A 115,343-nucleotide genomic window follows, 5' to 3' on the forward strand; every position below is an offset into this window, starting at 1 on the left:
CCCACATAATAAGGTCCGGCAGCAATCAGATTCCTTACCTCTAGTTCCGCAACGGGAACTACCGTTAATACAGCCACTGCCCGGTTATTGTCCATTACGTTATCGTATTGATCTGCTGCTGTAACACCACCACCCAGGTTTAATCGGCCAGTCTGGTTCGGTATACCTACCACATAAATTGTTTTGGATTCTCCCGAAGCCAGCGTGCCTACATTCCATATACCTGTAGCGGGATCATAGGTAGTGCCGGTAGGAGCTTCAAAACTCTTAAAGTCTAATGAGCCGGTTCGGGTATCCTTACCTATCAGGCCTGTCACTGTATCAGGACCTTTATTCGTCACCGTGATGGCGAACGTAGCTTCTGTCAAACCTCTGTAGTACACACCATTTACAGCGCCTGTCACGTCCATGGTTATTTCAACATCGGCACGTTTCTGTACTGTGATCGTTTCAGAATCAGAGTCAGGGTTTGCGTTATTTCCCTGCGACTCATTTAAGCTTATAAGTGAGCTTGAAAAGGTGTAGTTTTTAGTGCCGGTCACGTTTACGTCAGCAAGAGGTTCCACCACCAGTATTAGTTCCGTAAACGCCTGAGATGCCAGTGTTCCGATGGACCAATTACCATTTACATAAGTACCTACTTTTGGTAGTGCCTGCTTTAGAGTCATACCTGGTGGCACGACCGCATCCAACGATAAATTACTGGCCGCATCCGGTCCTGTATTGATGACTTTCACGGTAAATGTGATCGCATCCCCTGTATAGTATGGTCCTGCAGATTTTATAACCTCGACAGCTATATCGGCAGTAATGATCCCATTACCGGATGTGATACTGTTCGATGCAGAATTGTTACCGTTTACATTGTCAAACTCCGTATGCGTTTGAGTAGCGGTAGTCGTAATGACAGCGCTATTCCTGATGATAGCCTGTATTGTTAAGACATGCGATTCGCCGTTAGCCAAATTACCGACATCCCATCGGCCGGTGACTGCATCGTAGCTGCCAATTGTAGCTGTTGCACCATTGAATTCAAGCGATTCAGGTAGTAAATCGTTTACTACTACATTGGTGGCACCGCTAGGACCATTGTTGCGCACGACCACCGTATAGGTCACCTGGTCACCCGGATAATACTTCCCATCAGTTGCCGTAGGAGCAGAAACCCTATTTGTAACGGCGACATCAGCCGTAGGGGCAACTGTAGCCGTTACAGTCGCAGCATCGTTGCTTTCTTCTCTGTCAAATTCAGGATGTGATTGCGACGATGAAAATTGTTTTTCACCTGGTGTAGCAGCCAGTACCGTGATATTGATAAACTGAGTCGCGTTCGGAAGGATGGATGGGATTGTCCATAGATAGGTACCCGTGTGAAAAGTGCCCGAAGAGCCATTCACACTCACATACGTCATACCGGGAGGCAGCAGGTTCTCTACCCGCACATTGGTCGCATTGTTAGGACCATTGTTGAACGCTCTTACCGTGTACACAATAGTCTGCCCCTGATTAGGCGTACTGTTGTTTACAGATACCATCAGTTCTACATCAGCACTAGGGTTGACTGTAATGGTATAGGTGGACACGTTGTTGGAGGCATTGTCATCTAGTTGATGCCCATCGCGTGCATTCAGAGAGGCAGTAGTAGATATGCTTCCGAGTTGAGACACCCGAGCATTCAATGTGAGCGTCTTCGTCTCATTAACCGCCAAGTTGCCAACCAACCAAATTCCTGTTACAGGGTCATATCCGGCTGGGGTAGTACCCTCCAACGTAAGTCCGGCAGGCAATTTATCTGTAATACTAACGCCTGTGGCAGCATTTGGGCCCAGGTTTCTGGCTGTTACCGTGTAAGTAACCAGGTCACCATTGTTGAAAGCAGTGCCGTTTACCGTGTTCCGCACTTGTATGTCAGCGGCTGGCACCACATTGATGGTCGCTGTACTGCTATTGTTGCTGGATACGTTGTCTGGTGTTTGACTGGCAGATATGGAAGCTGTGGAGCTGATGGAGCCCAAGACCCTAGGTATAGCCGTAATGGTCAGTGTTTGTGAGCCTCCAGAGCCAAGGTTTCCAACTGTCCAGATGCCAGTAGAACTATTGTAGGTGCCAACAGAAGGAGCGGCACTCACAAAGGTTAGATTATCAGCATTCAACAGGTCAGTCAAACTTACACCCGCAGCAGCCTGCGGGCCATTGTTGGTAAGCGTAACGGTATACGTGAAGGCTTTACCTATGATGTGCGGTCCCGGGGAAGCGACGTTGGTCACTGCCAGGTCTGCACTACAGTCGTAGGTATAAGCCACCTCCTGATTCACGGAATTGGTAAAGCCGTATGTCCAGGTGTTCACGGTATACAGGTCTCCAGCAAAGTTTGAAGCTGATCCCCAGATATGGACCCCCGATCCGGAAGGTACACCAAAAAGCTGGGTGCGTGCTCTGGAGGGATCAGTTGAGTTGGGGAATTTAGCTACATCCAGATTCGTGTTATCCCAGTACAATTCACTGTTATACGTGACTGGGGAGGTGGCTCCTGGCCTGACGTTACCTACCCGGAAACCATACATGTTGGTTTCGGCATCCCACACCGGAAAGTTGATAGGGGCACTGCCGTTTTTGAAACGGTATTTCATCGTGGTGCCGGAAGGCACTACCTGGCCTAAACCATTCAAACCGTTCCATTCAATACGCTTTGTGCCGGCAGGGCCTGTTTGTTCCAGAAGCACGTCTGCGGTACCCGGTTGATAACCATCTTGACCGTTCAAATCAATAAGTACCATAAAAGTGCTCTGTTCAGAGCTGGTACCTGCAAAGGTGGCACCGCCACGTCCTGCACTGGTGTTACAGTAATTGGTAACGTCTACACTAAAAGTCGGAGCACTGGCCGTAGGCCAAATGGTAGGGTCGGGGTCGTTCACAAAGTTGTAGAACTCCGGGTAGTCCCGCTGCGAGGTTTGGCTTCGTCGACGTGCCTCAAACGTTGCACCAGCAGCGGTTGTTGAACCGAAGCGGTTGGTTACAAACCTAAAAAAGTTCTGAGGGGCTATACCTGCCAATTCCAGCTTCTTGACATAAAAACGGTCAGTTTGTGTTTCGCTAGGTATAAGCGGGTACATGTTAAAGTCTTTGGAAAACAGGTTATCTGTGCCTCCAGCCGAAAAAGACCATAACTTACTGCGCATGCGGCCCTGCTTCTCCAAGCCATCTGCGCCGATTACCGTGAAGTCCCAGAGGTCGTAGACAGAGAAAAGCTGTCCATCTGTCAGGTTTGATTCGCCCACTTGCGTGAATTCAACCCAAAGATCAAGGTCTTCAGAACTATTATTATGGATTCCCAAGGGTGCATACCCTGTTGTAACAGCTGGTCTACCACCAAGTGTTGGACGATTAGGCCCCACCATAACCTGTGTTGGGGTACCGATGACACCGTTAGCTGCATTCAACAGCATGTGACGGGTAGAGCTCTGGTTGCGTGTTAAAGTAGTTTGTTGGACGATGGTGCCTGCTACATCAGTAGAACTAGTCCTTCTCCTAACAGTAATAATTAAATCACTTTGATTAGCGGTTGTCTGGTCGTGGATAGCACGCCTTACACCATAGTACAGCCTTTCACCTGCTTTTACACGAATCAATAAGCGATGATCCTCCGAAAAGGTAGCCCCATTTCTACTAAATCCGGCAGGTTTCAGAAAACTGAGGGATGTCATCTGCACGCCGTTAGCATTCGGAAAATTGGCGTCATGGGCTAAATAACCCACCTTGTCATTTCTGACGTCCGTTAATCCAAATGTATTGGTGTGAGGGGTTAACTGTTTGGAGCCTTCAGCGAAAATGAGAATAGGTAGCAATAGCAAGGCTATTGCCAAAAGCAGGCGTAAAGGTTGGGTCATATAGATAAGCGTAAAAGTGTGCCAGCAAATAATATCTCTTAATATCCTGCTCTCAATTAGCGCCCGAGTGACACCAACCAGATTTTGGCCTAACACACATGATAAGCTTATTAGTTTAATTCATTTCAAATATTTTCGACTCAAACCCCATATTATTTGAAAAATCACCTGAAACATTTGTTAAAGCTTATTATTAAGCTTCCAAAAGCAACGATGACATAAAATTAACAATGAATAGTGCAACCCGAAATTTATCTCCAGTGCGGATTTCCAGGTATAGCCACACAAATTTCGGGTGGTATAATACAATTTTATTAGAATGGATAACCTATACCAATATTGAGGTTCGTTCTACGATCAACAGGGTCAGTCTGCCTGAAAAAGTCAGAGAAGCGGAAGTCACGAATCACGAATTTGTTTCCGTTAATGTCTCCAGCCGGGTTGTATACCTGCGTCGCAAAATCAAATCGAAGGATCACTACAGAGAAGTTAAGGCGCAGACCAAAACCTGTTCCTACAGCGAGTTCTTTGTAAAAGCGATTGAACTGGAATTCAGATCCGGGCCGGTTGTCAGGCTTGAGCATCCATACATTTCCAGCGTCGACAAATACTGCTCCGTTTAGGAACCCCACCATATTGAAACGGTATTCTGCACTCGCCTCCAGCAGTACTTCACCGGGCTGTTCAGCAATATATCTTCTTTCAGTTTCTTCACCGTTCTCAGTTTCTGTGAGCACACGCCGATAGGAGCCAGGGCCTAAACGACGGGCCTGCCAGGCACGCACACTTGAAGCACCTCCGGCAAAGAAGTATTTATCGTAAGGTAACGCATTAGTACCGAACAGGGGACCGCCTACACCGGCATTTACACGATAAACAAAATAGCGCTGACCTCCCAACGGCAAATAGCGCCGGTAATCGGTGTTCAATTTGGCATATTGGAACTGCCGCAGGTTGCCTGTTTCAGGCAAAATACCCAGTTTGGCAGTAAGGCCGCCTACCTCGGTAAGCACACGCATGTAGCGGGCGTTGCGCGACTGCAAAAAGTCGTTTGTGTTGTAAATCAAGTTGAAGCCAACGAAAGAAATAAATCCGCTCCTGAAACTTTCTACAAAAGAACGGCTAAGCTGACTTAGCTCCCGCAGGTCTTCTGCAAAAGTGGGATCAATACGATTTACCTGAATAATATTGATGTTGATCGGCGAGAACACATACTGTACAGAAGGCGTCTGAAGAGGCCGCGGATACTTGTACCAGATGTAGTCAAGGGAGGCTTCGTAAATGCTTCTTTGAAACTCAGCACGATTTACGTTGGTGTAGCCGGTATATAATCGGGTCCTGGGATTGAAGTCCTGCAAAATATTCTTTCCTCCAAAGGGTAGAATAAAAAGTGGGAAAGTAAGCGCGGCATCGCCACCAAACTCCCGTATCATGACCGTTTCATCAGTTGCAATATTGATCTGCCCCTCCAAGCCTCCACGGATACCGAATTCCAGGTTCTCAGCTCCTCCGAAAACATTGCGTGTTTTTAGTCGGATACTAGAAAAAGGACCTGGTCTACGCTCGGTAAAATTCATACCCAGTTCAGCCGTTTCCTGAAACTTCTTGGCGGGGAGGGCATTGATAAAGGCATTCAGCTGATTGGCAGCAGTAGAGTCCGTCAGGTCTGTGATCTTACTGTAATTGACGTTGTTAAACTGAAACACATCCATTTCAGCCAATCGCCTTTGCGTCAGTGAGCTACGAAACTGGCTGTATCGTTGCCCAGGGTATACAGACACCTTCTTGTCCAGAATACTTGTCGAAAACTTCTGGTCGTAAGCCAGGTACTTTACATTGTTATACTCGACGGTGTCCCGCACGAGGCCAAAGCGATCAGCATCCGTTTTAAAGTATACGTTTCGGATGGTATAGGCTTTGTGAAATGGCTGGTCTTCAGGGTTTTGGATAATTGTATGGACCCGTACGGTATTTCCTCCGAAGCTCGTATCGACATCAAACTCAATGTAAGCCCGAGCAAAGTCAAAATAGCCATTGTGGCGAATCATCTCGTACAGACGGTCACGCTCGGCGCTAAGCACTTGCTCGTCGTATACATCGCCTAGCTTGAGTAGTGACCTGTCTTCATAACGCTTCACTACCTGCAGCAATGAGTCATCAGGTATGTTGTAGTTGAACTCACTGTAGCGGTAAGGCTCGTTCTCGACGATATTAATTGTGATATATGCTTTTTTGCCCTTTACCTGTTTTTCATAGCTTGCTTCGTGATTAAAGAAGCCTTTGGTGTTCATGTAGATATCCAACTGGTCCATCGTGCGCTCCATCAACAGCGAGTCATATATGGCAGGTGGCTCACCGATCTGCATCAACAGGTTACCCTGTTCTTTGCGGTCACGCTGGCGGGCTATGCGCCGGTCAAAACGGTCCTGAATACGGCGTACCTTTGTTGAATCGTCAGCCTGAGCTACTTTTTCGGTTCGCTTGGCACGTAATTTTTGAATCCGCTCGTCAATACGGCTCGGACTATAGAATCTTTTCCCGAAATTATAAATTGCCAGATAAGGCGTGGAAGCAAGAAAGGTACGGTTGGGCCGCTGCTGGTAAACAGCTTCTACATCAGTCTGGCTGATGTGTTCCAGGCCTTTGGGTTCTATACCTAACAAGAGCTGTTCATTCTCACCCAAATTCTTGGTTGGCACGCAGGCAGCGAAACTTATAATTGTAATTACCAGCCCGAATATGTAACATCGTGTTTTCAAACGATTTTCCGCTCTATGTTGTCAAAAGCAATAGTAAAGTACGTCAATGCCCTGCAAGTAAAAAAATACCGCAACCAACACCAAGCCTTTGTAGTGGAGGGTGCCAAAAGCGTCATCGAGCTGCTCAGCTCAGATTTTGAACTCCAGCATCTGTTCATCACCGAAGAGTTTTTGCAGGAGCATGGCAACAAACTAAGCAAAGGTACAAGATACGAACTTGTTACGGAACACGATTTGACCAAGGCGGGTACTTTTTCCAGTAATAACGCTGCTTTAGCCGTAGCCCGCATGCGCCAACTCCCCAACTTGCGGTTTCAACCCGGTGATTTTACGATCGCACTTGACGATATCCGTGATCCTGGCAACCTAGGCACCATCATTCGCATTGCAGACTGGTATGGCATTCATAAAATCGTTTGCTCTGAATCATGTGCCGATTTCTACAACCCTAAAACCATTTCAGCCACCATGGGCTCCTTTACCCGCGTCAAAGCCTATTACCTCGATCTGAGTGAATGGTTACAAAGCCTACCGGAAGGTGTTGAGGTTTACGGTGCTTCACTGGACGGTGATAACCTGCATGGCATGAAGCTGCAGCCACAGGGCGTAGTAGTTATGGGCAACGAGGCAAACGGCATACGACCGGAAGTGGCCAGCAAAGTAAACCGGCTCATCAAGATTCCAGCTTTCGGTAAAGCCGAGTCACTCAACGTAGCCACGGCCACGGCCATCATTATCGACAACTTCATGCGCAACGCAGCCCCCTAAAACAAAAGAAGCCTCTGTGTAGAGGCTTCTTCTGATAACAATATAATCACCAAACTAACAGCATTTTAATTGAACAGTCTTAAACCAAAGCTGATCACGTTGGCATCCGGCCCACGGTTTTCTTTGAAGAGGTCATTCATGTTGTATTTCACGAAAAGGTCCAGGTTGCCGTAGCCAACCACACCGGTCAGGCCATACTGGAAGTCAGTCAGGTTATAGCTGCTGCGTACCTTTTCTTTCTGTGTCTTGCCACCGTCCTCGAACTTGAACTTAGAGTGAGCACCCAGGCGATAGCCCACAAACGGACCGGCACCAATCTTAAAGCCATCTTTTCCATTCTGACGCTTAAACTTCAGCGTCGGCATCAGCGGTACGTTTACAGAGGAGTGCGTCAGCTTCGCTTTATCATAGTTGATCTCCATTTCACGTCTGAAGAAGGTCACATCGTTCATATCTTCTTCGATCACAAAATTGCGGTCGAACATGTAGTTGTTAAAGGCAAACTCAAGACCTGACACCAGGTATAGCGGGCTCTTACGGCCACCGATCTGAGAGTTAAGGTGCCAGTTGAGGCTAACATAGCGTGAGCCCAGTGGCTTCAGGTCAGGCACTTCCTGGCTATTAGTGTTCAGGAAACTATTCAGACCCAGGTCGAGGTCAAAATTGAAGCGGGTAGATTTGTAAGACTTTTTCGCATGGCTTGTGCGGATACTGTCACGTTCGGCCTTGTTCGGCACATTGACATCGACTCTCGTATTGCCATCCTTTTCTTCAATTTCTACATCGATCTTGATGTTCTTGTTGATGCGGATCTCATGCTTTTCCTTGCTCACCTTGCCATTCTGGTCAGTTTCCTGCACGGTAATGGTTACTTTTTCGGGATCACTGTCGTCCTTGCCGAAAACCACTGTTGTTTCCTGTGACTTTAACTCTTTATTGGCGCCGTCCATACGGTCCACCTGGTCTACGTATTTATTCAGCACGCGCATTAGGGAGTCAAGGCTATAGTTTTCGAAAGCTTTGAGCTGTTCCATGTTCTGTAGGTATAGCACCATTTTAGCGCCATTGGCCATTTTTACAACGATCGTATCCTGCTGGCCGAGTCGTTCGCCGATGGTTTGACCGCCTTTGGCAGACACACCGGTGGCTGCAGCCATGATGATGGCCGTAACGAGAAGTAGTAACTTTTTCATGGTTTTAAAAGATTAGAGATTAATGACTTTAGATATTTTCTGTTTTCCAATTTGAGTTTCAAGTGCAATTCTGTCTGCGTTGATGCCGAGCTCCGACAATTCAACCCGTTCACCGTTTGAGAGGTTTCGAACCTGCTTAAAGATGTTTTTGGCAAGCTTTTGCTTTTTCTCAAAGCCATTCAGTTCTTCATCTTCCTCTACTTCTTGAATGGCCACAGCACGTTTTATTATAATTTCTACTGGCTGTGCGTTCATATCCACAGTGTTAGCGGCAAAAGCAACCGGGGTTGTTTCTCCTGTGTTATAGTAGTCACCCTTTTGAGGAGCGTCAGGTTTAGCCGGCTGTTCTACCTTTGCAACAAGTTGAGAAGCTGATACGGTCGGGCTGGCACTGGTTTTAGAGCTAGTCTTTTTGACAGCAGGCTTTGTTTCTGCTTTGGCGATCAATTGCCTGGTTGCTTCAGACTGTTGAGGTGCTGCTGCGGTAGTTACAGTTGGCGAAGCTGGCTCCACTACTGCGTCATCTTTTGGCAGATCAGTGGCAGGTTCAATTACCTTTGCAACTTGCTTGTCTGCTTCGGTTGGCTCCGTAACGATAAATGGCTGCTCAGGTTTTAAGCCATTGCGGTCAGCCAGTCCATCACGGTCTACTGGCACAGTGCCATTCTGCACGTTGTAAAATACGATGCCCACCGAAAGTATCAGTGCGATAGCTGCCGCGATAGAGTAGGAGAGCCACATAAAGCCACGGGGCTTCGCTTCCTCCTTTTGGGCACCTGGCATCTCGGTTTCTATCCGATCCTGCAGCCTGTTCCAAAGATCGGCAGGAGGCGTGGGCGAAGAAGGGCCCAATCGCTCTTTGAATAGTTTGTCTATGTCTTCTGGTTTCATAATAGAACCTCCTTTTATATCAGCTGGCGACTGCTTCCTGACCGGTTAGTCTTCGCTGCAGCATAGCACGTGCTTTGCTTAGCTGCGATTTTGAAGTACCTTCCGTAATGTTCAGCATGTCGGCTATTTCCTTATGGGAATATCCCTCAATTGCATACAGGTTAAATACTGCCCTGTAGCCGGCAGGTAAAGTTCGCAACAACTCCAGGAGTTCGCCCTCCGCCAGATCATGGTCGGCTCCTATGCCACCCGCCACTTGTACGTGGTCATCCTCGATCGACAGGTATAGCGACTCTTTTTTTCTTAGAAAGCCAAGCGCCTCGTTTACCATGATGCGTCTTACCCAACCTTCGAAGCTGCCTTTACCTTCAAACCTGTCTATGTTCTGGTAAACCTTCATAAACCCGTTCAATAAAGCTTCTTCAGCGTCCATCTGGTTTTTGAGGTAACGCAGGCACACACCGTACATCGGCGAGGCAAAGCGTTCGTAAAGGCATTTCTGCGCTTTACTTTCGGCCTTTTGGCAACCTGCTATTAACTCCTGTTCTGTCACGCTGGGTAAAATTTTATCAAATAATGTCGCTTTCCTGGGTTTTTCTGGAGCTCTTTTGTCTCTCTTTACCTCTTAGATGTCCATAAGCACCGGGAGGTTGCCCAAGCAAGAATAAATTTCTCATATTTTTTTCAAATAGCGACATCGTTGCCTATAAAATACTGGCTATCAACCAGATTATATTTCATTATTTTTTTATCCGATAAGCGACTAAGCAATCAAAAGTGATTGCGAACACTAGTCAGCATTTTTAAGAATGATTCTGAATAGGAGTAAAAGGGACGGTTTTTGGTGGAATACCTTATCTTTGTGAAGATGAAATTTGTGGCGATCATATTTACCCTCTTCATATTTTGGAGTGCCTGCCTGCCATGCACCGATAAGATCATGGATAGCCACGAACATCTTCCTAGTATGACCGATGTCGCCGACACGACCGGTGAGTCACCTTTTCATGAAGACACATGCCCCATGTTTTGTAGCTGTGGCTGCTGTGCCACTTTCACGGTTGCAGTAGAAACAGAGCACATTGTCTTTCGTGTACCTATCATACCACAAACAAAGCCACTCATTTACCCAGAGTTGAGCGAAATTAAGATTGCCTCTACCTGGTGGCACCCTCCACGGCTGGTAGCCTGATCCTAACATCAATTTTAAATGCAGTCCGAAGTATAACCACAAGCCCTGAATAGTGCTTGCGGCTTTGCTGCATACCTATTTCTATTGATTAAAATCAAGCTTACCATGTTTAATAAGATCATCGATTTTTCGATAAATAATAAACTGGTTGTTGGGCTGATGGTACTGGCGCTGATCGTATGGGGCACTTACTCCCTCACACAATTGCCTGTTGATGCCGTTCCTGATATTACCAACAACCAAGTGCAGGTGGTCACTTCTTCGCCTACATTAGCCGCACAGGAAGTAGAGCGGTTCATTACCACCCCCATTGAAATGGCCCTTGCCAATGTGCCGGATGTCATCGAAATGCGATCGGTATCTCGTTTCGGGCTTTCAGTGATTACCGTCGTATTCAAAGACGAAGTAGACCAGTACCTGGCCAGGCAAATGATAACCGAGCGCCTGGGAGAAGCAAGCAGACAGATTCCCGAGCAAATGGGTACTCCTGAGCTGGCTCCTGTGACCACGGGTCTAGGCGAAATCTACCAGTACGTGCTGGTTACCAAACCGGGCAGCGAAAAGAAATACAGCCCTACCGAACTCCGTACCATTCAAGATTGGATTGTGCGTCGGCAACTGCTGGGTACACCGGGTGTAGCCGATGTAAGCAGCTTTGGCGGATTCCTGAAAGAGTATGAAGTAGCCGTGAACCCAACCAGCCTCCGCAGCATGAACTTATCCGTTACCGACGTGATCGGTGCGCTGGAGCAGAACAATGAAAATACAGGAGCAGCTTATATTGAAAAAAACCAAAGCGCTTACTTCATTCGTGGCTTAGGGCTGGTGAGTAACCTCGAGGACATTGAAAAAATTGTTGTGTCCAATCGCAATGGCTTGCCTGTACTGGTACGCGATGTGGCGCAGGTACAGTATGGCCATCCGGTTCGCTACGGTGCCCTGACACGCAATACCGAGGGCGAAGTTGTCGGAGGCATTGTACTGATGCTGAAAGGTGCCAACTCATCTGAGGTGATCAAAGCTGTGCAGGACAAGGTGGCAAGCATACAGTCCTCTTTGCCCGAAGGCCTGGTCATTGAAGCTTATCTGGATCGTAGCACCTTAGTTGATAAAGCCATTAATACCGTGGCAACTAACCTGATCGAGGGTGGCTTGATCGTCATCTTCATCCTTGTACTCTTACTTGGCAATCTGCGGGCGGGCCTGGTAGTCGCCTCCGTTATACCGCTTTCGATGCTATTTGCCCTGGGTATGATGAATGTATTTGGCGTATCGGGCAACCTGATGAGCCTCGGTGCAATTGACTTCGGTTTGATAGTAGACGGCGCCGTGATTATTGTGGAAGGCGTCTTACACTTCATCGTGGTCAAGAACAAAGATTTGCCACTGCGCAGATTGACGCAAAAGGAAATGGACATGGAAGTAAAAAGTGCTGCTTCCAACATTATGAACTCCGCCGCTTTCGGTATGCTCATCATCCTGATTGTATACCTGCCGATCATGGCGCTGGTCGGTATAGAAGGGAAGATGTTTAAGCCGATGGCGCAGACGGTGAGCTTTGCCATCATGGGGGCATTTATACTTTCGCTCACTTACGTGCCGATGGTAGCGACACTGCTCTTGAGCAAAACCACCAAGCACAAACCGAACATCTCAGACCGGATCATGGGTTTTCTGGAGCGGGTATACCGTCCGGTGATCACCTTTGCCTTACACAGCAAGGCACTCGTCATTGGTGCGGCACTGGTTCTTTTCACGTTCAGCCTGTTTGTGTTTAGCCGTATGGGGGGGGAGTTCTTGCCTGACCTGGAGGAAGGGGACTTTGCCATGGACCTGCGCCTGGTGCCGGGCGCTTCACTCACCCAGACGATTGAGACAACAACTAAAGCCAGTGAAATATTGCTGACCCAATTTCCAGAGGTAACAGAGGTGATTGGCAAGATCGGCACGGCTGAGATCCCGACCGACCCCATGCCGATAGAGGCAGCTGACGTGATGATCCTGCTCAAAGACAAAGATGAGTGGACCAGCGCCAGCACCCGCCAGGAACTTGCCGCCAAAATGGACGAAGCCTTGAAAGTAATTCCGGGTGTTAATTACGGCTTTCAGCAGCCGATCCAGCTGCGTTTTAACGAACTGATGACCGGTGCCCGACAGGATGTGGCCATTAAGATATTTGGCGAAGACCTGGACCAGCTGTCTGACCTAGCCGATCAGGTAGACAAACTAATTGCGCCTGTTACCGGTGTGCAAGACATATATGTGGAGGAAGTGACCGGTCTGCCGCAAATCGTTGTAGATTACAACCGCGCCCGCATGTCGCAGTACGGCTTGCAGGTAGCTGACGTGAATGCGGTGCTCCGCACGGCCTTTGCGGGCCAGGCAGCAGGCGCCATCTATGAAGGTGACCAACGCTTCGACCTGGTGGTGCGCATGGAAGGAGGTGCTCGTCAGGATCTGACTGATATCGAGAATCTGTTTGTTTCACTGCCACAAGGTGGGCAGGTACCACTGCAACAGGTAGCAGATATCCGGTTCGAAGAAGGTCCTATGCAAATCTCTCGTGAGGAAGGCCGCCGTCGAATTGTAGTCGGCTTTAACGTGCGTGAACGGGATGTGGAGTCGATTGTGTCTGAAATACAGGAGAAGCTGAGCCGGGAACTACCACTTCCAGCAGGCTACTTTATAACCTATGGCGGTCAGTTCGAAAACCTGGTACATGCCAAGCGTCGCCTTTCGGTGGCCGTGCCGGCGGCACTGCTACTTATCCTTTTGCTCTTATACTTTGCCTTTAAGTCCATTAAGCAAAGTCTGCTCATTTTCACGGCTATACCTCTGTCAGCGATTGGTGGCATCTTTGCACTCTGGCTTCGCGATATGCCTTTCAGTATTTCGGCAGGTGTGGGCTTTATTGCCCTGTTTGGCGTGGCGGTGTTAAATGGCATTGTATTGATCGGATACTTTAACCAACTAAAGCGGGAGGGTATGAACGATGTATACGAACGAGTTTTGCTCGGGACGAGTGTGCGTCTGCGACCAGTTCTGATGACGGCTTCTGTAGCCGCCCTGGGCTTCCTGCCGATGGCGCTTTCCGGTTCTGCCGGAGCAGAGGTACAGCGTCCACTGGCAACTGTGGTGATCGGAGGCTTGTTCACGTCAACTTTACTCACCCTTGTCGTATTGCCAGTGCTTTACTATATTTTCTCTTCCAATGAAAAACCTACCGAAGAGAAAATTCAGCGCAAATCAGTATCGGTTCATATAATCACGCTATTGTTAATAGCAGGCAGCTTCCTTTATGCCGGACAAGGTATGGCACAGACGGTACAGGGCCCATTGAATCTGCAACAGAGCATCAACTACGCAAGAGAGCATAACCTGGGCTTGAAGAGCGCTGCCTATAGTATGGAGCGTGAAAAGGCCTTACGTGGCGCGGCTACTGATTTGCCCAAAACAAACTTGTCCTATAGCCGTGGTCAGATCAGCACGATCAATGCAGATGAGTATATATCGGCTTCACAGCAGTTTGCATTCCCAACAGTATACCGCGATCAGGCCCGACTAGCCGATGCAAACATAAAGCAGTCAGAAGCTCAAAAGCAGATTGTGGAGCGTGCACTGATCCGGGATGTTAAACAGGCCTGGTATCTGTTGCAATACCAGAACGAGCGCCTGCGCTTGCTGCAACAGCAGGACAGTTTATATGGACGCTTCACCAGAGCCGCTACCATCCGGTTTAAGACTGGGGAAACAGGCTACCTGGAACAGGCTACTGCTGAAACACGCAGCTTAGGTATAAAAACGGAAATGCAACAGGCACTGGCCGACCAGCAGATAGCCGAGCGTCGACTGCGTCAACTTTTGCAGGCACAGGAGCCGCTTCAGTTTGAAGATGAAAAACTCTCAAAGCGCGAATTAATCTTACAGGCTGACAGCTCCACTTTGGCTGCAAACCCCTACATCGCCTTTCTTCAGAGTGCGACGCAGGTTGCTGAGCGGCAAAAGCAGTTGGAACAATCCCGTCTGTTACCGGACTTTACGGTCGGTTACTTCAACCAGACATTTGTGGGAGAAGCACCCCGTGAAAACCCATCGCGGGTGTACAACTCTGGCGACCGCTTCACAGGATATGAAGTAGGTATAGCCGTTCCGCTTTGGTTCGGCGCACAGAAGTCGCGCATCAAGGCGGCTAAAATGAACGAGCAAGCTGTGAAGAGTCAGGTAAGGCACCAACAGCAACAGCTGTTGACAGAAATCCAAAATCTGGCGCAGGAGCTGCAAAAGCACAGTAATACACTGGCCTTTTTTGAACAAGGTGCCTTAAAGCAGGCTCAGCAGATGAACAAGGCCGCCGAGCTTAGCTTTCGTACTGGCGACATTGATTATATCGAATACGTGCAGGCCCTCGACCAGGCATATCAGCTTCGCAGCAATTACCTGAACGCCCTCCGCGACTACAATCAAACAATTATCAGTTTAGAATTTACCGCAGGACTAGAATAATATGACAGCATATAAAATTAAACTCATTACGCTTTGCGGACTAATCAGCCTGGCAGCATGCTCTAAGCAAGCCCCTGCCGAAGAACCGGAAGCTGCTACATCGGAAGCCGCAGCAACCACATCTCCATTTGTTGTTGCTTTTTCGGAAGCTCAGCAAAAAGTCGGCGACATTGAACTGGGATCAATCGAAAACAGAGAGATATCAGCTCGCATCACAGCTAACGGACAACTTCAACTGCCGCCACAGAACAAAGCCAGTATCAACCCGTTGAAGGGCGGTATCGTGCGCAGCATACCTATTAAAGAAGGAGAGTATGTTCAAAAAGGCAGAGTGCTGGCTACGATCCAGAATCCCGAACTGATTAAGCTGCAGGAGGAGTACCTGACCACCCGTAACCAACTGCGCTTCGCTGAGCAGGACTACGAACGGCAGCGCACACTCACGGAAGAACAGGTAGGCTCACGCAAACGCTTCGAACAGGCAGAATCGGATGTGCAGGTGCAACGCGCAAGACTAAAGGCACTCTCAACACATTTGTCTGCCATGGGGATATCGACGAAAAGCGTAGAGGCAGGACGCATCACTTCGACGATGGCCATTACAGCTCCGATTAGTGGTTACGTGCGTGTTATCGACGTGAACATGGGATCCTACGCGCAGCCTGGTCAGCAAATGTTTGAGATCGTAGACAACCATCACCTGCATCTGGAACTCAGCGTGTTTGAGCGCGACTTCAGCAAAATGAAAGAAGGGCAGAAGGTCCTGTTCTCTTTGCCAAATGTGGCAGGGGAGCCGCTGGAAGCCGAGATTTTCGCATTAGGAAGAGCCTTTGAAGGGGATTCCCGCATGGTGACCGTGCATGCAGAGCTCGAGAACAATAAGAACTCAAATCTTTTGCCGGGTATGTATGTGAATGCGCAGATACTGGCCGGAAAACAGGAAATGCCAGCACTTCCTGAAGAGTCTGTGGTGCGCTACAAGGGCAAGCATTATATTTTTGTGAAAGAAGGCCCATCGACATTTCGCATGCAGGAAGTGGAGACAGGTATAGCCGAAAATGGATTCACTGAAGTGAAGACGCTAAAGGAATTGCCAGCTTCAGCACAGGTAGTTACCAAAGGTGCCTATTATGTGTTGGCCGAAAAGATGAAATCAGAAGTGGCTGAAGAGTAGTCAGGTATAGAAATGGCCTAAAAAAATACAGCGCTGGTTCCAATGAAGGGACCAGCGCTGTTATTTTTTGAAAGGATTAATTATTAATTAAACTTTCAACTTTTAGCCATGCTTTTATACGTGACTAGTGTTATGAATGGTTACAAATCTTTGAAAATAAATGAATTATTTTTTAAAAAGTGCCCTAGGAGGCTCTATTGGCCACTAAAATATCTTCCAGTACAGCCCATACATTGTCAGCCAGTATACGCTGCCCTTCTATAGTTGGGTGAATCCCATCCCCCTGATTGAGCGCCCGATCGCCAGCTACGCCCTCCAAAAGGAAAGGTATAAGTGCTACATCTTTGTCCTTAGCCAACCGTGTGAACACTTGCTCAAATTCCTGTGTATAGCGCTGCCCCATGCTTGGCGGCATCTGCATACCTGCCAAGATAATCTCCGCTTCCGGATTCTGTGCCCGCACTTTGTCGATGATCGTGCCCAAATTATCATATGTGGAGGCCGGATCTATCCCTCTGAGTCCGTCGTTAGCGCCCAGTTCCAACACAAACACATCGATTGGCTGCTTCAATAGCCAGTCAATACGACTCTTTCCACCTGCTGAGGTCTCTCCGCTCAAGCCGGCATTTACAGCTTTATAAGGAAGACCTAATGAATCGATGCGCTCCTGGATAAGGGCAGGGAAGGCTTGATCAGGCTCCAGTCCATACCCGGCAGTAAGGCTATTCCCGAAGAATACGATCGTTTTGGTACGCTCATTTTTAGGGGCTACTGCAGTAGCAGTGGTGTCTGTTTGTACCTGCTGCTCTGTTGCCACCTCCTCAGTGGTAGTTGCCTGCTCGCAGCCCGCCAAGGTGATGATGAGGGCCAGGAAGAAGGAGATATACTTGCTCTTTTTATTCATGAAAGTGATTTTTTGCTAAATTTAGTTTTATCAATCTTAAAACCTATAACGACCACTATAAGTTATTAGGTTCGGGATTCGTTTGAGGTATAGCTATACCTGATTAAGCAGAAACCTAATTTCCGTTCCACAAAACACAAGCTACGTGTCTACAATATTAGAAATCAACAACCTTAAGAAGACCTACGACAGCGGCGACCGTCACTTAACCGTGTTGGAAGGTATAAACTTTACCCTACAGGCTGGCGACACTTGCGCTATTGTGGGACCGTCCGGTAGCGGCAAAACCACTTTACTGGGCCTTTGCGCCGGACTAGACCGCGCCAGTAGTGGCTCTGTGATCCTCAATGGTGTGCGACTCGACAACCTAAGTGAAGATGCCCGGGCACAGGTACGCAACCAGTATGTGGGGTTCATTTTCCAGAACTTTCAGCTGATACCTACCTTGACGGCATTGGAAAACGTCATGGTACCGCTGGAATTAAGAGGGGAGCGCAATGTGCAGCGGGAGGCTATGGATTTGCTGGCCCGTGTGGGCTTGGCCGAGCGCCATGATCATTACCCGACACAGCTATCAGGTGGGGAGCAGCAGCGGGTGTCCCTGGCCAGGGCTTTCTCCAACAGACCCACAATACTATTTGCGGATGAACCCACCGGTAACCTGGATGAGGAAACAGGAGATAAGGTAGAACGCCTCTTATTTGAACTTAACCGTGAGGCTGGTACTACACTGGTACTTGTCACCCACGATTTGGAACTGGCCGAAAAGACACAGCGCATTATCCGCATCAAAGGCGGTCATGTGGTGTCTGATACCGGAACAGCTGAAACAGTTCACCAGCCCGAGGACTCCAGCCACTCTTAAGGCATAAACGCTGGCATTATAATTAGTTATACAATTTAACATCAAGTATACCTTGTCTGACAAAAAGCCAAATCCGGATAAACCGAAACTGAATATACCTTGGCTACTCAAAATGGCGTGGCGCGATACCCGTCGCAGCCGGGGCAGACTCATTTTGTTTTTATCTTCCATCGTACTGGGCATAGCCGCTTTGGTTGCTATCAACTCTTTCCGTGATAGTTTGCAGCTCGCCATTGACGAAAAAGCGAGGACCCTGATCGGAGCAGATCTGGTGATGGGCATGAACAAAGAGCCTGACTCGCTATCCATGGCGCTTATAGATTCAGTAAGCACGCTAGGCAAGCGCTCTGACGAGAACCGCATGATGTCCATGGTGTATTTTGTGAAGAGCAATGATACCCGATTGGTACAGGTTCGGGCATTGGAGGGTGAATTTCCTTATTTTGGAGCCATCGAGACAAATCCGGAACAAGCTAGCCGAAGCTTTCGGGAAGACAAACGCGCGCTCGTAGACAATAACCTGATGTTGCAATACGAAGCGCAGGTCGGAGACTCGATCCGGGTTGGGGCGCTGACCTTTGCCATTGAAGGCGCCCTGCATCGTATACCTGGACAGACCGCCATGACGGCCGCTGTGGCTCCTGTGGTCTACATACCAAGGCAATATCTGCCGGAAACTGGTCTGATCCAACGAGGAAGCAGGGTTTCTTATTACTATTACTACGATCTGAATGAGTCCGTGCAGCCTGACACGCTAGGCAAGAAACTGGACTCACGCTTTGAGGAGTACGGCATGTTCTACGATACCGTAGAGACCCGCAAAGCTAGTATGGGCCGTTCTTATGACGAATTGGCCCGTTTCCTGGCCTTGGTGGGGTTTGTTGCCTTGCTGCTGGGCTGTGTGGGCGTCGCCAGTGCGGTGCACGTATACATGCGCGACAAACTGGCCACCATCGGTATTCTACGCTGCTTAGGCATGAGCGGCAAACAGGCTTTTCTGGTATACCTGTTTCAGGTAATGGGCATGGGCTTGCTGGGAGGTTTGGCCGGTGCCGCCATTGGTAGCATCGTGCAACTTGTGCTGCCGGAGCTGTTCAAGACATTCCTGCCTGTGAGTGTAGATGCTTATTTCTCACTGGCGGCTGCCACACAAGGTATCCTGCTAGGAGTCGTGGTTTCAGTTCTGTTCGCGCTACTGCCGTTACTAAGCATCAGGCAAGTTTCACCTCTCATCACGCTACGGGCTACGGTCGAGCACCTCACTAATCAGAAAGACCCGCTCCGGTGGGCAGTCTACGGACTTATTCTGGCGTTTATTGTGGTCTTCTCGCGATGGCAGCTGGGCACATGGTGGCAGGCACTATACTTTACAGGTGGCGTTATCGCAGCATTCCTGGTGCTGGCCTTGCTGGCCAAAGGACTTTCCTGGACCGTCAAACGCTTTTTCCCTACCCATTGGGGCTATGTATGGCGACAGGGCCTGGCTAATCTATACCGACCAAACAACCAAACCCTGTTGCTGATGGTGTCTATCGGCTTGGGCACGGCGCTGATTGGAACGCTCTTCATGGTACAGCGCACTTTGCTGAGCGAAGTGTCACTATCCGGCACCGAGAATCAACCAAACCTGGTGCTTTTCGACATCCAGAACGCACAACGTGATCAGGTAGCTGAACTCACTAAGCAGGAGGGGCTACCCATTCTTTACTTCGACCCAATCGTAACCGTGCGCCTGGAACAGATAAATAACCTGACTTTGGCCGACGTGCGGAAGGATACTACTCTTGAAATCAAACCCTGGAATTTTACACGCGAGTATCGGGTAACCTATCGAGATCACCTGAGCGACTCAGAGAAAACGCAGGAGGGTAGCTGGAGTGAAGGGCAGTATACGACCGGTGGCAGAGTCCCCGTATCATTGGAAGAGCGTTACGCAGAGCGTATCAAAGTAAAGGTGGGAGACTCGCTGCTATACAATGTTCAGGGAGCAACTATACCTGCCCGCGTAGCACATGTGCGTCGAGTTGACTGGAACCGGGTTCAAACGAATTTCCAGGTGCTCTTCCCGGAGGGAGTCTTGGAAGAAGCACCCCAGTTTCATGTGTTGATGACCCGCAGCGACAACGAGCAGCAAGCGGCTCAATTCCAGCGACGGGTGGTAGAGGCTTTCCCCAATGTGTCAGCCATAGGCCTCGACCTGATTTTGCGTACCCTGGAGGAAGTGGTTAGCCAAATCTCCTTTGTAATCCAGTTTATGGCACTGTTTAGCATTTTCACCGGATTACTCGTTCTGGTGGGATCAGTGAATGTGAGCAAGTACCAGCGCGTGCAGGAAAGTGTGCTGTTACGTACGCTGGGCGCTAATAAAAAACAAATCTTAGGTATAACGCTGATGGAATACCTGATGCTGGGCATATTGGCCGCTGCTGTAGGCTGTGTGATTGCCTTTGCTGCTGCCTGGGCTTTGGCCGTATTCAGCTTTGAGATGGAGTTTGTGCCTGTTATCTGGCCTTTGTTGGTCATCTTCGTACTGGTGACCTTCCTGACCGTGGCTGTAGGATTACTTAATAGCCGGGGTGTGCTGAACAGGCCGCCACTGGAGGTTCTGAGACGGGAGGCATAAAAACAAAAAAGGGATCTCTTGAAAGATCCCTTTTTCTAAAGTTAACATAGACAACAAATGCCATCTGCAAACTTTGATTATATTGGTTTATACGCCCGGCTTTTAGGGAGGTTGCAGCTCCGAAATAAAATTTCAAAAAAAATTTAATACGTGCTGGAAGCCAGCATCACCAAGGTACAGTGGTGCATGGTTTCTATACCTGCGTCTTCCGCCAATTGCTCCAATTCTCGGTTTTCTGTACCCGGATTGAATATGATTCGCTTCGGCTGCAGGGATATTATGTAGTCATACCAGGTCGGCTGATTTTGCGGTCCTACATAGAGCGTGACTGTATCTACTCCTTCAATTTTCTCTGTTTTATCGGTGATGATGGGCTGACCGCCAACTTCTCCTTTGCGAATGCCCACCGGTACCACTTCGTGGCCATGTTGCTGCAATCGGTGAATGGCCTTATAAGCAAAGCGGGAAGGATTATCGGTAGCACCCAGTACAAGTGTCTTTTTCATGGTTCAGATTTTTGATCCCTTTATTTAACCGCTATTCGTAGCGAAACGTTACAGGGCAATCAGGTATAAGCCAAATACAAGTACAGCTGCATACCTATGCCAGTACCTTGGCCGCAATTTTTTCAGCACAACGTTCCCCATCCATCGCTGCTGATACAATGCCACCTGCATACCCGGCACCTTCCGCACATGGGTATAGGTTCTTGATCTGCACATGTTCCAATGTATCTCTGTCACGCGGAATGCGAACCGGTGAAGAGGTACGGCTCTCCACACCAATGATCTGGGCGTCATTGCTCAGGTAACCGCGCATTTTGTTGCCGAATGCTTTGAAACCTTCCCGCAAACGATAAGCCATGACAGGAGAGAACAGTTGGTTTATGTCCACTGGCGTCAGGCCTGGCTGGTAAGATGTCTCCAGCAAAGCGCCTCCGGTTTTCTGACGCGTAAAGTCAAGGAGGAGTTGAGCAGGGGCCTTCTGGGTTCCGCCCGCCATTTCGCAGGCTTTGCGCTCCAGGGCTTCCTGCATCCGCAAACCAGCGAGCGGTCCGTATTTGTCGATCTCCATGTCTTCCAGCTCAATCGCTACGACGATGCCCGAGTTGGCAAACTTTGAATCGCGGCGGCTTGGCGACATACCGTTCACAACGACCTCTCCGGGAGCCGTAGCTGACGGCACAATGAAACCACCCGGACACATACAGAACGAGAAGATACCCCGTTGTTTGTTGTCGTATACTGTCTGGTGCACGAGTGCATATGAGGAAGCTGGCAGCCAGCAACCCCGGTCTTCGCATTTATATTGTATGCTGTCAATCAGTTTTTGCTGATGCTCCACTCGCACACCCATGGCAAAGGGCTTTGCCTCAATGGTAATGCCTTTATGGTGTAGCAATTCAAAAACGTCACGGGCACTGTGGCCAGTGGCAAGAATCACGGCTTCACCAACATACTCCTGACTGTCCTGCGTCACAACGCCCTTCATCTCGTTCTGCTCCACGATAAAATCGGTCACCCGTTTGTCGAACAGCACTTCGCCACCCGCCGCTTCGATGCTCTCGCGAATGGCTGTGATAATGCGTGGTAATTTATTGGTGCCGATATGCGGATGGGCATCAAAAAGGATGTCCCGTGTAGCACCATGCTGCACAAAGATCTCCAGGATACGCTGTAGGTCTCCACGCTTTTTGGAACGGGTATAGAGTTTACCGTCCGAATAGGTACCGGCACCGCCTTCCCCAAAACAGTAGTTCGAGTCAGGATTGACGATGTGCTCTTTATTAATAGCTGCCAAATCACGACGACGGGCACGCACGTCTTTTCCGCGCTCCAGCACAATCGGCTTCAGTCCCAGTTCAATGCAACGCAGCGCCGCAAACAACCCGGCAGGACCAGCACCCACGATGATCACCTTTTTGGCGTTGGTCACATCAGGGTAGCTATACTTGGCCGAAAGGACATCGGCAGGAGGGGTGTCCAGGTATAGGTCGGCCCGCACACGGAGCAAAACCTGCCGACCACGGGCATCAATCGAACGTTTGATGCGATGGATGTGCTTAACATCCTCTGGCTTGAGTCCGGCACTCTTTATAAGCTCCAGTTCCAGCACTTCGTCATTGTACGCCACTTCCGGCGACAATACAACTTCAACTTCTTTCTTCTTCATTTACAACAAGTAAGGTAGCTATCCTTAAACTTTTAATTTACAAACTAAGCATTTAATAAACTAAGTAAACTTTTGTATAAGTACACATTGGCTTAAACACTCAATCAAAATTCTAAATATCTCCGTTCAGCACTTTCTCAACCCAACCCTTGCCCCAGTTATTTAGTTCTTCTTCTGACCAAATCGCTGGATAGAAAATACGTTTCTGAAACTTTGGAGGGAGGTATTTCTGCCAATTCGTACCGCCGGTAGCAGCAATTACTTCCGGGTCACGCTGCAGGTAGCGTACGGCAGATTTATAGTGCATTAGGGGCCAGTTGACATTCACGTTGCTATCCAGTTCACGCAATTGACGGATCAATCGTGGGTTTTGCTGTTCTTCCTCAGGCAAGCGTTTGTATACCGCCCAAACATTTTTGCTCTCGTATTCACGTGCAAATTGGATCAATTGTGCCGTATATTTTTCCTCAAAACGAAGCAGGGTGAGTGTCTTTGACCCAGAAGACACTTCAGTTGCGCCTTCTTTCCAGTAGATACACCCCATCAGTTCTTCATGTGTGCTCTGCAAACCAAGTGCTTTGCGCTTCTCCTTATCAGTGAGATTACGTAACTCCGTAGAGGCAATTTCAATCATGCGATATTGCACCGATTGGAAACCACTGGCAGGCATGAGGGCCATCCGGAATTGCAGGAACTGCTTCGGGTCCATCCCGTCCACCATCACATCAAAGGAATCAATCAGATTTTCGAAATAGCGGTTAATGCGCTTTAAGCGTTTATAGAGGATCTCACCTGTAATCTCCTTGTCTTCACCAATTTGACGATACTCTTCCAGGCAAAGCTTAAAATACAACTCCGTAATCTGGTGATACATGATAAAAATCTTTTCATCAGGTATAGACGTGCGCGGATTCTGTAAACTGAGCAGCGTATCCAGGTGAATATAGTCCCAGTAATTAAGGTAATCCGTGTAATAGAGCCCCTCCAGATAGGCAGCCAAATCTTGCCCCAGCGGCACGTATTTAGCTTCCAGTCGACGGAGCTGTTCCAGTACTTCCGGCTTGAACGGTTGTTTTTCCATGTTGTACAGATGGGGTTTGGTAAGACGCCATTAGCCTACAAATTAAGTAAAACAATTGCAGAGATACTGACGGCACGCTAATATTTGTCACGACCTATAACAAAACAAATGTCTTCACAAATAAATCCCTGATACTCGGGCAACCATATGTCACGATAAAGCATCCTAATGTGTAGATAGTCCGTCATATCTGGCTAAGCTCAAATAAGATTTGTGGGGCTGATGCCTATATTGATAGAGCAAAACAGACTGTTGGTAGAAATCACCAGAATATAACGGCGAAAAAATGTTATAATAAGCCTTAATTGTTAAATTTGGGTTTTACGATATTTACCCGCTTATACTTCTATGGCAGAAAAAAGCAGTGTCTTTGATATGATAGGACCGATTATGATAGGACCTTCGAGCTCTCATACCGCTGGTGTTGTGCGCATTGCGCGTGCAGCGATCCGGGTATTGGGCACCGCTCCTGAGGAAGCTATCATCACCTTTTACAATTCATTTGCGCAAACCTATGAAGGGCATGGCTCAGATCGTGCCATCATTGCCGGGCTACTGGATTTTAAAACAGATGACAAGCGCATCAAAGAGGCGTTTGACTTTGCCAAAGAGCGGGGACTCAAGTATACGTTCCGTTCTGTAGGCAATGCCTCGACCATGCACCCCAACACGATCAAACTCAACCTGAAAGCGGGTGATCGCGAGGTGGAAGTAATTGGCCAGAGTCGCGGTGGTGGGGTGATCAAGATCGTGGAAGTGGATGGATTTACAGCTAATTTCTCCGCAAACCAGCACACACTGATCATTGATGCGGCTGACGTGAAAGGCAGTATTGCGTTCATTGCTTCAGTTATAGCCCACGATGACTGCAACATTGCCACCATGAACGTGTCACGCAAAGGCAAAAACGAATTGGCCCGCCAGTTTATTGAGATGGACTCAGGTATAAAGCCTGTTACACTGGACTATCTCAAGCAATTGAGCTGGGTGAAGCACGTGATCTATATCCCCAACATCGACCTTTAAGAAGAATTCATACTATGAAAAAAATGTCAAACAAAGTACTGCTGTTAGCGCTTGGGCTATCTTTCGGCGGTTTTAGTTCTGCAATGGCACAACAGCAAGGTGCAGGTAGCGATGGGATCTGGTCACTGGAGGAGGCTGTCAATTACGCTAAAACCAATAACCTGAACGTCCGTCAGAGTGGTCTGAACCGTGATCTAAACAGAGCTGACCTGAATCAGTCGCGTGCCGCCAGGCTCCCAAGCATCAATGCGAACGGTAACTACAGCTTTAACACAGGTTCTTTCCAGGATCCTGTAAGTTTCAGTCTGCAAACACAAAACGCACGTACCTCCAACGTTTCCATAAACGCGTCCTTGCCCTTGTTTGCCGGTTTCCAGCAGGTAAACCAAATCAAGCAAAACAGCCTGGACCTGGAGGCGAGTGAGCAGGATTACCTCTCAGCTCAAAATGACATTACCATTCAAATTGTGACTGCCTATTTGAACATCCTGTTTGCCAACGAGCAAATGAATGTTTCTGATTTGCAGCGTAACCTCACCAGACAGCAGCTTACACGCACACAGGCTTTATTGAAAGCAGGTAGTGTGGCAGAGAATGCCGTGCTAGACCTGGAGTCGCAGTTGGCAACAGATGAGCTGAACTTTATCACTGCACAGAACCAGCGGGATATTTCAAGACTCACCCTGATGCAACTCCTGAATATACCGACCACAGAAGAGTTTCAGGTAGAGATTCCGGAGATACCTACTCCTGATGAGAATCCGGTAATTGTTGATGGGAGCCAGGTATACGACGTTGCTTTACAGACACTTCCTGCTATACGTGCTACTGAAATTCGTCTGCGCAGTGCAGAAACAGGCCTTAGCTTGGCTCGAGGTGCTTATTTCCCGCGCCTTAGTCTTTTCGCCGGCGCAGGTAGCAGATACGCCAGCACCAGCCGCAGGCTATTGGCTATCGAGCGGGAAGTGGTAGGTCGTGTGCCTCAGGTAGTATATCTAAATGAAACAGGCTCTGCTTCTCAGACTTTATGGTTTGACAATATAGAAACTCGCCGCATTGACGAGTATTATGGTATGTTTAACCAATGGGACGATAACCTGAACACGCAGGTAGGTGTGTCACTTCAGGTTCCGATCTTGAACAGCTTCCAGGTACGCACCAATGTGCAGCGCGCTAAGATACAGCAGCAAAACGCACAGCTCAATGCCGATATCGCCCGCAACAACCTGCGCCAGACAATCGAGCAGGCCTATGTGGATGCCATCGCCGCACAGCGTCGGTATGCGGCCGCACGCCAGCAGGTAAACGCCTCTGAGAAGAACTTCCGCAATGCTGAACTAAGACTTCAGGGTGGTGTGATTAACACAGTAGATTTCAATATAGTAGCTAATACATACCGCTCTGCACAATCCAGTTTGGTACAGGCAAAATACGAGTACACATTTAAATTAAAAGTCTTGGATTTTTACCAGGGCAAAGACCTCTCTTTCTAACATAAAATTATGGCAGCTAAAAAATCGAATAAGCTTATTTACACCCTGATAGGCGTACTGGTTCTGATTCTTGTACTGGCTCTGGTAGCTAAAAAAGCAGGCTGGATTGGTAAAGAAGAAGGAACAGAGGTAGTACTGGCAGAGGTGAAGCGCACCGAGATTGTCGAGAAAGTAAGCGCCTCCGGTAAAGTACAACCTGAAACCGAAGTGAAGATCAGCCCAGACGTATCTGGTGAGATCATCGAACTGACTGTACAGGAAGGTGACTCTGTTGTGAAAGGACAGTTGCTGGTTCGAATCCGCCCTGACAACTATCAGTCACTGGTAGACATGCAAACGGCTGGTGTAAATCAGGCACGTGCAAACCTGGCCCAGTCAAAAGCCCGTCTGGCACAATCAAGAGCCAACTTTGTTCAAATAGAACAGAACTTTGAGCGTAACAAAAGCCTTTTCAATCAGAAAGTAATTTCTGAGGCTGAGTTTCAGCAAATAAAAGCACAATATGAAGCCGGCAAGCAGGAGATTGAGTCACTGGCTCAGAGCGTGCGTGCCGCCGAGTTCAGTATTCAGAATGCACAGGCCTCCTTGAATGATGCCCGCGAGAACCTGAACAAAACTACCATTTACGCTCCTGTGAGCGGCACTGTATCAAAACTGAATGTTGAAAGAGGTGAACGTGTGGTGGGTACTTCCCAAATGGCTGGTACTGAGATCATGCGCATTGCCAACCTCAACAACATGGAGGTGCGCGTGAATGTGAACGAGAACGACATCATCCGGGTAGGTATGGGTGACTCCGTAATCGTGGAAGTTGACTCTTACACCAGCCGCGACGAGAAGTTCAAAGGCATCGTGACTTCTATTGCCAACACGGCAAAAGATGCTGCCTCTTTGGAAGCAGTAACCGAGTTTGAAGTACGTATCCGCCTGCTGAATGAATCTTACAGCCACCTGGCAGATAAGAACGCCCGTCCTTTCCGCCCGGGCATGACGGCATCAGTTGACATCATCACAGCACGCAAAAGCAATGTTTTATCTGTACCTTTGTCAGCAGTGACAACTCGTTCTAACAAACCAGCCAGAGCATCTGAAGAGAATGCGGAGGGTAACAACGCTGATAACAATGCAGATGCGGCTCCTGCAGCGCCAACAGGTCCTGTAGAAGAGGTGGTGTTTGTACACGACGCCAACAATACAGTGAAGTCAGTGAAGGTGAAAACTGGAATCAGCGATTTTGAGAACATCGAAATTCTGAGTGGTTTGGAAGAAGGACAAAAAATAGTATCCGGTCCTTTCAGAGCCGTATCAAAGACCCTGAAAGACGGTGCTAAAGTGGCCGTGAAAGATGAGAAGTCACTAAACAAATCAGCTTTGGCTGAAGCGAATGGTGAATAACAAATAAACATCCGGTTTGGAAAAAATTGCAGTTATAGGAGGGGGGAGCTGGGCTTCTGCTTTGGTGAAGATCCTCTCAGAAAATAAAGCCCAGATACACTGGTGGATGCGCAACGAAAACGATGTGCAGCACCTGAGTGAGTACCGACACAATCCACGTTACCTGAGTGGCGTGACCTACGACCTGAATTATGTAAAGCCTTCAACGGACTTACGTAACGTTGTAGCTGTAGCAGACTGGGTTATACTGGCAGTACCAGCCGCTTTTGTTCAGGAGGCATTAGGTGGGCTGGAACAGGATGCCTTAAAAGATAAGGTGCTGATTTCTGCCATCAAAGGGATGATCCCGAAGCAGAATATCCTGATAACGGATTACCTTGGCCAGCAGTACGATGTTCCGAACAGCCACCAGCTGGTCATTGCAGGTCCTTGCCATGCAGAAGAAGTAGCGATGGAAAAGCAGTCGTACCTCACGATCGGCTCGCACGACCTGCCTACGGCTGAGCGCTTCTGTGAACTGCTGCGCAACCGTTATGTTAAAGCTAACCCGCTGGATGATCTGGACGGTGTAGAGTACTGTGCTGTGATCAAGAACATCATCGCACTTGCCTGCGGTATAGCGCGCGGTTTGAATTACGGTGACAATTTTCAGGCAGTGCTGGTATCGAATGCGATGCAGGAAATTGAACGCTTCTTGCACGCCGCCATGCCGATCCACCGTGACCTGAACGGTTCGGCCTATTTGGGCGATTTGCTTGTGACTGCTTATTCGCAGTTCAGCCGTAACCGTACTTTTGGCAATATGATCGGTCATGGTTACACTGTAAAATCAGCCCAGATCGAAATGAACATGGTGGCGGAAGGATATTATGCGGTGCAGAGTATTTACGAACTGAATAAAAAACTCAAGGTAGATATGCCTATTACAACAGCGGTGTACCATATCTTATATGAGCGCATTTCGCCAGCTGTCGAGTTCGAGATATTGAAGGAAAAACTTACCTAAGCTAACATTACTGATCGAATGAAAGGCATACCTCGAGGTGTGCCTTTCGCGTTTAAAGCCCTAACTGCATGGCGGGGTCTGATACATGAAACAGCATTTCCAGCAAATTGACATCTTAAAGGGACTGGCCATCTTTGCCGTGCTATTGTTGCACTCACTCTCGCGGGAGCAACTGGTTTCCAGCTATGCTGTGTTTCATATCTGGCAGGCCGTACCTGTGTTTATGGTATTGATGGGTCTGAATCTGGGCATGTCTTATGGCAGCAAAACGCTTCACTTTCATCAGCTTTATACCCCGCACTATTTTCAAAAAAAAGCACTGCGCATTATATTTCCGCTTTTACTTATCTATCTTATTTCGTTAGCGTTGGGCTACGTTTGGGAACAGGTATACGCACAGAATGTCTATACCTTGAACTGGACGAACCTGATTGGTGTCCTGCCTGTGTCCGGTAAAGGCAATTATTTTATTACCCTCTTATTGCAGTCACTGCTTGTGCTGCCTTTAATTGGCTATACCTTCAATCGTTGGCCACTTCGCACGACTTTTATCCTGTTATTCGTTGAAATTACCTTTCAGCTGGTCGCTTATCAACTGGATTATTTTGAACAGGACCGCTATCTATATGACGCCGCATTGTTCCGTTACTTTTCAGCAATTGCAGCCGGTCTGTGGGTTTCAAAATTGATTATCTCGGATTTTAGAAGGTATAGCTGGATATTAGTCCTGCTTGGAGTAGTAAGTGGCCTTTACTTGTATGTGCATCAATACCAAGGTATAAGTCTACCTTATATCAGACCTGAATGGCAGGCCCAGTTATTTCTCACTTTCCCATATGCCGCGATGCTGATCCTTTTGGGTATACTGGCATTTCCGCAGCAATCTGATTTTATACTATTTAGGCTTATGGCGACAGTTGGACAGGCATCCTATCATATCTTCCTGGTACAGGTATTATATTTTGGTCTGATCCAGGATGACAAAAATGTAACCTTAAATTTAACAGTGTGTCTGGTAGCAGGAATAATTTTTTATCAAATTGAATCTCTTTTAAGTAAAAAAATATCAAAGTAAAAGCATACAAACTGACGCTCTTTTTCTAACTTAGGCTATGATTACAAAAGTTACTTGTGCACTTATCGAACAATATGGTCGTGTGCTGATTACGCAGCGTAGCGAGACGATGTCCCAAGCCATGCTTTGGGAATTCCCGGGAGGAAAAATTGAGGACGGAGAGACCGAAGCGGCCAGCCTGATCCGGGAGATTAAAGAAGAACTTAACTTAGACATCACTCCGGTACAGCGGCTCACGCCAGTGGTGCAGGAGTATGACGATAAAACAATCGAACTTATACCTTATCTCTGCCAATACAACGAAGGCACCATTCACATGACAGAACACCGGTCATACCACTGGGTTGAGCCACAATACCTCCCTGATTATGATTGGTGCCCGGCCGATGTCCCGATCATGAAAGAACTTATAGCCCTGACTGGTCAACAATCAATCTAACAACCCAAAGCAATCCCTTTTCCCAATCCCTCAAATAGCCGTACCTTTAGGGTATGGAATTACCACATTCATTTGTTGAGCGCATGAAAGGGCAGCTTGGAGCGGATTATACCCGTTTCGAAGCCGCCTTACAACAGCCAGCCCCCGTCAGCATCCGACTAAACAAAAGCAAGCTGCAAGGTGAACTAAACCTACCACAGGTACCGTGGACGGAAGCGGGCTATTATCTTCCGGAGCGACCGCAGTTCACGCTGGACCCACGCCTGCATGCCGGAGCCTACTATGTGCAGGAGGCTAGTTCTATGTTTTTGGAACAGGCCATGCGACAGCACGTGGACCTAAGTCAGCCACTGCATGTTTTGGACTTATGCGGAGCTCCTGGTGGTAAGTCGACCCACATCGCTAGCCTGATCTCACCCGACAGTTTGTTAGTGGCTAATGAAGTGATTCGCAGCCGGGCCAGTATACTGGCAGAGAACGTGACCAAATGGGGGAGTGGGAATGTGGTGGTTACCAATAACGATCCGCGTGACTTCGGCCGCCTGCCTGAGTTTTTTGATGTGATGGTGGTGGACGCCCCCTGCAGTGGCGAAGGGATGTTCCGCAAAGACCCGCAGGCAATGAACGAATGGTCGGATGAAAACGTGAACCTTTGCGCCCAGCGGCAACAGCGCATCCTGATGGACGTATGGGAAGCCCTTCGGCCGGGTGGCGTCCTGATTTATAGCACCTGCACCTGGAATCTGGCCGAAAACGAACAAAACATTGCCTGGCTGGCTGATCAGGGAAAGGCCCAACCGCTTGCGCTCAACCTCGATCCAGCATGGGGAGTGGAAGAAACTGCACTCCATGGTGTCTCCGGTTATCGCTTCTACCCACATCAGGTACAGGGCGAAGGCTTCTTTTTGTCCGTTATCCGCAAAGCGGGGGAGTATGAGGCACCTCAGCGGTCCTCTAAAAAGAAAAAGTATAAACTGACGCACGCCGGCAAAAAAGAACAAGCCATGGTAAACGACTGGTTAATAGAACCGGGTCGTTTTGCCTGGGTTCAGTATGGAGAGGTAATCTCGACTATACCTGAAAATCTCTTTGAAGAAGTTGATCAGCTATACCAGAACCTGTATGTGATCTACGCAGGGACTGAGATAGCCGAAGCGAAAGGTAAAAAATTAAAACCACTGCAAGCCCTGGCACTATCACAGTACGTCAACAGAGCAGCTTTCCGTACTGAAGAACTTGAACTTGAATCAGCTCTGCGCTACCTTCGCAAAGAAGACATTGGCATCAGTGGTAATAGCAACGACTGGATCTTACTTCAGTTCGAAGGCCTGCCTCTTGGATGGGCCAAACAAGTAGGCAACCGTCTCAATAACTACTATCCCAAAGAATGGCGCATCCGCATGGAATTGCCACAAGTTTTAGAGTTACAGAGTTGGGGAAGTTTGAGAGTTTAGGAGTTTGAGAGTTGAGGAGGTAAGTAATTTTCGAATCTAGCATACCTAATTTTAAACAAAAGGCCCACCATTATGGCGGGCCTTTGTATTTTTATCAACAAGAAGAAGAAAGAATTGGCACTCACTAATTCCTAAACTCCTCAACTCTCAAACTTCTAAACTCTCTTTATTCCACAAACAGCACCAATCCTTTCAAATACTCACCTTCGGGGTGGAAGATGGAGATGGGGTGATCGGCGGGTTGGGAGAGGTGGTGCATGATCTTGATATTGCGACCGGCCTCAATGGCAGCTGCCATGACCGTATTGTTGAACAGGTATTTGTCTACCACCTGTGAGCAAGAGAAAGTAAACAGAATGCCACCCGGCTTAATGCGTTTCATGGCCTCGGCATTCAATCGCTTGTAACCCATTACAGCGTTGTGACGCACTTTCTGGCTCTTGGCAAAGGCTGGCGGGTCCAGAATGATCACATCGTAGCGGTCTTCCTTGCCCTTCAGAAACTCAAAGGTATCCACCGCATACGCTTCATGGCGGTCAGGTGCCTGACTCAGATCGCCGTTTTTGATCGTCAATTCAATCGCTTTTTTGGATACATCCACCGAATGCACGTCTTTCGCGCCGGCGTTGAGGGCGTACACTGAAAAACCTCCGGTATAGCAGAAGGTATTCAGTACCGACTTGTCTTTCACGTAACGGGCCAATAACTCCCGGTTTTCGCGCTGGTCTATAAAGAAACCAGTTTTTTGGCCACTTTCCCAGTCCACGAAAAACTGATTCTCGTTCTCAGTCACTACCACGCCACCGCTTGATTCCCCAAACAGGTAGCCATTCTCAGCCTGCACCGGCGATTTGGCTGGTAGTGATTCTGCACTTTTGTCGTACACCGCTTTCAGGTGCGGACCATAGATTTCCTGCAGGGCTTTGGCAACATGCTCACGCACCGAATACATGCCCACAGAGTGCGTCTGAATCACGGCCGTGTCTTTGTACATGTCCACAATCAGCCCGGGCACGCCATCGCCTTCGGCGTATACTAAGCGGTAAACATCCGTGTGCGGATTGTCGATCAGGCCAAGGCGGTTACGGTAATCGTAGGCTTGCTGTACCTTGCTTTTCCAGAAGGTATAGTCCGGCTCGACCTGCTCAAAAGAAAATACGCGCACTGCAATGGATCCTGGCGCCCAGTGGCCCATACCCAAAAACTCGCGCTGGTTAGAGTATACTTCTACAGTGTCGCCTTCTTCCGGCTCCGTTCCTTCAATTCTTTTGATAGCGCCAGAGAAAACCCACGGGTGAAAACGCTTTAGGGAGTGTTCTTTTCCTTTGGCAAGGTATAATTTAGTAAGAGACATCTAGATTTATGTGCTTATTATGTAATGTGCTGATTTGTAAATGGGGCAATGTGTTAATGCGTTATGGTAATTAAAGTTGCGATTCAGGCAAATCGTTCCAGGTGAGCCTTGTCATTTTATATTTGCTGTACCTGCAGACCTATAAAAGGCAACAATGCAAAAGATTAAAGTGTGATCACTTGCAGATCTTTGAGATAGGTATAGAGTTTCTGGACAGGTAGTCCGACAACGTTAAAATAAGAACCCTCTATCTTTTCGATCCCGATCATGCCAATCCACTCCTGTATACCGTAAGCACCCGCTTTGTCGAAGGGTTTGTAGTACCCGATGTAGTAACGGATCTCTTCGTCGCTCAGCTTCTTAAAGTATACTTTGGTCACATCATGGAAGATCGTCTTGGAGTTTTTGGTCAGGATGCAAACACCTGTGATTACTTCATGGTGCTTACCTGAAAGTGCTCGCAGCATCTCGTAAGCTTCCTCAGCATCGGCAGGTTTATTCAGAATGCGCTCACCCAAACACACAATTGTATCAGCTGTGATCACCACTTCGTTTTGCAAGTCCTCGGTATAGGCATCGGCTTTGTGCGAAGCCAGAAACTCGGCCACTTGCTCACGCTGCATGTGCTCAGGAAAATCTTCGTGTACTTCCTTCACGCGCACCTCAAACTGGAGACCAAGTCCCGCTAAAAGTTCTTTGCGGCGTGGAGAGTTAGAGGCAAGCAGTATCGGACGAGATAAATTCATTTTCTTTGATTGAGCTGAATAAAAATCCGCAGATCGTTTTCGGGTAAAAGAAAGTAGACTTTTGTGGCATAATGGCTCCACTGTAACATACCCTTTTCACCTGTTCCATCGATACATCATTAGTGATCAGTGCCAAACGGGATTTCCCGGAATCAACCTGACTCACGCAAGCAGTGAAGTTGCGCACGTAGCTCAGGCCAGGATAGTCCCGCTGCGCTTCCCGGTCTATACCCAACACCTTTTCGAAAACGAAATAATGCATCACGGTCAGGTCGAGGTCTTTTACTTCCTGTGGCACCTGCCAATCGATCAGTTCATGTACTTCCGGCTTGAGGCGCAGCTTGTAGGCATTGCCGGACAGGTATAGCCCAAAGGCCCAATTTTTGCCCACAATCACCTCGTTGAGTTCGTATGCATCCTCTTTAGGTGTTACCACAAAGTAAGCACGCAGACGCTCCAGAAACTCCTCGTCCGTCAGGTCTATGTTTTCCAACACCCGATGCGTCGGCAGAATGCGCAAATCGTCGGCTTCGGTGTTGGTCAGGTACATCAGGTGATAGTTGTAAGCCTCCGTGCCGGTATGGTTCGGATTATCGGCCATCCGTTTCTTACGGTACTCCAACGATCCTTCATAACGGTGGTGGCCATCCGCCAACAGTACCTGACGGGACTCCAGCACTTCCAGAAAATGCTTGATCACGTCACGGTCATGGATCACAGCCAGCACATCACGTACGCCTTGGTAGTCTTCTGTCACATAAAGCGGCGATTGAATGCTCTCATCCATGTAACGCTCCAGCACAAAATCGGGGTCCGTATAGAGCCCGTGTGTGGCGCTAGTGTTCATAAGCGTCTTGTCCAGGAGGTCAATGCGATCGTTCACAGCACTCGGAATCGTATTTTCATGGCGCAGGAGCACCCCTTCGTTCCAGTCGTAAGCTTTAATGTGGCAGATAAAGCCCTTGCGGCAATATTCGCGGTCATTACCCGGTAGTCTGAAATACTGGTAATACACATAGATGCCGGGTAATGGATCCTGCACAATTGTACCGGTGGTCTTCCATTCCTGCAACATATCCGCTGCAGTGTCGGCAGGTTGATCGCCTCTTGGGACAGATAGATGTATGCTGTTAATCGGGTTTTGGTACAGGGCTTCCCGCTGCTTTGCTGACACAACGTCAAAAAGAGGCGAAGTCAGTTCTTCAATCGACTGGCTCAGCTCTTCTTTATAGCGCCATGCTTTTATGGGTAGTATTTCAGCCATCAGGTTCGTTTACAGATTCTCAGGTATAGGATCAGGGAGCCAGTCTTTTGCGAACCCACTGCTTGTCCGCTTGCTCAAACACAATGCGGTCGTGCAATCGGTTAGGGCGACCCTGCCAGAACTCGATGCGCTCAGGCTTCAGCACGTAGCCTCCCCAGTGCTCCGGGCGAGGTACCACGTCCAGAGTGGCAAAATCCTGCTCATATTTCGCTTCAGCTTGCTCTAATGCTTCCCGGCTTTGTATTTCCCGGCTCTGAGGCGAGGCCCAGGCACCGATCTGGCTGCCGCGCGGGCGGCTGTGGAAATATACATCCGATACATCTCCAGGCACTTTCTCAATCGCTCCCTCTATGCGCACCTGACGTTCCAGTTCAGCCCAGAAGAAAGTCATCGATCCGAGTGGTCGTTCGGCTAAGTCCTGTCCTTTACGGCTGTCATAATTGGTAAAGAAAACAAAGCCATCCGAGGACACTTCTTTTAAAAGCACCACCCGCGCCGAGGGACGACAATCAGCCGAAACAGTAGAAAGGACAAGAGCGGTAGGCTCCAGCACCTCTGAAAGTATAGCCTCATTCAGCCATGCTTTAAATTGGTCCAATGGATCGTTGGAAACGGATTCCTCAGTAAGCGCCTGCCGGGAGTAATTCTTCCGGATAGAGGCAATGTCATGTTGAAGCGACATAGCAGAAACGATGTTTTGCCCAAAATTATAAAATAATCGGCTGTGGGTTGAATTTTAATTTATATTGCAATAATTTAAAAATATTTTATAAAATTAGAAGTATAATCTCTAATAACGACAGCTTTCGTATAGGCAGTAGCTGTATTTCATGGGTTTTCTCAAATTGTCTGATTTGTACCCGAATGTATTGTTTCCGTAAGAAGGTATAAACAGTGATTACCAGGCCTGAATGGCCACAATTGTAAAGAGGTAAAGCACATTAAACCCTGGATAATAATGGAGGAAGAAAGTGAAATAAAGCCGCAAAATGGCAGCATACTGATATCAGAGCCATACCTGGGAGATCCGAACTTTGATCGCACCGTGGTTCTTATATGTAGCCATGTAGAAGGCGAAGGAACATTTGGCCTGGTACTGAACCGCATGTCAAACCTTAAGCTGTCTGACGTGGTTGATGTATATAACGACTCTTTTGAGGTTGAATTAGGTATAGGAGGGCCCGTGCAATACAATACCCTGCACTATGTACACCAGATACCGAATTTGCCTCAGGCAGTGCAACTCAACGATAACCTCTATTGGGGAGGTGACTTTGAGGCGCTTCGGACAATGATCGGCACAGGCGAGGTAACGACAGCGGATATCAAGTTTTATCTTGGCTATTCCGGATGGACGCCTGGCCAGTTGCAGGAGGAGATCGACAAAAATGTTTGGATTGTGAACAACAATGCTGCAAATAAATTATTTAATTTGGAAGCAGATACGCTTTGGCGTAACATACTGCGCCAAATGGGCGGAAAATACAAGGTACTTTCAAACTACCCTGTAGACCCCCGCCTGAACTGACAAAACGTGGACTAAAACCTGAAGTCATGACAACTGATAAACAGCACACCGACGCAAACGGCGCTGAGGCGAACAAACCCCGGCCACAAGACGAAGCACAAGCCAACAAGCAGCAGGCCTCGTCACCGATGGATATTGTAGAGCAGCGCCTTGCCGAAATCAACGCACAAAAAGAAAGTGCACAAGCTTTACCATCGGAAGAAGGTGTGCCAAAAGAAGATCAGCCTGAAATAAAACCGGAGCTGGCTTCTGAGGCAGAAACGTCAGAAACTGAAAAAATTACAGAGGCATTTGCTGAGGCAAACCTGCCCGAAGCGGAAGCAACCGAAGCAGAAGCAACCTCTTCGCCAGAAGCTCCTGCCGAAACTTCATCTCCCTCTTTGGATTCAGCACCTACTGAAGTGAAGACACCTGTAGCCTCCACGCATGACCACCATGATGATGAAGAACTCGATGAGGATGACCACACGGATTACAGCGAGCTCCCAATGGAGGAACTGCGCAATCACCTGAGCCAACTTCTGAAAGGACCAGATGCAAAGCGCAAATACAAAAAGATTCAGGAAATCCATCGTCAATACGAAGACAAGTTCCAGGTAGAAAAAGGCCAGGCACTTGACCGATTCCGACAGGAGGGGGGAACAGAAGAGGATTTCGAATACCACGCTCCCATGGAGCACACCGAACTGGAGCAACTCTATGCCGCCTATCGGGAGGCACGCTACCAGGAGCGCCAGCATACCGAAGAGCAGCGGGGTCGCAACTTAGAGCGCAAGCGCGAGCTGCTTCAGCAGTTGCGCACGCTGGTTGAATCCGCTGAAACCAAAAACAGCAGCGATGAACTGAAGAAACTACAGGGTGAGTGGAAAAGCATAGGTCCTGTTCCTCCAGGTGAGGCACAAGAGCTATGGGATTCGTACCATGCCCTGCTTGACATCTTCTATAACAACCGCAGCATGTTCTTCGAGATGAAGGAGCTGGACAGACGCCGTAATCTTGATGCCAAAACACAGCTGATTGAACGTGCCGAAGCCCTGCAAAATGAGCCTTCCATCAACAAGGCGCTTCAGGAGCTGCGCCACTTGCACGAAGAGTGGAAAAATATCGGACCAGTACCTAACGAACAGCGCGACTCTATCTGGGAGCGCTTCATTCAGGCGTCTGAGAAAGTGCATGAGCACCGTCGCTCTTACATGGAAGAGCGCAAGACTGTGGAACTGGCCAATCTTGAGAAGAAGCGTGCCCTTCTGGCCCGTTTGCAGGAGTTCCAGAACTTCAACACCGATCGCATCAACGAGTGGCGCGATAAGACGGATGAAATTCAGAAGCTCAAAGAAGAGTGGGATAACGCCGGACTTGTTCCGAAGGAATACGCCGAAGAGGTTAACAAAACGTTCTGGGGCAATTACAAGGCATTCTTCCAACACAAGAATCAGTTCTTCAAAGGGCTGGATGAGCAGAAAATGCAGAACCTGCGTTTGAAAACAGAGCTATGCGAGCAGGCAGAGAGCCTGAAAGAAAGCACTGACTGGAATACGACCAAGGAGAAAATGATCCAGCTTCAAAAGAAGTGGAAGACCATTGGCCGTGTACCGGATAAGCATTCAGACAAGATCTGGCAGCGCTTCAGAGCGGCTTGTAACGAATTTTTTGATCGCAAGCAGTCACAGGAGCAGCAAAAAGGGGCTGAGATGGAAAAACTCTCTTCTGAAAAACTGGCACTGTGCGACCGCATCACAGAGGAGTTGGCACAGCCCAATACAACGACTTCCCTGGATGACTACAACAAAATTGTAGTGGAGTGGGGAACCCTGGATGCCGGCAATAAGCGCGTAAGCACGCGGGTAGAAGAGAAGTTCTTGTCGCTGATGGAGCGATACCTGGAGCGTGTACCTGACCTGCACTACGATGACCGCGCGACGATGCTGGCACAACTGCAGGTGGATCGTCTGAAGAACAGCCCGGACGCTTCCCAGAAGCTGTACCAGAAAGAGCAAACGCTCCGACGTGAGATCTCCCAACTTCAGAACGATATACAGACCCTGCGTACGAACCTTGAATTCTTCGCACGTTCCAAGAACGCTGATAAGTTGCGGGAGGAATATGAAGGCCGTATAGACGAGACACAAAAACGTATAGACATCCTGCAGCGGCAGCTGGCCGCTTTCAGAAGATAAAAATTTCTATTTGATACTCAAAAGCTTATCGCAAAAGGGCAAAAAATCCAGCAGCAGGTATTTGTATATTAAAAACTATATTATACCTTTGCAACGCTTTAGAACGATAGGGCAACACACAAATAAAGTATCGCCTCCTTAGCTCAGCTGGTAGAGCAACTGACTTGTAATCAGTAGGTCGCTGGTTCGATCCCGGCAGGGGGCTCAACTTTATTTGTAATTATTCCGCCTCCATAGCTCAGCTGGTAGAGCAACTGACTTGTAATCAGTAGGTCGTTGGTTCGATTCCGACTGGGGGCTCTTAAAAGGCTTCAGAGAAATCTGAAGCCTTTTTTGTTTTTATACCTTTCTCAATTCCCCTCCAGACTCATTTAAAGCTTTTTACACTGCTGGTACAGCCGGCTATATATGCTTTTTCAAGTTTTATGACTTATTTTGGGGATTCATCCAAGCATTGAATACTTTCCCCATGCAACTCATAGAAGTAAACACCCCTGAACTAGCCGAAGAGTTTATTAAAATGCAGGTAAGGCTTTACCGCAAAGATCCGAACTACATACGCCCGCTTGACAAGGATGTGCATCAGGTATTCGATCCCAAGAAAAACAAACTGCTCAGAGACGGAGAAGCGATCCGTTGGATCCTGCGTGATGAAGAAGGGGAAACTATTGGCAGAGTAGCCGCTTTCATCAATAAAAAAACAGCGCGATCCTTTGAACAGCCAACAGGCGGCATGGGCTTTTTTGATTGTATAAACGATCAACAAGCAGCTAATATGCTATTCGATGCCGGTCGCAACTGGCTACAGGAGCGTGGCATGGAAGCGATGGATGGACCGATCAACTTCGGAGAGCGCGACAAGTGGTGGGGTTTGTTGGTAGACGGTTTCTACGAGCCGACCTACTGCATGAACTACAATCATCCCTACTACCAGCAGCTATTCGAGAATTATGGTTTTCAGCTGTATTTCAATCAGTATGTATACTACCGCACCGTAGAAGACCCGCTCGGGCCTGAGTATCATGAAAAGGCACAGCGTATCCTCTCGGATAAAGATTATCACTTTCAGCATATCGACAAGAAGAACCTCAACAAATACGCGGAGGATTTCAGAACTGTCTATAACAAAGGCTGGGTAAAACATGAAGGGGTAAAAGCCATGGGCGAAGCGCAAGCTAAGTCAATCATGAAGGCATTAAAGCCAATACTTGACGAAAAAATCATCTGGTTTGCCTATCACAAAGGCGAACCTGCCGGTTTCTTTATCGCTATACCTGAACTCAATCAGCTGTTCAAACATGTGAATGGTAAGCTGGACTTTTGGGGCAAGATCAAATTTGCCTACCACCGCTGGAGAGGGTCCTGCAAGACGATGTACGGTATTGTATTTGGTATCACACCAGAGTGCCAGGGCAAAGGCGTAGAGGCCGCCATGGTGGTGTCAGCAGCCAAACTGGTACAGGGAAACCCGAACATCCCTTACTATGACTTGCAGATGAACTGGATCGGTGACTTTAACCCTAAAATGATGAAGGTTATAGAGCAAGTAGGAGGTCGCGTTTACAAAACTTACGTGACCTACCGTTTCCTCTTCGACCGTGAGAAGGAATTCAAGCGCGCACCGATCATTAAGTAAGCAATGGATTCACTGACGCAGATCGTATTAGGAGCCGCCGTTGGCGAGGCTGTGGCAGGCCGCAAGCTTGGCAATAAGGCCTTGCTTTGGGGCGCCATTGCCGGCACCATACCTGATCTGGACGTGCTGGCCAATCCACTGCTGGACATGGTAGGGCAACTTAGCTTTCACCGCTCAGTTACACATTCATTTTTATTTGCCATCATTGCCTCTCCAATTTTAGGCTGGATGCTTTGGAGGCTGTATAGAAATGAGCGTGCTTCGTTTTGGGACTGGACCTGGCTCTTTTTACTGGGTTTTACGACTCATGCTATACTTGACAGCTTTACCACCTGGGGAACCCAGCTGTTCTGGCCTTTCAGCAACTATGGCGTAGCCTTTTACAATATTTTCGTTATCGACCCGCTCTACACGGTTCCCTTCCTGATCTGCGTGATTGCAGTCATGTTTTATGACAGGCGAAACCCGAAGCGCCGGCACTGGAACAATGCAGGGCTCATCATCAGCTCGCTTTACATCGCTTTCTCATTTGCTGCTCAGGCTTATGCCAAAAATGCATTCTCTAATAGTCTGCAGGAGCAGGGTATAAGCTATGATTCAGAGATCGTAAAAGCAACACCTCTGAACACACTGCTATGGTCTGTCACGGCTGCTACAGAGGAAGGCTTTTATACAGGCTTTTACTCGATACTAGATCAGGATCGGAACATCAGGTATAGCTTTGAGCCGCGGCAGGAACAACTGCTTAGCGAATACCGCGGCCATCCGAAAATGGAGCGCCTGCTTAAAATCACCAAAGGGTATCATGCGGTGGAAGAGGCGCCACAAGGCATCTATATCAAAGACTTGCGCTTTGGTGAGTTTGACGGGTGGCAGGAAGGCAAAGGACAGTATGTGTTCGTATACCATGTTTGGCGCAAACAAGACGGCTCCCTTCAATTTGAAGAGATCAATAATCGCCCTAAGATTGACAGTGATTATCTAAAGGCTTATTTACGCCGTATTCTGGGAAATAAAGACTAAATCTAAGCGTATGACATCAGCAAGATGGTTACTTACAGGCAAAAAAGCGGTTGTCACGGGCGGCTCTAAAGGTATAGGCGCTGCGATTGTGGCAGAATTTATCGCACTGGGTGCCGAAGTACTGGCGGTAGCCCGCAAAGAGGCGGACTTGCAGCAGCTGCAAGCTGACTTTCCGGAAGGATTATCGGTGCTGGTGGCTGATGTCAGCAATGCAGAAGGTCGCCAGAAACTACTCGACAGAGTGCAGGAGCTTTGGGGCGCACTTGATATACTGGTGAACAACGTGGGCACCAATATACGCAAGCCCGTTACTGAATATACCTCCGAAGAGTACGATTTTATGATGAGCACGAACCTGCTGTCAGCTTTCGAACTGAGCCGGGGATTTTATCCTTTGCTGAAAGCATCGACACAGGGCAATATCATCCATGTGACATCTGTCGCCGGACTGACACATGTGCGGACCGGTGCTATTTATGGCATGACGAAAGCAGCGCTGGTACAACTCACCAAAAACCTGGCAGGGGAGTGGGCCACAGATGGAGTACGTGTGAACGCCGTAGCCCCCTGGTACATCAGTACGCCTCTTGCGCAGACTGTGCTGCAGAACGAACAGTATCTGCACGATGTGCTCGTCAGAACCCCCATGCGGGTAATTGGCAAGCCGGAGGATGTCTCGGGTGCAGTGGCCTATCTATGCATGCCGGCAGCAGCTTATATTACCGGTCAAACACTGGCTGTAGACGGGGGATTTACCATCAATGGATTTCATCCGGCTTAAGGTATAGAACAGGTATAAAACCGCTCTTTTGGGTGTCTAAACTATCCCCTAAAACACTGGTTTATTAATCCAAAATTTACTACTTTTGTATGATTAGGCTGCAAGAGCGCAAAACAATTTTCAGCGCTTTTTAGAACCCGACATGCATGGCAAAAATCCGATTGCTTTTACCCATTAGCGCTGCTCTGCTGCTTCTGACTTTTTCATCCTGTAAACCTATGTGTCCGATCACTTCATGCCAGGTGCGCATGGTGCATGCGCATGGTGAGCAGGAGTTTCGCGGCCAACCCATACACAAGAAGCAAAATCCTAAAATTGGCGAAAAACTGCCAAAGCAAACAGGGGAGGTGCATAAGCGCACCAATGACAAAAGTCAGCGCAAGAATTAACGAATATTACAGGCTTTCGCCTGAAGAGTATATCTACCAACACAAAACTATTATTTAGACCTTGAACATGAACGAAGGCGAACGAATAATACCGATCAACATTGAAGACGAGATGCGCGGTGCATACATCGACTACTCAATGTCTGTTATCATTTCCAGAGCCTTACCCGATGTGAGAGACGGCCTGAAGCCAGTACACCGCCGTGTACTGTACGGTATGTCAGAACTGGGGGTATCCTATAACAAGTCCTACAAGAAATCAGCACGTATCGTAGGAGAGGTGCTGGGTAAGTACCACCCGCACGGTGACTCCTCGGTGTACGAGACCATGGTACGTATGGCCCAGGAATGGTCGCTGCGCTACCCACTGGTAGACGGTCAGGGTAACTACGGCTCCATAGACGGTGACTCACCAGCTGCGATGCGTTACACAGAGGCTCGCCTCAAGCGTATAGCCGACGAGCTTTTGGCTGACCTGGACAAAAACACGGTGGACTTTGTGCCGAACTTCGATGACTCCCTGAAAGAGCCATCCGTGATGCCGGCCAAGTTCCCGAACCTGCTCGTGAACGGTACATCCGGTATTGCAGTAGGTATGGCCACTAACATGGCCCCACACAACCTCACAGAAGTGATCAACGGCACGATCGCCTACATCGATAACAAAGATATCACGGTAGCTGAACTGATGCACTACATCACAGCCCCTGACTTCCCGACAGGTGGTATCATCTATGGTTATGATGGCGTGAAAGCTGCTTTCGAAACTGGCCGTGGCCGTGTGCTGATGCGCGGACGAGCTATCTTCGAAACCTCTCCGACAGGCAAAGAGCAGATCATCGTGACGGAGATTCCTTATATGGTCAACAAGGCTTCCCTGATTGAGAAGACAGCAGGACTGATCAACGAAAAGAAAATTGAAGGTATAGCTGACCTTCGCGACGAGTCAGACCGTGACGGTTTGCGCATCGTGTATGACTTGAAGCGTGATGCTATACCTAACGTAGTACTCAACAACTTATACAAGTACACCCAGCTGCAGTCTTCGTTTGGCGTGAACAACGTGGCCCTGGTAAAGGGTCGTCCGATGACGCTGAACCTGCGAGACCTGATCCACCATTTCGTAGATCACAGACACGAAGTAGTAATTCGCAGAACGCAGTACGAACTGGACGAAGCGAAAAAGCGTGCGCACATACTGGAAGGCTTACTGATCGCCCTCGATAACCTGGATGAAGTGATCAATCTGATCCGTTCATCGCGTGATCCAGAGATTGCTCGTAATGGCTTGATGGAGCGCTTTGCCCTGTCAGAGATTCAGGCACGTGCGATTCTTGACATGCGTCTGCAGCGTCTGACTGGTCTGGAGCGTGACAAGATTCAGGCAGAGTACGCCGAGATCATGAAACTGATCGACTACCTGACCTCTGTTTTGAATGACGAAGGCCTGCGTATGCAGATCATCAAAGATGAATTAAATGAAATAAAAGAGCGCTACGGTGACGTACGTCGTACCAGCATAGAGGCTTCTACCGGCGATATCTCTTACGAGGATATGATTCCGGAGGAGAACATGGTAATCACAATCTCCCATGAAGGTTACATCAAGCGTACTTCGCTGAGTGAATACCGTAGCCAGAGCCGTGGCGGCGTGGGCTCACGTGGTGTTGCTGCCTCAAAGGAAAGTGACTTCACAGAGCACCTCTTCGTATCGAGCACGCACCACCATATGTTGTTCTTCACCGAGTTCGGGCGTGTGTTCTGGATGAAGGTATACGAGATTCCGGAAGGAGGGAAGACCACCAAGGGACGTGCGATCCAGAACCTGATCAACATTGAGAAAGAAGACAAAGTGCGTACGGTGATCAATGTACGTGACCTGAAGAATCAGGACTTTGTGCTGAACCATAACCTCGTATTCTGTACGGAACAAGGTACTATTAAAAAGACCGTGCTGGAGGCATACTCCAGACCGCGTACCAATGGTATCAATGCGATCACGATCAACGAAGGCGACCGTCTATTGGATGTGCAGCTCACAACAGGCAACAGTGAAATCATCATTGCGCTGGAGTCAGGAAGGGCGATTCGCTTCAACGAGCACCAGGTACGACCGATGGGTCGTAACGCTGCGGGTGTTCGTGGTGTAACACTAGCTGGACCAGAAGACAAAGTAGTTGGTATGGTTTGTGTAGAAAACGAGAGTACAGAACTTCTGGTAGTCTCAGAAAATGGCTTCGGAAAGCGTTCGTTGATGGATGAATACCGTATAACGAACCGCGGCGGAAAAGGAGTGAAGACCCTGAACGTAACCGAAAAAACCGGTAAACTTGTAGCCATTAAAGGGGTAGTAGATACCGATGACCTGATGATTATTAACCGATCAGGTATAACAATCAGACTTCGCGTAGCGGATATCCGTGTAATTGGTCGCGCCACACAGGGTGTAAGACTGATCAAGTTAACGGAAGGTGACCAAATTTCTTCTGTAGCCAAAGTAGAAATGGAGAATGAAGAAGAAGTGGCAGAAGCCCTGATGGAGCAATCTGAACTAAAGCCTGAAGACTCCTTACAACCTGACACTCAGATAGATCCTGAGGTGTCAGAAGATGAAGTTTAATCTGTAAAATGGAATTTTATTTTATTTATTAATCGTTTAACAAACAAACAAAAACCAATCTCTGAATAGTATGAAAAAAATACTGATGACAGCCATGGCAGCCGCGAGTGTTCAGGTTGCTGTCGCTCAAAACTCAGCCGTGAACAGCGCCGTGCTTAATCACAAGAACGGAACGCTGGACAAAGCGCTAGAAGACATCAATAAAGCAACTGAGCACAAAAAGACACAGGATAAAGCAAAGACCTGGTTCTACCACGGTGTAATCAACCAGGACCTGATCGGTCACCCGATTTACGGCAAACTGGCTACTGAGAAAACGCCGGAAGTGGCACTTGCCTCATTCAACAAAACGTTGGAAATAGATGGTAAGGACGGTCAGTTCGGTAAGCAAGTACCGGAGCGCATGGAGATGCTTTACGGTCAGATCCTGAATCAAGCTGTTGAATTCCATAACAGCCAGGATTGGGATAATGCCATTGCCAAGTACGACATGGCTTCTAAGCTAAACCCAACAGATACAACTGCTGTACTTTATGCAGCTTATGCTTCAACTGCTAAGCAGGATTATGCCTCAGCTGTCAAGTATTATGATAAGTTGATCGGTATCGGCCACACAACTGAAGACGTTTACAAAAACAAAATTCAGTTGCAGCAGGCAGTTGATGCCAGTGACGAAGAGGTAATGGCTTCCATTGCAGCTGGTTTGGAGAAGCACCCGAACAGTGTATACCTGATGCAGGAAGAGCTGCGTTACTACCTGAAAAACGACCGTGCTGATGAGGCCATGGCGAAGCTTGACAAAGCGATCGAAGCTGATCCTAAGAATGCCAGCCTTTATGCCGTTCGTGGTAACCTGCAGGAGCGTAAAGGAAACATCGATGACGCTTACAAGAACTACAAGCAAGCGGTAGAAGTTGATCCAAATAACTTCGATGGTTTCTTTAACCTAGGTGTACTGGAGTACAATAAAGGCAGTGAGTTCAACAACAAAGCCGCTAAAATGGACTATGCTACTTACAAGAAGCAGGGTGCTAAATTAGAAGCGCAGGCTAAGAAACACTACGAAGCATCATTGCCTTACTTTGAGAAGGCATTAGAAATTCAGCCGAACGATCAAGCAACACTTGCTAACTTACAGCGTGTTTATACGCGTCTGAAGCGTACTGCTGATGCTGAGAGAATCGGTAAGAAGCTGAAGAACTAATCTAATCAGATAAGTTTTGAAGAGAGAAAGGGAGTCTAAAACAGGCTCCCTTTCTTATTGCCAAATCCATTACTTAACATAATATAAATTATAAGACTAATTATATACGAGTATAAATACTCTATAATAAGTGTCACTAATAATATACTTTATGTTAAATAAGCTTAATTTTCATAAACTTCATTCTAATTAAAGCTTTCGGGATTTTATATTCCGAAGTGCTTCCTGCAACCAGTCTGTCGTCCTGTTATTTTCTTTAGCAAGTTTGATGGCTGTCTGCAGCACATCCTCAGCTTCCTTATACTCTTCGAGTCTGTAAAGCAAAAGCGCATAGGTATGGTAAAATGGTACTGTTGTTGGATCTAACTCAATGGCACGCTTGCTCCAATCTCTGGCATTAATTAGCGCCATCTTGTTCTGAATACCTGCCTGGTAGATATAATATGCAGCATTGTTTAACTTCATTGTGTATGTACTCGGCATTACTTCAAATCGTGTAATTACCTTGGTTTCAGTATACTGCCCGACCTCACTTAAATTCTCAGCCATAGCAGTTCCGGACGCCCGACGTGCTTGCTGTAACTGTTTCTCGGTGGCTACGATTTTAGCAGCTGAATCATGCGGACTTCTATCTTTTGTTTCAATAGCATGCCGCATGGTATTGACAATGATCTTGTTATTGATATCTACACGTTTAGGAATCGGCAAGGTCCTGTAAAGACTGTCTACCAACCTCGGATTTTGGCGTGCCACATTAAAAGCCTGGCCGCCAACTATCGGACCGAATTCATGTATATACACAACGTCAGAAAATGACATACTACCTGCTGCATCAAGGCTAATAGCAAAAGAATCAAGCAGTTCGTCTTCTACCTCCACTCCCATTTCCTTGCTCAACTGCAGGTACAGCCTTAAAAAGTCAACATCTCTCCGACCCTTTTTATACTCTTGACCGAAATGGCTTAAGTTATGCGTACTGTTCTTCTTATCATGGAACGCTTTGATATCATCCAGATAGCGTTGTTGAGAGGAATAGTTGCCATGATTACGATGAATCAGAGCACCATCAGGACTCAGGTATAGAAATGTCGGGAAAGCCCGGACATTGTATTTGGCGGTCAGTCGATTAGCAGCTGAGGACCTGTAAGGTGCTTTGAAGTTCAAGAATTGCTTGTTATAAGCCTTTACAACCTCAGGATGCTCAAACCCTGCCCCCATCATCTGCACACGCAATTGCTTGGGTATATCCTTGGAAATCTCAGGTCCGGACAGCAACACAAAAATAGGCTTGTCCAACTGCTGCCCTTTTACCAATACTACCTCTAATGAATCCTGTTCAAAATTTAAGTTTTGAGAAAAGGCGTTGTTGCAAGTGAATAAAATTAAGAAAAGGATCGCCAAGTTTGCTTTCATGCCGAGAATTGTGGTAGCCATTGTATATCTTAAATATAGCTAAAACAATATTATTAAAAGCTGAACCATTCCATTTTCTTATTTAACATATAAAAAAACAGCCAGACTATTTAAAGCCTGGCTGTTTCTATAGCTGTTAAAGTTATACTATATTAGCTGAATGGTATGGTGGTCAATCCCTGGTGATTGTGCAAAATACTGCTCGACGTTCGACTGCTTATCAAGCATGGCGTAATCATCATCGCCACCTCTTACCCATCCTACTAGTGCCAGTGCTATAGCCGTCGCGATCGCTATTACAAAGGCTGGCCACCAACCGTCTACTTTAAAGTTACCTACTAGTTTATCGACCAGTTTGATCATAATTGCCGTTACAATCAGGCTGATGATAGCTTCCAGCAAAAAGAAAGAAACCAGGTTAAGGACACCGCGCAATAGCCATCCAATGGTAGCATTAAACAAACCAATCAAAAAGGCCACCCACAGGGCTGTTAAAAAGCTCTTGACATGTACCTGCGGTAACATATAAGCCAATAGCAGGATGACACCGGCGCTTACTAATAAATTGAGTATAAAGTCCATAGTTCGTATTGATTTAGTGACAAATTTCTGTCCTAATACGGAAACGGTCGACTATAGATATTCTAAAGCTGAAATTTGCACCAGAATAAAGCTATACTACTCTTTCAAATAACTTTTTTTCAACTTATTACGGAAGGAGTCTTCAAATTTCAAAACTTTAGGGCGGGCTATTGATACGACATAAGGATCATCGGGATTATTGCGGTAGTAATCCTGATGGTAATCTTCTGCGATCCAAAATTTGCCTGCAGGCTTGAGCTCTGTCACGATACGGTTCCGGAAAGTACCGGCGTCTTCGAGGGCGCGCATATAGTTACGTGCTTGATTTCGCTGCGTCTCATCGTGAAAGTATACGGCAGAGCGGTACTGCTTGCCCACGTCAGGTCCCTGTCGGTTGAGCGTAGTAGGGTCGTGTGTGGCAAAAAACACTTCGAGCAATTCCCGATAAGTGATCACGTCCGGCCTATACCAGATACGCACAGCTTCTGCATGGCTGGTTTTACCACTGCTGACCTGCTCATAGGTCGGCTTGTTCTCTGTTCCGCCTGTGTAACCAGACTCGACACGGTCAACGCCCTTCAAGCGTTCAAAATAAGCCTCGGTGCACCAGAAACAGCCTCCTGCAAAAGTAGCTTTGCTTAAGCCAAGGGTATCAGCGCTGTCACCATAGTTATAAGCGCTCTCCTGCAATATAGTACGCTGCTCCCCCCCCGACTCGGTACACCTCCAGAGCAGTAATAAAAAAGGGAATAAAAGAAATGTATATTTTCGATTCATACGCCACAAGCCTTATTATTGGCTACGCTAATTCAACAGATTGGGATTGGTTTTTGTTAAAAAATAGAGGCTTCTCCCCTCTTACATACTACTGCTGCCAAAGTTTTTAAATACCATGCTTTTTATCCGCGATCACTTTATCTAGTTCCCATTCCACACGTTTCCTGAGCGGCTCGCGTCGCACATCACAGTTAGATTTGGTGCAGACGGGACATGACACTTCTATGCAGGGATCTGTATGGATGAAAAGCTCAATATCAGGATCAATCTGCTCCCGCACGAGCGCCCCAACCGCTTCCACTTCTTCGTGCGCTTCTAACACAGTGAGGTACCAGGGCACTGTCAAGTGACAGTCGATGTGCAAGGTGTTGCCGTATTTGATTACACGCAGGTTATGAATGTCAATCCAGTTTTCGCGTCGGTTATCATTAAGCACCCCTACGATGCGTTTCAATAGTTCATAGTCGGCTTCATCCATTATACCTGCCAAAGAGGCCCGCAGAATACGGTACCCCGTAAAACAGATAAAAGCGCCGAACAAAATGGCAACGACACTGTCTAGCCACACCTGACCGGTCAGGTATAGTAAGAACAAACCCACCAGTATACCAGCTGTTGAGTAAGCGTCTGTCTTAAGATGCTTCCCCCCGGCAATCAGAACCATAGAGTTTGCCTTGTTTCCCCGCTGCTCTGTAATATACCCTACCACGAAATTGATAACGCCTGAAAAGGCGATCAGGTATATACCGGCATCCAGTCTGGAAATCACCTGTGGCTCAAAGAGGTTATAAATAGACTTGAATATAATTGCCCCTCCTGCTACAAGTATAAGGGAACCTTCCAGCGTAGCTGCTACAAATTCTATCTTGCCATGTCCGTAAGGGTGATTCAGATCTCTAGGCCTTGCCGACAGTACCAAACTGTAGAGTGAAAAGCCACCGGCTACAACATTAATGATGGACTCCAGGGCATCAGTCAGAATGGCGTTGGAATTGGTAAGGTAAAATGCGAGAAACTTAGCCAGCAATAGGAGAACGCCCACAACCAGTACAAGCAGTTGCATGCGGATATTTTCACTCTGCTGCCGCGGCACTTTCTTCATTGCCATTTAAGTTTCTAACAGGTACGTGTCGCACTTTCCTATACCTTACAAGGTAAAAGGTATAGCAGCTGAAGACAAGCATAATTAAAATTAACGATAAGATTGATTGGCAATGAGCTTAGCTCAAGGTATCGGCAAGGTCGAGCCAATTGGGATTCATGGATTCTACCAGGCGGAAATGCTCCTCCGTCCCGATAGATTTAATATGACGTTCACGCACGAGCGCAATTTCCTTCAGATCATAGTGTTCGTAATACACGAGTTTAGCCTGGCCAGGCTGTCCACTGACATGGGATATCTGTTGCAGAAGGTTTTCAGAGATGCCAATGCTTAATTGTGGCTGCGTCTGATCACCCATTATATAGACATAAAAGTGATTTGCGTGCTGATTTGGCTGCATAAATTCAGGTGAGTTAGTAGAAAGGTATACGAAAGATGCACTACCTGGTTAAAAAACCTGCAGCCATTGGCGGGCATCCTCAGATAGGAAAAAAGTACGCATAGCAATACCTGTACTCTTATCAACGGTATTGTCTATTTCTAGCTGGGTGAAAAATTCGTAAGAATATATCCAGGCAAAATACTTAACACCTGCCTCCTGCAAAGACGGAATCCATACCTGATTCATCCACTTCGTGTCACCTGAGTGTCCTGTCACCTTTGAGTTGTCATTCAGAATTTTGTAAATGCCATACTCCTTGACATAATCAAGAACTTTGAGACATCCTTCATGCCCTTTGGCCGTGTTCAACCATCCTTGCCAATTTGAGAGCAGCAATTTCTCACTTTCGTTCACCCGAATCTCCAAAAATTCACTCTGGTGCACTAAAGGCTCCTGGTTTTCACGAACATACAACATATCAATTGCCAGTTTACTTCTACTTGTATTTTTTACCTATGTAGTAGGGCTATTGTTGCTTATTCTACACCAATCATTGAACTATCCTAATTATACCTTATTTAATATAAGCATATTTGAACTTTAATACCCTAAAATAGTATTGTAGTAGCACTGTTTGTTCTCCCTAATAATCTAAATGAATCAGTATAAAGATAACTTTTGTCAAATAAGCTACACAGCCGAAACCAATCAGGTATATTTTAAATGGCTTCTTCCACCGGATGAGTCAACGTTGCTCTGTTGCTATGACAAAGGAATTGATATAGCTATTTCAAATCAGGCAGATAACTGGGTAACAGATAACAGCATCGGTTTTCACCTTGATGTATCGATGCAGCGTGCTTTTGCGCAACTGGCAGCCAGACGGCTGGAGGAAACTTCACTCAAAAGAGTGGCACGTGTTACGCCGATAGACGTGTTTCAGGTACTGGTCACAAATAAAATCATTGACCAAATCAATGATCTAACCACCAATTGCATTGAGATAGAGGTGTTTCATAACTCTCAGGATGCCATGGCTTGGTGCTCCCAAATTGCCTGTGTATCCTTAAACTAGTCTTTTAAGCATCGTACTATATTGCACTAATGGCGCTCGGACCTAAGCTGATCGAAAAACTCAACAAGCTCTACACACCAGACAGCAGGCTTGACCAGCATTATAATGGTAAGGACCTCACTATCATTACCAACGAGAATGGAGAGGCCATTACCTTGTTTATTGGCAAGAGACTAGAGGATGGTGCGATTTCGGGGGAACGTTACGTTCGTAAGATGGTGCGCGACAGCAAAACAGGAAAGCTTGTCCGGAGTCATTGGGATTTGAAAGGAAAAGTGACCCGAGGCAATTGATCTTACAGTTCCTGCATATCAAAGTCTTTGCCACGTCCATACCTGATCAGGTCATGTAACATGAATACTTCCAGGGTATGCAGATCTTTCACTTGGTATGCCCCTTCTTCCGGGATGTCCACCACTTGAAACTCAAAGCGCTCACCGTAATTTTCCATTACATATTTTTTCCCTTTCCGCAGGTTGTCAAACGATATGGCCATGTTGTGTATTCTTATTGGAGATTTTCGGCAAGTATAGGTAGCTTTCCGCTCAATTCTTAATATATGGCTATCTTTGCGATAAAAATAAACGAAGGTGTTAGAGATAATATACGAGGACGATAACTACGTAGCGGTTAACAAGCCCAATGGGTTGCTGGTGCACCGCACACGTATAGCAGAGGAGAAAAAAGAGTTTGCCTTGCAGATGCTGCGCGACCAGTTGGGTTATCCTGTGTATGCCGCACACCGCCTTGACCGCGGCACTTCCGGGGTCCTGCTCTTCAGCAAATCTTCTGAAGCCGTAACACCACTAGTCAGATCATTTGAAGAAAAACAGGTAGCGAAAACGTACTATGCCATCGTGCGCGGCTATACTCCTGAGAAAGAAACAATTGATAGCCCCATACGTCCGGATAAGGACCACAAGCACAAAGCACCACAAGACGCAGTTACGCACTACGAACGGCTAGCTACCATCGAGTTGCCTATACCTGTTGGGCGCTATAGCACAGCCCGTTACTCCCTGGTAAAAGCAAACCCTGAAACAGGCCGCATGCACCAGATCCGTAAACATTTTGCGCATATCAGGCACTATATTATAGGCGATAAGCGGCATGGTGATTGGCGCCACAACCAAATGTTTAGGGAGGAACTGGAATCTCCGATCATGCTTTTGCACTCGGCTTCGCTTGCATTCACGCATCCTGTGCATGATAAATTAGTTGAGATAAAAGCCTCCTTGCCACCACACTTTCAGCGTTTGTGCTTGCAGTTCGGTTGGGAAGAATCCCTGAAAAAAGAAGGGTTAGCACACAACCCGGTCGAAGCATCAGGTATGGCGTAGCATCTGCTTCACCATTTCGAGTTGTAGTTGGGCCACAAAATCGTTTCGGGAGTCTGCGTTGAGGGCGGTAAGCAGGTATGCCATGCGGGATAGCCGCCAGTCCTGCACTACTTCTCCATTCCGTGAACGGTATACCACTTTGAAATTCTCCTGAAGGGGCACATGCATGCAGTTACACACCTCCGTCGCCCGCTTTACAGCTTCACTCAGTTCATGCAGGCTATGGCAACCTTGCTGTTCCAGCAGGTCACTGGCGTAGCAGGTCAGGTTGCTTTCGGCTAGACTGTCAACAAAACCTTCAATGGGATTCTGGATGCTGATATGGTCGATGGTCATTAACATGGCAGGGAAGGCTTAAGGTGTTCTACTTCATTTATACGCTGGCTGTCTTGCGTTGGTGCAGTTCTCTGAGTCGTTCCATCAAACCACGCTCCTCTTCTGTGAGATGGACTGGCAGCTGTACCTCTATCTTTACGTACAAATCGCCGTGCTGGTCTGCTTTCCCGTAAACGGGCATTCCTTTCCCGCGCAGGCGCAGGATCTTGCCATTCTGAGTACCGGCCGGTATTTTGAGTTTAAGTTTGCCTGTGAGCGTGTTTACCTGTACTTCCCCTCCCAGAATGGCAGTATACATGTCTAGGTTCAGTTTTGTGTGCAGGTTATCTCCCTGGCGCTCAAAATCTGGAAAAGGCTGTACCTGAACGCGTATGTACAAATCGCCTGCCGTACCTCCTCCCATGGCTGGACCGCCCTTGCCCTTGATCCGGAGTACTTGTCCGTCCGTCACGCCCGGCTTCGTGGTGATACGCAGTTGCTGACCATTTACGGTTAATAAACGAGCGGTGCCGCTATAAGCTTCCTGCAGGGTGATGAGCATTTCGGCTTCGTAATCCTGGCCTTTGGGCGCTTGTCTGCCAGAGCGGAAGCCACCACCCTGTTGCGAAAACCCTCCTCCGAAAAACTGCTCAAAGAAGTCAGAAAAACCGCTGCCTCCCCCAAACATATCCCCCATATCGCCTTCGTAGTAAGTACCGCCATAGCCGCCACCCGGTCTACCCTGGTGTTGCCCGCCCTGCTGAAATTGGCGCCAATTCGTACCCAGTTCGTCATACTGTTTGCGTTTTTGTTCATCCCCCAATACTTCATAGGCCTCGCTGATGTCTTTAAACTTCTCTTCAGCAGCTTTGTCTCCTTTGGTTTTGTCAGGGTGATATTTCTTGGCTAAAGCACGGTAGGCCTTTTTAATGTCAGCCTGTGAGGCAGATTTCTCAACGCCCAATATTTTATAATAGTCCTTGTACTCCATGCTTGTATAGGTATAAAGGTCAGTTACAGGTATAAAACGCAAACCTGCACTATGAGTTAAGCAGATATAAAACAAAAAGCACCGCCCCGAGAGGCAGTGCTTTTGATCATTTGTTCATTCTTGATTTTAGATGGTGTCTGTCACAACAAGTAGTGCATAGATTACACCTGGAATCCAGAAGAGCAGTGTCAGGATAAGGCTGATCCAGAACTGGGTGCCCAGACCAACGTGCAGGAACACTGCCAACGGAGGAAGCAATACAGCCAGGATGATCTTGATAATGCTCACACCGCCGCCACGACGATCCTGTTTCATTGCTTCACGCACCTCTTTCTTGAACTCCTTCTTCTCTGCTTTGGTCATGTTGGCAATGCGCTCTTTTGCCATTGCCATCGCCTCTGCTTCTGTCAACTTAACTTCTTCTTTAGCAACCGGAGCAATTGGAGCTACTTTAGGAGCTGATGCAACCGGAGCGGCAGGTGCAGCAGCGCTAGCCATCAGCAGCGGTTCCTCTACAGCATTTTCAGTTGCTTTCTCCTCTGCTGCGGCCATCGCAACCTCACTCAGAGAAATTTCAGGGGCTACCTCCTGCTGTGCAGCAGGCTTTTTCATGTCATGATAAGGAGCTTGCTTATGACCAGCGAACTCGTAGTATTTGGCGGAGCTACAGGCAAACATCATTTGCGCGGCTATCAGAACAAATACCAGATTAAGTAAACTTTTGATCTTCATAGTTTTAGGTTTTAAAGGTATTAAAAATAAAAAGATTGAGCACCTCCTAAGGGTGTATGGTATAGAAAGAGATAGCGCTATGCTTATATGCAAAACTCTTCATATATAACATACAGTACTGCAATACAGGATATTTTGTTCTCTAAATAGCATTCTCTATAAGCAAAGCTCTGTTCCGAAGCACCACTTCCTGCAATGTACTGGCGAGTAATTCCTGTATTTGCTGCCAGCGGGCACCCCCTTGCTGCGGGAATTTCTGGTTTACCTCGAGCTCGATGCCGACATATTCGTTGGGTTTGAATTTGCGGCGCAGGTAGGTTGGAAATCCATCCGATATGCCAAGATATGGATAGTTGAAGCGTACCAAGAGTTCTTTGTCGGCTTTGTTTAGAGCGGCTTTCCACTCTTTGCAGTAAGCCTGTTCATGCTGGCGCTTCGGGTCATAGAGCAGCCCAATGTCAGCTTGCCGATCCTCTCCGTCCAATGTCGGGGTAAAGGTATGTACTGCCACATGCAACATGCGACGTCCTGCGGACACAAAATCAGAGACCATTTGCTCCACCTGCTCCCGGTAGGGCTTGTAGTGCTTCTCTAGCAATCGCTCCTTTTCAGCGGGCGGCAGCACCTGTGTAAAGTCAGAAAAAAGCTTGGCATGGTGCAGCGAACGGTTCAACTCTACCAATAGCCTGCTTGTTTCAGAATAGAACCCTACATCAGCTATTGGCTTCATGGTTTGATACAGCTCCAGTGCACCAATATCATAGCCCTGGTGTGTTTCTAGTATTTCCTCCTGCCCATGAAAGAGTGGCGCATAGGCAGACGGGATCAGGTTTCCTCCGTGTTCGCAAGTGAGTAATAGTCTCAGCATGGCTTTTCAGGTATAAAAACACCGCCCTGCTCCAGGCAGCGTGAAAGACTCAGGTATACGCTTCGTATTTTTTGCTCTGTCGGATTTTCACCTAAGGCTTCGATAATACGCTTGGATAGACAACCGCGTGATAAGATCACATTCAAAGCGTGGGCGACATGGGGCTGCTCTTCCAGATTGAGCGTTTCAGTAGTGATATGTTTCCAAAGCTCACCCACCGTGCAGTTATCTTTGCAGTCAAAACCAAAGCAATCTATAAAATCACGGTCATTGATGATAGTCTCCTGTCCGCTGTGCACTACTTTCAGGAAGAGGTCAGACAAGCGGTTTTCGTCCCATTGTTTTAGCTTGTCCAGGCTTACCCAGCGCTCCCCTACCAGCGCCTGTATGGCTGCAACAACAGCCTGCAGCACGGCCAGGTCAGCTACCGGACTCTCCTGAATATCGATGATGCGGATTTCGATGGCGTTGCGGTCAAAGCGGGCAATGGCACCGCGGGAGTTTAAAAACTCTTCCTGCAGCACACCTTCCGGATCATAGGGTGCCACCGCTTGGTACATGCGATTCAGAATCTGCTCTTCGTAATCTTTGTGTGTGAAAACGGCTTCGGGCACTACCTTGCCGGCAATGGCAGGTATTTTGTCCTGGTTATGGCGGTATACCTCCAGTCGGGTGTCCAGCATACCGGACAGCTTCCCATCCAGCATTGGGGATGAAGCTGCCAGGGCAGGTATAAGGGGCAGTACCATTCGGATGGCGGCATGCAGTTTGCCGAATTCCTCGTCGTTACCGAAAGGCAGGTTCAGGTGTGTACTCTGAAGATTGGCCCAGCCATGACCGCGACAGTCAAAGATTCTGTTATAAGCTTCGTACACGGCATTGTGCTCATGCGGCCACAGCTTGGTTTCGCTGAAAGGATCCATCAGAGGATGGGCTCCCGTCGGCAAAAGAATCGCATTGTGCTTTTCGAGCAGCTGATTTATTTTCCTGACATGCTCCTGAAAATCGTTTTCCAGTCCCAGCAAGGTATGGGTCGGCGATTGCGTTTTGAGTTCCACCACATGCAGTACCAGTTCATTGGACCAGGCCATTTTGCCGAACTCCACATCTGACACGTAGGCACCCACCTCCTCGTGAATCAACTGGTCAGTGATGGGCCGCACTTGTAATGTGTCCCTGTCTACGATCATATATTCCATCTCCACACCATAGCCTTCAAACAGGTGCAGTGTTGCGGTTTTAATACTCATCTGTTCTAACGTTCTTGTTGTCATCTATGCGTTTCTTTATGGATTTAAGAATAGAGGTATAAAGCTCCTTTTTAAGTATCTGATCCTCGCAACCGGCGTCGATGCTTGGATTGTCGTTCACTTCAATTACATAGGCCTTACCATCCATCTCCTTTATATCCACACCATAAAGCCCGTTGCCAATCAGGTTAGCTGCTTTGATAGCCGTGTGCAGTACCACGAAAGGAACGTCTTCAAAAGGGACCGTTTCGTGATCTCCCTCTGTATCGTTTTTCTTTTTGCCGTTCCAGTTATAGATCTGCCAGTGCCCCTTGGCCATGTAATACTTACAGGCGTAAAGCGGCTGCTTGTCCATGATTCCGATGCGCCAGTCAAAGTCAGTCGGTGTGAACTCCTGTCCGATGATCAGTTCAGAGTCTAGCAGCATTTCGTCTAGCTCCCGCTGCAGGCCTTCGCTGTCTTTGGCCTTTACGACACCTTGCGAAAAAGAGCTATCCGGCTTTTTGAGCACGCAAGGTATACCGAGTTCCTGCTCAACAAGTTCTCGGTTGTCTTTGTGAATGATCATGGTCTTGGGAATAGGCACTTTGGCTTTGGTGAGCAACTCCGCCAGGTATACCTTGTTCGTGCAACGTAGGATAGAGATTGGATCATCAATCACCACCAGTCCGTCAGCATAGGCTTTGCGCGCAAACTTATAGGTGTGATGATTAACGGAGGTCGTTTCACGGATAAATAGCGCATCGAACTCTGGCAGGCGCCGGTAGTCGTCTTTGGTGATCATCTCCACATAGAAACCCATCGCTTCACCGGCCTCCACAAAGTGCTGCAGGGCTTTCTTGTTAGATGGCGGCTCTTTTTCATCCGGATCAACCAGGATGGCCAGATCATAGATTTTGTTTCGTCCGATTTTGGCGCCTGAAAAACGGTGTCTGGCAAAATAGGACTTCGCAAAACGCAGCAGGTAGCGCCAGTGGTGCTCAGGTACGTCGTTGATAGGTATAGCTGATATGCTTTGCAGTACCCACTCATCTTTATATACAAACTGTGCCCTTAACAAAGGCGCCTGGAACAGGTCGTGCAAATGCTTGCAAAGCTTCTCGTACTTTTTGGCGACATTCTGCCCGAAGTAGATACTGAGTGTAAAAGACTTCGACCGCAGACTTCCCAGGGTTTTCTGAATCAGGTCATTGAGCTCTACGGTAATGGCCCGCACGATTGTAGGGCTCTTAAGATCCTGCATGGTAGCTACGCTAGGTATAGGCTTGTGTCCCCGTGCTTCGGCAAGCAGCGACACGTAATAACCCGCACTCTGGTATTTGTAAGAGCGACAGAGGTTAAAAATTCGGGCATTCTTAATATCCGTATAAGCAGTATCCGTCAGGTAGGTTTGGACATCCACCACTTCCACATCTTCAATCGCCACATCCCAGTCTTTGGGGGAGTCCACAATTACTATTTTTCGCATAGATTATTCGTCGATGGGTTGAGATTTCGCTGGTTGTATAGCCAGCAGGTTAGCATCGTAGGTGGCCATGCCCAGCATAATGGAGTTGAGCAAATGTGATGCTTTGACCTCGTAATAGTTGTTCTGAAAAAATGGGTTCTCCTGGTAAGGATCTGCCACTACAATGTGCTTCTGGTCTTCTGCAAAGCCACAAAGCACCACAAAGTGTCCCATCGGGTAGCCACGCACATCGTCATAGATCGAGTTGCCATTTTCGTCAGTGAACTCGCGTGCGCTCTGGTATAGATAAGTAGCACTCAACCCGGTAAGGAGCGGAATGTCTCTCTCAAAATACTCTCTCAGCAGGCCTTTGGTCAGATCCGTGCAGCGTAACTCACCGCCCAGCTTCAGGAAATCAATGTAGGCTTGGGTGGCACGTCTGAACTTAGTGCCTTTTCTGAACTGCAGCTGTTGCTCCAGTTTTCCGATAATTTCCTCGTTGCTAAGCTGAAACCAGGTAGGATCGAAAATATGCAGGTTGTAGGTATAGATGCGCGCCCGATAGCCCCGCTCAAGGGCGTGACAAGCCAACAATACCTCCAGTGTCCCGCCTTCGTCCAGGTATGGCACTTCTTTGATCACCTCACTAAGTGAGATGGTATCTTTAAAATAGCGATAAACCGCATGCAGACTTGTAGGTCCGCAAGTGGAATCATCGGGTTGCGTATGGATCTTGATCGGAATCACAGGCAGCTATTTTTGTTACACTTTCTATCAGTGTGCCTGTTATACGCGGTCTATGAAAGAAGTTATCTGTATTTTAGAAAGAAGAATTAACAATATGCCGTAAGTTCAGCACAATTATTGCGCTTATTTATGCTAGCTTACATTGGGTATTGTGAGCCACAAAACGTATATTGTATTTTACCAAAACCTTGTGCGCTATGAACTGGGCTTATCGGATAACAAAACGAGATAAAGTGGCATTTGCACTGGGTTCAGTGTTTGCGATTATCATACTGGCTAACTGGTTTGCCAGCTACAGCATTGGGCGGGTAAGCAATCAGTTTCGGGAAGTTTACCAGGATCGCCTGGTGCCTTCATTGGTTATTTCGGATGTGATGGAGCGCTATTATCAAAACCGACTCACGTTGGAAGATCATATTCTATCAGATGCTGCAACAGAGCAAGACAGTTTGCATCAGGCCGTTCTGGCTAACACTCAAGAAATCGAATCCCTTATCAATCAATTTGAAAAAACCTACCTGATAGAGCGTGAAAGCGCTGGCTTGGCGACATATAAAAAGCAGTTTAAAACGCTTGTTGTCGTGCAGGATCGCATCCTGCAGTTGAGCAGTGCAGGAGACAAGGTAGAAGCTGAAAATCTGTATCGTACCGAGGGCCATCAGGCGTTCCTTCACCTGCTGGAGCCGCTGCATGAACTGATTCAGTTGCAGGGAGAAGTTGGGAAAGAGTTGTACCAGTCGGCTGACAGACAAGTTAAAACGCTGAAAGTGCTTTCTTACTTAGTAATTGGCATGTCGGTTTTTATTGCGTTGCTGGTCGCTACGCTGCTGCAGGCTACACGCAAGCTAAAAAATATCAAACCTCAGAATTTCCACTTGAATTAGGCGTCAGTACGGTAGTGCCCACCGCCTTAAGCATAAAAAAGGGAAACTCGTTTCAGACAAGCTTCCCTTTTTTGTTTATCGAGAATTAACGCAGCTACTTCACCAGCTCATTTATCGCCTTGTTGGCTCTTTCAAAATTAAAGTCAGCAATTGCCTGGTCCATTAGGTTGGCAATTTCTTTATTGCAAAGGTTGCCGATGCTGCCCTCGTGGGTATGGGTTACTGTCTCAGGTACAGTAAAAGTTCCTGCTTCAATGCGTTCGCCTACCACCTTGTAAGCATCCCGGAAAGGCATGCCCGCCAGTACTTCCGCATTCACGGCATCCACACTAAACGCATACTTATATTTTTCCTCGTCCATGATCTGATCCCGCACTTTGAGTTGTGGCAACATGAAGGACATCATTTGCAGGCAGTCCTTCAGCTCTGTAATAGCCGGAAATAGAGACTCTTTGAGCAGTTGCAACTCCCGGTGATAGCCGGAAGGCAAATTGACGAGTAGCATAGAGATCTCGGTCGGTAGCGCTTGCAGTTTGTTGCACTTGCCGCGCATGATCTCAAACACATCCGGATTCTTTTTATGCGGCATAATACTCGAACCAGTAGTTAAATTATCAGGCAAACTCACAAAAGCAAAATTTTGACTCATGTACAGGCACAGGTCCATGGCCATGCGTGCCAGCGTAGCAGCCACCGAAGCAATAGCCGTACTCACTACACGTTCCGTTTTGCCGCGGCCCATTTGTGCGTAGACCACATTATAGTTCATGGTACTGAAACCCAATAAGTCAGTTGTCATCTGGCGGTTAAGCGGGAAAGATGAACCATAACCGGCGGCCGAGCCCAGTGGGTTTTTGTCTGTTATTTTGTAAGCTGCCTGTAGGAGTAACACATCATCTACGAGACTCTCGGCATAGGCCCCAAACCACAAGCCAAAAGACGAAGGCATGGCAACCTGTAAGTGGGTATAGCCCGGCAGCAGCTTGTCTTTATGGCGTTCACTTTGCTCCTGCAATACATCAAATAAGCCTTTAACCTCATTTACCAATTGCTGCAGTTCATAGCGCAGGTATAGCTTCAGGTCAACTAGTACCTGATCGTTGCGCGAGCGGCCACTGTGTATTTTTTTACCTGCTTCGTCCAGCTTCCGGGTTAGCTCCAATTCTACCTGCGAGTGCACATCCTCCACCCCTGGTTCTATCACAAAATCGCCAGCCTCTATGCGGCGGTAGATGTTTTTCATCTCCTGCTGCAAGGCCTCCAAGTCTGATGCGTCCAACAAACCAACCTGCTCCAGCATCCGTGTGTGTGCCAGGGAGCCCAGTACATCAAAAGCGGCCAGTTGCATATCAAACTCCGGATCTCGACCCACGGTGAACTGTTCGATCTCTTTTTTGACGTCGGTATTTTTCTGCCAGAGTTTCATGGATTAAATTTTTGAATGAGTGATGGAGTGAATGAGTGAATTTCCTTTATGTCATTTCGAACAGCGTGAGAAATCTGGAGTGAATATCTGATACAACTATCGAAATCCAGATATCTCAAAGCTATGCTCGCCCCCTTCGACTCACGTCTCCAGCATATTTGAGATGACATTGATTTGTTTATTTAATTACCTGCTCCAGTATATCGATGTACAAGCTTATACCTTCTTTAATTTCATTTTGGTAAATGTATTCATCTGCCATATGCGATCTGGCGGAGTCGCCAGGGCCAAGTTTTAAAGAAGGAATTGAAAGCAAGGCCTGGTCTGAAGTAGTGGGTGAACCATATGTACTGCGACCCAATGCTATACCTGCCTGCACTAAGGGATGTGTTACAGGTATAGAAGAAGGTTTTAGACGCTCAGAACGTGGCTTCACTTCCGCTTTCACATGCTGCCGGATCGTCTGCAGTACTTCCTCCATGCTGTAAGCATCGGTCAGCCTCACATCTACGGTAAATTTACAGCTGTCAGGCACCACATTGTGCTGCGTCCCCGCCTGTACCATGGTTACCGACATTTTTACTGGGCCCAGATGTTCTGATACCTTTGGAAAACGATACTGCTGAAACCAGGTGATATCCGGTAATGCTTCGTAAATGGCGTTTAGGCCTTCTTCACGGGCGGCATGTCCCGAGCGACCTTTGGCTTCGCAGTCGAGCACTAGCAGGCCTTTTTCAGCTACAGCCAACTGCATCAAAGTCGGTTCCCCAACGATGGCGGCTTCCAGTTCTCTCAGTTCAGGTAGTATTAGTTCCAGACCATTTCTGCCTGATATTTCTTCCTCGGCTGTGGCAGCAAAAACAAGGTTATACATGAGGTCCTTCTGTTTATAGAAGTACAGAAAGGTAGCCAACAGCGACACCAAACAACCACCTGCATCGTTACTGCCCAGTCCGTACAGTTTTCCATCCTCTGTAGTAGCTGCAAAAGGGTCGCGGGTATAGCCAGTATTCGGCTTCACGGTGTCATGATGCGAATTGAGTAGCAGTGTAGGCAAAGCCGGATCAAAGTGCTTGTTGAATGCCCATACATTATTGAGTTTGCGGTGCGTTTCTACTCCTTCGCTTTTCAACACAGCTTCAATAAGCTCAGCCGTCTGATCTTCTTCTCTACTGAAAGAAGGTATGGCGATCAGCTGCCTAAGCAAGTCAAGTGCTTTCAGATATAGTTGAGCCTTATCCATGCTGTAACTGTATAGTCGTCCCTGTGAAACCAGTAGTAAGCGAAGGCAAGGCTTCAGCTTCTCCAATCAGAACAGCACTCACCCCGTGTTGCAAAGCAGCAAAAGCATTATCCAGCTTCGGAATCATCCCATCAGACACAATGCCTTTTTCTTTCAACTCCTTATACCTGTCCTGGTCGATATTTGCTATCACGGAATTGTCATCTGCGGCATCTGCCAGCACGCCTTTCTTCTCGAAACAATAGACAAGCTTTACTGGATAGTGCGGAGCCAAAGCAGTCGCCAGTACCGAGGCAATGGTATCGGCATTGGTGTTGAGCAAACTGCCCTGACCGTCGTGAGTGAGTGGAGCAAATACAGGGGTGAGGCCTGCCTGTAAAAGCGCTTGTATTGCATTTGCGTTTACAGTCTCTGGATCTGCTATGTCACCTGCAAAGCCGTAGTCAACTGTCTTAACAGGGCGCTTGCTGGCAGGTATGGCATTGGCGTCAGCACCAGTCATACCGATGGCATTGCAGCCGAGCGCCTGCAGTTGGGCTACCACATTTTTGTTTATCAGCCCGGCATAGACCATGGTTACCACCTTAAGTGTTTCAGCGTCGGTCAGGCGGCGACCCTCTACATAAGCTGGCTCTATACCTAGCTGCAGCCCGATCGTAGAGGCAATTTTGCCGCCGCCATGCACCAGTAGTTTCGGCCCGGGCAGCGCAGCGAAATCAATCAAAAAACGCTGCAACCGCTCCGGGTTATCCAAAACATTTCCGCCAATTTTTATGATGTACATATTGTAATTGAGTGATTTGAATAATGGGCTTATGGGTGGTAGGTTGAATCAATGAAATGGTCGAGCGATGTCGTTAATTGCGTAGGGACAGGTAGCGACCTGTCCGCAGGTATAGTGATCGGCGACTACGAACAAAATACGATTGTAGGATATATATTATTCGTGCATGATTCGGACAGGTCACGACCTGGCCCTACACCTAAAATATCGCAAAATCACTCAACCACTCAATCAAAAACCACTAAATCATTTCCCTTCCAGCATTCGCTTCAACACAGCTTGTGCCGCATAAAGGCGGTTGTTTGCCTGCTCGATCACTAGTGAGTTCGGTCCGTCCAGCACTTCATGACTCAGTTCCAGACCGCGGCGCACAGGCAGGCAATGCATCACTTTAGCGTTGTTTGTAAGGGCTAGCTTTTCGTTTGTGATCATCCAGCCTTCGCCGTTTGTGAGTACCTGTCCGTACTGCTCGTAGCTTGACCAGTTCTTCACATAAACAAACTCTGCACCTTGCAGCGCTTCGTCTTGATTGTGCATAACCTGTGCGCCTTTTGTGAACTCCTCCGCCAGATCGTAGCCTTCCGGGTTGGTGATCACCAACTCCACATCCGCCTGCTGCATCCACTCAGCAAACGAATTGGCCACACAATGTGGGATCGCCTTGATGTGCGGTGCCCAGCTCAATACCACTTTCGGTTTTCTGCCAGCTGCAGCCTGCTCTTTGATCGTCACCAAATCTGCCAGACTCTGCAGTGGGTGTCGTGTGGCAGACTCCAGACTCACGATCGGAACGCCGGTCAGCTCAATAAATTTGTTCAGCAAGTCTTCGCTGTAGTCCTCTTCTCTATCCTGTAGCTTCGGGAAAGAGCGGATACCGATGATGTTGCAATACTGTCCCATTACAGCAGCGGCTTCCCGGATGTGCTCTACCGTGGTACCGTCCATGATCACGCCATCGCGGGTTTCGAGAGCCCAGCCTTCTTTATCGAGGTTCATCACCATCACGTTCATGCCCAGGTTCATCCCTGCCTTTTGGGTACTCAGGCGGGTGCGCAGACTAGGGTTCATGAAGATCAGTCCGAGGGTTTTGTCCTGACCAAGAGCTTTATGCGCGTAGGGATTCTTTTTGAGTTCGAGTGCTTCGTTCACCAGGGCGGCTACGTCCTGCACATCGTGTACGGAAGTGAATTGCTTCATTAGGCGGTTACTTTTTTGCTAAGGATCGTGGAAAATGCTTTCAGGAACTGGTCGGCTTCTGATTTGCTGATGGTAAGTGCCGGCAGCAATCGTAAAGTGTTCTTATTAGAAGAACTGCCCGTGAAGATGCCAAACTCGTTGAGCAACAGCTTGCGTATACCTGCGCACGGCTCGTGCAGTTCAATACCGATCATCAGGCCTAGTGCACGCACTTCTTTCACGCCTGGCATACCTTCGAGTTTCTCGCGCAGGTAATGCCCCATGATGGTAGTATTGTATAGTAACTCTTCTTTTTCAATCACCTCCAGCACCGCAATGGCAGCCGTACAGGCCAAATAATTGCCACCGAAGGTGGTACCCAACAAACCATGTCGCGCATCAATTTCCGGGCTGATCAGCACACCGCCCACCGGAAAACCATTGCCCATGCCTTTGGCTATGGTGATTAGGTCAGGTTTAATGCCAGCATGCTGGTGCGCGAAGAATTTACCGGAACGGCCGTAGCCGGACTGCACTTCATCCAGAATCAGCAGAGCGCCTACCTGTTTGCAGCCAGCTTCCAATGCTTTTAAAAAGTCCACACTTGGGATGTTTACCCCTCCTACACCCTGTATACCTTCCACGATCACGGCAGCCAGTTCCTGTCCATGCTGCTGCAAGGCCTCTTCAAAGGCAGCCACATCATTGAAAGGAAGGAAAATGACATTATCGGTCTGGTTGATCGGCGCTACGATGCTCGGATCATCAGTGGCAGCGACAGCAGCTGAGGTGCGGCCATGGAAGGATGCCTTAAAGGAGATAACCTTTTTGCGACCTGTCTGGAATGAGGCCAGTTTCAGGGCGTTTTCATTTGCTTCAGCTCCGGAGTTACACAAAAAGAGGCTATAATCTTCGTAGCCACTGAGCTTGCCCAGTTTTTCGGCCAGTTCTTCCTGCAGCGGATTCTGCACGGCGTTGGAGTAGAAACCAATATCGTATAGCTGACGCGCGATGCGCTTTACATAGTGCGGGTGAGAATGACCGATGGAGATAACAGCGTGTCCGCCGTACAGGTCAAGGTATTTGCGGCCTTCTTTGTCCCAAACAGAAAGACCAGCGGCTCTTACAGGTTCGATATCGAAGAGCGGGTAAACATCAAAGAGGTTCATGGCTATGGAATTAGATGTAAGAGGTTAGAAAATAGATGTAAAACAGGGTTCTTGGGTATGCTAGCATTGTTATGTTGCTGATAATTAAATTTTTAAAAAATTTACGGGTGCTTATAAAAAGTAGCCCCCTTAAGTTCTGCTCCTCGCTCGCGTCCCGCGAGTGTGAGTAATTTAGTGGCGTCCCGCCACTTGTGCCGTGAGGCACAGATAAAAGCGGCCAGAGTCCGCCGGATAGCTCACACTCGCGGGACGCGAGCGAGGGTGTTATAAAGAACAAAAGCTAAGAAGCTCGCTCTATAAAAATTTAAAAAGCCGTCGCTTTCAACTGTAATCCCGCTGTTTCCTCCAGACCGAAAACCAGATTCATATTCTGTACAGCTTGTCCGGCGGCACCTTTCAGCAGATTATCGATCAGGCTCGTGATGACCAGCATTTGTCCATGCTTCTGCAGGTATAGCACACATTTGTTCGTGTTCACTACCTGTTTCAGGTCTGGGTTCTGGTCGGTGACTAGTGTAAAAGGATGTCCTTTGTAATAGTCCTTGTACAAAGCCTGGGCTTCTTCTACCGATAGGTCCGTCTGCAAATAGGCCGTGATAAAAATGCCTCTTGCAAATGGACCGCGGTAAGGAACAAAGTGAATCTCTGGCTGGGCTTCTCCCTGTAGGCTTTGCAGACTACGCTTGATCTCGCGCAGGTGCTGGTGCTCCATCACCTTGTAGGTCGAGATATTCTCAGTGCGCCAGCTGAAATGTGAGGTTGCGCTCAGGCTCTGTCCGGCTCCGGTTGAGCCCGTAATGCCGCTCACGTGCACATCAGCGTTCAGCTGGTTTTGCTTGGCAAGTGGCAGCAAAGCCAACTGTATACCTGTGGCAAAGCAGCCCGGATTGGCAATGTGCTGCGCCTGCTGTATCTGCTCACGCTGCAGCTCTGGCAAACCGTACACAAAGCTTCTCTCTCCGGCCTCAACCACATCAGAGGTGGTATTTTCATTCCAGCGGAAATCCTGACTCAAATCAATAATATTAGTATTGGCAGGCACGTCGTTTTCAGCCAGAAATTTAGCCGCCTCCCCATGACCGGCGCACAGAAAAAGTACATCGACAGGTATAGCCGCATCAGCAGAGAACATCAGTTCGGTTTCACCCAGCAAATCGGGGTGTGCGGCGTATACCGGTTTGCCCGCCTGACTGCGGCTCTGCACAAAGGCCAGCTCTACATTAGGGTGCAGCAAAAGCAGACGTAACAGTTCGCCACCGGCGTAGCCCGCCCCGCCTACTATACCTGCTTTTATCGTCTCGGCCATTATAGTTCGGTATTGTTGATCTTGTGGTACATCATGGCTTGGTTGCCGAAAATTTTCGAGAAGCCTTTCACATCCTCACCTGACCAGGCATTGTTCATCTCGCCGTAGCTGCCGAACTTAGAAGACATCAGGTCATGCTCTGACTCTATACCTTCCACCTGGAAGCGGTATGGTGCCAGCAACACATGCACTTTACCGGTCACATTCTCCTGCGTTTCCTGCAGGAAAGTCTCGATGTTGCGCATGGTCGGGTCGATGAACTGCCCTTCGTGCAGCCAGTTGCCGTACCATGTCGCCAGTTGGTCTTTCCAATAAAGCTGCCACTTGGTGAGCACGTGCTTTTCCAAGGTATGGTGGGCCTTGATGATCACCATCGGGGCGGCTGCCTCAAAGCCAACTCTGCCCTTGATACCGATGATCGTGTCGCCCACGTGTATGTCGCGGCCAATGGCAAATGGGCCGGCTATACCTTGCAGCGCCTGAATAGCCTGCACCGGACTCGCATATACTTGGTCATTTATACCTGTCAGCTCACCTTTCTCAAAATGCAGGGTCACACGCTCCGGCTGCTCTTTGGTCAGCTGTGTAGGGTAGGCAGATTCAGGAAGCGGCTGGTGTGAAGTCAGTGTTTCTTTGCCACCTACGGAGGTTCCCCAGATGCCTTTGTTGATGGAGTACTGCGCTTTCACAAAGTCGTATTCAACCCCATGCTGCTTCAGGTACTCAATCTCCTCCTCACGTGACAGTTTCATGTCACGGATCGGTGTGATGATTTCGATCTCCGGGATCATCACGTGAAAGATCATGTCGAAGCGCACCTGGTCATTGCCGGCTCCTGTGCTGCCATGGGCCACGTAATCGGCACCTAAGGCCTTGGCATGACGGGCAATAGCCATGGCCTGCGTCACACGCTCAGCACTTACCGACAGTGGATAGGTGTTGTTTTTCAGTACGTTCCCAAAAATCAGGTACTTGATACAGCTTTGGTAGTAGTACTCCGTTTCGTCCAGATTTGTGTGCTGCGCCACGCCCAGATCATAGGCGCGCTGCTCGGTCTGCTGCAATTCTTCTTTAGTAAAACCGCCAGTGTTCACGAGCACAGAGTGTACTTCCAGGTCTCTCTCCGCTTTCAGGTACTTTACACAGTAAGAAGTATCAAGGCCGCCGCTGAAGGCTAAAACAACTTTCTTTTTCATGCTATCTTTAAATGCTTGTCGGGTTGATGTTTGGGTTTGTGTGGCCTTGGGCAAAGGTACCGTAGCCTACAGGTATAGCTGGTTCATCGATCGGCGTCAGGATCTGTAGCTGATCGCGTGCGATCGGCTTTTGCTCACGGCCCGGATCATAAAGCATGGCGGTGCAGAGGCAGTTGCTGCGGTTCTTCATCACCAGAATCTCGTAATTCACGCAGCTCTTGCAACCGCTCCAGAAGGCATCATCGTCTGTCAGCTCCGAGTAAGTAACCGGACGATAACCCAGATCAGAGTTGATCTTCATCACAGCCAGACCCGTGGTCAGACCAAAGATTTTGGCATCCGGGTACTTGGTGCGAGACAGTTCAAATATCTTCTGCTTGATGAGTTTAGCCAATCCGCTTTTGCGCAGTTCCGGCGATACGATCAGGCCTGAGTTAGCGACATACTTGCCATGGCTCCAGGTTTCGATGTAGCAGAAGCCTGCCCAAACGCCGTTCATGTCCAGGGCAATAACAGCCTTGCCTTCCAGCATTTTATGGGCGATATACTCCGGGGTACGCTTGGCTATACCTGTCCCTCTGGCTTTGGCAGATGACTCCATTTCGTCGCAGATCTGTGCCGCGTAGCCTGTGTGTTGCACATCGGCAACGGTAATGATAAAAGGTGATGGATTCATTTTGGAAAATATATACCCGGGCCTTGCCTGCGCAGAGCCAGATGCTATAAATTAAAACGTTGTAAAAACAGCTAGAACAGGTTATGCCCAATAGCATATCCCACTCGGGTGCTCAAACACTAATCACGAAAAAAGGGGAAAGATGACCACTACGTAGGCGATCGGGAAGCATGTCGGCCTAGGGCCTGTAGCGGACCACGGCGTTAATAGCCCTCAAAACTATCCTGGCAGACAGGATAGAAAAAGACGCACCTTTCAGCGAAAGGTGATTTACCATCTCAGATGATAAAGTCGGCTTTTTTTTCATTTTAGAATTCGGTTCAGAATTAATAACAGACTGCTGCCTGTTTGTGAAAACAAAGGTTTGGAAATAATATCGAATTAAACAACAAAGGGTTGTAGTTTATTGTAAAATTTACACAATCTTAAAGAATGTTACAACATTTGAAAGTTTTGAGTTACTTGGCTATTCCTCCATAGTTTAAAATGCTGCTTAGGAAGTGGCTGCAACTGTGAAAATGCGAGGCTTTGTGTATCTTGCGGCGCAATGAAGAATCTATCCTTAAGTGTCATCATCGGCATTCTTTTCTCTGCCATAGGCACCGCCTCCCTGTTCCTGACCCGCGATCCACTCATGGCCGCCATCTGGCTCAGTTTCGGTAATGGCCTTATCTTATCTAACTTGCGCTTCAGCAGACCAGATGCTGCTGGCAACATGGTAGCAGCACCAGTACCCAAGGTCAGGTTCTATGTAGGCATTTCTTTGATCATTATGGCAGTTGTCCTGCTTGGAGTGCAGGTATACACAGATATGCAGCAGGTATAAGTCAGATCCTGCTTTGTAATACCATTTCCACATTCACGAGTTTCGAATCGCGCTTCAGCTTCATTCTTAGTTTACGACCTGGTTTGCTGTCAAATAGCTCCAATAGCTCTTCCAGGGCCAGTTCTTTACAGTCCCGGCCATTAATATTGATCAGCTGATCGCCTGGAAGGAGTCCGCTCGCTTTGGCGGGTGAGTCGTCTATCACATGTGAAACAATGTAGAAATTGGCACCAGGCAGCGGCGTACTGATTTCGAAACCGGTCATATTGTAGTAGAAGGGATCCCGGTATTTCCGGTTAGGCATGAGCACCATACGCCGGTTTGGATAATCGAAAATAACGGTGAAGCGCTTCAGGATATCAGACCCGAGATTTCCATTGCGGTTTGCCAGGTTCAAGGCAGCTTTGATCGACTCCTCATCCGGAAAAGAGGCCGGGAGGTCCTGGAGTTCGTATTTGCCGAGCGAGAAGCTGTTGATGCGGCCGATCTTTCCGCTAATGTCCCCACTCAGCCCCCGTCCCAGGTAAGCTTCCATCACTTTTGGCGGTAATTTTAACCGATCATTGGTAGGCAGGTAGAGCGATATCGAATGGCTGGCTCCAGTATCGATCACCAGTTTCACTTTAATGGAATCGCCATTGTGCTGCCGTACATCCGCCTCCACATAAGCTTTCGTGTTTTCAATGTAGAGCGGATATACTTCTCCCTTTTTCGGGACCTTTAGTTTGAGATCAGGCCGGTACAAGGTGAGCGTTTTGTTGCTGTAATTGATCTTGACAATAAAATTCCGGAAGATATCATACCCAATGATGCCATGTATGGACATGCCCATCCGGGTCGAAAGATTAAAGATATCCTCCATCAGCACATATACCTCATGGTTAACCCCCATTATACCTGGCATGCGCATAAAATTACCTTTTGAGTAAAGCGCTTCTATTTCGTGCCCTGTCCCTAATCCCTGTATCGTAATGCGTCCGGCTTCATGTAAACTCAGCGAATCAGAGTAATGCAAGCGGGTGATCAATGTGTTTTTCACACCAGAATCCAATATGAAATTCAGTGTTTTTGAGTCGTTGATCTGCACCGGAATGATGATCAGGTTGTGGACCAGTTTAAAAGGAATGGTGATGCTTTTTCGCTTGGAGGTGAAGAAAACTGTATCGTTGGCATATGCCTGCCCCATTGCTTCAGAAAACAATAGACAGAAGCAAAGACAAAGCAGGATGAAGGGAGATAACCTTGTCATGGCAAAACCTAGATAAGACACAGATAATCAGTCTTAATAATATACGTAGATTCTGAGACAAGATGGTGTATATACCGAATAATATTGTTTCAGTACAATAAAATAGTACTGCTAAAACTCAAATACTATACACATTACTTGCGTCGCTTATGCCGTCGAAGTGCTGTTATGGAGGAGATTGACTGGCCACGCTCCCGCCCAAAGGTGAGCAGTTTAGGACTACCTATTAACTGCGAACCGTAGATGCCGGAGTGCCCTGAAAAAATGTAGGCCACCACACAAGCCAGTACCATATACACACTACTCTCAGCCCCAAAAAGTTCGATGGCCATGACGGTGCAGGTGAGCGGCGTGTTCGTTGCACCAGAGAAGACAGCTACAAACCCCATACCTGCCAACAGGGCCATCGGCAAAGGAATTGCCTGCGAGAGCGCATTGCCCAGAGTGGCGCCTGTATAAAACAGGGGTGTGACTTCTCCCCCTTTAAAACCCGCACCCAGGGTAAAGGAGGTGAACAGAATTTTAGCAAGTGAATCGTAAAGTGGCAATATTTCACTGAATGCGGATTGAATAACAGGTAGACCCAGGCCCAGGTAGCGGGTACTGCCCATCGCAAAGAAGGTAGCTGCCAGCACGGCACCTCCCACGACCGGCCGAAGCGGTACATAAGAGATATACCTGCCAAACAGTGTTCCCCAGAATAAAGTGGCTTTTGAAAACACCATACCAGCCAGACCAAAAATAGCTCCCGCTAAAATAGCCCAGGCTATACCTGTAGCATTCAGTTCCGGTACAAAAGGGATGACATATACTGTATGACTCACACCCCACAAGTGGTGACAGGTATAATCGGCAATGACGGCGGCCAGAAAGCTAGGCAAGAGCGATTCGTAGCGGATTCGCCCGATCACAAACACCTCCAGCCCGAAAATAGCGCCAGCCAGCGGCGTACCGAATAGGGAGGCAAAGCCAGCGCTTATACCTGCCGTGATGAGCAGCTTGCGATCGCGGGGTAGCAGACGAAACAGACCAGTGAACTGGTCGGCAATGGTGCCGCCCATCTGCACCGCCGTGCCCTCCCGTCCGGCAGAGCCGCCAAACAAATGCGTGACCAGCGTACCAAACAGCACCAGTGGCGCCATTCGGAATGGGATACGTTCTTGTGGTGCGTGGATTTCTTCGAGGAGTAAATTGTTGCCTTTGGCAGAGCGGCCGCCATAGTAATGGTATAGCAAACCGATCACAAGTCCGCCGAGCGGCAGCAGGTAAATGATCCAGGTATTGGCTTCGCGGTAATTGGTCACCCAGTTAAGCGAAAACAAAAAGAAAGCAGAGGCGGAGCCTACCAATAAGCCCACTACGGTACAAATGAAAAACCACTTCAAGGTATAGAGCGATGCCGCCCCCTGTTCACCAGAAAAGAGAATGCTTCGGATTACAGCTTTGAAAGCAGAATTGGGTTTAGATGATGTTGGCATAAAGTATAGTGATAACAGTCCTGCAGGTATAGCCAGCGCCATACCTCTTCTTCAGGAGTTATCAGCCGGAGCAAATTACCGGCGGTTCAGGGCAAACCCCATTGCCATCAGCTGCAAATATAGGAATTAGAATGAAATAATTGTTTTTCCTACCCCACAACACCTAATTCTGATTAATCTTCAAAAGCGTCGCTATACCTACCCTGAAGCCTACTTCCTGGAAACTGCGGTCATGGAAAGAGGCGGCTGTTTCGATGCGGAACACGCGGAACACATTGTCAAGCGAATAGCCTACTTCATAGTAATGCGGGGAGTGCTGCGTCTTGAGGTAGTTGAAGAAAACATTCTCTTTTATACCTGTGAAGCGTACCTCCGGAATCTGGGTGAGCAGGAACTTACGGAACTGGTAGTGCGTGTGCGCTGAAAAATAGCTGCCGTTGGTGCTGTACTGGTAGTAGTCGAGCAGACGGAAGGAACCAGCCGGCTTCATGCTGGTCAGGATAGTACGGTTGCCATCAAAATGGTTGTAGTCCATGAAGTACATGCTGCGGTTGTTCAGGAATGTGCCGCCGCGCAGCTCAAACTCCAGCTTGCCCCGCACCCCAAAGGCCAGCGCATGGTTGATACCCAGCTGCACCTGATCAAAATTCACGTCACTCCCCAGCACACCTGATACCCCTTTGCGGTACATGAACAACAGCTCCGGCGATTTCTCCATAATAGGAATTTTGCGACCGTTGTACATTCGGTAGCGCTGCACAGGGCGGTAACTCACGTTTGCCTGCAGCACGAGCGCTTCGTGCTTCGGAAACTCGGTGCTCTCCAGCTCTACATTGTCTGGCGTGCTGCTGGTGAATGTTCTATCAGAATCCGAGTAAAAGAAACTGCGGTCGGTGTTGTTATAAAGCTGGTTGCGCTGTGACCACTCTACATTTCCGTTCACCTTCAACCATACCGAAGGCTTGTACTCGAAGCCGGTTTTCACAAAGCTTTTTTCGTAGATCTTCATGTAATTGCGACGGAAAAGCAACGTGCTCAGTGTGTTGATGTGCGGATGGATCGGGTTGTCGCTGTTGAACTGCTCCACGAACTTGCCGCCATCCAGGTAAATCATGTGCGACTTGCCTTTGCTCCTAACTGTATGCGTCATGCGGGCTTTGGCATAGAACGTTTCGCTGTCGAAGCCATACCTGAAGGTAGGTGCAACCTCGAAACTGCGGCGCAAACTATCGTACTGGTGTCGCAGCTTGCCACTCAGGTTCACGTTCCAGCCCTCCACTGTGTTATAGTACACGTTTGTGAAAGTCGGGTCAATGGTCACGCGCGTTCTGGGCGAGAGTCTGTAACCGCCGCCTGTCACCAGGTCCAGGGGTTTGAACTTCTTCTTTTTGATAACATTAGTGGAATCTTTGCCTGTCAGCTCAGCCGACTTGATCTGCGCCAGTGAGTCATCGCGCTGGTAACCTTTAAGTTCTTTATCACTCAAAGGTACCGGCCGCACGGAATCCCAGTAAGCGGAGTCGCGCTTGGTAGCGAGTTTGTCTACCGTATACCTGCGCTCTGATATTACTTCCGGGTCCTTCTGCTCTTTCAGGGCTTCCTTTTCCTGCTCTACGATCAGCTGCCGGAATTGCTTGCGTGTGAGTTTGTCCTGATTGGCCAGGGCTTCCAGATTTGGATTTTTGCTGCTCGACTTTATAGCGGCTATGGCCTCGGGCACTTCTTCCACTTTCTCGTCGATGATCTCTTTTGGTGCCACCAGTTTCTTATTGAGTACCACCTGGTAATCAGAGCTGGAAGCCAGGTAGCGGAACTCGCCCCCGAAACCCATTACTTTGCCTGAGAAATGAAACTGATGCGTGGTTGGCATCCAGACAGTCGGGGCTACTTCAGCATAGTTCTGCTTCACTTGGATCGGGAAGCCCATCATGCTGGTTTTGAGGTCGAGGCTGTGGATGGCCCAATGGCCTTCGATGATATAAATATAGCCTTCGAACACATTATCGCCGCGGGATCGTGGGGTGACCTTGATCTTGTTGACGTCGATGTTACCTTCCTGGAAACTGCCCTCGTACTGGAATTTGTAATAGGCAAAAGCGGAGCGTGAAAGCGGAGACACCATCTCGACTACTTTGTCATTGTAAAAGCTCGCACTCACAAATGTCATCGGGGATATGCTGCCATTGTTGTCGCCTGAGGTGCGGATAGATATTACCTTTTCCTCGAACTTGTTAGGCTGCGCAAACTTGATCTCGCTCACCGACTCCACGGTATAAGCCTCGTTCAGCTTCACTCCTTCCTCTTTGAGTTTATTCTTCAGAAAGAAAGGCGCATTGGTTAGTTCACCGGTACCTTTCACGTATACCTTCATCTTGTAGCTATCATACTGCAGCAAGTGGTATTTTTTCTTGGCGATGGCCTTGCGCATGATGGTATAGGCCGGGTCCTCCCCTTTGCCTTTCACCTGCACCTCTTTCAGGGCAAAGGACTGCTCTCCCAATCGAAAATCACGCTGCACCCAGCTATCAGAGATTTCCACCTGCACCTGCTGCGCTTCATAACCGATGTACTTTACAACTACCATGTGCTTCCCGGCCGGTAGCTTTATCTCAAACTCACCGTTCGCGTTACTCGACGAACCGTTGTTGAGATTGGTGATGTACACCGAAGCAAAAGGCAGTGCTTCGCCTTTCTGGTTCTTGATGCTGCCGCGTATACCTTGGGCAAAAACAGAGATTTGAAACAGAACCAATACAAGGGTCAGCAAACAGGAAAGCAAACGCATAGAAATAGCAGATAATGAGATGAGGAATGATAAAACAGTCAGAAAACTAGCATATTAAACTGTAACCTGGTTGCGGGTCCCCAGAGGTAGGCGGGTGCATCATGCAGGGAAAGGACGGTAAGTTAGTTTTCATAAAAAGGGTTAAAGGTAGATTAGCAAGCACTCGTATAATACCTGCAATATATAGCTATGATGCAATTTTACCTTAATCGGTTGCATGTTATTTCAGATTTTTTCGGTTAAACCCCGACAAAAACAGCTGCTGTAACGAAACAAAAAACTTTCGGTACAGCAGCTGTTATAATTGGCGAAAAAATTCTGGCAGTAAGTATTTGAGCCTGAAAGTTTAGCAGAATGAAATTTAGTTTTTGATTGTGGCTTTAGACTCTACTTTTTTGAGATAAGCAATGGCTTCGTCAGAGAATACAAACGGTTTAGACTTGTCTTTCTTAGCTGCTTTGTTGTAAAGGTGTATGATCTGAAAAGGGTTGTCAAGGTTGGACACCAGCTTCTTTTTCAGTCCATTCCGCTCAATCACGTCGGCCATGTAAAAACCGGGCACGTGACCGCTCATTCCAATTACCTGATTTCTGATCTCTTTGCTGGAGTAATGCTTCTCACCTGAAGCTATTTCCTTGATGGCGGCATCTACTCTGTGGAGGTTTTGCTTGCCGAGGTCCAGCATGTAGGGTCCCCACTGCATGTCACCCGGCATGGTAGCGGCAGTAGCATATTTCTTGTCGATCAGATCGGGAACACCCTCGTTCATCAGCAACTGCAGCATCAATAGGAGGCTTTTGTCTTTGTCGGCTACTTCATAGTGCTTTTGTTTGTTGAGTAAGTGATGCAACTCGTGACCGCCCACTGCACCGGGTTTCACCTGGTTGAATTTGTACTCCCCCCACAGGTTCAGTACCATGTTGCCGTTATTCGCGACCGCATCGTTGCCCAGCGCGATCAGGTATACACCTGCCTCAGGACTTCTAGTGTGCATGCGTTTAGGTAGCATACTGTAGCAATTTTGATACATGGTATTTATATAAGCGGCTTTATCTGCCGCCAGTTGCGCCAGGTAGCTTCGCAGTTCTGCTTCATGCGCTTTGTACACATGGATACTATAGGTCATGTAGTGTGCCTGGTTATCCTGCAGTCTCACTTGCAGCGTGCTGTCATGTTCGGGCAGGTATACCACTTCCATTGTTTTGCGGAAGCGGTTCAGGTAGGTTTCCGTATAGCCCTGGTTTTGTATATACTGGCGGTTGCCTTCCATCTCCAGAAATTGCTGCCAGGTGCTATCGTGCAGGCGCTTGCCTGCTTTCAGGGTATCGACCAATTCGAAGTATCGCTCCGCAGCCGAAACATCAACCACTTGCGCCTGTGCACTGTATCCGGAAACTGCTAAGAGCAGAAGAGTAAAGAGTTTTTTCATTTAGGTATAAGTTTGTTTTAAATAGTTATTTTTGAACTGGCCGGGAGTGCATCTCAGACATCTTTCAGACAGCTTCTGCTCATTGAATCAGACTTTTAAGACCCCACGGAAAGCCCTGGCAGCATAATAGGATTGCGCACCGTTGTGATAGACAAAAACATGATCATAGCGACGATCGCAAAAAAGGGCACCGCCCAGCTTTCTGATCTCAGCTGGCGTCTGGATCCAGCTCGAAGTTTTCAGGTCGAATTTTCCCAGCTTTTGAAGTTCTCGGTATTGCTCCTCAGTCATAAGCTCAATGCCCATGTCTGTTGCCATGTCGATAGCGCTGTTTTCTGGCCGGTGTTCTTTTCTGGACTCGAGTCCTTCGCGGTCATAGCAGACACTTCGGCGCCCTTTGGGGCTTTCCACTGAGCAGTCGAAGAAGGTATATTGGTTGGTCTCCGGATCATACCCGACCACATCCGGCTCCCCACCGGTATACTCCATTGCGTGGAGCGACCAAAGTTTCGTTGGATTTGTCTCTAGTCTGCCTTGCACATCGGCCCAGGCTATACCTGCATGGCGGTGCATGTTTTTCTCAAAACGAGCTTTAAGGTTGCTGAGCAATTCTTCTTGCTGTGCAGATGATAAGTCTATTTTAGTTGCCATGGTCAAATCTACTTGATTACAACTCACTTCTTAAGGGTAAAACCAACAGGTACTTTAAGTTTGTCAGAGTCATACATGTTGATGTACAACACGATCGGTTCTGCCAGTCCATCGTAAATGATGCTATACTTATCGAGCAGGCCGCCACCCATCATGCCGTTTTTGGACTGAAAATTACAGCAGCTTCTAAGCCGTTTATAACTGATGGGCTCCCCGTTAGGACCAGCTAACGCATTCAGAAACCGTCTTTCATTAAGAGGACCCTCCGACTTATCAGCGCCTCCAACCATGATCGGATTTTTGATGTCGTAGCCGTAAGTTTTGTCTTCACTGACTTCTGCGATCACGAAAGTAGTTTCATCCAGTAGCTTTTGCTCGTGCATCGGACTACCATAGTCAACCATGCCTTTTGTAGTACCCATGCTCTGGGTAGAGCCAGCATTTTTGGAAGCACTGCAAGAGATCGCCAGAAAAGCGATGGGAATGAGGTAAAGTTTTAGCTTCATATAGTTTGGTTGGGAATATTACTCAATTTACAACAAGTCGTTAATCATCCCCTTCACTTCGTTCTTCCCAGGAAAGGCGGTAAATTTATTGATGAGCACACCTTCTTTGTTGTATAGTAGATATGCCGGGATAGCCTCAAAATCAAACTGGTTCATGGTGTATTCCCACTGAGTGTCTGTCAGGTAATAATGCTCACTGCCTATTCCCTTGATTTTTTCTTCCCATCGCTCCCGAGGTGAGGACGTATCTGTTAAATACACAAATACAACATCCTTATCATAAAATTCACCCTTTGTGCTTCTGAATTCATTCATCGCTTTCAGGCAGGGACCACACCATGTTGCCCAAAGGTCAATTAAAACAACTTTGTTGGTATGTTTGGCGACAATTGTTTGGATTACTTTATCGCCCGCAACGGATGAGATGTCAATGACAACAGCAGGTGATTTGAACTTGTCTAATGCAACAACCTGCTGGTTTTTCCGAAACAGTATCTTGGCAATCTCGCCGTTTTTCCAGTAATCTCTTATAAGCTCTTTTTGCTTTTCAGTCAGCGGCCTTACTTCCTCAGTCAGCTGCCTGGCATAAGCATTGGCTGCTAAAACATCGTAGTATGGGCCACTGTCGAATCCGACTAAATCCGATAAAATAGCTTTCACACTTGCCAACCAAGAGGGAACATCGCTTTCTCCTATCTCAGGAAGCCCTAATACTTCATTCTGGAGAATTTCTTTTTGAAAATTCGAAAAATCAGAAGTGAGCAGATATTGTGGATCGTTGAGATTAAAATCCTTCAGGAAGCGAAAATAGGACCTGTCAAGCTTTTGCAGAACAGGTTTATTGTTTGTGTCACCAGTTGTTTTTACATAATTAAACATCATCTCATTCTCATAAGCAAAGACATGTTTTATATGCATGTTTAAACGAAAATCTTTAGACAGCACTTCTTTTAATTCTTTCGACAGTAATGTATCCTTATTTAAAACATCTAGTCTCTCTGATATAACCGTCTTGGCATGATTCAGAAAATAATCTGTGCTTTTGTCATACAAGTGTTCCCGAGCTTTCCCCGAACTATAGTTTCCGATTTTATACAAAACCTCTATACCTCGGATCATGTCATATTGAGTCATAGTAGCAGGCGTAACGTCAACATTCTCGACATCAAGATCCGAATTATAAGCAATGTCGAGATTAGTAACATTACCACTTGTCAATTTAACATAAAGGGGCTTGTATGGATTTAAGCTTGTGCTTAAACCAACTAAAGAAACCGCGGTTTCAACATCCACATCAACAGAGAATTTCCCTGACTGATCAACGAGCGCTTTGTATGGAACAAGCTCTCCCGTAATTGGATGTGGAACAAACAAATTTACAAAAATGCTATCCTGGTCTGCGTCATTCGGACTTGTTATGCTGCCTGTTATTGTAGCTGTGCCTGCTATTATTTGAGATGTTCCTGCTCCTGCAGAGGCTGTGTCTGTTACCTTACTAATAGACTGGTTACATGCTAGCAAGAACAAAAGGCTGAGTATGCCAAGGAGATTTGATTTCATCATTTTAGTTATCGTTAACTTGATTTCAATTATGACTTTCAATTTTTTTATTCATCGATCTTTGTTTCTTTATTCTTACCAACGGACTTGTGCATAAGGAGCCCTTAGCATAGCAAGGGTTAAAGCTGAACTTTGTTGGCGCATGTTGTTTTTATTCAACTATAAAGGCAATGATAACAGACATTACAAGAAAGACAAAATATGCTTTTCCAGCCCAATGTGTCCATTCATGTTACTTTGAAACATTTCTGTTCTTGTAATTCCTATATGAAATAACTCCCATTACTATAGGTCCTACAATAGTTAAATAAAATGCACCGAGAGATGCCATTGCAGACCATTCCCAGAAGAAGGTCGTTAACATTACAAGTAAAAGTCCACCGTATGTGGCAAAAGTTAAAAACAGGTCAATGGTAGGTGGATTTTCTACCTTTTCTCTTTTTATCTTCTGAATAAGTCGAAGGTACAAGATTAACCCTACCATTGGCACGATAAGATGAATAGCTAAGAAAATGATTACTCCTTTATTCATTATTTTAATTTGCGCCAACGTACTGGTGCAGCCGATGGGCAAGGCGGAGCCGAGCATAAGGGCTGCACGTGGTTGTGTGAAGTAATTTTTAAGTTCGGATGTTGTAGGCTACCTGAATCTTATTCACCCACTCTTTACCCCATACCCTTAATTCATAAGTCCAAACATATTCTGTTTTCCCATTCTCGGTCCAGTTCTCTTCATTGCTGTCCAGCATAAAACCATTTTCTATTTCACTGTCATAGATGTAGAAGGCATTGCCATCAAGCTCTATAACTTCTTCAAATTTGTCTATAGTAAAGGAAGAGTCAAGCAACAAAAAGATAGAATTGTAAAACCTATGGGAAGTTAGATAGCAATTTTCTTTACTCAAGTTCTGCCGTAAACATGAGAATATCTCTCTTAGTTTATCAGCCTGCGAGAATGGAAAGTTGATGATATAGGTTGGAACCTCTGAGTTTCTATAATGGATCCTTTTAGTAACAGAACTCACTTCATCAAGTGACAAAACGGATTTCTTAGGAATGTTTTTCCCAGTAATTTTTGAAAGGGAAGCTAAAAAGTCGACAAGGTAGTCTTTACGCTCTTGTTCCTTTCTCAAGTGTTGGATTCTGTCTTGTCTACTCTGCTTTGTGTTCATAGTTCTTATTGCACACAACTACCTGCTAGCAAGAGGTCCTACTCCTACTATCTGTACTATATCTAGCCTGTATTAATCTTTTTAACCTCTCTCTTTATATAGTTTTCTTTCAATATATATAAATTATAAAACATTGCCCTACCTATTGAATGAATTATAAGAAAATGACCGTACAACTGGTAGAAATCTCACAGACTTATAAGGCCTAAAGAAGTAGCTCCGTAAATATTATTATCCTAACAAAACTAACTACGCTACAAGCTTTCTTCTACTCTTACTACTACCCAATAATCTGCAGCATATTGCACAAAAACATCAACCCATATCTACCCTACACCCACTCTACAGCCACTTTTATCAGGTAAAACAGGCTTTTCAGCAAAATTTTGAGTATATTCAAAATCAGCGATACTAATCACACAAACTCAAACTTATACTATTCTAATAGATGCACATTATTGACCTTTCCATTTTTGTTCTCTATATGCTGGCCATGCTGGGCGTTGGTTTTTACTTTCTCAAAAAGAACCAGGGCGCTGATGATTACTATGTCGGAGGCCGGAATATGAGTAGCGGACATATTGGTTTGTCGGTTGTGGCAACGGATGTGGGCGGAGGCTTCTCTATCGGCTTGGGCGGACTCGGCTTTGTGATGGGTCTTTCGGGTGCCTGGATGCTTTTTACCGGTTTGCTCGGCGCCTGGCTGGCAGCAGTCTTTCTTATACCTAAGGTGAAGCGCAACCCGGCTTTCGACAGGTTTCTCACTTTCCCCCAGATCTTCGGGCATTACTTCAACGCCAGAGTGGCCCTCCTGGCCGGCATTATCTCAGCCATTGGCTATACCGGCTTCACCAGCTCGCAGATTCTGGCCGGGGCAAAACTGGCGAGTGGCACCTTCATCAACCTCGACCTGAACACAGCCCTTCTGATCATGGGCATTATTGCAGTGGTCTATACTGTAATGGGCGGTCTCAAAGCAGTGATCTATACCGACACGGTGCAGTGGGCGATCCTGATGGGCGGACTTGTCTTTATCGGTATACCTGTTTCATTTCTGGCAGTTGGCGGCGGCGTAGACCAGATCAGCTTTGGCCAACTCACGGATTTTGCCTGGGTGTCAGCTCAATCCGGACGTAGCATGGAGGCAATCCGCAGCACACTACCGGCCGAGTTTCTCACGCTCACCAATATCACCTGGCAGCAGATCGTTAACTGGGCTATTACCATCATACCGATCTGGTTTGTGGGCATGACCCTCTACCAGCGCATCTATGCTTGCCGCGACGAGAAAACGGCCAAACGGGCCTGGTACCTGGCCGGTTTGTTTGAGTGGCCGATCATGGCTTTCATGGGCGTAAGCTTAGGTATACTGGCCCGGGTAGCGGCTGAACAAGGTATGTTTGAGGCCCTTGGCGTGGGTGCTGCCGTAGATCCGGAATCGGGACTGCCGATGCTCCTGCGCTCGGTGCTGCCGGTCGGTCTGATGGGCCTGATGCTCTCGGCTTATTTCTCGGCTATCTTGTCTACCGCCGACAGTTGCCTGATGGCTTCTTCCGGCAATATTGTAACCGATGTGATCGGTCACTTTACCAAGTCTGATCCAGATTCCCCTAAGATGCTGCGTCTGTCTCAGCTCATTACACTGCTTGTTGGGGCCTTTGCGCTATGGCTCGCCACTACCATGACCAATGTGCTCGATCTGATGCTCTACTCCTATGCCTTTATGGTATCCGGTCTGTTTGTGCCGATCATCGGAGCCCTCTTTTGGAAGCGCCGCAGCAGTGTGGGTGCATTCTGGGCCATGCTGGTGGGTGGTGCAACGACCATCCTATTACAGGTAACCATGAATGCCGAAGGAATCGTAGAAATGCCGTTGCTCGGCCTTAGCTTCGAGCTGCCCTACGGCCTCGACCCGAATTTATTTGGCCTCACGGCTGCCCTTGTGCTTTACATTACGTTAACTATACTATACCCCAATAAAACTGAAAAAGAGAAATGGCAGAAGACAAATCCGTCCAATACGAGATCCACACCCCAACCAATCACCAGCAACTAAAACGCGACGAAGTGCTTGACTTCCTGTTCCAGCACCTGGACCAGTACGGCGACGCCCGCGAGGACATTGCCAAGTGCATGGACTATGCGCTGTCGGATGCCGAGGGCAAAGGCGGTTCTGTGATCGAGGCCCGGGAAAACGGCAAAGTAGTGGGAGCTCTGATCCTGAACAATACTGGCATGAGCGGGTATATACCGGAGAACATACTCGTATACGTAGCCGTGCATGGCAACCAGCGCGGCAAAGGCGTTGGCAAAAAACTGGTGCAGCTGGCCGCCGAAACTGCCGATGGCAGCATCGCCCTGCACGTAGAGCCCGACAATCCGGCCCGCCACCTGTACGAGAAAATGGGCTTCACAAACAAATATTTAGAATACAGACTTATCCGATAACAGCATGGCAGTCTTAAAACTGTGCCGCAAGAAACTCAGACACAACTATAACCACATCGACCGGGTGCTCCGCGAAAAGGGCATCGACTGGGGCATCGTGACCAAACTGCTCTGCGGCGAGGAAACCTTCCTGAAAGAAGTACTTGACCTTGGCGTAAAAGAGATTCACGACTCCCGCGTAACAAACCTGATCGCCATCAAAAAAATGGCACCCGATGTACAAACCGTTTACATCAAACCTGCCCCAAAACAGAGTATACCTGACATCATCAAATACGCTGATGTGAGTTTTCAGACGGAGCTCGACATCATCCGGCTGTTGTCAGAAGAGGCTGTGCGGCAGGACAGAATCCATAAGATCATCATCATGATCGAGATGGGCGATCTAAGGGAAGGTGTGATGGGCGACGACCTGGTGGATTTCTACGAGCAGATCTTCAACCTCCCAGGTATAACCGTGATCGGTCTTGGGGCTAACTTCAACTGTCTGCACGGCGTGATGCCGACGCAGGATAAATTGATTCAGCTCAGCCTGTACAAACAGATCATCGAAGCGAAATTCAACATCGAAATCCCCTGGGTATCGGGCGGTACGTCGGTGACGATTCCGCTCCTCTTCAACCACCAGATGCCGAAAGGTATTAATCACTTCCGGATTGGAGAGGCCCTGTACTTTGGGCTCAACCTATTTACGGGCGAGACTTTCGCAGGCATGTACGATGATGTGTTTGAATTCTGCGCCGAGATCATCGAACTGAATGAAAAGCCCATGATCCCCATCGGGATGCTGGCCGAAAACCCAAGCGGCGAAAGCTTTGAGATTGACGAAAGCCTTTACGGCAAAACCTCGCATCGCGCCATTCTGGACGTGGGTCTGCTCGATATTAACCCCAAATACCTGTTACCCAAAGACCATGGCCTGACTGTAGTAGGTGCCAGTTCGGATATGCTGGTAGTGGAGCTGGGCGAGAACGAACAAAACTATAAAGTAGGTGATGTGCTCAGCTTCAACCTCCGGTACATGGGGGCGCTCAGCGTGATGAACTCCCGTTACATTGCCAAACAGGTAGTTGAATAGCTGCTTAGCTGAGAAACTTATATCTGTAATCAAACGCCCTCATTCCAGTCTCGCTGGGGTGAGGGCGTTTCCATCTTAAAGTAATTCACAGAACAAGGTATAGCAGCGCGAAAACTTTTCAGGGTTTACTACGTCTCTAAGGTGAATCTGAATATGGCTATACCTTTATACCTTGGCTGCTAAACCGACTTTGATCCATCGCATCGTCTACTCCTTCGAAAGTTCCGAGCAGGTGCTCGTGCGCGGAGGTACGCTCGCCATCGTAGTTGCCCTATTAGCGCTTTCCTGGTTCAACTCGCCCTGGGGAGACTCCTGGCTATACCTGTGGGAGAATCCGTTGACCCTTACCTTCGGAACCATTAGCATTGTCAAGCCAATCGGCTACTGGGTGCAGCAGGTTCTACTGCCGCTCCTATACCTGGTACTAGGCATGGAATTGAAACGGGCACTGCGTGTGGGTGAACTCAAAGATAGACCCGCATTAATTTTCACCCTGGCTGCTGCATTGGGAGGCATGGCTATACCGGCAGCGCTCTATCTATACCTTGCTCCTGCTGCTGCACAGGCCGGCTGGACGGTAGTGGCTACTGCTGATGCGGCTACCATATTGGCCCTGTTGGCTTTGGCCAGCAACGCAATCCCCCTCCCCCTGCGCGTGTTTCTGTCATCAGCGGCCATCATGCAAGGTATAGCGAGTTTGCTACTCAGTGAGATACTCTATGCATCCATTCAAAATTTACTGGCGCTCTCCATTGCCACAGGCGTGTTTGGCCTGTTGGTGGTGCTACGGGCACTCCGGAACCGCACCATGTGGCTATACCTGTTGATGGGTCTGATCATGCTAATCAGCTTTCTGCTGGCAGGTGTGCAGGGAGCCGTGGCAGGTGTATTATTGGCGCTTGTTATTCCAATTCATTCGCGGGTAAGCGAAGAAGATTTTATAATAACCAGCGATACCGTGATGGGACAGCTTCATGCGCTGCGTATGATGAAGCGGCCGGAACCCGACGAAGAGATGGAAGAGGATTTCCAGGCTGCTGCACATACGCTTCGGGTCAATTGCACAAAGGCTTTATCGCCGCTCCGGCGTTTGCAGCAAAGGCTCCTGCCCTTGGCGGCTTACGTGGCTCTGCCTCTTTTTGCGCTTGCTTTTGTACCCTTTGCTTACAACAGCTTTGCATGGCGTGACCTGCTTGACCCGGTGCCCTTTGGTATAGCCATCGCGTTGGTATTCGGGAAACCCATCGGTATGCTCCTCTTCGCCTGGCTGATATCGCTGACAGGTATAGCGCGTGTACCTACTGGTGTGCACTGGGGGCTGCTAACAGGCGGCACCCTACTGACAGGCGTCGGCTTTCTGCTCTCTCTGTTTCAGGCTCTGCTGGTTTTTCCTGCCACAGATCAACTCACCCTTGTAAAAATCAGTCTTTATGTGGCATCTGCATTGGCTGGTTTGGTTGGAATACTGATCGTAGCCCTGAACGCGAAAAACAGAAGACCTGCTACACGGTAAGGTATAGCAGGTCTTCTGATAGAATTATATTTCCGCCAAGAGAGCAGAAATGTATAGTCTTTAGTCGTTCCCCAGAAGGGCATCCAGGAAGCCAAGCTCCTCTTTTTCTTTCTTATAGACAATCATTGGCATGTCGTCGTTGTGACGCAGGATCTTCTCTGTCACGCTACCCAGTACAAACAAAGCAGCGGCAGACTTACCTTTAGCACCGATCACCAGCATGTCGGCTCTGGCACGTTTCGCCTCTACCACGATCAGTTCGCCTACATCATCTTCATTTTCCTGTTTCACAAGTCGCAGGGTGGCACGATCTCTCAGTTCAGGGAAACGGGCCAATACCTGCTCAAACTTGTCACGTGCAAACCCTTTCATGCGTTCGTCAAAGTCTTCGTAGCTGATGCCTAAAGTAATGTAGCCAGTTGGCACTTCGTAAACATGCAGACAGGTGATGCTTACCTCCGGTCTGGTGAGTGCTGAGTGCAGGATACGATCGAGCGCCATTAAAGAGTATTCTGAGAAATCGACACTGACCATGATGTGTTTCATGATCGGGTCTTCGTTTTCAGGCACGAACATCACACTCACACGACCGCTACGCAGAATCTTCTGAGCCAGCACACCGCTGCCGCGCATGTGGAACTTGCGACCTACTACCACCATGTCGATCTGATTTACTTTTGACCAGTGCAGCAGCTCTTTCAGCGGAGATCCCTCCACCACTTGCACTTCCACCTCAGCCCGTGAGTCAGGACCGAAGTAGCTGCGCACTTTCTCTTCCATGGCAACACGCATCTTTTCGTCAGGCGCCATGCCATTTGGCATACCTTCCAAAACCTCAGCCGGTATGTCCAGGCTTTTCTCGGCGTGAATGAAATATACTTTCTCTATTTCAGATATGGAGCACAGATAGGCAGTGTAGCGGATCAGGGTGTCGTCCATTTCCGAGAGGTCGAGCCCTACCATAATACGTTTCAGCGAATTCATGATGATAGTTGGTTTATGGGTTATGGTTTGCTGCGCTTGTCATTTTCTCACTCTCCCCCTCAATTTCAGCCCTGACGTAACATAAAATGCGCAGATTGGTACTATGTGTTAAATCAGCTACGAAATTAAGAAGGATACATTTACAAACTAAGCATTTTTGATGTTTTTAGCTATACTCGCAGGTTTCCTGTTCGCATTTGCCGCGCCTTTACTTTATCGCTGGCTGGGCAAATGGGTATACGTGCCCATGGCGCTTTTGCCACTCTCTATTTTCATTTACTTGCTCACACTGGCTCCTGCCGTGCTGGGCGGTGATAATCTAGGAGAAGTGCAGCAGTGGGCTCCCTCACTCAACATCAACCTGCATTTTTTCCTGGACGGGCTCAGTCTGCTCTTTGCTTTGCTCATTACCGGCTTCGGTACGCTTATCATGATATACGCGGGCGGATACCTGAAGGGTCATCCCTTGCTGGGCCGCTTCTACTTATACCTGACGCTCTTCATGACAGCCATGCTGGGCCTGGTGCTGGCGGGCAATATTATCTCCCTGTTCGTGTTCTGGGAACTGACCAGCATCAGCTCATACCTGCTCATCGGTTTTGGGCATGATAAGGAAACTTCCCGCAGCTCAGCCCTGCAGGCTCTACTCGTTACCGGTCTCGGAGGGCTGGCCCTCATGGCAGGACTCATATTAGTGGGCATGGCAGGGGAAACTTATACCTTGAGTGAGCTGCTGGAACGAGGCGATTTGGTGACCAATCACGCGCTATACCTGCCGGCACTTGTGCTGGTACTGTTGGGGGCCTTTACCAAGTCGGCACAGTTTCCCTTTCACTTCTGGCTGCCTAATGCCATGGCGGCGCCAACTCCGGTTAGTGCATACCTGCACTCTGCTACCATGGTAAAGGCTGGCGTATACCTGCTTGCACGGTTAACACCCGTGATGGGGGGCACCGACGAATGGCAGTATACCCTGATGTTGGTCGGGGGCATCACCACCGTGCTGGGTGCATTGCTGGCCACACAACACGTCGATCTCAAAGCCATACTCGCTTATACCACCATCAGTGCACTGGGCTTGCTGGTCACCATGACAGGTATAGGCACCGGACCCGCGCTCGAGGCCATGGTTGTGTTTCTGCTTGCGCATGCCCTCTACAAAGGCACCTTTTTCCTGGTGGCCGGCAACGTGGACCACGCTACCGGTACCCGAAACCTGACACAGCTAACGGGCTTATCAGGCTCAATGCGTTACACGGCTATCGCGGCACTGCTGGCCGGTATGTCGATGGCTGGTTTGCTGCCCTTTTTTGGTTTTATAGGCAAAGAACTGGTCTATGAAGCCACCCTCGAAGAGAGTCCTTTTCGCTGGATGCTCTTTGCCTTGAGTTTCTTTTCAGGGATGGTGTTTGTGGCTGTCGCGATCGCCATAGGCTATGGTGTCTTCTGGCGGCGAGCTGCGCAGGCTACTCCCCTGCAACACCCGGACAAGGCCATGTTATACCTGCCCCCCATTATTCTTGCCAGCACAGGGCTAGTGTTTGGCTTGTTGCCCGGCTTCTTTGTGACACCGCTGCTGCGTCGGGCAGCCGAGGCCATGCTGGGCGTTGAGCAGGTGTTCGAACTGGCGCTGTGGCACGGCTTCAACCTGGTGTTGGGTTTAAGTTTGCTTACCGTTGCATTGGGCTACGTGGTCTACCGCTTCTCCAACAGACTGCTGAGTTATGCCAGCCGCTTCAACGGACTTTACCGCTACGGACCAGCCAACCTGTACCAGCTGTCGCTAAAGGGCTTTCTGGCTGGGGTTACCAGGCTGACAGCGGCCATCCAAAACGGCTATCTGCGAAGCTACATAGCCGCTATCATTACAGCACATATTACCCTGATTGTGCTTTCCCTCTGGAAAGACGGTCCGAGGCTGGAGATTTCGCATCGTTTTCAGGAACTGTCGGAGTTGCGCATGTACGAAGTGGTTTTATTGCTGATGATTATACCGGCGCTGATCTTCCTTTTCAAGTCACGCTCCCGCTTAACTTCAATCGCCATCATGGGTATCATCGGTTACTCCATGGCACTGTTCTATATCCTTTTCGGCGCTCCCGATGTGGCGGCCACGCAGCTCCTCATCGAAACGCTCACGGTTGTGATTTTCGTGCTGATACTTCACAAATTGCCTGCTTTCCGCTACCTGTCACATGCCTCGGAGCGCTACAAGTATGTATTGCTCTCACTGGCCTTCGGTGCCATGATGACCTATGTGATCCTGATCGTGAAGCAGTACCCACTAGACTCACAGCTGAAGGCTTATTATGGTGAAAACAGTTACCTGCTCGGGCAAGGGCGCAACATTGTCAATGTGATCCTGGTGGATTTCCGGGCGCTTGATACGCTGGGTGAAATTGTGGTGCTGGCTGTCGCGGCCATTGGCATTTTGGCCATGCTCAAGCTTCGCATGCAGAAAGGAGACAAACCATGAAAACCGTCATACTTGCGGTTGCTATCCGCATCCTTATTCCAATCTTTATCATCTTCTCGGTTTATACCTTGTTTCGTGGCCATAACCACCCCGGTGGAGGTTTTATTGGAGGACTGATCGGGGCTATCGCCTTTGTGTTTCATACCATGACGCACGGTCCGCAGCAAACCGTGGACACTTTCCTGAAAATAAACCTGTACGGCTATCCGCGGCAGCCCAACCAGAGCCGCTCCCTCTACCTGATGCGCATGATGCGGGTCAATGTCTGGCGCCGCAGAAAAATGGCCTATCACCCGGATATCAAAGAGCGCATGATCCGCATCGAACCTATTTACATCATCGCTACCGGACTACTTATCGCAGCCACCAGTGGTGTCGTAGGGCTGGCTTTCGGGCAGCCTTTTATGCATGCTTACTGGGCTGATTTTTACATCCCCATCGTCGGAAAACCGGGAACTCCCATCCTATTTGATATTGGGGTATACCTGCTGGTGATCGGGGTGGTGCTCAAAATAACTTTTGTGATGTCAGAAGAATAAAACCATGGAACTCATACTCCCGTTTTTGATCGGAATACTTTTTTCAGCGAGTCTCTACCTGATTCTGCACCGGCATTTTTTTAAGCTCATACTAGGGCTCATTCTGTTTGGGCTGGCCACTAATCTGTTCCTGTTTGTGATTGGTCGTCTGACACGAGGCGGCTCGGCCATTATCGGGCAGAATGAGCGGTTAGCCACAGAACCATTTGCCGATCCTGTACCGCAGGCACTTCTGCTCACAGCTATTGTGATCGGTTTCGGCATACAGGCCTTTGCCATCGTGCTGATCAAGCGGGTATACCAGTCATTCGGCACAACCGACCTCGACGACATGAACACCACCGACCAAATAGAAGAAAATCACTAAGACACCCTATGAACCACCTGCTCTTAATGTTGCCATTGCTAATTCCGCTGTATGGGGCTATTCTGAGCCTCTTTTTCTGGCGGTATGTGCGTGCGCAGCAAATTGTCGGCATTCTGGCACAAGCCTGTCTGCTGATCGCTTCTTTCATGCTGCTTTTTGATATAAATGACAACGGTATCCGAACTACCCAGATCGGTAGCTGGCCTGCTCCCTTTGGCATTACGCTGGTAGCCGACCTTTTCAGTTCCATGATGGTGATCACCAGCGCTATTACAGGTATGGCCATCTATCTTTTCTCTATCAAGGGACTTGACAAAGCACGGCAGACGTTTGGCTACTATCCGGTTTTGCTTATCCTACAGATGGGGGTTTCCGGGGCTTGCCTCACGGGTGACCTGTTCAACCTCTTTGTGTGGTTTGAGGTGTTGCTCATTTGCTGCTTTGTGCTGATTGCATTGGGCGGTACCAAGCCGCAGTTGGAGGGAGCGATCAAATATGTGACCATCAACTTTCTGGCTTCAGGCTTTCTGCTGACAGGTATAGGTGTGGTATACGGTATACTGGGTTCACTCAATCTGGCCGAACTGGCTGTGCTCGTTCGTACCCCTGTTTCGCACCCTGCCCTGATCACCATGGCCGGTATGTTCTTCCTGATTGCTTTTGGCATCAAGGCCGCTATTTTTCCGATGTTCTTCTGGCTGCCTGCTTCTTACCATACGCCACCCATTGCCATCTCAGCGTTTATTGCCGGTATGCTCACCAAAGTGGGGATGTATGCACTGATCCGCTTATTTACGCTGGTTTTTGTAACTGACCAGGAGCTGACTATCCCGCTGTTTACTGTGCTAGCCGGTTTCACGATGGTAATCGGGGTATTTGGGGCGGCTTCGCAAAATGATTTTCGTAAGATCCTGTCATTCCACATCGTCAGCCAGATCGGGTATATGCTGATGGGCCTGGCCCTCTTTACGCCTTTGGCATTGGCTGGTAGTATCTACTTTATCATCCACAACATCCTGGTCAAGACCAACCTGTTTTTGATCAGCGGAGTGGTAGCGCACGACCGGGGTACGTTTTCTCTCAAAAAGTTAGGCGGCGTATACCTGCAGCACCCTTTCCTTTCCGTTTTGTTTTTTATCTCAGCTTTCTCACTGGCCGGTATACCACCCTTCTCAGGGTTCTGGGGCAAGTTTATGCTGGCCAAGGCCGGTTTTGAGATCGACAGCTTTGCCATTGTCCTTACCTCTCTGGCCGTCAGTCTGATCACTATTTTTTCGATGACCAAAATCTGGAACGAAGTATTCTGGAAAAACAAGCCTGAATCGGATCCCCTGCTGGATGTGATGACGGAGCGCGATAAGAAAGACAACCGTCTGCTTCACCTGCCAGTGATATTCCTGGCTTTGTTCATCCTCTTTATTGGGGTATATGCCGAACCGGTGGTGTCCATGGCTCAGCTTGCCGCTGAGCAGCTCCTGAACAGCGAATTATACATCAACGCCGTATTGAAAAGATAGCATGAAAACATTTATCGTCCATTTCCTGATCGCTTTCTTCGGCAGTTACATCTACTTTGAGTATGGCGACCCTGTTGTGCCTTACAATGCGATATGGGCCGTTGTGGTATCTGTCATCATCATGTTCATCCTGTGGCTGACTTCACCCTCCTATCATCGATCTTATTTTCATAAACTGCCGAAAGCCATTGTCTTCATAGCCTATTTCCTGAAGGAACTGGTGGTGGCTAACCTGAAAGTGGCCTATGATATCCTGACGCCCAATTACCGGATGAAACCAACTGTCATCGCCTTGCCTTTAGCTGCCACGACTGATATGGAAATCACCTTACTGGCGGGCATTATCACGCTTACACCAGGTTCCCTTTCGATCGATGTGAGCGCTGACAGAAAGGTGCTGTACGTGCACACGCTTTACGTCAAGCATAATGATCTGGAAATCGCGAAGCACACAATAAAACATGGTTTTGAACGCCGCCTTTTACAGCTGACAAGATGAGTATATTCTCCTTTACACTAATTTTTGCCATGGCTGCCCTGAGTCTCTGTCTGGTTATGACAGGTATTCGTTTTGCGATAGGCCCCACGTTGCCTGACCGCATCACAGCCTTTGATCTGTTTGTGGCCAATGTCATTGGTATTGTAGCCATTTACACAGAGCTCACCGGCAACGAAGACTTTATTGATGTGGCCATCATTCTGTCCCTTTTCGGCTTTCTGGGCTCTATCTCTTTTGCTTATTACCTCATGAAATCAACAAGGTAGCTTATGCTTGAAGACATTAATTTTATGCTCGTCCGGGAAATCATCAGCTCGGTGTTTATCATCATCGGTGTAATGTTCATGCTGATCTCCACTATCGGTCTGCTCCGCTTTCCGGATTTTTACATCCGCATGTCGGCCATTACCAAAGGCGCTACACTAGGGCTAGGGCTCATTTTGTCAGGTATGGGCATTTATTTCAACGAACCCGATATGTTTTTGAAAGTAGTGCTCATCATTGGCTTCACATTCATCACCTCGCCGGTCGCGGCACACGTAATCGGGCGCACGGCGGTGCGCAACAAGATCCCATTCTGGGATCGCACCAATCTCGATGAATTTAAGGAGTACCTGCACAAAGAGCACAATGTGCATCGTGACCACGAGCGTGACAATAAACAGGTATAGACGGGCTTAGTGGGTCGGATGGTGTAAAAAGGGTCTGACAGACTCCGCATAAGTGTCGAAGGCTTCGACAGTGGTGATAACGTGGTCAGGATAGGTGAGCGCTGTGAGCTTTCCTCCAAAAACGCAGCCTGTATCGATGTTGATGGTATTGTTTTTCCAGCGAGGCTCCCGAACAGGCGTGTGACCGTAAACGACAACTGCTACGCCGGAATAATCGGCGGCCCAATCCAGTCTTACCGGCAAACCCTTCTCGTCCAGCTCGCCAGTGGTGGGGCCATAAAGACAAAGGTCACGCACAGACTTGCTGTGGCGGCCATGCAAACGCTCCTCAAGACCGGCATGCGCTACCACTAGCCGGCCATTATCCAGAATGATGTGGTGTGGCAAATTTCCCAAGAAGGCACGCACTCTGTCAATAAACGCCTTGTTGTAATTCTCGAGTTGGGCCACCGTTAGCTCCAGACCGTGGCGCACCTTTACGTTGCGGCCCATTAGCTTGCGATACAGCTTGTCATCATGATTGCCACTTACACACAAGGCAACATCCTGCTCCATCATATCCATGACCAGACGCAGCACCTCCGGCGAATTTGGTCCGCGGTCCACCAGATCGCCTACAAACACGGCCATGCATCCCTCTGGGTGAGTAACGTGATAGCTGCCCGCCGCTTTGTCATCCTCTATTTCGTAACCCAACTTATGAAGCAGTGCCAGCAATTCATCAAAACAGCCGTGCACATCCCCAATGACATGGAAATGGCCGTGCAGGTCTTTCAGTATCAGGTTTCCGCTTCTGTCTGGGTCGTGCTGCATACAAGATTTGTATTGTTTCTGGTAAGGTATAACCACTATATTAACTAAAAAACAGGGCTACAGGTTAGATTTCCTATGTTATTTTTTTTCTAAGCGCTCAGAGTTTATACTTTTATGGTCAAGGTTTTTTAACCCGGACTTTAAAAACTTTTTTTCGTAAACCCGGCTGACCTTTCCCGTATAGTCCCACATGCCACAGCTTCGCAAGTATAAAATACCACTTCTTTGGCTTCGCCGCCATACCTCAACCCGCAATTTCATTCTGATCTCCAGTGTGCTTGTCGGACTGACGGCCGGACTCGCTGCCGTGGTCCTCAAAACATTGGTGCATTACATCCAGCAGTTGCTGGCTTACGGTAATCGTCTGCTGGAGGAACCTGTTTGGCTGGTTGTGTTTCCGCTGGTGGGCATCCTGCTGGTGGTGTTCCTGGTGCGGGTGATGTTCAACGGACAGCTAGGTCGTGGCACAGCCAGCATCCTGCATACTATCTCTCAAAAGTCAAGCCTGGTGGAGTCCCATAAAATGTACTCACATGTGCTGACCAGTGGTATCACGGCTGGCTTCGGGGGTTCAGCCGGTCTGGAGTCTCCTATTGTGGTGACGGGCTCAGCCATTGGCTCAAACTTTGGTCGTGAGTACCACCTCAATTACCGGGACCGTACTTTGCTGCTGGCTTGCGGTGCGGCCGCAGGTATAGCTGCTGTCTTTAATGCGCCCATTGCCGGCGTGCTTTTCGCCATCGAAGTCCTGCTGACCGACATTAGCATTTCGGCCTTTATACCTTTGATCATTTCGGCGGTTGTGGGGGCGCTCTGTTCGCGTATCATCCTGCGGGAGGAGCAACTTTTCTTTGCAGACCAGTTGGGTTTCTTTGCCGCATCACATGTGCCATTTTACATTATGCTGGGTATACTCACTGGGTTGATGTCGGTTTATTACAGCCGGGCGGCCTGGCGTATTGAGGCACTCTTTGAGCCGTTTCAGGAGCAACCCTACCGCCGCGCCCTGGTGGGTGGTGTATTGCTTGGTTTGCTGATCATGCTTTTTCCGCCACTTTTTGGTGAAGGGTATGGTGCAGTAAAATTGTTAGAAAGAGGCAGACCTGAAGGACTATTGCAAGACAGCTGGCTTTCCTTCTTTGGCACAAACGAATGGTTGGTGCTCGGGTTTGTAGGTATGCTGGCGCTGGTAAAAGTGGCGGCGACCACCTTCACGATTGCCGGGGGTGGCAATGGCGGCAATTTTGCCCCTTCCATGTTTGTGGGGGCGCATGTCGGTTTCTTTTTGAGCCGACTCACTAATATGCTGCAAATTCATAAACTGCCCGAAGGCAGCTTCACAGTAGTTGGCATGGCAGGTATTTTGAGTGGTGTGATGCATGCTCCGCTAACTGCTGTCTTTTTGATCGCTGAAATATCCGGTGGTTATACTTTGATGATCCCACTTATGATCGTGTCGGCCTCTGCCTATGCCATGGTCAAATACTTTGAGCCTTTCTCACTCGACACGAAGAAACTTGCCCAAAAAGGAGAATTGCTCACCGCGAACAAAGACCGCACCGTGCTCCGCATCATGCAGATCCGACACCTGGTTGAGACGGACTTTCACCCTGTCAGGTATACCGCCACGCTGCGCGAACTGGTGGACGTGATTGCCCACAGCCGTCGCAATTTATACCCGGTGGTGGATGAACAGCAAAAACTGAGAGGTATCATCCTGCTGGAAGACGTTCGGGAAATCATGTTTAAGCACGAAAAATATGACAAAGTACTGGTTACAGAACTGATGTCGGCGCCTCTAGCTGTCGTGCGTCACAATGATACGATGGGGGAAGTAATGAAGAAGTTCGATGAAACCGGCGCCTGGAACCTCCCCGTCCTGAAAGATGAGCTATACCTGGGTTTCGTTTCCAAATCAAGCATCTTCACGAAGTATCGCAAGCTCTTAATTAAGACGACAGGAAACTGAGGGTTTGAAGGTAAAAAAGGTAGAACGTTTAATTTTAAGTAAACCAGAAGTAAGACCTTTAGTTAATTTAAAAAGGATTTACCAAACTCTTAAACTTTATACTTTTCTAACTTTTTACTTTCTCAACTTATCGGTTTGGGTCCTGGAGGTCAGCGCCTATCCCTTCAATTCCGGCGGCAGATCGAAACCCACTAATGAGGCAGTCTTTCCAGAAATTAAAAACAGAGCGGCTTTTGGCGCGCACCACTGCAATATCACCGGGACGCAAATCTTCACCCTCCTTCGGATTGTCCGATTTAATGACAATCTTATTCGCCACCTTAGAGAGAATTTTCTTGCCAAGCGACTGCCTTTTATCTTCGTCTTTGGTTAGCACATCCACCTTAAAGTTCTGATAGCGCACATTCAGGTTACCGCTTGCTTTGTTGCGGTACAGCTCTATGTTAAAATCACTTTTTTGCAGACTACCTTCCTTAATGCTTATAAATGCGGTCGGCTCTAATATCGGATTCAGAATAGCGGGGTCAGCTGGCTCGACAGTGCCCTGTATGGTATGGTAGGCATTAGGGTCCAGCAGGTTCATCCGGATGGTTAAGGCAATGGGAGCTTTTCCATATAATGCTGCTTTAGCATCAATCACAGCTGGACTTTTAGTAGACATGCGATTCTTGTCGTTCGTCACATTGGTAATCGTAGCATAAAAGTTCTCAATAGTGATAAGGCCTTTCTCAACTGCTTCTTCTGCAAGTTCCTCATAGCGGATGTGCATACCCTGCACCTCTATTTTCTCAAGTGTCAGTCCGGTTTTTAATTCCTGTATGATATCATGAGGAAGCGGTTTGTTTCCTTTGGGTGTGAAGTTTTTGCGATCCATGTAGGCGCTCAAAGACGGGTTCTTGATCACCACATTACTGGCAACTAAATTGTTGTGACGGGAGTGCGCTTTATAGTCTACACCGCTCACATTAATTTCTGGTATTTCCAACCGCATGGTCGACACAGCCATGCCTTTCTTGCGGGCGAGGGCAGCATTTTCGAGCAGTGGAATCAGTTTCAGGTTGCCTATATTCAACGTGCCGTCCTGTGTATTGGCTTTCAAGGCAGCTGCTTCCAGTTTATAAGTGCCGTCAGGCAAATTGAAAGCGGCTTTGCCTGTTTCAAGCGAAATGCTCCGGGCATAATAGGCGCGTCCCTCATCCTGAAAAGCTACACTGTCGAGTCGAAAGTCTTTTACAAAAATGGAGAAGCCCTCCAATGCAATACGGTCTGTCTTGGCATTCTGCTGTTCCTTAATGCGCAAGGTAGCGTCTTCTACTTCCATACTTCCGATCTGCAGGTTTTTCATGATGCCCTCTACTGACGCGTGCAATGGCTCGTGGCTTTCGGTTGTGTCCTGGCGCATTTCGGTAATCAATATTTGCGGTCGGCTTATTTTCAGCTTGCTAAGGTCCAGTGGTTTGCCGCGCAGTATCCCGATAAAGTTTATACCTGCCAATACCAGTCGGTCCGTTTTCAAATCAATCAGGGTGCGGGGTGTTTCCTTCAGGGTTGTGTCTTTCTGTGTGATCTCCTGCCGCTTATCCCATTCCTCAAAATCAGGAACCAGATGAATTGAGTCTGCCGTGATACGTCCGCTCAACAGCGAAGAATCAAAACCGTGGAGGTTCAAGGTATAGAGTCCGTTAGATTCTTGTTTCACCCTTGATTCCAGTTCACTTTGAAGCCACGGATTGAAATATTGGGAAGTGAGTATACTGATAATAATAAGTAGCAGGGCCAGGATGAGCAGTAACCATACCCACCATTTATGAAGAAGCGATTTAATTTCCACGTGTTAGCTTAGTTTCAGATGAATACGGCTTCAGACACTATGTGTTTATAACCTGACGCTAATACACTTGTTCGAGCCCTTCCCAAAAACCTGATCAGTTCTATAATGCCTCATCCTTGCCATCGTTTTGATGAACACAAAACATAAATAAAACTTTGATCTTTGAACGCACGTTCAATAATTATATATTTGAACAAACGTTCATTCATTATATGGTTAGATTTCAGGAAAAGAGAGAACAAAGTATAAATAAGCTGGTAGATGTGGCGCTGAGCCTGTTTGCAACGCAGGGTTATGAAGCTACTTCCATCCGTAACATTGCCAGTGAGGCAGGTATGTCGCTTGGGCTACTGTACAATTACTTCAAAAGCAAAGACGAACTACTGGAAGAGATTTTCAGGCGTGGAGTCGAAGACATCCATGCATCCTTTGTTCAACTGCCTGACCATGCCGCTTCAGGTATAGAGCAGCACATCAGGCAGACCGTTAAGTTACTAAAAGAGAAAAAAGACTTCTGGAAGCTGCTGCATGGCATCCGGATGCAGTCAGAAGTCGTCAAGCAATTGATGGGCGAAATGCAGGAACAGACTGCTTACATTGAAGCTCGCATTCGCACCAACCTGATCGAGGCAGGTATCCCCTTTCCTGACCTTGAAGCCAAACTCCTGTTTGCCGCTATCGACGGCATGGCCAACCACTATCTGTTGTATGACCAGTATCCCATAGACGATGTGGCTTCGCTCCTGATTATGAAGTATAAGAAGTGATTATTAAATTCTTAATCTGAAAAAAGATGAAATCTCCTGCCTGGATTGACCGCATCCTCTATCCTTTCGCACATCATACACTCGCTCTACCAGCCGGACAAATGCATTATGTCGATGAAGGGCAAGGCGAACCCATCGTGTTTGTACATGGTACACCTACGTGGTCTTTTGTCTGGCGGCAACAGATTAAGGCGCTTAACCGCACACATCGCTGCATTGTCCCCGATCACCTTGGCTTTGGCCTGTCCGATAAACCAGCTGACTTTGCCTATACCCCCGAAGCGCATGCACAGAACCTGGAGCAGTTAATCGAGCACCTGCAACTCAAGGCTATCACACTGGTTGTCCATGACTTCGGAGGGCCGATTGGACTCAGCTATGCTTTGAAGCATCCGCAAAATGTCAAGCGCATCGTGCTGTTGAACACCTGGATGTGGTCGCTGGAAAGTGAAGCGTCCATGATGAAGATCAGTGGTTTTCTCAATGGCAGTGTGGGCCGCTTCCTATACCTGAACCTGGGTTTTTCGCCCCGCATCTTGCTACCTAAGGGCTATTACCACAAACGACACCTTAGTAAAGATGTGCACCTTCACTATTTAAAACCACTCAATAACAGCCGTAACCGAAAGGGCACCTGGCATCTTGCTGTCGCACTAAAGGAATCCGGACCGTGGTTTGCCAGTCTCTGGGAACAGCGGGCCAAATTGCAGGCTATACCTAAACTGATCTTGTGGGGAGAGAAAGACAAGTTGCTGCCGCTTCATTTCCTGGATCAATGGCAGAAGGCTTTTCCAGAAGCAAAAATAAAGCGTTTTGAGGCTGGGCATTTTGTGCAGGAAGAAAAAGGAGGTGAAATCGCAGACGCCATCAAAGATTTTATATAAAGAATTTTTAATATTTATTGCAGCTAAAGTAATCTTTTTCATACCTTTATAGTCAAATTAAAACTATGAAAAAGATCATACCTTTTGCGTGGCTTTTAGCACTTTCAATGCTTTCTATCTCTTGTGACAATGACAAGGATGAAAGCACCACGATTGTGCCGAAAGTTGAGGCGACTATGGAAAGATCTTTTAATTATCTGGATTCTGCGGAAGAGTCTAAAGCTGTCTATAGCCTCAGCTTAAAGGAAATGCAGCTTACGTCTGATGAACAAAAGCTGGAGATTAATTTTGCCCCATTGCGTCCTGCTGCCAATGATGCCTTGGTGTTCAGTTTAAAGCAGGAAGAATTGCTGAACGGCTACGTGGGTACTTACCCGATTCGTTCACTTTCAAATAACAAAAAGGGTCGCGCTGATATCACTTATTACCACTACTACAACAAAACCAGCAAGAGCGCCTTATTTAGCAGTGGCAACCGTATGGAGGGCCATTTTGAGATCAAGTCCTATAACGCCACAACAGGATTGGCAAACGGCAGTTTTGAAGTGACAATCTCAAATGTGACAGACCCAACTTCGTATGAAAGCAATCCTTCAGTACCGCGCAAGTGCAACATCATACTCAAGGGTAAATTCAATAACCTGAAACTGAAAAACATTTAAGCTGCCAGGCAGCAAATAGACTGAGGACCAGCCGCTACCGCGACTGGTCATTATTTTTTATGGCGCTCCTGTAATACAGCCACTACGTCGGCTAACTCCAGCCCTGTAGCTGCTAGGAGCACCAGTAGGTGATAAAGCAAGTCAGCAGCCTCCCCCTTCATCGTTTCAGTTTTACCTGCCACCGCATCAATTACGGTTTCTACGGCTTCCTCTCCAACTTTCTGCGCGATCTTGTTCACGCCTTTGTCAAACAGGAAATTGGTATAAGATGCCTCTGTCGGGTTCGCCTTGCGTTGCTGTATCACCTCTTCCAGTCTGGCGATGAACTGAATCGCAGCCGTGCGTTTAGCAACCGCATCTTCGCCAAAGCAACTCGTATCACCGGTGTGGCAGGTTGGTCCTTTAGGATTCACCTTGATCAAAAGCGAATCATTGTCACAGTCATCAACGATGCTGACTACCTGCAAGGTATGGCCGGAGGTTTCGCCTTTTGTCCAGAGACGGTTTTTTGAGCGGGAGAAAAAAGTCACCAGCCCTTCCTTTTGCGTCTTATCAAAAGCCTCCTGGTTCATGTAGCCCAACATCAGCACTTGGCTCGTCTGTGCATCCTGTATGACAGCCGGCACCAGCCCGCTCATTTTATCGAAATCGATTTTCACGTTGTGAACGTTTAGAGTTAAAAGTTAAGAGATAAGTGTTTGAATAATTTCACACATTCCCTCCATCACTTATTCAAAATTATCAGATCCTCACCGCTATACCTTCCATTTTCAGGTATCCCTTCAAATCCGGAATATCCAATTCGCGGAAGTGGAAAAGACTAGCGGCTAAGGCCGCGTCGGCATGGGCTTCCTGGAAAGCGTCAGCGAAATGCTGCTTGGTACCTGCCCCACCAGAAGCGATCACAGGCACGGAAACGGCTTCTGAAACGGCCTTGGTAATATCCAGCGCAAACCCTGCTTTGGTGCCGTCGTTGTTCATGCTGGTCAGCAGGATCTCACCTGCGCCCAACTCTACCACTTTCTTTGCCCAGTCCACAGTAGCATGCTCTGTTTCTACGGTTCCGGCACGGGCGTATACCTTCCAGCCGGTGGCTTCGGTATACTTGGTGTCGATGGCCACGGTCACGCACTGGCTACCGAAGCGGCGGGCTAAATCCTGCACCAGCTGTGGATTGCGTATGGCGGCTGAGTTGATCGACACTTTATCGGCACCGGCTTGCAACAGCACCTCCACATCGGCCACGGCACTGATACCGCCACCTACCGTGAAAGGTATGTCGATGTGACGGGCAATGTCACGCACAAGTTCGGCTAAGGTTTTGCGCTCTTCGTTGGTGGCAGTGATATCCAGAAACACCAGTTCGTCGGCACCCTGTTCGGCATACCATCTGGCCAGCTCCACCGGGTCACCGGCGTCGCGGATGTTTTCGAAACGGACCCCTTTTACGGTGCGGCCGTTCTTGATGTCCAGACAAGGTATAATGCGTTTAGTTAACATAAGAATCGCGCTAAGTCCTTTAAAGTAATCGTTCCTTCGTAGATCGCCTTCCCGATAATAGCACCTGTTACGCCGATCTCCTGTAGTTCCTCCAGATCCTGCACGGTTGTTACACCGCCACTGGCAATTACCTGGGCATCTGGCAAGGTTAACTTAAGGTGTCGATATGTATTGGTCGATGGTCCCTGCAACTTGCCGTCTTTGCTAACATCGGTGCAGATGAAAAGTTTGGCCCCCGTCATCAGATAACCCGACATAAAATCCTGTAGCGGGTATTTGCTCTCTTCGGTCCATGCGCTGATGGCGATGTTAGTGCCTTTAAAATCGGCTCCAATGATGATCTTGTCGGCTCCGTATTCCAACAGCCAGTTTTTTACCTTCTCCGGCTCACGCACCGCTATACTGCCCGCTGTGATTTGGGCAGCCCCCGCATCAAACGCCTGCTTTACGGCCTCATCGGACTGCAAACCACCGCCAAAGTCAATGGTCAGGTTGGTATTAGCGGCAATGTTTTCGAGCACGTTCAGGTTCACTGGTTTGCGAGCACGGGCACCGTCGAGGTCTACCAGATGCAGACGTTTAATGCCATTCGCTTCAAAACGTTTGGCTACTTCCAGCGGATTGCTGTCGTAGGTGGTTTGTTGAGCGAAGTCGCCCTCGGTGAGGCGCACACATTGGCCGCCAATCAGGTCTATGGCTGGGATGATTTCCATCATAAGGCAAGGAAGTTTTTAAGGATCTGAGAGCCGGCAGGTCCGCTTTTTTCAGGGTGAAACTGCGCGGCATAAAAGTTTTTGTATTGCAAAGCTGCCGAGAATGGCTCCGGATAAGAAGTCTGAGCAATGGTGTACTCACTCAATGGCACGTAGTAGCTGTGAACGTAATAGGCGTACTCCCCTTCGGCTATACCTTCAAACAAAGGCGATTGCAGCTTCTCCAGTTGGTTCCAGCCCATGTGAGGCACCTTCAGGTCTGTCTCGAACCGCTTCACCGGCAAAGGGATGATGCCGAGTAAATCCGTATCCCCTTCTTCAGAATGCTCACAGAGCAACTGCATTCCCAAACAAACTCCAAAAAAGGGCTGTTCGAGTGTCGGCAGCAGTTTGTCCAGATTGCGGGCCCGCAGCTGCGCCATGGCCGACGATGCCTCTCCCACTCCCGGAAAGATGACTTTATCCGCCGCTTTGATCGTCTCAAAATCGCAGCTCAGCGTGGCCTGCACGCCCAGCCGTTCCAGTGCAAACAGCACCGACTGCACATTACCCGCTTTGTAATCAACTATAACGAGGTTCATAGTTTAGTATTTGATTTTTGATAATAGGCTAATCGCCAAAAGATAACACGATTAAAGAATCTGCTACTTAAATACCCTGAAATGCATAAACACGAATAGCTGCGTCTCACAACAAGAATACATTTGGGTAATTATATAATCTTAATCCTGTTAATCCTCTAATCCTGTAAATCCTGATTCAGACAACAAAAAAAGCCTGACTCTGTTCGGAGTCAGGCTTTTGGAAAATATATTTTAGCAAGCTAAATCAAATCCATAGGCTAGCGGCTCCGAAACTTTTGTTTCGTGCATGATGATGATGCAGATGTGCCATTGTGCCTTTCATTGCCGTAAAGGTAATCAATCGTGCATTAAACTGATACTTTATTTTCAGGTTTTTTTGCATGTATTTCCTACAGCAGTGTCCCACGTAAGATACTTGCCGCAATAGTGAAATACATGATCAGCCCGGTCACATCCACGAGCGTGGCTACAAAAGGCGCCGACGAAGTAGCAGGGTCCATCCCGAGTTTTCGGAGCACAAACGGGATCATGGAGCCTGTGAGTGTTCCCCACAGCACGATGCCTACCAGCGACAAACCCACCGTAGCCCCGATCAGCACGGCGTATTCTCCATAATCATAGAAGCCAGCCTGCTGCCAGAGCATGATGCGTAGGAAACCAATCGCACCTAATATCAAGCCAAGCATAAGTCCCGAGAGCACCTCTTTGCGCATCACATACCACCAGTCCCGTATACCCAGTTCGTTGATAGCCATGGCGCGAACAATCAGTGTAGCCGCCTGCGAACCCGAATTACCCCCACTGGATATGATCAAGGGAATGAACAATGCCAGCACGACGGCTTGCGCTAGTTCCTCTTCAAAATGCCCCATGGCCGAAGCCGTCAGCATTTCACCCATAAACAAAATGATCAATACGCTGGCACGTTTGCGAACGAGCGTCATTAAGGGCGTATCGGTATAGGACAGCTCCAAAGCCTCCAGACCACCAAATTTCTGGATATCCTCTGTATCACGTTTCTCGATTTCATCAATGATGTCATCAAAGGTCACGATGCCGACCAGTACACCGCTTTCCGAAACTACAGGCATAACTGCCCGGTCATACTTATCAAACAGCTCGATGGCTTCTTCCCTGCTCATGGTGGTGGTCAGCGAGACAAACTGCCAGTCCATCAGCGATTCTATCTTGTCTTCATCCTCCGCCATCAGCAGCTTGCCTATCCGAATGTCGTCGACAAGCCGGTTGTTTTTATCGACCACATATATGTGATTCATGGTCTCCGCCTTCTTTCCATATTTTTTGATATGGTCGAGCGCCTGGCGGACCGTCCAACCCTTTTTAGCCTGTATATAATAAGGCGTCATCAGTCGGGCAATGCTTTTTTCGGGGTAGCCCAGCAGGTTGAGCGCGATGCTCTTCTCCTCAGGCGAAAGCAGGTTGATGGACTCCTTTATAAGTAAGTCAGGGAAATTCTCAAAGATCTCGGTCCGGTCATCTGGCGCCATGTTCTCCAGCATTTCGGCGGTATCAGCAGAACCAAGTTTTTTGAGCAGGTCTTCTTGGGTGGTATAATTGAAATAGGTAAACACATCTGACTTGAGTTCGCCCGGCAAAAGTAAAAAAGCCAGCAGGCGTTCTTTCTCGTTCAAGCCGCTGATCACGTCTGCTATATCACCCGGATGCCCTTTGCTTAAGTCTTTTAGGTTCAGTTCTTCTATGGTAGCTGCCATCACGCTTTGTTTTGATCAGTTAAAATTTAGTTCAGGTTCAGTCCAAAAGCCAGTCCCAGCCACGGCTTACGCTGATAGATCCAGTCATGGCGGTATTTGTCGAGGAGATGATCGAAACCCAATGCCAGACCAAAGGTGAAGTTGTTGATGCCGACAATACCCGCCAATCCATTTAGCAACACAACGCCTTCATATTCATACCCTACCTGACCACCCGTCACGGCTTCATTCACTGTGGTAGCGCCTATACCTGAAAACAATCCGACACTATAGCCGAAGTGGTTCAGAAAACGACGATGGTTACCTAATGGTGTCGCTTTATAATGGATGCGAAAAACATCACTGCGAGCTCCAATGAACAAGGCGCCTTGAAATGTGGTATTGAGCTGATTAGGTATACCTGCCGTTCCGGGACGATACTTAAATGGAATGGTCAGTACATCCAGATCAAAGGAGGGCTTGGAGAAGGTATAGGTATGGCTGGGGGCTGCATCAATTTCCTCAGGTATAGCAAGAGTAATTTTGGTGGTCGTGTCGAGCTGTACTGCCTGCCCTCTTCTATAATCCTGCGCAGGGTAAAGCTTGAGTGATTCTTCCCCCATGTCCACGTATACCCTGGCTGCCGGTTCTCTTGAAATTTTAGCCTTGTAAATCCCTTCCGAAAAAGAATATTTGGAAGACTCCTGAAGTGACGTGCAACTGGTGAAAAACAGCACAGCTGAAAGCACCGGAAGTATTAATTTATTTACTATCAGTAGGTATAGTTTCTGCATAAGCGGTTGTTGTATGCTTTAGTACGCAAAATGCGGGGTTGGTTATAGCATGAAGTGCAAAAGCCTGACGCTATCGCATCAGGCTTTTGTTAAACTCTAGTTCTCTCCCAAGTATAAGGTCCTTGTCCCCGTTCAGAATGACAAAAAATATTGATTAACCAGCTATCAATTAAAATCCTGCTAATCCTTAAATTCTGAAAATCTTGATTCTGACAACTATACCTTAAAAACTCTCCCGCAACGCAAAAGCCTGTCGCATACGCTTGATCAAACGCTCCGACTCCTGAAAGTTGACGGTCTGTTGTCCGTCCGAGAAGGCTTCTTCCGGCTTCTGGTGCGTTTCGTAGATCACACCGTCTGCACCGGCCATCACGGCGGCCAGTGACATCGGCTCCACATAGTCACGCAGGCCGATGCCGTGTGATGGGTCCACGATAACCGGCAGGTGGGTCTTTGCTTTGAGCACTGGCACAGCATTCAGGTCGAGCACGTTACGGTAGGCGTTTTCGTAGGAGCGAATGCCTCGTTCGCAGAGCATGATCTTTTCATTGCCATTGGAGAAAATGTATTCTGCTGCTTGTAGCAATTCTTCCAATGTGCCGGATATACCACGCTTCAACAACACGGGTTTTTGCGCCTCACCCAGTGCGTCCAGCAAGTTGAAGTTCTGGCTGTTGCGGGCACCTACCTGAAACACATCCACAAAGTCCACCATGTCTTCGATCTGCGACACCTGCATCACTTCGGTGATGATCTTGATACCGTTTTCGTTGCATAACTGGTGGAACATGCGCAAGCCTTCCAGTCCCATACCCCGAAAAGCATATGGAGAGCTACGGGGCTTGAACACTCCGCCCCGCATGATCTTTACATTATTGGCTTTCAAGTGTTCCACAACTAGTTCGATCTGCCTTTCGCTCTCAATAGAGCAAGGCCCTGCCATGATGCTAAAGTTGCCCTCTCCTATCACTACGCCATCACCTAAGTCGATCAGCGTCGGATTTACACGCCACTTGCGGGAGATCAGTTTATACTCGTCGGATACCCGGTGAATGTCCGCCACGCCCGGCAACTGGCCCAGCGTTCGGATGTCAAAATCCTTTTTGCCGATACCGACAATGTAGTGTGCCTCCTGCGTTTTTACTTCATTGGCTTTAAAACCGACCTGCTTCACTTCTTTTAGTATTGCCTCCTTCAGTTCAGTAGGTGTACCTTGTTGCAATTGTATGATCATGCTGTTTCTTTCTGTCTGATGCTTTGAATAAATGTGCTGATATTCTCCTTCAGCGTACCCTCTTTGCTCAATGCCTTGATAAAAGCACTGCCAATGATTGCGCCGCTGGCGTGGTTGCAGGCTTGCGTGAAAGTTTCATTGTTGTGGATGCCGAACCCGATGACACCGGGGTTGCGCAAGCCCAGTCCGTTCACCCGCTCAAAATAAGCCGTGTTAACGACCGACTGCCCCGTGGTGCTGCCCGTTACCGAAGCCGAGGATACCATATAGATGAAGCCATTGGTATGCGTATCGATCTCCCGGATGCGCTGCTCGGGTGTCTGGGGCGTAATCAGGAATATATTGCTGAGGCCATACTGCTCGAACAAGCCTTTATATTCCCGCACATAATCCGACAAAGGCAGGTCTGGCAGGATAAGGCCGTCTATACCTAGTTCACTGGCTTTTTGCAGAAAGCGCTCCACGCCGTATTGCATCACCGGATTGAGGTAGCCCATCAGCACCAAGGGAATCTGGGTATGCTGGCGGATATCCTTTAATTGCTCAAACAGTTTCGGAATGGTCATGCCGTTGCGTATCGCGGCTTCGCTGCTCTGCTGTATGGTCGGACCGTCAGCCAGCGGATCTGAGAAAGGCATGCCTATTTCAATCAGGTTTACCCCGTTTTTCTCCAGCTCCAGTATGATCGGCACAGTGTCCTCTAAATTAGGGAAGCCGGCTGTGAAGTAAACAGAGAGCAAACCCTTTGGCTTTTGAGCGAATAGTTGTTTTATTCTATTTGTCATTGAAATCGAATCTGTCTAAGTAAGTTGCCAAATCTTTGTCACCGCGGCCTGATAGGTTAATCACCACCACCTCTTCCGGCTTCGCGCCCAATCTGCCGATCGCGGCCAAAGCATGGGCTGTTTCCAGCGCAGGTATAATCCCCTCAAGTCGGGTCAGTTCAAGCACTGCCTGTAGCGCTTCTTCGTCGGTAATACTTTCGAAGATCGCACGGCCGGACTGGTGCAGGTGCGCATGCAGCGGTCCCACACCCGGATAATCCAAGCCTGCTGAAATCGAGTAGGGCTCAGTCACCTGCCCGTCTTCGGTCTGCATTAACAGTGTGCGACTGCCGTGGATGATACCCTCTTTGCCCAGCACCGAGGTAGCGGCCGACTCACCAGAATCTATACCTAGCCCGGCGGCCTCCACGGCTACCAGCTTCACTTCAGGTGTATCCAGATAGTGGTAAAAAGCACCCGCCGCATTGCTGCCACCTCCCACACAGGCCACAACATAATCTGGGTTCTCGCTGCCGGTTTTCTCCAGCAGCTGCGCCTTCATTTCCTCTGAGATCACCGCCTGAAAACGTGCCACCATGTCCGGGTATGGGTGCGGCCCCACCACCGAACCGATGATATAATAAGTGTCTTCAGGGTTGTTGATCCAGTCGCGGATGGCTTCGTTAGTAGCGTCTTTCAGGGTGCGGCTACCGCTGGTGGCAGGCACTACGGTGGCACCTAACATTTTCATGCGGGCTACATTAGGGGCCTGTCGCTCAATGTCTACTTCACCCATGTACACGATGCACTCGAGGTTCATCAGTGCGCAAACGGTAGCTGTAGCTACGCCATGCTGACCAGCGCCTGTCTCCGCAATGATGCGGGTCTTGCCTAGTCGTTTGGCCAGTAAGATCTGCCCGATGGTATTGTTGATCTTGTGTGCACCGGTATGGTTCAGGTCCTCTCGTTTGAGGTAGATGTTCGTGTTGTATTTCTCGGAAAGGCGCTTGGCAAAGTATAGTGGCGTCGGCCGTCCTACATAATCGCGGAGCAAACTTTGCATTTCCTCCTGAAAGTCCGGCTCTGCCATGATCTTCAGGTAATTCTGGCGCAGTTCCTCCACATTGGGGTAAAGCATTTCAGGAACATAAGCCCCTCCGAACTTGCCGTAAAACCCGTTATCGTCTACTGAGTATTTCATATGGTCTTATTTTATTGTCATTTCGAGCTTTGGGCAGGGGCCCTCGTTAAGCGAGAAACCTGGTAGTTTCAGATCCAGATCTTTCCTTTCGTTGAGATGACAGTTTGTTTAGTTTTTTTCCTTTATCATTGTGACTAGCTTCTTCACCTTCTCCACATCCTTCAAACCCGGCTCCAGCTCAAAACCACTGTTCACGTCGATCGCAAAGGGTTTGGGGCGAAGCTTCTCAAATTCCTTGCTCTGCAGGTTTTCCAGATTCAGGCCGCCGCTCAGGAAATAAGGTATAGGTGAATAGTAGCCTTTCAGCATTTCCCAGTCGAAGACAGTGCCGTTGCCACCGTAATTGTTGCCGCGGGTGTCGAAAAGAAAAAACTCGCAGTAGCGTTCGTAGAGCAAGGTGTTTTCAAATGAAAAGTGGTCGTCTACCGAAAAAGCTTTGATCAACTTCAGTCCTGCTTCCTGCAGATCCCGGCACTGTCCCGGTGTTTCGCGGCCATGCAGCTGCACCAGTTCCAAGCCATACTTCTCTACTGTAGCCAGTATTACTGCTGTGGCTTCATTCACAAAAACGCCAACTTTCTGTATACCTGCTGGCAGTTCAGCTACCAGCTCGGGTGAAATGTAACCTTCGCAGTAACGCTTAGAGCCTTTATAAAAAATAAAGCCCATGTAGTCGGGTTGCAACGCAGCGACTTGCCGGATGTTTTCCGGTTCCCGCATACCACATACTTTGATTTTCAGGTCTTTCATCTCTTCGTCATGCTTTAATGGAAAGCTTGTTAGCTACACTTAGGCCTGTGACTGAGCCGGTATAAGGTCTTGCTGCAATTGACGCAGTTCACGTATAAACTCAGCAGCGGCACGTTCCGGTCGGCCATCAGCCATAAAAGTCTCCCCGATCAGGAAGCCATTGTAACCAGCCTGTTGCAACTCAATCAAGGTTTTCGGTGACTTCAATCCGCTTTCCGATACTTTGGTCATACCAACTGGAATGTGCTGCGCCAGTTCTAATGACAAAACAACATCCGTCTGGAAAGTCTGCAAATTGCGGTTGTTCACGCCTACGATCGTTACGTCCTCACAGAGCGTTGCTTCCAGTTCATCTTGATTGTGTACCTCCAACAATACTTCTAAACCGAACGAACGAGCAAATGTAGCCAGTTCCTTCAGTCGTCCCGGCTCAAGTGCGGCGGCGATCAGCAATACGGCATCCGCCCCGATCGACTTGGCTTCCACGATCTGGTACTCGTCCACTGTAAAGTCTTTTCTTAGGATCGGACAGTAGTTATACTTGCGGGCAACCATCAAGTCTTCATTTTTGCCTCCGAAGTAATTCGTATCAGTCAGGATAGATAAGGCCGAAGCACCCGCCTGCATATAGCCAATGGAAGTGCGCTCCACCGAAACATAAGGATTGATGTCGCCTTTGGAAGGTGATTTGCGCTTGATTTCGGCAATGATCCCACTCTTGTCAGGACGCAGTAGATAGCGTTCCAGTGACAAACAAGGCGTCTCGAAGTACAGGCTTTTCTCCAGCAACTTTACCGGGTATAGGGCCTTGCGTTCTTCTACTTCCTTGTATTTATGGGCAATGATCTGGTCAAGTATGTTCATGTTTTTGGATTTAAAATTTGAAGTTTATTATTTCAAAAATGATTAGGCTGTTACCAGCTTATTGTCATTTATCAGCTTGTTAAATAAGGTATAAGCCTTGCCTGATTGGAGTGTTTCTTTAGCCAGTTGCACCGCATCCGATACAATGGTTTCAGGGCGGGCGCAGTTGATAGCCATCCCGGCATTGGCGGCCACCACGTCGGTCTGGGCAGCTGTGCCTTCGCCTTTCAGTACCTTCAGGAAAATCTCAGCGGACTCAGCTATACCTTCGCCGCCTTTAATCTGGCTATGCTCCAGACGACCGAGGCCCAGATCCGAGGCATCGAGTAATTGCTCTTTGCTGTCGGCGATTACTTTAAAAGGACTGGTCAGGGAAATCTCGTCATAACCGTCCAAGGTATGGAGGATGCTATATCGGATATTGGGTTGCTGTTGGTAGAGGTAGCCGTACATGCGGGCTAATTCCAGACTGAAAACACCTACCAGCTGTTTTTTCGGGAATGCCGGATTCACCATCGGGCCGAGCATGTTGAAGAAGGTTTTCACGCCGAGGTCTTTGCGGATCGGCCCGACACTCTTCATAGCCGGGTGGAAAAGTGGGGCATGCAGAAAGCAAATGTTGTACTCAGCGATGCTGCGCTCGAGCTTGTCTTTGTCGGTGGTGAACTGAATACCCAAAGCCTCCAGCACATTGGACGAGCCGCAGGAAGAAGAAACGCCATAATTACCGTGCTTGGCCACTGCAATCCCATTGGCCGCTACTACAAAAGAAGATAGCGTGGAAATGTTAAAGGTATCCTTTCCGTCGCCGCCCGTGCCGCAAAGGTCTATCGGGTCGTAAGCGTCTAGTTCTACGCGGTGGCAGAGCTCGAGCAAGGCATTGCGAAAACCCTCCAGTTCCTCCACGGTGATGCTGCGCATCATGTAGACCGTAAGGAAGCTAGAAATCTGGCTTTGGTTATACCTGCCAGCGGCAATATTTTTCAGCACCTCCCGCGCCTGCTCCCGGCTCAACGTTTTATGTTCAAATAAGTGATTCAGTATTTCTTTCATGGTTGCTATTTTTTGTCTTCTCGGGCACAGCGAGTAATCAACTACATCTTTAAATTCAGATCTCTCCTATCGTCGAGATGACATTTAATGTGTTAACCAGTTTTTGATCATCTCCCGACCATGCTCTGTCAGCACCGACTCCGGGTGAAACTGCACACCGCGCACATCATAATCCTTGTGGCGCAGGGCCATGATATGACCGGTTTCATCCACTGCGGTTGGCACCAGACAGTCAGGCAAAGTCTGTTCAACAAGCCACGAGTGATAGCGGCCGGTGTTAAATCTTTGCGGCAGGTTTTGGAACAGAGATTCCTTCTCGCAGATAACCGCTATTGGGGTAGCAATGCCGTGCCATACCTCATTGCTGTTAAATAACTTGCCACCGTATACCTCACCTATTGCCTGATGTCCAAGGCACACTCCGAAAAGACTTTTGCTTGGGCCGAATTCACGAATGATCTCCTTCAGCATACCAGCTTCGTCCGGTATACCCGGCCCCGGCGACAGCATGATCTTATCAAATTTCGCCACTTCCTCCAGGCTTGTTTTATCATTTCGTCGCACCGTTACCTTCGCTCCCAGTTCCTGCAGCAAGTGCACAAGGTTGTAGGTGAACGAGTCGTAATTGTCAATTACCAGAACTTCCATATTAATTGATCTCCTGTGCTAAGGTGAGGGCTTTGCGCAAAGCCATAAGTTTGTTGTCCACTTCCTGCAGTTCGCTGTTATCGTCGGAGGCGGCCACTATACCTGCCCCGGCTTGGTAGAATAGTTTATAATCCTTGCTCAAAAAAGAACGGATCATGATGGCGCTGTTGAAATTGCCGTTGAAGTCCATGAAGCCGATGCAGCCCCCGTAAAAAGAGCGGTTGGTGGTTTCGTATTGATCGATCAGCTGCATGGCCTTATACTTGGGAGCACCTGAAAGCGTGCCGGCCGGAAACGTGCTGGCCACCATTTGCAGGGAGCTTTCCTGATCATGCAGCTGTCCGGACACTTTGGACACTAAGTGAATGACGTGCGAGTAAAACTGTATCTCCCGGAAAGTCTCCACTTCTACACTATGACCATTGCGACTCAGGTCGTTGCGGGCTAAGTCTACCAGCATCACGTGTTCGGCGTTCTCTTTCGGGTCAGCCAGTAGTTTTTCAGCCAAAGCGGCATCGGCTGCATCATCACCGGTTCTGCGGAAAGTGCCCGCAATCGGGAAAATGCTGGCCTTTCCGTCCTTGATCACTAATTGCGCCTCCGGAGAAGAACCGAAGATCTTGAAGCTTCCATAGTCGAAGTAGAACAGGTAGGGCGATGGATTGACAGAACGCAGTGCCCGGTATACGTTAAAATCGTCTCCCTGAAAGGCCTGTTCAAAGCGGCGGGAAAGCACCAGTTGAAACACATCGCCCCGGAAACAATGCTCCTTCGCCCGCTTGATATTCTGCAGGAAAGCTTCTCTGCTAATATTACAAACCTCCTCACCTATCGACTTAAAGGTATAGCTCGGAATGTTGCGACTGTTAAGCAAAGCCTCCAATTGAGCGATCTCGTCTGTATCCGTCTCACCACAGGTATGCGAGAAAATATAAGCCTCGTTGGTGAAGTGGTTAATAGCTATAATGTAGCGGTACACAGCATAGTACAGGTCCGGCATTTGTTGGCGGTCGCTACGCAGCTCCAAGTCAATGTCCTCAAAATAACGCACCGCATCATAGTTCATGTAGCCAAACAAACCATTGCTGATAAAGTTGAAGTTTTTTTGCTCCGACTCAAATCTGCTGGCAAACTCTGAAAGTCTACTAGGTATATTTAAGTCTTTTGTGATGGAAGTCTGCAGCGTGCGGCCATCGGGAAAGCTCTCCGTTAACACTTCATCTTCAGCCTTGATACTCGCCATTGGACTGCAACATATATAGGAGAAGCTGTTCTCAGCACCATGATAATCCGAACTTTCCAACAATATGCTGTTTGGGAAACGGTCGCGCAGTTTCAGGTATACACTCACTGGCGTGAGGGTGTCGGCCAGAAGGCGCTTATGCGTAGTCGTGATCTTATACTTTGTCATCTTTCAGATAGAGTTAAAAACAAAAAAAGCCTGCTGTCCAGGTGAACAGCAGGCTTTTATACCTTTGGCTATAGATTGTATTAACTTCTTAAATACAGCATAGCGGGTCTGTTCACGATACCTTGCGTAACGTGCCACCACCATGCAGAATGAAGAAGATTTTGGATCATGTTCTTTTTTGAATTGGGTAAGAATAAATCGAACCCCCTGTTGCAAAGGTAAAGGCTAAACTGAGGAATACAAATACTATGACTAATTATTTTTGTCTTTTTTTATATAGAACCCACCCTATGATTTCATAACAAAAGATGTTTGCTAGCTGTATATAAAGATAGAGTTGAAATTGGGAGAACGCATTCCATTTTTGGGAAAAATGTGATTCATGAAGCGCCTCTCACCTTCTGCATAACACCTGTTAATGAGACATTTAGGGCTTCCAATTTGGCTAATATTAATTGGGTCTGATTTTTGATATTTACTTCTACCACTTGCAAGTCTTTATCCTGCTTCGATTGTTCTTTTTAAGAAAAATGTGAAATGGCAGCGATTGAGTTTAAGGGTTTTGAGATTAATTTATGAAATTGGTTAGAAACGAAATTTTATATAGACAAAGCAATATTCTGATAGAATATAACCATGCTGAAGGCTGGCTTTATGTGAATTGGCGTGGCTACCAAAACTATGATTCAGTGGTGGAGGGTTGTGAGAAAATCCTGGACCTTCTGCTGGAAACGAACTGTACGAAAGTACTTAATGATAATACAAATGTAGAAGGAATCTGGTCTGGTGCCTCCAAATGGGTTGGTCAGGATTGGCTTCCACGGATGCAGGCTGCTGGTCTGGAGTGTTTTGCCTGGGTATATTCGCCTAGTGCATTCAGTAGATTGTCCGCCGACAAGTCCCTGCAGCACACGCAAGACCTAAGTTTTATAAAGACATTTGAAGACATAGAGGCAGCCAGCGACTGGTTGCGCGCCTGCTGAACAACAACCAACCGCTTACACAACCAGATAAAAAGGCTGACCGCATTCATGCAGTCAGCCCTTTTTATTTTATAGCAGTTCTTCTAAAGAGTCCCCTTGGTGCTTGGGATTGAATTATCTTCCGGGTTGCGCCTCACGGCCATCTGAATTGCTTTGGCAAAAGCCTTGAAAATAGCCTCGATCTTGTGGTGCTCGTTCTGCCCCTCCGCCTTTACATTCAAATTACTTTTAGAGGTATCACTAAAGGATTTAAAGAAGTGAAAGAACATCTCGGTTGGCATATCCCCTACTTTCTCGCGCTTAAACTCCGCCTCCCACACCGTCCAGGGTCTGCCACTGAAATCGATGGCCACCTGTGCCAGAACATCGTCCATGGGAAGCAGAAAACCATAGCGGCTTATTCCCTTCTTATCACCTAATGCTGCCAAAAAAGCTTCTCCTAAAGCCAGGCCAGTGTCTTCAATGGTATGGTGTTCGTCGATGTGCAAATCACCTTTCACCTGAATGCTAAGGTCCAGTTTGCCATGCTTCGCCAATTGCTCCAACATGTGATCAAAGAAGCCAAGACCGGTGTGGATATTCATCTGACCGGTACCATCCAGATTCAGGTCGATGGCGATATCCGTCTCGTTGGTCTGCCGACGAATGCTTGCGCGGCGAGCGGGCAACTTCAGGAAGGTATAAATTTCGTCCCAGTCATTAGTGTTCAGAGCTGCCTCTTCCACCTTATCCTCACCAATAAAAATAGCTTTGGCACCCAAATTTTTTGCCAGCTTCACATCCGTAAGTCTGTCTCCGATCACATACGAATTTGCCAGGTCGTACTCACCTGACAGGTACTTTTTCATCATACCTATACCCGGCTTTCTGGTCTCTAAGCCTTCATGCTCAAAACTTCTGTCAATCAGGATATCGTCAAAGTTTATTCCTTCTCCTTTTAGAATATCCAGCATCT

Annotated in this window: 104 protein-coding genes, 2 tRNA genes and 1 riboswitch (2 of these 107 running past the window's edge); of the genes, 44 read left to right on the forward strand and 62 right to left on the reverse strand. The window is 48.1% G+C overall.

Going from position 1 to position 115,343, the window contains the following annotated elements; all coding sequences use genetic code 11:
• Both AC5FX6_RS04245 and tamL read right to left on the reverse strand, forming a co-directional pair.
• Positions 1-3,887, reverse strand: the 5' portion of a protein-coding gene (locus tag AC5FX6_RS04245; RefSeq protein ID WP_493595780.1) for a T9SS type A sorting domain-containing protein. Its footprint begins 2,521 nt before the window's first position; 3,887 of the gene's 6,408 nt are visible here — the first part of the coding sequence; its start codon is at positions 3,885-3,887; the stop codon falls past the left edge of the window.
• A 314-nt stretch (positions 3,888-4,201) separates the two neighbouring features.
• A complete protein-coding gene (gene tamL, locus AC5FX6_RS04250) occupies positions 4,202-6,646 on the reverse strand; it encodes a translocation and assembly module lipoprotein TamL (RefSeq protein ID WP_493595781.1) in 2,445 nt (814 codons plus the stop codon).
• Positions 6,647-6,661: 15 nt separating this feature from the next.
• On the opposite strand from tamL, the gene AC5FX6_RS04255 reads away from it, so the two are divergent.
• Positions 6,662-7,414: a TrmH family RNA methyltransferase gene (locus AC5FX6_RS04255; protein ID WP_493595782.1), complete on the forward strand. Its 753-nt coding sequence runs from the start codon at positions 6,662-6,664 to the stop codon at positions 7,412-7,414.
• Between the two features lie 65 nt (positions 7,415-7,479).
• Here the strand turns inward: AC5FX6_RS04255 and AC5FX6_RS04260 are convergent, their stop codons facing one another.
• Genes AC5FX6_RS04260 through AC5FX6_RS04270 form a run of 3 tightly spaced genes read right to left on the reverse strand, consistent with a single transcriptional unit; the run spans position 7,480 to position 10,051 of the window.
• On the reverse strand, positions 7,480-8,607 hold the full coding sequence (locus AC5FX6_RS04260) for an outer membrane beta-barrel protein (RefSeq protein WP_493595783.1): 1,128 nt from the start codon (positions 8,605-8,607) through the stop codon (positions 7,480-7,482).
• A gap of 12 nt (positions 8,608-8,619) precedes the next feature.
• Positions 8,620-9,498: a hypothetical protein gene (locus AC5FX6_RS04265; RefSeq protein ID WP_493595784.1), complete on the reverse strand. Its 879-nt coding sequence runs from the start codon at positions 9,496-9,498 to the stop codon at positions 8,620-8,622.
• Between the two features lie 19 nt (positions 9,499-9,517).
• Complete coding sequence (locus AC5FX6_RS04270) at positions 9,518-10,051, reverse strand: RNA polymerase sigma factor (RefSeq protein ID WP_493595785.1); 534 nt, start codon at positions 10,049-10,051, stop codon at positions 9,518-9,520.
• Between the two features lie 315 nt (positions 10,052-10,366).
• On the opposite strand from AC5FX6_RS04270, the gene AC5FX6_RS04275 reads away from it, so the two are divergent.
• The 3 genes from AC5FX6_RS04275 (at position 10,367) to AC5FX6_RS04285 (ending at position 16,367) form a co-directional block, all read left to right on the forward strand.
• A complete protein-coding gene (locus tag AC5FX6_RS04275; RefSeq protein WP_493596641.1) occupies positions 10,367-10,690 on the forward strand; it encodes a DUF6660 family protein in 324 nt (107 codons plus the stop codon).
• Positions 10,691-10,795: 105 nt separating this feature from the next.
• Complete coding sequence (locus AC5FX6_RS04280) at positions 10,796-15,193, forward strand: CusA/CzcA family heavy metal efflux RND transporter (protein ID WP_493596642.1); 4,398 nt, start codon at positions 10,796-10,798, stop codon at positions 15,191-15,193.
• A gap of 1 nt (position 15,194) precedes the next feature.
• Positions 15,195-16,367 carry an efflux RND transporter periplasmic adaptor subunit gene (locus tag AC5FX6_RS04285; protein WP_493595786.1) on the forward strand — a complete coding sequence of 391 codons (1,173 nt, stop codon included), beginning with the start codon at positions 15,195-15,197 and terminating at the stop codon, positions 16,365-16,367.
• 184 nt (positions 16,368-16,551) lie between these two features.
• Here the strand turns inward: AC5FX6_RS04285 and AC5FX6_RS04290 are convergent, their stop codons facing one another.
• On the reverse strand, positions 16,552-17,271 hold the full coding sequence (locus AC5FX6_RS04290) for an arylesterase (protein ID WP_493595787.1): 720 nt from the start codon (positions 17,269-17,271) through the stop codon (positions 16,552-16,554).
• Between the two features lie 145 nt (positions 17,272-17,416).
• On the opposite strand from AC5FX6_RS04290, the gene AC5FX6_RS04295 reads away from it, so the two are divergent.
• Positions 17,417-18,136, forward strand: a complete 720-nt coding sequence (locus AC5FX6_RS04295) for an ABC transporter ATP-binding protein (protein ID WP_493595788.1) — start codon at positions 17,417-17,419, stop codon at positions 18,134-18,136.
• A 112-nt stretch (positions 18,137-18,248) separates the two neighbouring features.
• Positions 18,249-20,759: an ABC transporter permease gene (locus AC5FX6_RS04300; RefSeq protein ID WP_493596643.1), complete on the forward strand. Its 2,511-nt coding sequence runs from the start codon at positions 18,249-18,251 to the stop codon at positions 20,757-20,759.
• Between the two features lie 143 nt (positions 20,760-20,902).
• Here the strand turns inward: AC5FX6_RS04300 and AC5FX6_RS04305 are convergent, their stop codons facing one another.
• The 3 genes from AC5FX6_RS04305 to AC5FX6_RS04315 form a co-directional block, all read right to left on the reverse strand.
• Complete coding sequence (locus AC5FX6_RS04305; protein WP_493595789.1) at positions 20,903-21,265, reverse strand: CoA-binding protein; 363 nt, start codon at positions 21,263-21,265, stop codon at positions 20,903-20,905.
• Between the two features lie 94 nt (positions 21,266-21,359).
• The gene (locus AC5FX6_RS04310) at positions 21,360-22,931 is read right to left on the reverse strand and encodes an NAD(P)/FAD-dependent oxidoreductase (protein WP_493595790.1); all 1,572 of its coding nucleotides are present in this window, start codon (positions 22,929-22,931) and stop codon (positions 21,360-21,362) included.
• Positions 22,932-23,043: 112 nt separating this feature from the next.
• Complete coding sequence (locus AC5FX6_RS04315) at positions 23,044-24,012, reverse strand: tryptophan 2,3-dioxygenase family protein (protein ID WP_493595791.1); 969 nt, start codon at positions 24,010-24,012, stop codon at positions 23,044-23,046.
• Positions 24,013-24,360: 348 nt separating this feature from the next.
• On the opposite strand from AC5FX6_RS04315, the gene sdaAB reads away from it, so the two are divergent.
• The 7 genes from sdaAB (at position 24,361) to AC5FX6_RS04350 (ending at position 31,900) form a co-directional block, all read left to right on the forward strand.
• A complete protein-coding gene (gene sdaAB / locus AC5FX6_RS04320) occupies positions 24,361-25,038 on the forward strand; it encodes an L-serine ammonia-lyase, iron-sulfur-dependent subunit beta (protein ID WP_493595792.1) in 678 nt (225 codons plus the stop codon).
• Between the two features lie 14 nt (positions 25,039-25,052).
• Positions 25,053-26,531, forward strand: a complete 1,479-nt coding sequence (locus AC5FX6_RS04325) for a TolC family protein (RefSeq protein ID WP_493595793.1) — start codon at positions 25,053-25,055, stop codon at positions 26,529-26,531.
• Positions 26,532-26,540: 9 nt separating this feature from the next.
• Positions 26,541-27,926 carry an efflux RND transporter periplasmic adaptor subunit gene (locus tag AC5FX6_RS04330; RefSeq protein WP_493595794.1) on the forward strand — a complete coding sequence of 462 codons (1,386 nt, stop codon included), beginning with the start codon at positions 26,541-26,543 and terminating at the stop codon, positions 27,924-27,926.
• A gap of 16 nt (positions 27,927-27,942) precedes the next feature.
• Positions 27,943-28,932, forward strand: a complete 990-nt coding sequence (locus AC5FX6_RS04335) for an NAD(P)H-dependent glycerol-3-phosphate dehydrogenase (RefSeq protein WP_493595795.1) — start codon at positions 27,943-27,945, stop codon at positions 28,930-28,932.
• A gap of 85 nt (positions 28,933-29,017) precedes the next feature.
• On the forward strand, positions 29,018-30,007 hold the full coding sequence (locus AC5FX6_RS04340) for an acyltransferase family protein (RefSeq protein ID WP_493595796.1): 990 nt from the start codon (positions 29,018-29,020) through the stop codon (positions 30,005-30,007).
• A 37-nt stretch (positions 30,008-30,044) separates the two neighbouring features.
• Positions 30,045-30,446: a (deoxy)nucleoside triphosphate pyrophosphohydrolase gene (locus AC5FX6_RS04345; RefSeq protein WP_493595797.1), complete on the forward strand. Its 402-nt coding sequence runs from the start codon at positions 30,045-30,047 to the stop codon at positions 30,444-30,446.
• A gap of 53 nt (positions 30,447-30,499) precedes the next feature.
• Positions 30,500-31,900, forward strand: coding sequence for a methyltransferase RsmF C-terminal domain-like protein (locus AC5FX6_RS04350; RefSeq protein WP_493595798.1), 1,401 nt, complete (start codon positions 30,500-30,502; stop codon positions 31,898-31,900).
• A 166-nt stretch (positions 31,901-32,066) separates the two neighbouring features.
• Here the strand turns inward: AC5FX6_RS04350 and AC5FX6_RS04355 are convergent, their stop codons facing one another.
• The 4 genes from AC5FX6_RS04355 to pdxH all read right to left on the reverse strand — a co-directional run bounded on the left by AC5FX6_RS04355 (position 32,067) and on the right by pdxH (position 35,946).
• Positions 32,067-33,254: a class I SAM-dependent rRNA methyltransferase gene (locus tag AC5FX6_RS04355; protein WP_493595799.1), complete on the reverse strand. Its 1,188-nt coding sequence runs from the start codon at positions 33,252-33,254 to the stop codon at positions 32,067-32,069.
• Between the two features lie 164 nt (positions 33,255-33,418).
• Positions 33,419-34,000 carry a Maf family nucleotide pyrophosphatase gene (locus tag AC5FX6_RS04360; RefSeq protein ID WP_493595800.1) on the reverse strand — a complete coding sequence of 194 codons (582 nt, stop codon included), beginning with the start codon at positions 33,998-34,000 and terminating at the stop codon, positions 33,419-33,421.
• Positions 33,966-35,264, reverse strand: coding sequence for a DUF1015 domain-containing protein (locus AC5FX6_RS04365; RefSeq protein ID WP_493595801.1), 1,299 nt, complete (start codon positions 35,262-35,264; stop codon positions 33,966-33,968). Before AC5FX6_RS04365 ends, AC5FX6_RS04360 begins: the two co-directional genes overlap by 35 nt.
• Positions 35,265-35,295: 31 nt before the next feature.
• A complete protein-coding gene (pdxH, locus tag AC5FX6_RS04370; RefSeq protein WP_493595802.1) occupies positions 35,296-35,946 on the reverse strand; it encodes a pyridoxamine 5'-phosphate oxidase in 651 nt (216 codons plus the stop codon).
• Between the two features lie 276 nt (positions 35,947-36,222).
• Here pdxH and AC5FX6_RS04375 point away from each other — a divergent pair, with 276 nt between their 5' ends.
• The 10 genes from AC5FX6_RS04375 to AC5FX6_RS04420 all read left to right on the forward strand — a co-directional run bounded on the left by AC5FX6_RS04375 (position 36,223) and on the right by AC5FX6_RS04420 (position 46,622).
• Positions 36,223-36,792 carry a YqgE/AlgH family protein gene (locus tag AC5FX6_RS04375; RefSeq protein WP_493595803.1) on the forward strand — a complete coding sequence of 190 codons (570 nt, stop codon included), beginning with the start codon at positions 36,223-36,225 and terminating at the stop codon, positions 36,790-36,792.
• A gap of 26 nt (positions 36,793-36,818) precedes the next feature.
• Positions 36,819-38,969, forward strand: coding sequence for a DUF349 domain-containing protein (locus tag AC5FX6_RS04380; protein WP_493595804.1), 2,151 nt, complete (start codon positions 36,819-36,821; stop codon positions 38,967-38,969).
• A gap of 132 nt (positions 38,970-39,101) precedes the next feature.
• A tRNA-Thr gene (locus AC5FX6_RS04385) sits at positions 39,102-39,174 on the forward strand.
• Positions 39,175-39,196: 22 nt separating this feature from the next.
• A tRNA-Thr gene (locus AC5FX6_RS04390) sits at positions 39,197-39,269 on the forward strand.
• A gap of 169 nt (positions 39,270-39,438) precedes the next feature.
• Positions 39,439-40,605, forward strand: a complete 1,167-nt coding sequence (locus AC5FX6_RS04395) for a hypothetical protein (RefSeq protein ID WP_493595805.1) — start codon at positions 39,439-39,441, stop codon at positions 40,603-40,605.
• A 3-nt stretch (positions 40,606-40,608) separates the two neighbouring features.
• On the forward strand, positions 40,609-41,628 hold the full coding sequence (locus AC5FX6_RS04400; protein WP_493595806.1) for a metal-dependent hydrolase: 1,020 nt from the start codon (positions 40,609-40,611) through the stop codon (positions 41,626-41,628).
• Positions 41,629-41,638: 10 nt separating this feature from the next.
• Positions 41,639-42,409, forward strand: coding sequence for an SDR family oxidoreductase (locus tag AC5FX6_RS04405; RefSeq protein ID WP_493595807.1), 771 nt, complete (start codon positions 41,639-41,641; stop codon positions 42,407-42,409).
• A gap of 146 nt (positions 42,410-42,555) precedes the next feature.
• Positions 42,556-42,798: a hypothetical protein gene (locus AC5FX6_RS04410; protein ID WP_493595808.1), complete on the forward strand. Its 243-nt coding sequence runs from the start codon at positions 42,556-42,558 to the stop codon at positions 42,796-42,798.
• 67 nt (positions 42,799-42,865) lie between these two features.
• The gene (gyrA, locus tag AC5FX6_RS04415) at positions 42,866-45,418 is read left to right on the forward strand and encodes a DNA gyrase subunit A (RefSeq protein WP_493595809.1); all 2,553 of its coding nucleotides are present in this window, start codon (positions 42,866-42,868) and stop codon (positions 45,416-45,418) included.
• A 70-nt stretch (positions 45,419-45,488) separates the two neighbouring features.
• The gene (locus AC5FX6_RS04420) at positions 45,489-46,622 is read left to right on the forward strand and encodes a tetratricopeptide repeat protein (RefSeq protein WP_493595810.1); all 1,134 of its coding nucleotides are present in this window, start codon (positions 45,489-45,491) and stop codon (positions 46,620-46,622) included.
• Positions 46,623-46,811: 189 nt separating this feature from the next.
• On the opposite strand, the gene AC5FX6_RS04425 is transcribed toward AC5FX6_RS04420, so the two are convergent.
• From AC5FX6_RS04425 to AC5FX6_RS04450, 6 genes are all read right to left on the reverse strand, one after another.
• Positions 46,812-48,056 carry a hypothetical protein gene (locus AC5FX6_RS04425; RefSeq protein WP_493595811.1) on the reverse strand — a complete coding sequence of 415 codons (1,245 nt, stop codon included), beginning with the start codon at positions 48,054-48,056 and terminating at the stop codon, positions 46,812-46,814.
• A 126-nt stretch (positions 48,057-48,182) separates the two neighbouring features.
• Positions 48,183-48,617 carry a phage holin family protein gene (locus AC5FX6_RS04430; RefSeq protein WP_493595812.1) on the reverse strand — a complete coding sequence of 145 codons (435 nt, stop codon included), beginning with the start codon at positions 48,615-48,617 and terminating at the stop codon, positions 48,183-48,185.
• A 96-nt stretch (positions 48,618-48,713) separates the two neighbouring features.
• Positions 48,714-49,394: a peptide-methionine (S)-S-oxide reductase MsrA gene (gene msrA, locus AC5FX6_RS04435; protein ID WP_493595813.1), complete on the reverse strand. Its 681-nt coding sequence runs from the start codon at positions 49,392-49,394 to the stop codon at positions 48,714-48,716.
• A gap of 106 nt (positions 49,395-49,500) precedes the next feature.
• Entirely contained in the window at positions 49,501-50,502 is a 1,002-nt protein-coding gene (locus AC5FX6_RS04440) for a cation diffusion facilitator family transporter (protein WP_493595814.1), read from the reverse strand.
• 112 nt (positions 50,503-50,614) lie between these two features.
• Positions 50,615-50,854 carry a GIY-YIG nuclease family protein gene (locus AC5FX6_RS04445; protein ID WP_493595815.1) on the reverse strand — a complete coding sequence of 80 codons (240 nt, stop codon included), beginning with the start codon at positions 50,852-50,854 and terminating at the stop codon, positions 50,615-50,617.
• Between the two features lie 90 nt (positions 50,855-50,944).
• Complete coding sequence (locus AC5FX6_RS04450; RefSeq protein ID WP_493595816.1) at positions 50,945-51,355, reverse strand: hypothetical protein; 411 nt, start codon at positions 51,353-51,355, stop codon at positions 50,945-50,947.
• A gap of 178 nt (positions 51,356-51,533) precedes the next feature.
• On the opposite strand from AC5FX6_RS04450, the gene AC5FX6_RS04455 reads away from it, so the two are divergent.
• The gene (locus AC5FX6_RS04455) at positions 51,534-51,953 is read left to right on the forward strand and encodes a hypothetical protein (RefSeq protein WP_493595817.1); all 420 of its coding nucleotides are present in this window, start codon (positions 51,534-51,536) and stop codon (positions 51,951-51,953) included.
• 29 nt (positions 51,954-51,982) lie between these two features.
• On the forward strand, positions 51,983-52,246 hold the full coding sequence (locus AC5FX6_RS04460; RefSeq protein WP_493595818.1) for a hypothetical protein: 264 nt from the start codon (positions 51,983-51,985) through the stop codon (positions 52,244-52,246).
• A gap of 2 nt (positions 52,247-52,248) precedes the next feature.
• Here the strand turns inward: AC5FX6_RS04460 and AC5FX6_RS04465 are convergent, their stop codons facing one another.
• Positions 52,249-52,449, reverse strand: a complete 201-nt coding sequence (locus AC5FX6_RS04465) for a hypothetical protein (protein WP_493595819.1) — start codon at positions 52,447-52,449, stop codon at positions 52,249-52,251.
• 94 nt (positions 52,450-52,543) lie between these two features.
• On the opposite strand from AC5FX6_RS04465, the gene AC5FX6_RS04470 reads away from it, so the two are divergent.
• Complete coding sequence (locus AC5FX6_RS04470) at positions 52,544-53,293, forward strand: pseudouridine synthase (protein WP_493595820.1); 750 nt, start codon at positions 52,544-52,546, stop codon at positions 53,291-53,293.
• Here AC5FX6_RS04470 and AC5FX6_RS04475 read toward each other — a convergent pair.
• The 7 genes from AC5FX6_RS04475 to AC5FX6_RS04505 form a co-directional block, all read right to left on the reverse strand.
• A complete protein-coding gene (locus tag AC5FX6_RS04475; protein ID WP_493595821.1) occupies positions 53,279-53,635 on the reverse strand; it encodes a hypothetical protein in 357 nt (118 codons plus the stop codon). The genes AC5FX6_RS04470 and AC5FX6_RS04475 overlap by 15 nt on opposite strands.
• 31 nt (positions 53,636-53,666) lie before the next feature.
• Complete coding sequence (locus AC5FX6_RS04480; RefSeq protein ID WP_493595822.1) at positions 53,667-54,599, reverse strand: DnaJ C-terminal domain-containing protein; 933 nt, start codon at positions 54,597-54,599, stop codon at positions 53,667-53,669.
• A 126-nt stretch (positions 54,600-54,725) separates the two neighbouring features.
• The gene (locus AC5FX6_RS04485; RefSeq protein ID WP_493595823.1) at positions 54,726-55,331 is read right to left on the reverse strand and encodes a YqaE/Pmp3 family membrane protein; all 606 of its coding nucleotides are present in this window, start codon (positions 55,329-55,331) and stop codon (positions 54,726-54,728) included.
• A gap of 142 nt (positions 55,332-55,473) precedes the next feature.
• Entirely contained in the window at positions 55,474-56,199 is a 726-nt protein-coding gene (locus tag AC5FX6_RS04490; RefSeq protein ID WP_493595824.1) for an N-formylglutamate amidohydrolase, read from the reverse strand.
• Positions 56,193-57,449, reverse strand: a complete 1,257-nt coding sequence (locus AC5FX6_RS04495) for a carboxylate-amine ligase (protein WP_493595825.1) — start codon at positions 57,447-57,449, stop codon at positions 56,193-56,195. The genes AC5FX6_RS04490 and AC5FX6_RS04495 overlap by 7 nt, the downstream gene beginning before the upstream one ends.
• Positions 57,439-58,917, reverse strand: coding sequence for a RimK family ATP-grasp domain-containing protein (locus tag AC5FX6_RS04500; protein WP_493595826.1), 1,479 nt, complete (start codon positions 58,915-58,917; stop codon positions 57,439-57,441). The genes AC5FX6_RS04495 and AC5FX6_RS04500 overlap by 11 nt, the downstream gene beginning before the upstream one ends.
• Positions 58,918-58,920: 3 nt before the next feature.
• Positions 58,921-59,643: a peptidase-C39 like family protein gene (locus AC5FX6_RS04505; protein WP_493595827.1), complete on the reverse strand. Its 723-nt coding sequence runs from the start codon at positions 59,641-59,643 to the stop codon at positions 58,921-58,923.
• A 197-nt stretch (positions 59,644-59,840) separates the two neighbouring features.
• On the opposite strand from AC5FX6_RS04505, the gene AC5FX6_RS04510 reads away from it, so the two are divergent.
• A complete protein-coding gene (locus tag AC5FX6_RS04510) occupies positions 59,841-60,527 on the forward strand; it encodes an MCP four helix bundle domain-containing protein (RefSeq protein WP_493595828.1) in 687 nt (228 codons plus the stop codon).
• A gap of 94 nt (positions 60,528-60,621) precedes the next feature.
• On the opposite strand, the gene argH is transcribed toward AC5FX6_RS04510, so the two are convergent.
• The 8 genes from argH to AC5FX6_RS04550 all read right to left on the reverse strand — a co-directional run bounded on the left by argH (position 60,622) and on the right by AC5FX6_RS04550 (position 69,503).
• Entirely contained in the window at positions 60,622-61,953 is a 1,332-nt protein-coding gene (gene argH, locus AC5FX6_RS04515; RefSeq protein ID WP_493595829.1) for an argininosuccinate lyase, read from the reverse strand.
• A gap of 178 nt (positions 61,954-62,131) precedes the next feature.
• Positions 62,132-63,196 carry a M20 family metallo-hydrolase gene (locus AC5FX6_RS04520; protein ID WP_493595830.1) on the reverse strand — a complete coding sequence of 355 codons (1,065 nt, stop codon included), beginning with the start codon at positions 63,194-63,196 and terminating at the stop codon, positions 62,132-62,134.
• Positions 63,189-63,980 carry an acetylglutamate kinase gene (argB, locus tag AC5FX6_RS04525; protein WP_493595831.1) on the reverse strand — a complete coding sequence of 264 codons (792 nt, stop codon included), beginning with the start codon at positions 63,978-63,980 and terminating at the stop codon, positions 63,189-63,191. Before argB ends, AC5FX6_RS04520 begins: the two co-directional genes overlap by 8 nt.
• 246 nt (positions 63,981-64,226) lie before the next feature.
• Positions 64,227-65,177 (reverse strand): Rossmann-fold NAD(P)-binding domain-containing protein, encoded by a 951-nt coding sequence (locus tag AC5FX6_RS04530; RefSeq protein ID WP_493595832.1) that lies wholly within the window; start codon positions 65,175-65,177, stop codon positions 64,227-64,229.
• Positions 65,177-66,325, reverse strand: a complete 1,149-nt coding sequence (locus tag AC5FX6_RS04535) for an aspartate aminotransferase family protein (protein ID WP_493595833.1) — start codon at positions 66,323-66,325, stop codon at positions 65,177-65,179. Before AC5FX6_RS04535 ends, AC5FX6_RS04530 begins: the two co-directional genes overlap by 1 nt.
• 304 nt (positions 66,326-66,629) lie before the next feature.
• Positions 66,630-67,631 (reverse strand): N-acetyl-gamma-glutamyl-phosphate reductase, encoded by a 1,002-nt coding sequence (gene argC, locus AC5FX6_RS04540; protein ID WP_493595834.1) that lies wholly within the window; start codon positions 67,629-67,631, stop codon positions 66,630-66,632.
• A complete protein-coding gene (locus AC5FX6_RS04545; protein ID WP_493595835.1) occupies positions 67,631-68,827 on the reverse strand; it encodes an argininosuccinate synthase in 1,197 nt (398 codons plus the stop codon). Before AC5FX6_RS04545 ends, argC begins: the two co-directional genes overlap by 1 nt.
• 7 nt (positions 68,828-68,834) lie before the next feature.
• The gene (locus tag AC5FX6_RS04550) at positions 68,835-69,503 is read right to left on the reverse strand and encodes a GNAT family N-acetyltransferase (protein WP_493595836.1); all 669 of its coding nucleotides are present in this window, start codon (positions 69,501-69,503) and stop codon (positions 68,835-68,837) included.
• A 547-nt stretch (positions 69,504-70,050) separates the two neighbouring features.
• Between AC5FX6_RS04550 and AC5FX6_RS04555 the strand changes: the two genes are divergently transcribed.
• Positions 70,051-70,329, forward strand: coding sequence for a hypothetical protein (locus AC5FX6_RS04555; protein WP_493595837.1), 279 nt, complete (start codon positions 70,051-70,053; stop codon positions 70,327-70,329).
• Position 70,330: 1 nt separating this feature from the next.
• Here the strand turns inward: AC5FX6_RS04555 and AC5FX6_RS04560 are convergent, their stop codons facing one another.
• From AC5FX6_RS04560 to AC5FX6_RS04600, 9 genes are all read right to left on the reverse strand, one after another.
• A complete protein-coding gene (locus AC5FX6_RS04560; protein ID WP_493595838.1) occupies positions 70,331-71,515 on the reverse strand; it encodes an aspartyl protease family protein in 1,185 nt (394 codons plus the stop codon).
• 197 nt (positions 71,516-71,712) lie between these two features.
• The gene (locus tag AC5FX6_RS04565) at positions 71,713-73,056 is read right to left on the reverse strand and encodes a voltage-gated chloride channel family protein (RefSeq protein WP_493595839.1); all 1,344 of its coding nucleotides are present in this window, start codon (positions 73,054-73,056) and stop codon (positions 71,713-71,715) included.
• Between the two features lie 45 nt (positions 73,057-73,101).
• Positions 73,102-73,171: riboswitch (Fluoride riboswitch) on the reverse strand.
• Between the two features lie 48 nt (positions 73,172-73,219).
• Positions 73,220-75,841 carry a DUF5686 and carboxypeptidase regulatory-like domain-containing protein gene (locus tag AC5FX6_RS04570; RefSeq protein WP_493595840.1) on the reverse strand — a complete coding sequence of 874 codons (2,622 nt, stop codon included), beginning with the start codon at positions 75,839-75,841 and terminating at the stop codon, positions 73,220-73,222.
• A 361-nt stretch (positions 75,842-76,202) separates the two neighbouring features.
• Positions 76,203-77,270, reverse strand: a complete 1,068-nt coding sequence (locus AC5FX6_RS04575) for a DUF5700 domain-containing putative Zn-dependent protease (protein WP_493595841.1) — start codon at positions 77,268-77,270, stop codon at positions 76,203-76,205.
• Positions 77,271-77,357: 87 nt separating this feature from the next.
• Positions 77,358-77,921, reverse strand: coding sequence for a DUF4256 domain-containing protein (locus tag AC5FX6_RS04580; protein ID WP_493595842.1), 564 nt, complete (start codon positions 77,919-77,921; stop codon positions 77,358-77,360).
• Positions 77,922-77,944: 23 nt separating this feature from the next.
• Entirely contained in the window at positions 77,945-78,427 is a 483-nt protein-coding gene (locus AC5FX6_RS04585; RefSeq protein ID WP_493595843.1) for a hypothetical protein, read from the reverse strand.
• Between the two features lie 27 nt (positions 78,428-78,454).
• Positions 78,455-79,990, reverse strand: coding sequence for a TlpA family protein disulfide reductase (locus AC5FX6_RS04590; protein ID WP_493595844.1), 1,536 nt, complete (start codon positions 79,988-79,990; stop codon positions 78,455-78,457).
• Positions 79,991-80,219: 229 nt separating this feature from the next.
• Entirely contained in the window at positions 80,220-80,519 is a 300-nt protein-coding gene (locus tag AC5FX6_RS04595; RefSeq protein WP_493595845.1) for a hypothetical protein, read from the reverse strand.
• A gap of 88 nt (positions 80,520-80,607) precedes the next feature.
• Positions 80,608-80,838 (reverse strand): hypothetical protein, encoded by a 231-nt coding sequence (locus AC5FX6_RS04600; RefSeq protein ID WP_493595846.1) that lies wholly within the window; start codon positions 80,836-80,838, stop codon positions 80,608-80,610.
• Between the two features lie 769 nt (positions 80,839-81,607).
• Here AC5FX6_RS04600 and AC5FX6_RS04605 point away from each other — a divergent pair.
• The 4 genes from AC5FX6_RS04605 to AC5FX6_RS04620 all read left to right on the forward strand — a co-directional run bounded on the left by AC5FX6_RS04605 (position 81,608) and on the right by AC5FX6_RS04620 (position 86,198).
• Entirely contained in the window at positions 81,608-83,215 is a 1,608-nt protein-coding gene (locus tag AC5FX6_RS04605; RefSeq protein WP_493595847.1) for a sodium:solute symporter family protein, read from the forward strand.
• Entirely contained in the window at positions 83,155-83,607 is a 453-nt protein-coding gene (locus AC5FX6_RS04610; RefSeq protein WP_493595848.1) for a GNAT family N-acetyltransferase, read from the forward strand. Before AC5FX6_RS04605 ends, AC5FX6_RS04610 begins: the two co-directional genes overlap by 61 nt.
• A gap of 4 nt (positions 83,608-83,611) precedes the next feature.
• Positions 83,612-84,685 (forward strand): alanine racemase, encoded by a 1,074-nt coding sequence (locus AC5FX6_RS04615; protein WP_493595849.1) that lies wholly within the window; start codon positions 83,612-83,614, stop codon positions 84,683-84,685.
• A gap of 172 nt (positions 84,686-84,857) precedes the next feature.
• Positions 84,858-86,198, forward strand: a complete 1,341-nt coding sequence (locus AC5FX6_RS04620) for a Na+/H+ antiporter NhaA (protein ID WP_493595850.1) — start codon at positions 84,858-84,860, stop codon at positions 86,196-86,198.
• Positions 86,199-86,258: 60 nt separating this feature from the next.
• Here the strand turns inward: AC5FX6_RS04620 and AC5FX6_RS04625 are convergent, their stop codons facing one another.
• Positions 86,259-87,182: a universal stress protein gene (locus tag AC5FX6_RS04625; RefSeq protein WP_493595851.1), complete on the reverse strand. Its 924-nt coding sequence runs from the start codon at positions 87,180-87,182 to the stop codon at positions 86,259-86,261.
• A 160-nt stretch (positions 87,183-87,342) separates the two neighbouring features.
• Here AC5FX6_RS04625 and AC5FX6_RS04630 point away from each other — a divergent pair, with 160 nt between their 5' ends.
• The 7 genes from AC5FX6_RS04630 to mnhG are packed head-to-tail and all read left to right on the forward strand — an operon-like array spanning position 87,343 to position 93,251.
• Positions 87,343-89,658 (forward strand): putative monovalent cation/H+ antiporter subunit A, encoded by a 2,316-nt coding sequence (locus tag AC5FX6_RS04630; protein WP_493595852.1) that lies wholly within the window; start codon positions 87,343-87,345, stop codon positions 89,656-89,658.
• Positions 89,655-90,197, forward strand: coding sequence for an MnhB domain-containing protein (locus AC5FX6_RS04635; RefSeq protein WP_493595853.1), 543 nt, complete (start codon positions 89,655-89,657; stop codon positions 90,195-90,197). The genes AC5FX6_RS04630 and AC5FX6_RS04635 overlap by 4 nt, the downstream gene beginning before the upstream one ends.
• Before the next feature lie 4 nt (positions 90,198-90,201).
• Positions 90,202-90,564, forward strand: coding sequence for a Na+/H+ antiporter subunit C (locus AC5FX6_RS04640; RefSeq protein ID WP_493595854.1), 363 nt, complete (start codon positions 90,202-90,204; stop codon positions 90,562-90,564).
• An 8-nt stretch (positions 90,565-90,572) separates the two neighbouring features.
• Positions 90,573-92,081: a proton-conducting transporter transmembrane domain-containing protein gene (locus tag AC5FX6_RS04645; protein ID WP_493595855.1), complete on the forward strand. Its 1,509-nt coding sequence runs from the start codon at positions 90,573-90,575 to the stop codon at positions 92,079-92,081.
• 1 nt (position 92,082) lies between these two features.
• Positions 92,083-92,580: a Na+/H+ antiporter subunit E gene (locus tag AC5FX6_RS04650; protein ID WP_493595856.1), complete on the forward strand. Its 498-nt coding sequence runs from the start codon at positions 92,083-92,085 to the stop codon at positions 92,578-92,580.
• Entirely contained in the window at positions 92,577-92,846 is a 270-nt protein-coding gene (locus tag AC5FX6_RS04655) for an MrpF/PhaF family protein (protein ID WP_493595857.1), read from the forward strand. Before AC5FX6_RS04650 ends, AC5FX6_RS04655 begins: the two co-directional genes overlap by 4 nt.
• Positions 92,847-92,849: 3 nt before the next feature.
• A complete protein-coding gene (mnhG, locus tag AC5FX6_RS04660; RefSeq protein ID WP_493595858.1) occupies positions 92,850-93,251 on the forward strand; it encodes a monovalent cation/H(+) antiporter subunit G in 402 nt (133 codons plus the stop codon).
• A gap of 6 nt (positions 93,252-93,257) precedes the next feature.
• Here mnhG and prpE read toward each other — a convergent pair whose 3' ends face one another.
• The gene (gene prpE, locus AC5FX6_RS04665; protein WP_493595859.1) at positions 93,258-94,064 is read right to left on the reverse strand and encodes a bis(5'-nucleosyl)-tetraphosphatase PrpE; all 807 of its coding nucleotides are present in this window, start codon (positions 94,062-94,064) and stop codon (positions 93,258-93,260) included.
• Between the two features lie 190 nt (positions 94,065-94,254).
• Here prpE and AC5FX6_RS04670 point away from each other — a divergent pair, with 190 nt between their 5' ends.
• Positions 94,255-96,033: a chloride channel protein gene (locus tag AC5FX6_RS04670; protein ID WP_493595860.1), complete on the forward strand. Its 1,779-nt coding sequence runs from the start codon at positions 94,255-94,257 to the stop codon at positions 96,031-96,033.
• A 127-nt stretch (positions 96,034-96,160) separates the two neighbouring features.
• Here AC5FX6_RS04670 and AC5FX6_RS04675 read toward each other — a convergent pair whose 3' ends face one another.
• On the reverse strand, positions 96,161-97,732 hold the full coding sequence (locus tag AC5FX6_RS04675) for a hypothetical protein (RefSeq protein WP_493595861.1): 1,572 nt from the start codon (positions 97,730-97,732) through the stop codon (positions 96,161-96,163).
• Positions 97,733-98,076: 344 nt separating this feature from the next.
• Here AC5FX6_RS04675 and AC5FX6_RS04680 point away from each other — a divergent pair, with 344 nt between their 5' ends.
• From AC5FX6_RS04680 to AC5FX6_RS04690, 3 genes are all read left to right on the forward strand, one after another.
• A complete protein-coding gene (locus tag AC5FX6_RS04680) occupies positions 98,077-98,631 on the forward strand; it encodes a TetR/AcrR family transcriptional regulator (RefSeq protein ID WP_493595862.1) in 555 nt (184 codons plus the stop codon).
• Positions 98,632-98,657: 26 nt separating this feature from the next.
• Positions 98,658-99,515, forward strand: a complete 858-nt coding sequence (locus AC5FX6_RS04685) for an alpha/beta fold hydrolase (protein ID WP_493595863.1) — start codon at positions 98,658-98,660, stop codon at positions 99,513-99,515.
• A gap of 65 nt (positions 99,516-99,580) precedes the next feature.
• Entirely contained in the window at positions 99,581-100,177 is a 597-nt protein-coding gene (locus tag AC5FX6_RS04690) for a hypothetical protein (protein WP_493595864.1), read from the forward strand.
• 50 nt (positions 100,178-100,227) lie between these two features.
• Here the strand turns inward: AC5FX6_RS04690 and hisIE are convergent, their stop codons facing one another.
• The 14 genes from hisIE to AC5FX6_RS04760 all read right to left on the reverse strand — a co-directional run bounded on the left by hisIE (position 100,228) and on the right by AC5FX6_RS04760 (position 113,405).
• Complete coding sequence (hisIE, locus tag AC5FX6_RS04695) at positions 100,228-100,836, reverse strand: bifunctional phosphoribosyl-AMP cyclohydrolase/phosphoribosyl-ATP diphosphatase HisIE (RefSeq protein WP_493595865.1); 609 nt, start codon at positions 100,834-100,836, stop codon at positions 100,228-100,230.
• Positions 100,837-100,918: 82 nt separating this feature from the next.
• Complete coding sequence (gene hisF, locus AC5FX6_RS04700; RefSeq protein WP_493595866.1) at positions 100,919-101,677, reverse strand: imidazole glycerol phosphate synthase subunit HisF; 759 nt, start codon at positions 101,675-101,677, stop codon at positions 100,919-100,921.
• The gene (gene hisA / locus AC5FX6_RS04705; protein WP_493595867.1) at positions 101,671-102,393 is read right to left on the reverse strand and encodes a 1-(5-phosphoribosyl)-5-[(5-phosphoribosylamino)methylideneamino]imidazole-4-carboxamide isomerase; all 723 of its coding nucleotides are present in this window, start codon (positions 102,391-102,393) and stop codon (positions 101,671-101,673) included. Before hisA ends, hisF begins: the two co-directional genes overlap by 7 nt.
• Positions 102,390-102,971, reverse strand: a complete 582-nt coding sequence (hisH, locus tag AC5FX6_RS04710; protein WP_493595868.1) for an imidazole glycerol phosphate synthase subunit HisH — start codon at positions 102,969-102,971, stop codon at positions 102,390-102,392. The genes hisA and hisH overlap by 4 nt, the downstream gene beginning before the upstream one ends.
• 392 nt (positions 102,972-103,363) lie before the next feature.
• Positions 103,364-104,707, reverse strand: coding sequence for a magnesium transporter (mgtE, locus tag AC5FX6_RS04715; RefSeq protein ID WP_493595869.1), 1,344 nt, complete (start codon positions 104,705-104,707; stop codon positions 103,364-103,366).
• Between the two features lie 26 nt (positions 104,708-104,733).
• Positions 104,734-105,480: a hypothetical protein gene (locus tag AC5FX6_RS04720; RefSeq protein WP_493595870.1), complete on the reverse strand. Its 747-nt coding sequence runs from the start codon at positions 105,478-105,480 to the stop codon at positions 104,734-104,736.
• Between the two features lie 223 nt (positions 105,481-105,703).
• On the reverse strand, positions 105,704-106,714 hold the full coding sequence (locus AC5FX6_RS04725) for a bifunctional 3-deoxy-7-phosphoheptulonate synthase/chorismate mutase (RefSeq protein ID WP_493595871.1): 1,011 nt from the start codon (positions 106,712-106,714) through the stop codon (positions 105,704-105,706).
• Positions 106,711-107,499: a tryptophan synthase subunit alpha gene (trpA, locus tag AC5FX6_RS04730; RefSeq protein WP_493595872.1), complete on the reverse strand. Its 789-nt coding sequence runs from the start codon at positions 107,497-107,499 to the stop codon at positions 106,711-106,713. Before trpA ends, AC5FX6_RS04725 begins: the two co-directional genes overlap by 4 nt.
• The gene (gene trpB, locus AC5FX6_RS04735; RefSeq protein ID WP_493595873.1) at positions 107,489-108,679 is read right to left on the reverse strand and encodes a tryptophan synthase subunit beta; all 1,191 of its coding nucleotides are present in this window, start codon (positions 108,677-108,679) and stop codon (positions 107,489-107,491) included. Before trpB ends, trpA begins: the two co-directional genes overlap by 11 nt.
• A gap of 108 nt (positions 108,680-108,787) precedes the next feature.
• The gene (locus AC5FX6_RS04740) at positions 108,788-109,429 is read right to left on the reverse strand and encodes a phosphoribosylanthranilate isomerase (protein WP_493595874.1); all 642 of its coding nucleotides are present in this window, start codon (positions 109,427-109,429) and stop codon (positions 108,788-108,790) included.
• Positions 109,430-109,468: 39 nt separating this feature from the next.
• Complete coding sequence (trpC, locus tag AC5FX6_RS04745; RefSeq protein ID WP_493595875.1) at positions 109,469-110,293, reverse strand: indole-3-glycerol phosphate synthase TrpC; 825 nt, start codon at positions 110,291-110,293, stop codon at positions 109,469-109,471.
• A 42-nt stretch (positions 110,294-110,335) separates the two neighbouring features.
• Entirely contained in the window at positions 110,336-111,346 is a 1,011-nt protein-coding gene (gene trpD, locus AC5FX6_RS04750) for an anthranilate phosphoribosyltransferase (RefSeq protein ID WP_493595876.1), read from the reverse strand.
• A gap of 84 nt (positions 111,347-111,430) precedes the next feature.
• Complete coding sequence (locus AC5FX6_RS04755) at positions 111,431-111,994, reverse strand: anthranilate synthase component II (RefSeq protein WP_493595877.1); 564 nt, start codon at positions 111,992-111,994, stop codon at positions 111,431-111,433.
• A 1-nt stretch (position 111,995) separates the two neighbouring features.
• On the reverse strand, positions 111,996-113,405 hold the full coding sequence (locus AC5FX6_RS04760; RefSeq protein WP_493595878.1) for an anthranilate synthase component I family protein: 1,410 nt from the start codon (positions 113,403-113,405) through the stop codon (positions 111,996-111,998).
• A gap of 575 nt (positions 113,406-113,980) precedes the next feature.
• Here AC5FX6_RS04760 and AC5FX6_RS04765 point away from each other — a divergent pair.
• Positions 113,981-114,388 (forward strand): hypothetical protein, encoded by a 408-nt coding sequence (locus AC5FX6_RS04765; protein ID WP_493595879.1) that lies wholly within the window; start codon positions 113,981-113,983, stop codon positions 114,386-114,388.
• 83 nt (positions 114,389-114,471) lie between these two features.
• On the opposite strand, the gene hisB is transcribed toward AC5FX6_RS04765, so the two are convergent.
• Positions 114,472-115,343: the 3' portion of a bifunctional histidinol-phosphatase/imidazoleglycerol-phosphate dehydratase HisB gene (hisB, locus tag AC5FX6_RS04770; protein ID WP_493595880.1), read on the reverse strand. 223 nt of this gene lie beyond the right edge of the window; only the last 872 of its 1,095 coding nucleotides appear in the window; its start codon lies beyond the right edge, outside the window — the gene reads right to left on this strand; its stop codon occupies positions 114,472-114,474.

This window comes from Pontibacter sp. LHS2, assembly GCF_058932845.1.

What these genes read in the sequence shown, in the direction of transcription:
- AC5FX6_RS04670 (WP_493595860.1), top strand. Translation starts at nt 94,255, where the DNA reads ATGCCACAGCTTCGCAAGTATAAAATACCACTTCTTTGGCTTCGCCGC.
- AC5FX6_RS04595 (WP_493595845.1), bottom strand. Translation starts at nt 80,519, where the DNA reads ATGAATAAAGGAGTAATCATTTTCTTAGCTATTCATCTTATCGTGCCA.
- msrA (WP_493595813.1), bottom strand. Translation starts at nt 49,394, where the DNA reads ATGAATCGAAAATATACATTTCTTTTATTCCCTTTTTTATTACTGCTC.
- AC5FX6_RS04325 (WP_493595793.1), top strand. Translation starts at nt 25,053, where the DNA reads ATGAAAAAAATGTCAAACAAAGTACTGCTGTTAGCGCTTGGGCTATCT.
- AC5FX6_RS04340 (WP_493595796.1), top strand. Translation starts at nt 29,018, where the DNA reads ATGAAACAGCATTTCCAGCAAATTGACATCTTAAAGGGACTGGCCATC.
- AC5FX6_RS04355 (WP_493595799.1), bottom strand. Translation starts at nt 33,254, where the DNA reads ATGTCTCTTACTAAATTATACCTTGCCAAAGGAAAAGAACACTCCCTA.
- mnhG (WP_493595858.1), top strand. Translation starts at nt 92,850, where the DNA reads ATGCTTGAAGACATTAATTTTATGCTCGTCCGGGAAATCATCAGCTCG.
- AC5FX6_RS04555 (WP_493595837.1), top strand. Translation starts at nt 70,051, where the DNA reads ATGAAGAATCTATCCTTAAGTGTCATCATCGGCATTCTTTTCTCTGCC.
- AC5FX6_RS04300 (WP_493596643.1), top strand. Translation starts at nt 18,249, where the DNA reads ATGGCGTGGCGCGATACCCGTCGCAGCCGGGGCAGACTCATTTTGTTT.
- AC5FX6_RS04530 (WP_493595832.1), bottom strand. Translation starts at nt 65,177, where the DNA reads ATGAAGCAATTCACTTCCGTACACGATGTGCAGGACGTAGCCGCCCTG.
- AC5FX6_RS04310 (WP_493595790.1), bottom strand. Translation starts at nt 22,931, where the DNA reads ATGAAGAAGAAAGAAGTTGAAGTTGTATTGTCGCCGGAAGTGGCGTAC.
- hisH (WP_493595868.1), bottom strand. Translation starts at nt 102,971, where the DNA reads ATGAACCTCGTTATAGTTGATTACAAAGCGGGTAATGTGCAGTCGGTG.
- argC (WP_493595834.1), bottom strand. Translation starts at nt 67,631, where the DNA reads ATGGCCGAGACGATAAAAGCAGGTATAGTAGGCGGGGCGGGCTACGCC.
- AC5FX6_RS04760 (WP_493595878.1), bottom strand. Translation starts at nt 113,405, where the DNA reads ATGACAAAGTATAAGATCACGACTACGCATAAGCGCCTTCTGGCCGAC.
- AC5FX6_RS04400 (WP_493595806.1), top strand. Translation starts at nt 40,609, where the DNA reads ATGGATTCACTGACGCAGATCGTATTAGGAGCCGCCGTTGGCGAGGCT.
- AC5FX6_RS04495 (WP_493595825.1), bottom strand. Translation starts at nt 57,449, where the DNA reads ATGAGTATTAAAACCGCAACACTGCACCTGTTTGAAGGCTATGGTGTG.
- pdxH (WP_493595802.1), bottom strand. Translation starts at nt 35,946, where the DNA reads ATGTCGCTTCAACATGACATTGCCTCTATCCGGAAGAATTACTCCCGG.
- argB (WP_493595831.1), bottom strand. Translation starts at nt 63,980, where the DNA reads ATGTACATCATAAAAATTGGCGGAAATGTTTTGGATAACCCGGAGCGG.
- AC5FX6_RS04605 (WP_493595847.1), top strand. Translation starts at nt 81,608, where the DNA reads ATGCACATTATTGACCTTTCCATTTTTGTTCTCTATATGCTGGCCATG.
- AC5FX6_RS04285 (WP_493595786.1), top strand. Translation starts at nt 15,195, where the DNA reads ATGACAGCATATAAAATTAAACTCATTACGCTTTGCGGACTAATCAGC.
- AC5FX6_RS04490 (WP_493595824.1), bottom strand. Translation starts at nt 56,199, where the DNA reads ATGCTGAGACTATTACTCACTTGCGAACACGGAGGAAACCTGATCCCG.
- AC5FX6_RS04725 (WP_493595871.1), bottom strand. Translation starts at nt 106,714, where the DNA reads ATGATCATACAATTGCAACAAGGTACACCTACTGAACTGAAGGAGGCA.
- trpA (WP_493595872.1), bottom strand. Translation starts at nt 107,499, where the DNA reads ATGACAAATAGAATAAAACAACTATTCGCTCAAAAGCCAAAGGGTTTG.
- AC5FX6_RS04565 (WP_493595839.1), bottom strand. Translation starts at nt 73,056, where the DNA reads ATGCCAACATCATCTAAACCCAATTCTGCTTTCAAAGCTGTAATCCGA.
- AC5FX6_RS04485 (WP_493595823.1), bottom strand. Translation starts at nt 55,331, where the DNA reads ATGAAGATCAAAAGTTTACTTAATCTGGTATTTGTTCTGATAGCCGCG.
- AC5FX6_RS04585 (WP_493595843.1), bottom strand. Translation starts at nt 78,427, where the DNA reads ATGAAGCTAAAACTTTACCTCATTCCCATCGCTTTTCTGGCGATCTCT.
- AC5FX6_RS04680 (WP_493595862.1), top strand. Translation starts at nt 98,077, where the DNA reads ATGGTTAGATTTCAGGAAAAGAGAGAACAAAGTATAAATAAGCTGGTA.
- AC5FX6_RS04450 (WP_493595816.1), bottom strand. Translation starts at nt 51,355, where the DNA reads ATGTTGTATGTTCGTGAAAACCAGGAGCCTTTAGTGCACCAGAGTGAA.
- AC5FX6_RS04440 (WP_493595814.1), bottom strand. Translation starts at nt 50,502, where the DNA reads ATGGCAATGAAGAAAGTGCCGCGGCAGCAGAGTGAAAATATCCGCATG.
- AC5FX6_RS04685 (WP_493595863.1), top strand. Translation starts at nt 98,658, where the DNA reads ATGAAATCTCCTGCCTGGATTGACCGCATCCTCTATCCTTTCGCACAT.
- AC5FX6_RS04255 (WP_493595782.1), top strand. Translation starts at nt 6,662, where the DNA reads ATGTTGTCAAAAGCAATAGTAAAGTACGTCAATGCCCTGCAAGTAAAA.
- sdaAB (WP_493595792.1), top strand. Translation starts at nt 24,361, where the DNA reads ATGGCAGAAAAAAGCAGTGTCTTTGATATGATAGGACCGATTATGATA.
- AC5FX6_RS04510 (WP_493595828.1), top strand. Translation starts at nt 59,841, where the DNA reads ATGAACTGGGCTTATCGGATAACAAAACGAGATAAAGTGGCATTTGCA.
- AC5FX6_RS04755 (WP_493595877.1), bottom strand. Translation starts at nt 111,994, where the DNA reads ATGGAAGTTCTGGTAATTGACAATTACGACTCGTTCACCTACAACCTT.
- AC5FX6_RS04740 (WP_493595874.1), bottom strand. Translation starts at nt 109,429, where the DNA reads ATGAAAGACCTGAAAATCAAAGTATGTGGTATGCGGGAACCGGAAAAC.
- AC5FX6_RS04425 (WP_493595811.1), bottom strand. Translation starts at nt 48,056, where the DNA reads ATGGCTACCACAATTCTCGGCATGAAAGCAAACTTGGCGATCCTTTTC.
- AC5FX6_RS04275 (WP_493596641.1), top strand. Translation starts at nt 10,367, where the DNA reads ATGAAATTTGTGGCGATCATATTTACCCTCTTCATATTTTGGAGTGCC.
- AC5FX6_RS04640 (WP_493595854.1), top strand. Translation starts at nt 90,202, where the DNA reads ATGGAACTCATACTCCCGTTTTTGATCGGAATACTTTTTTCAGCGAGT.
- AC5FX6_RS04330 (WP_493595794.1), top strand. Translation starts at nt 26,541, where the DNA reads ATGGCAGCTAAAAAATCGAATAAGCTTATTTACACCCTGATAGGCGTA.
- gyrA (WP_493595809.1), top strand. Translation starts at nt 42,866, where the DNA reads ATGAACGAAGGCGAACGAATAATACCGATCAACATTGAAGACGAGATG.
- AC5FX6_RS04315 (WP_493595791.1), bottom strand. Translation starts at nt 24,012, where the DNA reads ATGGAAAAACAACCGTTCAAGCCGGAAGTACTGGAACAGCTCCGTCGA.
- trpD (WP_493595876.1), bottom strand. Translation starts at nt 111,346, where the DNA reads ATGAAAGAAATACTGAATCACTTATTTGAACATAAAACGTTGAGCCGG.
- AC5FX6_RS04360 (WP_493595800.1), bottom strand. Translation starts at nt 34,000, where the DNA reads ATGAATTTATCTCGTCCGATACTGCTTGCCTCTAACTCTCCACGCCGC.
- AC5FX6_RS04580 (WP_493595842.1), bottom strand. Translation starts at nt 77,921, where the DNA reads ATGGCAACTAAAATAGACTTATCATCTGCACAGCAAGAAGAATTGCTC.
- AC5FX6_RS04380 (WP_493595804.1), top strand. Translation starts at nt 36,819, where the DNA reads ATGACAACTGATAAACAGCACACCGACGCAAACGGCGCTGAGGCGAAC.
- AC5FX6_RS04405 (WP_493595807.1), top strand. Translation starts at nt 41,639, where the DNA reads ATGACATCAGCAAGATGGTTACTTACAGGCAAAAAAGCGGTTGTCACG.
- AC5FX6_RS04465 (WP_493595819.1), bottom strand. Translation starts at nt 52,449, where the DNA reads ATGGCCATATCGTTTGACAACCTGCGGAAAGGGAAAAAATATGTAATG.
- AC5FX6_RS04570 (WP_493595840.1), bottom strand. Translation starts at nt 75,841, where the DNA reads ATGCGTTTGCTTTCCTGTTTGCTGACCCTTGTATTGGTTCTGTTTCAA.
- AC5FX6_RS04460 (WP_493595818.1), top strand. Translation starts at nt 51,983, where the DNA reads ATGGCGCTCGGACCTAAGCTGATCGAAAAACTCAACAAGCTCTACACA.
- hisF (WP_493595866.1), bottom strand. Translation starts at nt 101,677, where the DNA reads ATGTTAACTAAACGCATTATACCTTGTCTGGACATCAAGAACGGCCGC.
- AC5FX6_RS04350 (WP_493595798.1), top strand. Translation starts at nt 30,500, where the DNA reads ATGGAATTACCACATTCATTTGTTGAGCGCATGAAAGGGCAGCTTGGA.
- AC5FX6_RS04345 (WP_493595797.1), top strand. Translation starts at nt 30,045, where the DNA reads ATGATTACAAAAGTTACTTGTGCACTTATCGAACAATATGGTCGTGTG.
- AC5FX6_RS04625 (WP_493595851.1), bottom strand. Translation starts at nt 87,182, where the DNA reads ATGAATTCGCTGAAACGTATTATGGTAGGGCTCGACCTCTCGGAAATG.
- AC5FX6_RS04430 (WP_493595812.1), bottom strand. Translation starts at nt 48,617, where the DNA reads ATGGACTTTATACTCAATTTATTAGTAAGCGCCGGTGTCATCCTGCTA.
- AC5FX6_RS04650 (WP_493595856.1), top strand. Translation starts at nt 92,083, where the DNA reads ATGAAAACATTTATCGTCCATTTCCTGATCGCTTTCTTCGGCAGTTAC.
- AC5FX6_RS04590 (WP_493595844.1), bottom strand. Translation starts at nt 79,990, where the DNA reads ATGATGAAATCAAATCTCCTTGGCATACTCAGCCTTTTGTTCTTGCTA.
- AC5FX6_RS04410 (WP_493595808.1), top strand. Translation starts at nt 42,556, where the DNA reads ATGGCAAAAATCCGATTGCTTTTACCCATTAGCGCTGCTCTGCTGCTT.
- AC5FX6_RS04645 (WP_493595855.1), top strand. Translation starts at nt 90,573, where the DNA reads ATGAACCACCTGCTCTTAATGTTGCCATTGCTAATTCCGCTGTATGGG.
- AC5FX6_RS04765 (WP_493595879.1), top strand. Translation starts at nt 113,981, where the DNA reads ATGAAATTGGTTAGAAACGAAATTTTATATAGACAAAGCAATATTCTG.
- AC5FX6_RS04500 (WP_493595826.1), bottom strand. Translation starts at nt 58,917, where the DNA reads ATGCGAAAAATAGTAATTGTGGACTCCCCCAAAGACTGGGATGTGGCG.
- AC5FX6_RS04480 (WP_493595822.1), bottom strand. Translation starts at nt 54,599, where the DNA reads ATGGAGTACAAGGACTATTATAAAATATTGGGCGTTGAGAAATCTGCC.
- AC5FX6_RS04375 (WP_493595803.1), top strand. Translation starts at nt 36,223, where the DNA reads ATGGAGGAAGAAAGTGAAATAAAGCCGCAAAATGGCAGCATACTGATA.
- AC5FX6_RS04630 (WP_493595852.1), top strand. Translation starts at nt 87,343, where the DNA reads ATGTTTTTAGCTATACTCGCAGGTTTCCTGTTCGCATTTGCCGCGCCT.
- argH (WP_493595829.1), bottom strand. Translation starts at nt 61,953, where the DNA reads ATGAAACTCTGGCAGAAAAATACCGACGTCAAAAAAGAGATCGAACAG.
- trpB (WP_493595873.1), bottom strand. Translation starts at nt 108,679, where the DNA reads ATGAAATACTCAGTAGACGATAACGGGTTTTACGGCAAGTTCGGAGGG.
- AC5FX6_RS04560 (WP_493595838.1), bottom strand. Translation starts at nt 71,515, where the DNA reads ATGGGGCAGGCATATGCCAACGATACAGTTTTCTTCACCTCCAAGCGA.
- trpC (WP_493595875.1), bottom strand. Translation starts at nt 110,293, where the DNA reads ATGAACATACTTGACCAGATCATTGCCCATAAATACAAGGAAGTAGAA.
- AC5FX6_RS04280 (WP_493596642.1), top strand. Translation starts at nt 10,796, where the DNA reads ATGTTTAATAAGATCATCGATTTTTCGATAAATAATAAACTGGTTGTT.
- AC5FX6_RS04365 (WP_493595801.1), bottom strand. Translation starts at nt 35,264, where the DNA reads ATGGCTGAAATACTACCCATAAAAGCATGGCGCTATAAAGAAGAGCTG.
- AC5FX6_RS04265 (WP_493595784.1), bottom strand. Translation starts at nt 9,498, where the DNA reads ATGAAACCAGAAGACATAGACAAACTATTCAAAGAGCGATTGGGCCCT.
- AC5FX6_RS04720 (WP_493595870.1), bottom strand. Translation starts at nt 105,480, where the DNA reads ATGCAGAAACTATACCTACTGATAGTAAATAAATTAATACTTCCGGTG.
- AC5FX6_RS04290 (WP_493595787.1), bottom strand. Translation starts at nt 17,271, where the DNA reads ATGAATAAAAAGAGCAAGTATATCTCCTTCTTCCTGGCCCTCATCATC.
- AC5FX6_RS04420 (WP_493595810.1), top strand. Translation starts at nt 45,489, where the DNA reads ATGAAAAAAATACTGATGACAGCCATGGCAGCCGCGAGTGTTCAGGTT.
- AC5FX6_RS04475 (WP_493595821.1), bottom strand. Translation starts at nt 53,635, where the DNA reads ATGTTAATGACCATCGACCATATCAGCATCCAGAATCCCATTGAAGGT.
- AC5FX6_RS04445 (WP_493595815.1), bottom strand. Translation starts at nt 50,854, where the DNA reads ATGGGTGATCAGACGCAGCCACAATTAAGCATTGGCATCTCTGAAAAC.
- AC5FX6_RS04615 (WP_493595849.1), top strand. Translation starts at nt 83,612, where the DNA reads ATGGCAGTCTTAAAACTGTGCCGCAAGAAACTCAGACACAACTATAAC.
- AC5FX6_RS04610 (WP_493595848.1), top strand. Translation starts at nt 83,155, where the DNA reads ATGGCAGAAGACAAATCCGTCCAATACGAGATCCACACCCCAACCAAT.
- AC5FX6_RS04575 (WP_493595841.1), bottom strand. Translation starts at nt 77,270, where the DNA reads ATGAAAAAACTCTTTACTCTTCTGCTCTTAGCAGTTTCCGGATACAGT.
- AC5FX6_RS04550 (WP_493595836.1), bottom strand. Translation starts at nt 69,503, where the DNA reads ATGAATCCATCACCTTTTATCATTACCGTTGCCGATGTGCAACACACA.
- AC5FX6_RS04305 (WP_493595789.1), bottom strand. Translation starts at nt 21,265, where the DNA reads ATGAAAAAGACACTTGTACTGGGTGCTACCGATAATCCTTCCCGCTTT.
- AC5FX6_RS04690 (WP_493595864.1), top strand. Translation starts at nt 99,581, where the DNA reads ATGAAAAAGATCATACCTTTTGCGTGGCTTTTAGCACTTTCAATGCTT.
- AC5FX6_RS04535 (WP_493595833.1), bottom strand. Translation starts at nt 66,325, where the DNA reads ATGAACCTCTTTGATGTTTACCCGCTCTTCGATATCGAACCTGTAAGA.
- AC5FX6_RS04655 (WP_493595857.1), top strand. Translation starts at nt 92,577, where the DNA reads ATGAGTATATTCTCCTTTACACTAATTTTTGCCATGGCTGCCCTGAGT.
- prpE (WP_493595859.1), bottom strand. Translation starts at nt 94,064, where the DNA reads ATGCAGCACGACCCAGACAGAAGCGGAAACCTGATACTGAAAGACCTG.
- AC5FX6_RS04455 (WP_493595817.1), top strand. Translation starts at nt 51,534, where the DNA reads ATGAATCAGTATAAAGATAACTTTTGTCAAATAAGCTACACAGCCGAA.
- mgtE (WP_493595869.1), bottom strand. Translation starts at nt 104,707, where the DNA reads ATGGCAGCTACCATAGAAGAACTGAACCTAAAAGACTTAAGCAAAGGG.
- AC5FX6_RS04395 (WP_493595805.1), top strand. Translation starts at nt 39,439, where the DNA reads ATGCAACTCATAGAAGTAAACACCCCTGAACTAGCCGAAGAGTTTATT.
- AC5FX6_RS04635 (WP_493595853.1), top strand. Translation starts at nt 89,655, where the DNA reads ATGAAAACCGTCATACTTGCGGTTGCTATCCGCATCCTTATTCCAATC.
- hisA (WP_493595867.1), bottom strand. Translation starts at nt 102,393, where the DNA reads ATGATGGAAATCATCCCAGCCATAGACCTGATTGGCGGCCAATGTGTG.
- AC5FX6_RS04545 (WP_493595835.1), bottom strand. Translation starts at nt 68,827, where the DNA reads ATGAAAAAGAAAGTTGTTTTAGCCTTCAGCGGCGGCCTTGATACTTCT.
- AC5FX6_RS04520 (WP_493595830.1), bottom strand. Translation starts at nt 63,196, where the DNA reads ATGGATAAGGCTCAACTATATCTGAAAGCACTTGACTTGCTTAGGCAG.
- AC5FX6_RS04260 (WP_493595783.1), bottom strand. Translation starts at nt 8,607, where the DNA reads ATGAAAAAGTTACTACTTCTCGTTACGGCCATCATCATGGCTGCAGCC.